Genomic DNA, 113,934 nt, shown 5'->3' with positions numbered 1-113,934 from the left:
AGGTTTCGCGGTGTGGTCTGCTCCCGCGTGGTCGACGAGGTGCGGCCGAACCCCAGCTGCGAGTAGCGCACCGCGACGGTGCCGAAGCCGATCCTGGCCAGGTTGCGGATCGCGTGCACGGCCACCTGCGGATCGTTGGCACAGGCCTGCACGACGATGTCGCCGCCGCTGCGGGCCGGATCGATCTTCTCGTTCGGGAACTTCGGCAGGTCGACGAGTTCGGCGGGCCGCTTGTCGGCGATCCCGAACCGGTCCACGCCGTCCTTGACGAAGAACGACGGCCCGAACCCAATGGTCAGCGTCAACTGCGACGGAGGCAAGCCCAGCGCCTCGCCGGTGTCGGTCGGCGGGGAGTACGGGTTCTGGCCGGTGGAGCCGTTCGGGAACGCCTCCTTGCCCTGCGTCATCCGTTCGGCCATCTCGGTCCAGTCGGCCAGCATCTTGACGACGTCGTCGCGGCTCCTGGTGGTCACGTCGAACGTCGCGAAGTGCATCCGGTCCTGGGCTTCGGTGACGATGCCCGCCTGATGCTCGCCGCGGAACGGCACCGCGGTGTCCAGGTAGTTGGGCGTCGAGGCGGCCGACGCGCGGCCGGCCAGTGCTCCCGCACCGGCCGCGCCGACCACCGCCGCGGTGACACCCGCGGCGCCGAAGAGCTTGCGCCGGCTGAGCCCGGACCGCTGTGGTTCGGGCTCGACCGGCGACTCCGGGTCATTGGGGTGCGATGACACCTTGCACCTGGCTTACCTCCTTGCTCAGCGCATCGATCGCGCGCGAGAGCTCCTGTCGTTCAGGCTCAGTCACCTTGTCGTACAGCACGAAACCATCGCCTTCGCGGTACTTCTCCAAGAGGGCTTCGACTTCCTCGAAGCGCTGGTCGACCCGAGTGCCCAGGTCCGGGTTGCGCTCGTCAAGGATCGGGCGCACCGACGCCACCGCGGTCTGCGACCCCTGCAGGTTGGCGTTGAAGTCCCACAGGTCGGTGTGGCTGAAGATGTCCTCTTCACCGGTGATCTTGCTGGTGGCGATCTCGTCGAGCAGACCCTGCGCACCGCCGGCGATCTGGGTGGAGTCCACCGTGAAGTCCGGTGCACTGACCCCGGCCTGCAGCTCCTTGACGTCGGCGACCAGCTGATCGGCGATCTCATTGGTGTCGGGGTGCGGGCCGGTCACCCACAGGTCCTTCTCCAGCCGGTGGAAGCCGGTCCACTTCTGGCCGGGCTCCAGGTCGGCCTCGCGCAGATCGATGCGTGGATCGAGGTCGTCGGGGAACGACTCGGCGACGGGCTCGATGCGCTCGTAGTACACGCGCGAGGTCGGGTACTGCGCCTTGGCGCCCTCGATGTCGCCGGATTTGATGGCCGCCACGAACGCCTCGACGGCCGGGACCAGCGCCTCGACCTGGCTGTTGACGTAGCGCTTGTAGTTGTCGGCGGCCTCTTTGAACTTGCCCTCGGTGTCGATCTGCACCTCGTCGCCGGTGACGGTGAAGTCGCCGCGGATGCCGTCGCCGATCATGCCCGGCTTGCAGGCGGTCTGGTAGGTGCCGGGCTGGCTGAGCTGCACGATCAGCTTGCGCTGCAGGCCGGGGGAGATGTTCTCGACCTCGCCCATCACCCGTTCGCCCTCGCCGTAGACGTAGAACTCGGTGACCTTACTGCCGTTGTTGGTGATGACGAACGTGGTGGCGCCGGTCGTGCCCTCGGTGCCGGACAACTGGCACGAGGTGTCCGACGCCTCCACGGTGATCTCCGAGGAGGCGCCGCCGCCCTCGGACTCGGACGCCGCCGGCGCCTCTTCCTTGGCCTGGCAGCCGGCCAGCGCGAACGCCGCCGTGGCCGCCGCGAGCACTGCGACAGAGGGATGAACCTTCACGTGGTGGACCTTTCGGGAGAGGGATCGGGTGTGGTCGGGGTCTTGCGGGTCGGCGCCGGTGTCGGCCACAAAAACAGCGCCAGCACGACGCCGAGGTAGGCCAGATAACCGACCAGCTGCAGCACGGTCGGGGTCGGTGTGACGTTGAAGATGCCCTGGATGACCTCGCCGTACCAGGACGACCAGTCGAACCAGGTGCTGATGTCGAAGGCTCTGTTGGCCAGGCCGGGAACCCAGCCGACGGTCTGGAGCGCGCCGATGCCGTACGACAGGATGCCCGCCGCGATGACGATCAGGAACACGCCGGTGTAGGTGAAGAATTTCGCGAGGTTGATGCGCAGTGCGCCGCGGTAGATGCCGTAGGCGATAGCACCGGCGACGGCGACGCCGACGATCAGCCCGATCAGCGGCCAGACGGTCTGCGCCTCGGCATAGCCCACCATGAACAGCGCGGTCTCGACGCCTTCGCGGCCGACGGCCAGGAACGCGAGCAGCGTGACCGCCAGTGGTCCGGTCTCCAGCGCGCGGGCCATGTCGCTGCGCAGCTCACCGGAGAGGGAGGCGGCGGCCTTCTTCATCCACAGCACCATGGTCGTGACGATGCCGACCGCGATCAGCGACGCGACGCCGGCGATCGCCTCGGCGGCCAGCCCGGTGATGGTGTTGGACCCGAACTGGATGGTCAGGAACACCGTGACGGTCAGCGCCACGGCGGCGCCGACACCCAACCACACCCAGCGCAGCGCGTCGCGGCGGTCGGATTTGGTCAGGAACGCGACCAGGATCGACACCACGATCGCGGCTTCCAGGCCTTCCCTCAGACCTATGAGTCCGCTGCCAAAAAGCTGTGAGGTGATGTTCGGGGCCGCGTAGTAGGTGGTGACCAGATGGTCGGTGGCAGCACCCATCGAATTGTCCCTCGCTACGCGTCGCCCACTGTGCTTCGGCTATCCAAAGCAAGGTGTGGCTGCCCTCATTTTCAGAGGCGCACCGAGAAATGTACACCCGCGGTCTCCGGCCCGGTGTCAGTCGTCTACTCCGTTGTGCGTGGGAACATGGGCTACGAACCAGAGCGGGTTGAGGGAGTCCGGTGACGCGGGTGCGTGGGCTGCAGGCGGTAGCCGTGATCGGCGCGACAGCGCTGCTCATGGCTTCGAGCTGCTCGTGGCAGCTCGGCACCGTGATTCCCGACGGAGTGCCGCCCCCGCCCGGCGACCCGGTGCCGCAGGTCGACACCTACGCCAAGGGCCGTCCGGCCGATCAGCTGCGCGAATGGGCTGCCGAACGGGCTCCCGCGCTGGGCATCCCGGCCACCGCCTTGGAGGCCTACGCCTACGCGGCGCGGGTGGCCGAGGTGGAGAACCCGGGATGTCACGTGAAGTGGACGACGCTGGCCGGCATCGGTCAGGTGGAGAGTCACCACGGCACCTACCGCGGCGCGACAGTCGCCCCCGACGGTGAGGTGACGCCACCGATCCGCGGTGTGCTGCTCGACGGAACCGGCGGGAACCTGGTGATCATGGATCACGATTCGGTCAGCCACGACCCGGCGATCGAGAACAGGGGCGACGAGCCGTACGCGCGGGCCATGGGGCCGATGCAGTTCATCCCCGAGACGTGGCGGCTTTACGGGGTCGACGCAAACAACGACGGTGACATCAGCGCCGACAACATCGACGACGCGGCGCTGTCGGCGGCCGGCTATCTGTGCTGGCGGGGCAAGGATCTGTCCAAGGCGCGGGGCTGGATGGACGCACTGCGGGCCTACAACCATTCCGACCAGTACGCGCGCACGGTCCGGGACTGGGCGACGGCGTATGCGCAGGGACATCCGCTCTGACCGCACTCGCTGACGGGCCACGATCTAGGCTCAATGCCGAAAACGTCTGAGCAGAGACCAGGAGGCGACAAAGTGCCCATCATCGAGCAGGTCGGTGCCCGCGAGATCCTCGATTCCCGGGGGAATCCGACAGTCGAGGTCGAGGTGGGTCTGCTGGACGGCACGGTGTCCCGTGCCGCGGTGCCCTCCGGCGCTTCCACAGGCGAACACGAGGCGGTCGAGCTGCGCGACGGCGGGTCCCGCTACCTGGGCAAAGGCGTCCAGAAGGCGGTCGAGGCGGTGCTCGACGAGATCGCCCCGGCGGTAATCGGGCTGGGCGCCGACGAGCAGCGCCTCGTCGACCAGGCGCTCGTCGATCTCGACGGCACCCCCGACAAGTCGCGGCTGGGCGCCAACTCGATCCTGGGCGTGTCGCTGGCGGTGGCCAAGGCCGCGGCGCAATCGGCGGAGCTGCCGCTGTTCCGCTACCTCGGCGGTCCCAACGCGCACATCCTCCCGGTGCCGATGATGAACATCATCAACGGCGGCGCGCACGCCGACACCGGCGTCGACGTCCAGGAGTTCATGATCGCGCCGATCGGCGCCCCGAGCTTCAAGGAAGCGCTGCGGTGGGGTGCGGAGGTGTACCACTCGCTGAAGTCGGTGCTCAAGAAGCAGGGCCTGGCCACCGGCCTGGGCGACGAGGGCGGGTTCGCCCCCGACCTGCCCGGCACCACCGCAGCACTCGACCTGATCGCCACCGCCATCGAGGCCGCGGGTCTGAAGGTCGGCTCCGAGGTGGCGCTGGCGCTCGACGTCGCCGCCACCGAGTTCTACACCGCGGGCACCGGTTACGCGTTCGAGAAGGAGACCCGGACCGCCGAGCAGATGGCCGCGTTCTACGAGCAGCTGATCGGGGCGTACCCGCTGGTGTCCATCGAGGATCCGCTGGCCGAGGACGACTGGGACGGCTGGGTCGCGCTGACCGCCGCGATCGGTGACAAGGTGCAGCTGGTCGGCGACGACCTGTTCGTCACCAACCCCGAGCGGCTCGAGGAGGGCATCGAGCGGGGCGCCGCGAACGCGCTGCTGGTCAAGGTGAACCAGATCGGCACGCTGACCGAGACCCTCGACGCGGTGGCGCTGGCCCACAACGCCGGCTACAAGACGATGATGAGCCACCGCAGCGGCGAGACCGAGGACACCACGATCGCCGACCTCGCCGTGGCGGTGGGCAGCGGTCAGATCAAGGCCGGCGCCCCGGCGCGTAGCGAGCGGGTGGCGAAGTACAACCAGCTGCTGCGCATCGAAGAGGAGCTGGGCGACGCGGCCCGCTACGCCGGCGACCTGGCCTTCCCTCGTTTCAGTGTGGAGACCAAATAGCCCGTGCCCGAAGCGAATCGGCCCGACCCGCGCAAGAAAAGCTCTGCGGACGCGAGGAGCAAGAAAGCACCCTCGCCCCGTCCGGGTAAGCCGGGCAAATCCGGTGACTCCGGGCGGGCCAAGCCGCGCAGTGTGTCGGCGCGTCGCGAGACGCGAGGTGCCGACCCGCGGTCCCCGAAGGAGATCGCCGGGCCGGCAACCGATTCCGGGTTCGATGACGGAGACGAGGACAGCGGTGCCGGTTCGATCAGGCAGTCGATCATCTCGTCGGCCGAGCAGGCCGCCGAACAGCGGTTCGGCTCGGCCGCGCGACGGGCGGCCATCCTGGCCGCCCTCGTCTGCGTGCTGACGTTGACGATCGCCGGGCCGGTTCGGACGTACTTCTCGCAGCGCACCGAGATGAAGCAGCTTCAGGCCAGCGAGGCCCAGCTGCGCGAGCAGATCGCCGAACTCGAAGAGCAGAAGGCCAGATTCGCCGATCCGGTGTTCATCGCCGCGCAGGCGCGGGAGCGGTTGGGGTTCGTGATGCCCGGCGAGATCCCGTATCAGGTGCAACTGCCGCCGGGGGCCACCGAGCCGGAGTCCTCGCCTGAAGAGCTGGCCGAAGCCAAGAGCAACGATCCGTGGTACACCACGCTGTGGCACACCATCGCCGATGCGCCGCATGGGATCTCGCCGCCCATGCCGCCCCCGCCGCCCGGCGCGCCGGGCGGCCCCGCACCCGTTCCGGCGCCTCATGGTTGAGCCGACGGATCTGGAGGCGGTCGCGCGGCAGTTGGGCCGGGAGCCGCGCGGCGTGCTGGAGATCGCCTACCGGTGTCCCAACGGCGAGCCCGCGGTGGTCAAGACCGCACCGAGACTGCCTGACGGAACCCCGTTTCCGACGCTGTTCTACCTGACCCATCCCGCGCTGACCGCGGCGGCGAGCCGGCTGGAGTCATCGGGGATGATGCGGGAGATGACCGATCGCCTGGCCGCGGATCCGGAGTTGGCCGCGGCGTACCGGCGGGCGCATGAGTCGTATCTGGCCGAGCGCGACGCGATCGAACCGCTGGGCACCACGTTCTCCGGCGGCGGTATGCCGGACCGGGTCAAGTGCCTGCACGTGGTGATCGCTCATTCCCTGGCCAAGGGGCCGGGCGTGAACCCGTTCGGAGACGAGGCGTTGGCGGTGCTGGCCGCCGAGCCAGCCATGGCGGGGATCCTGGACAGGAAGGTGTGGACGCAGTGAAGAGGGGCGAGCGAGACGCGAAGCGGGATCGCGCATGAGGGTCGGCGCGGTCGACTGCGGAACGAACTCCATTCGCCTGCTGATCGCCGATGTCACCGACGGTGGGGGCGGGTTGCGCGACGTCCACCGCGAGATGCGGATCGTGCGTCTGGGGCAGGGAGTCGACGCGACCGGAGAGTTCGCGCCGGATGCGTTGGCGCGCACCCATGCCGCCCTCTGCGATTACGCCGATTTGATGCGCCGCAACGACGTCGGCGCGGTGCGGATGGTGGCGACATCGGCGGCGCGGGACGTCACCAACCGTGACGAGTTCTTCGCGATGACCTCGGAGGTGCTGGGCGCCGTGGTGCCCGGCGCGGTGGCCGAGGTGATCACCGGCACCGAAGAGGCCGAACTGTCATTCCGCGGCGCGGTGGGTGAACTCGACGCTGCGGCAGGGCCTTTCGTCGTCGTCGATCTCGGAGGCGGCTCGACCGAGGTGGTGCTGGGCTCCGGCCGTTGCGGGCAGGTGGAGGCCTCGTACTCGGCCGACATCGGGTGCGTGCGGTTGACCGAACGGTGCCTGCGCTCCGACCCGCCCACCGACGAGGAGATCGATGCTGCCCGCGCGGTGGTCCGGGAGGCGCTGACCGACGTCGTCGCCGCGGTGCCGGTGGAGCGCGCGCACACCTGGGTGGGGGTGGCGGGCACGATGACCACGCTGGCGGCCCTCGCGCGCAAGCTGACCACCTACGATTCCGACGCCATCCATCTGTCCCGGGTCAGCTTCGACGATCTGCTCCCGGTCTGCGCCGAGCTGCTGGCGATGACGCGCCGGCAGCGCGCCGCGCTGGGGCCCATGCACGAGGGGCGCGTCGACGTCATCGGCGGCGGGGCGTTGATCGTGCAGGAGCTGGCGGCGCTGCTGGGGGAGCGGGCCGGCATCAGCGACCTGGTGGTCAGCGAACACGACATCCTGGACGGGATCGCGCTGTCGATCGCCTGAGACGGCATCGCTTCCGGCCATTGCTGCCCGGCGCCCGGCGGAGGACAATCAGCCCGACGGCGGCGCCGTCACGACGCTGCCTCGTCCGAAGGAGGCGGATAGTGTATGCACGAACAACGACCGTCTGGGGGCGGCCGTCATCGGTCGATGACGGAATCGCCTACATCCGCGGGTCGGTGATGCCCGAGCTGCAGAAGTTGCACGGGTTCATCGGTTTCTCGCTGCTCGCCGACCGGAAATCGGGCCGATGCATCGCCACCAGCGCCTGGCAGACGGAGGAGGCGATGCGTGCCAGCGCACCACTGGTCCGCGAGGTGCGTGACCGCGCGGCGCAGATCCTGGGCGGCAACGTGGAGATGGCGGACTGGGAGATCGCCGTCATGCACCGCCACCACGAGAGCGCCGAAGGCGCCTGCGTGCGGGTCAGCTGGGCCAAGATCGACCCGAGCCATGTCGACTCCGGGATCGACATCTTCCGGAATCAGGTATTGCCGGCCCTCGACGAACTCGAAGGGCATTGCAGCACAAGCCTGTTGGTGAACAGGGAAATGGCAAGGGCGGTGGTGTCGTCGGCCTACGACAGCGCAGAAGCGCTACAGCGGCACCGGTCCCAGCTCGACCGGCTGCGGGACGCGACCGTGGAACAGGCGGGCGCAGAAGTGCTGGAGGAGGGCGACTTCGAGTTGGCGATCGCGCACCTGAGGGTGCCCGAACTGGTCTGAGATCCTCATTGCGGGGCCGGGCGGCGCAGTCGTGCGCGCCGCTTGGTCGGATCGTGCTGACCGGCCAGTGTCACCGCCAGCAGCACCATCACCGATCCGAGACCCAGGTGCAGCCAGTTGCTGGCGGCGTTGAGCGGGATCACGCGTGCGTCGCTGCCGACTTCGACGAACGTGCCGTACAGCCACAGCCCGATGTACAGCACACCGCCGGCCAGCAGGTACGCCCGCGACCCCGCGTACGAGCGGGCGAAATAGAAGCCCGCCGCACCGACGACCAGGTGAGCGAGGTTGAGCAGCATCGACACGGTGAATGTGCCGAACAAACGGGCCCCGGAATGTTGACCGAACCAGCCGAGCTGGTCGAGTCCGGACGTCACGCCGGGCACGAACCCCAGCACGCCGAGGATGGCGAGCACGGACGCCACGATCATCGCCGCACCCTGTACCGCCATGTATTTCGGGGCCGCCGACGACATGACCCGCCTCCTTCCGCACACGCTGATCGACGAGCGTGCTCGGGAGATACCCATCCTCGGCGGGCCGTAACACGCCGCCGGCGGGGTCAGGGTCGCAGGATGGGGCCCAGCGCGTCGAGCACGGACGGATCCTCGATGGTCGACGGCACCGGTTCGTCCCGGCCGGCGGCCAGCCCGCGCATCGTCTTGCGCAGGATCTTGCCCGAGCGTGTCTTCGGCAGCGCCGGCACCACGTCGACGACCTTGAACGCCGCCACGGCGCCGATCTCGTCGCGCACAAGCTGCACGAGTTCCTCGGCCAGCCCGTCGACGTTCGCGCCGGCCTTGACCACGACGAGACCGCGCGGCGCCTGGCCTTTGATCTCGTCGGCGACGCCGATCACGGCACACTCGGCCACCGCCGGATGGGTCGCCAGCACCTCCTCGATCGCGCCGGTGGACAAGCGGTGCCCGGCGACGTTGATGACGTCGTCGATCCGTCCCATCACGAACAGGTAGCCGTCTTCGTCGAAATGGCCGCCGTCACCGGTGAGGTAGAAGCCGGGGTGCTCGGTCAGGTACGACGCCTGGTAGCGGTCGTCGGCGTTCCACAGCGTGGGCAGCGTGCCGGGCGGCAGCGGCAGCTTGATGCAGATCGCTCCTTCCTCTCCCGGGGCGCACTCGTGTCCGTGGTCGTGCAGGATGCGCACGTCGTAGCCGGGCATCGGCACGGTGGGGGAGCCGGCTTTGAGCGGAAGTTGTTCCGTACCCATCGGATTCGCGGCGATCGGCCAGCCCGTCTCGGTCTGCCACCAGTGGTCGACGACCGGGATGCCGAGTTTCTCCGACGCCCAGTGGTAGGTGTCGGGGTCGAGGCGTTCGCCTGCCAGGAACAGGTACTTCAGCCCGGACAGGTCGTAGTCGTCCAGATACTTGCCGTGTGGGTCTTCCTTGCGGATGGCGCGGATCGCCGTCGGTGCGGTGAACAGCGCCTTGACCCCGTGCTCGGAGGCCACCCGCCAGAACGCCCCCGGGTCGGGGGTGCCGACCGGCTTGCCCTCGTAGAGCACCGTGGTGGCGCCGAGCAGCAGCGGCGCGTAGACGATATAGGAGTGGCCGACCACCCAGCCCACGTCCGAAGCGGCCCAGAACACGTCACCGGGGTCGATGTCGTAGATGTGGCGCATGGTCCACAGCAGCGCCACCGCGTGCCCGCCGTTGTCGCGGACGATGCCCTTGGGCTTGCCGGTGGTGCCGGAGGTGTACAGCACGTACAGCGGGTCGGTGGCCGCCACCGGCACCGCGTCGACCGGTTCGGCGTCGGCCATCACGTCCGACCACGCCAGGTCCCGGCCGTCGACCAGGTCGCACTGCAGTCGGTCCCGCTGCACCACCACGCAGTGCTTGGGCGGGTGGGCGACCATCCCGATCGCGGCGTCGAGCAGCGGCTTGTACTCGACGCAGCGCGACGGCTCGATGCCGCACGACGCCGACACGATCACCGTCGGGCGCACGTCGTCGATGCGGACCGCCAGCTCATGGGGGGCGAAGCCGCCGAACACCACCGAATGCACCGCGCCCAGACGCGCGCAGGCCAGCATCGCGATGACGGCCTCGGGGATCATCGGCATGTAGATCACCACCCGGTCGCCCTTGCCGACGCCGAGGCCGCGCAGCACACCGGCGAACCGCGCGGTCTGATCGAGCAGTTCGGCGTAGGTGTAGGTGCGTTTGGTGTCGGTGACCGCCGAGTCGTAGATCAGTGCGGGCTGATCGGCGCGGCCGTCGGCGACGTGCCGGTCCAGCGCGTTCGCGCTGGTGTTGAGCTCGGCATCGGGAAACCATCGGTAGAGCGGCGGGTTGCCGTCATCGAGGATGCGCTCGGGCGGCCGTGTCCACGTCACGGCGCGGGCTGCGTCTTTCCAGAACGCGATCGCGTCGTTGATGCTGGCGTCGAAGAGGTCGCGATACCCGGGCATAGGAGCACCGTAGTACCTGCCGATTACTCTCTGGAACATGACGAACCAACCCCCGCCGATCGACGGGGTGCGCCGCAGCCGCGTCACCGCCCGAGGCGTCGATTTCCACGTGACCGAGGCCGGTCCCGAGAACGGCAGGCCGGTGTTGGCACTGCACGGCTGGCCGCAGCACCACTGGGCCTACCGTTCGCTGCTCGCCGACCCGCCTGAGGGGCTGCGCATCATCGCGCCCGACCTGCCGGGCTACGGATGGTCTGGGCCGGCCCCGCACAAATGGGCCAAGGAGGACGTGGTCAGCGACCTCGTGGCGCTGATGGACGCCATGGGCCTGGACCGGGTGCTGCTCGTCGGCCATGACTGGGGCGGCTACATCGGCCACCTGCTCACGCTGCGGGTACCTGAACGCGTCGACGCCTACCTGGCGCTGAACATCGCCCACGTGTGGGTGCCGCCGAAGGCGATGGCGCCGCACCTGTGGCGGTTCCTGCTCTACCAGCCGTTCGTGGCGTCGGTGGGGGTGCCGCTGCAGCGCCGCACCCCGTACCTGGAGAAGCTGATCTTCCGGGTGGCGGCCAAGATGGATCCGCAGACGGCGCGGGTGTATGCCGACCGCTTCCGGGATCCGGTGGTGGCCCGGACGGCCCGCGACACCTACCGCACGTTCCTGACCAAGGAGGTGCCTGCCGGTGTGCGCAACGGTGAGCGCCGATGGTCGACGGTGCCGACGCGGGTGTTGTTCGGCCGCAAGGACACCGCGATCCACCCGGATCTCGCCGCGGCGGAGACGGCGCGGGCCGACGACTACAAGATCGAGGTCGTCGACGGAGGGCATTTCATTCTCGACGAGCAGCCAGACCTGGTGCGCGCCAAGCTGATCGCGCTGGCCGAGGAATTCCCCGCCACGTCCCCCGCGGAATAGCATTCCTGGTCGCGAAATCGCCTGCGGCAACAGCCAGGAACGCTATTCCGCGGGGGCACTGGGCGCTACTGCTGGAAGCGGTAGCCCATGCCGGCTTCGGTGAGCAGGTGCACCGGGTGTGACGGGTCGTCTTCGAGCTTGCGCCGCAGTTGCGCCAGGTACACCCGCAGGTAGTGGGTCTCCTTGGCGTAAGCCGGTCCCCACACCTCTTTGAGCAGTTCCTCTCGGCCGACCAGCTTGCCGCGGTGTCGCACGAGCATTTCCAGCATGCCCCACTCGGTCGGCGTCAGGTGCACCTCGACGCCGTTCTTGGTGACCTTCTTCGCCGCGAGGTCGACGGTGAACGACGCCGTCTCGACGACGGGCTCGTCCGTGTCGGCGGCGACGGTGCCACGACGCACCGCTGCCCGTAGGCGGGCCAGAAATTCGTCCATGCCGAAGGGTTTGGTGACGTAGTCGTCGGCGCCGGCGTCGAGTGCCTCCACCTTGTCGGTCGAGTCGCTGCGCGCGGACAGCACGATCACCGGCGCCGAGAGCCACCCCCGCAGACCGGCGAGCACCTCGATGCCCGACATGTCGGGCAGCCCGAGATCGAGCACGATCACGTCGGGCTTGTGATCGGCGGCGGTCTTGAGCGCCTCGGCTCCGGTGGCCGCGGTGTACACCGCATAGCCGCGCACCGACAGGTTGATCCGCAGCGCCCGCAGGATCTGCGGCTCATCGTCGATGACCAGGACTCGGGTCTTGACCGAGTTCATCGCGATGCCGCCAGGTCGATCTCGATGGTCAACCCGCCGCCGGGGGTGTCGGTCGCCGAGATGGTGCCGCCCATCGCCTCGACGAAACCTCGGGCCACCGAAAGACCAAGTCCGACACCGCTGCTGGTGTCCTGATCGCCGAGCCGCTGGAACGGCGCGAACAGCTCGTCCTCGGCGCCGCGCGCGAGCCCCGGCCCCTCGTCGGCGACGGCGATCAGGACGCGGTCGCCGACCTGCCCCGCCGTGACCCGCACCGGGCCGTCAGGGGCGTAGCGCAGCGCATTGTCGATCACGTTGGCCAGCACCCGCTCCAGCAGGCCGCTGTCGGCCATCACCACCGAGTCGCCGACCTCCACCTTGACCCGGTCCAGCCCTGCCCGTAAACCCGTGCTGCTGCGGCTGATTCCGAGCAGCGCGCGCGGCACCGCCTCCTCCAGATACACCGACTGCAGCTGCGGACGCACCACCCCGGCTGCGAGCCGGGAGGAGTCCAACAGGTTGCCGACCAGGCCCGACAGTTGATCGATCGACTCCTCCACGGTGGCCAGCAGCTCGGCGGTGTCGTCGGGGGAGAACCCGACGTCCTCACCGCGCAGGCTCGACACCGCGGCCTTGGCGGCGGCCAGCGGCGTGCGCAGGTCATGGCTGACCGCCGACAGCAGTGAGCGGCGCAGTTCGTCGGCCCGCGCGATCGCCTGCGCCCGGTCGGCTTCCTCGGTGAGTTCGTGCTGCCTGGCCAAACCTGCGGCCTGGTTGGCGACGGCGCTGAGCACCCGGCGGTCCCTGGCGTCGAGTTTGCGCCCCGCGAGCAGTAACCAGAATTCCTCGGGGTCGTCCTTGGAGCCGACTTCGATGGCCGTGTCGGCGGACCCGGGCGTCATGCACGGTTCGGCGCCGGCGCAGCCGACCACCTCGCCGGCGCCGGCTTCGCCGCGGACCAGGGTCACCGACCGCTGTGAGTAGGCCTCGCGCACGCGTTCGAGCAGCGTGTCCAGGTCGGCGCCGCGCAACACCGCCCCGGCGAACATGGCCAGTAATTCGGCCTCGCGCGCCGCGCGGCGGGACTCCCGCGCCCGGTTGGCCGCGCTGTCGACGAGTGCGGCGACCGCGACGGCCACCACGAGCAGCACCACGATCGTGATCGCACTGTCAGGCTCGGCGATGGTGAATGTGTGCCGCGGATCGACGAGGAAGAAGTTGAGCAGCGCACCGGAGAGCACGGCCGAAAGCGCGGCCGGCGCCACTCCGCCGAGCAGCGCGACGACCAGGACGCCGATGAAGAACATCGCGCTCTCGCCACCGATGCCGAGCAACGGGTCGAGCAGCAGGACGGTGGCCGCGCAGATGACGGAGGGAACAGCCAGTGCGGCCAGCCACGAGACGGCGTGACGTTGCCGAGGAGTCACTCTGGCCCGGAGCGGCTCGGCGCCGGCCTGCTCGTGGGTCACCATGTGTACGTCGATGCGGCCCGACTTCTGCACGACGGCCGCGCCGATGCCCTCGTCGAAGATCCGCGCCCACCGGGAGCGTCTGGACGTGCCGAGCACCAGCTGGGTGGCGTTCATCTCTCTGGCGAAGTCGAGCAGGGCGTCCGGCACCCCACCGGCGCCGTCACCGACGACGGTGTGGAGCGTCGCACCGAGACTGGCTGCGAGCTCTCGGATCTTCCCCATTCGGGCCTCTGATGCCCCGGACAGCCCGTCGCCGCGGATCACGTGCACGACCATCAGTTCGGCGCTGGCCTTCGAGGCGATACGAGACGCTCTGCGCACCAACGTTTCCGACTCTGGACCGCCGGTCACGGCGACCACGACGCGTTCCCGGGCCTCCCAGGTGTCGGTGATCTTGTTGTCGGCCCGGTACTTCTCCAGCGCGGCGTCGACCTGGTCGGCCAGCCACAGCAGCGCCAGCTCCCGCAGCGCGGTGAGATTGCCGCGGCGAAAGTAGTTGGACAGGGCCGCGTCGATCCGTTCGGGAGCGTACACGTTTCCGTGGGCGAGCCTGCGCCGCAACGCTTCCGGGGTGATGTCGACCAGCTCCACCTGGTCGGCGGCCCGCACCACCTCGTCGGGGACCTTCTCCTGCTGTTCGATGCCGGTGATCTGGGTGACGACGTCGTTGAGGCTCTCCAGGTGCTGGACGTTGACGGTGGTGATCACGGTGATGCCGGCGTCGAGGAGTTCCTCGATGTCCTGCCAGCGTTTCGGGTTTCGGCTGCCGGGGGTGTTGGTGTGGGCGAGCTCGTCGACCAGGACCACCTGCGGACTGCGCCGGAGCACCGCCTCGACGTCGAGTTCGGGGAAGCTCCGACCGCGGTACTCGATGAGCTTCGGGGGCACCGCCTCGATACCGGCGAGCAGTTCGGCGGTCTTGCTGCGGCCGTGGGTCTCCACCACCGCGGCGACCAGGTCGGTGCCGCGTTCCAGCCGCCGGTGCGCTTCGCCGAGCATCGCGTACGTCTTACCGACGCCCGGCGCGGCGCCCAGGTAGATGCGCAGCTCTCCGCGCTTCGACCGGCACGCTGATGTCACCACAGGTTCATCATCCACGCCGCGTCACGTCCCGTTCGCGGTGTTTGCATCCAGCGCCAGATTCAGCTCAAGCACGTTGACCCGTGGTTCACCGAGGAAGCCCAGCGTGCGGCCCTCGGTGTGCTCGGCGATCAGCGCCCGCACCTGCTCGGCACTCATGCCGCGGGCGGCGGCGACACGATTCACCTGCAGGTCGGCGTAAGCCGGTGAGATGTGCGGGTCGAGCCCACTGCCGCCGGCGGTGACGGCGTCGGCCGGCACCGGCGGGTCGGCCGACGCCGTTCCGCGCACAGGTACCAGTTGGCCGGTGCGGTAATCCTCACCTGCGGCCGCACAACGCACCCGGACTCCCCGGTAGTCGGCGACGAACGGCGTCGCCGTGGTCGCGCACGGCTCGTTCACGCTGACCACCGTGGTGGGGCGGACGACGTCGCCTGCGGCGTCGCGGGGACCGATCACCGACAGCACCGCGCCCACCCCGTTTTCCGTGCAGTACGGGCGGGCGCCGCTGACCCCGTCCAGTTCGCCGGTCGTGGCGCTGCGTGAGCACACCAACGTGAGCAGGCTCGGTGTGCCGGGCTGATCGACGATGCTCTCCGGGCCCAGGTTGCTCGCGCCACTGGCCATCGGGTCGTAGCCGTCTCCGGCCGCCGACGGCCGTCCTTGGAAGTACTGCGGCAACGGGTTGCCGTCGGCATCGGTGTAGGACTGGCCGATGAGGCTGCTGCCGACCGGCCCTGCCCCCACGTGGAGCATCGAACCGTCGGCCCTGTCGGACAGGAACGGCGCCTGGGCGATCAGCCAGATCAGTACCGGATAGCCGATGCCCAGCACGGCGGTGAAGACCAGCAGTGCGCGCAGCGCGGCCCAGTGCTGCCGAAAGGTGTTGAACAGGTTCATGATCACATTCCTGGAAGGAGTTGGACGACGAGGTCGATCAGTTTGATGCCCAAGAACGGTGCGACGATTCCGCCGAGCCCGAAGAGGTACAGGTTGCGACTCAACAGCTTCGACGCACTGCTCGGGGTGTAGCGAACCCCTCTGAGCGACAGGGGAATCAACGCGACGATGATGATCGCGTTGAAGATCACCGCGGACAGGATCGCCGACTGCGGGCTGTGTAGTCGCATGATGTTCAGCAGCTCCAGGCCCGGGAAAAGGCCGACGAACAGAGCGGGGATGATCGCGAAGTACTTCGCGATGTCGTTGGCGATCGAGAACGTGGTCAGCGCGCCGCGGGTGATCAGCAACTGCTTACCGATCTCGACGATCTCGATCAGCTTGGTCGGGTCCGAGCCGAGATCGACCATGTTGCCGGCCTCCTTGGCCGCGGAGGTGCCGGTGTTCATCGCCACCCCGACATCGGCCTGCGCGAGTGCGGGCGCGTCGTTGGTACCGTCACCGGTCATCGCGACCAGTCGCCCCCCGGCCTGCTCCTTTTTGATCAGTGCCATCTTGTCTTCCGGGGTGGCTTCGGCGAGGAAGTCGTCGACCCCGGCCTCGTCGGCGATGGCTTTGGCGGTCAACGGATTGTCGCCGGTGATCATCACCGTCCGGATGCCCATGCGCCGCATCTCGTCGAAGCGTTCCCGCATGCCGTGCTTGACGACGTCTTTGAGATGGATGACCCCGAGCACCCTGGCGTCTTCGCCTTCCCGGATCTCACCGACGACCAGCGGGGTGCCACCGGCGGCCGAGATTTCGTCGACGACGGGGCCGAGTTCGGTGGGCACGGTGCCGCCTTCGGATCGCACCCATTCGGCAACGGCCGTGGCTGCCCCCTTGCGGAGTCGGTGCCCGTCGACGTCGACCCCTGACATCCTGGTGGTGGCGGAGAACTCGATCCAGACAGCACGTGCGAGTTCCCCGGGTTGGCGCGCCCGCAACCCGTGCTCCTGTTTGGCGAACACGACGATCGACCGGCCTTCCGGTGTCTCGTCGGCCAGGCTGGAAAGCTGCGCGGCGTCGGCCAGTGCTTCCGGCGTCACACCGGGTAGCGGGACGAATTCCGCGGCCTGCCGGTTGCCCAGCGTGATGGTGCCGGTCTTGTCGAGCAGCAGGGTGTTGACGTCGCCGGCGGCTTCCACGGCACGACCGGACATGGCGAGCACATTGCGCTGCACGAGACGGTCCATGCCGGCGATGCCGATGGCACTGAGCAGGGCACCGATCGTGGTCGGGATCAGGCACACCAGCAGCGACACCAGGACGATGCCGGTGACCCCGTTTCCGTTGAGCGCCAGGCTGTCCGGCACACCGGGATTGTTGGCCTTCGAGTAGATCGCCAGCGGCTGCAGGGTTGCGACGGCGAACACGAAGATGATGGTCAACGCGGCGAGCAGGATGTTCAACGCGATCTCGTTGGGGGTCTTCTGCCGGTTGGCGCCTTCGACCAGAGCGATCATCCGGTCGATGAAGCTCTCACCCGGCTTCTGGGTGATCCGGACGACGATCCGGTCCGACAGCACGGTGGTTCCGCCGGTGACCGCCGACCGGTCACCACCCGATTCCCGGATGACGGGCGCAGATTCACCGGTGATGGCCGACTCATCCACCGACGCAATGCCTTCCACGACGTCGCCGTCTCCGGGGATGACCTGTCCGGCCTCGACCACGACGAGGTCGCCCTGACAGAGCAGCGGCGCGGCGACCTGCTCTTCGCCCCCCGAGCCGGTGATCCGTCGGGCCATCGTGTCCGTCTGCGCTCTGCGCAGGCTGGAGGCCTGAGCCTTGCCGCGCCCCTCGGCGACGGCCTCGGCGAGATTGGCGAAGACCACCGTCAACCACAGCCAGACCACGATCAACCACGCGAACCACGACGGGTCGATGAAGGCCAGGACGGTGCTCCACACCGCGCCGATCTCGACGATGAACATCACCGGATTGCGCCACAGCGTGCGGGGGTCGAGCTTGCGGATCGCGTCCGGCAGAGAGGTCCACAGCATCTTCGGGTCGAGCAGTCCGCCGCCGACCTTGGCGGTGGAGCCGGCCCCGGCATGCTTTCGGCGGGCGGCGTCGACGGTGGTGACGGTCATGAGTGGAGTCCTTCGGCGAGGGGTCCAAGCGCGAGCATGGGCAGGAACGTCAGGGCGACCAGGATCAGCGTCACGCCGGCGACCATGCCGACGAACTGCGGCCGGTGGGTGGGCAGAGTTCCCGCCGATTCCGGTGTCTTGCCCTGTCTGGCGAGCGCGCCCGCCAGCGCCAGCACGACGATGATGGGCAGGAACCGGCCCACGATCATGGCCAGGCCGAGCGCGGTGTTGTACCAGGTGGTGTTCACACTGATGCCGGCGAACGCGGAACCGTTGTTGTTGGCCGCCGACGTGAACGCGTAGAGCACCTCGGACAGGCCGTGCGGTCCGGTGTTGAGCATGGCGTCCCGCTGGCCCGGCAGGGCCATGGCCGAAGCGGTCCCGGCCAGCACGATCAACGGCGAGATCAGGAAATACATTGCGGCCAGCTTGATCTCGCGCGGTGTGATCTTCTTGCCGAGATACTCCGGGGTGCGCCCGACCATCAGGCCGGCGATGAACACGGTGATGATCGCCAGGATCAGCATGCCGTACAGACCGGAACCGACTCCGCCGGGCGCCACCTCGCCGAGCATCATGTTCAGCATCGGCATCATGCCACCGAGGCTGGTGTACGAGTCGTGGAACGAGTTCACCGCCCCGGTCGACGTCAGCGTGGTCGCCGCGGCGAACACCGCCGAATTCGCCACTCCGAAACGCTGTTCCACGCCTTCCATGGATGCGCCCACAGCGGTGGGCACGGTGCCGTGGTGCTGCACCTGGAAGAACATCGTCAGGCTGACGCTGACCAGCGCGATGAGGGCCATGACCGCGACGATCGCCACACCCTGTCGGCGGCTGCCGACCATGCGGCCGAACGTCCGGGGCAGCGAGAATGCGATGACGCTGAGCAGGAAGATCTCGACCCAGTTCGTCCACGCGGTGGGATTCTCGAACGGGTGTGACGAGTTGGCGTTGAAGAACCCGCCGCCGTTGGTGCCGAGTTCCTTGATGACCTCCTGGCTGGCCACCGGGCCGCCGGGGATGGTCTGCTGCGCCCCGGCCAGGGTGGTCACCACCTGGTCGTGCAGTGCGAAGTTCTGCACCACCCCGCCCGAGATCAGGATGACGGCCCCGATGACGCACGCCGGCAACAGGATTCGGAAGGTGCCGCGTACCAGGTCAACCCAGAAGTTGCCGAGTTGGGCGGTGCTGCTGCGCGCCAGGCCGCGCACGAGGGCGATGGCGACCGCCATCCCGACGGCAGCCGAGACGAAGTTCTGCACCGTGAGCCCGGCCATCTGCACGAGGTGACCCTGGGTCGATTCGCCCGAGTAGGCCTGCCAGTTGGTGTTGGTGACGAAACTGACCGCGGTGTTCCACGCCAGCGCGGGTGTCATCGGGGTGCCCGGGTCGGTCAGCGCGAGCGGCAGTCTGCCCTGCACCAGCTGCAGGACGAACAGGAACAGCAGACTCACCGCGGAGAACGCAAGCACGCTGCGCGCGTAGGAGCCCCACGTCTGTTGGGCGCCGGAATCGGCGCCGATGAGCCGGTATACCGCGCGCTCGGCGCGGGAATCGCGTGCCGTGTTGTACACGCGGTAGATGTAGTCGCCGAGCGGTACGTGCACCGCGGCCAGCGCGACGACGAGCGAGACCAGGAACAGGATCCCGGCGAGTTCGGCGCTCACTAGAACCTCTCCGGGAACAGCAGAGCCGCGAACAGGAACACCGCGATCGACGTCGCCAGTGCCAGGCCGATCAGGTTCTGCGTCACAGCCCTTCCATCCACTTCTGCACGGCGCCGAGGACGGCGAAGATCGCCACCGTCAGCGCGACATAGGTCACCACGGAGATCACGATTGTCAGCACCCCTGCTCGTTTACGCCTCCGCCCCAGTGGCGGATCGCGAAGGCCAAGGTATGGCCGTGCAGCGGCCCGTGAGCTGCGCGTTGACGGTTTCTTGACGGGGGAGTGGGGCGTTTTTACGCCCTCCATGCGAACCTCAGAGCGCCGTCAAAGTCTGGGAGTCTTCCGTCAGGATGCCGTGCGGATCGGCGAGTGCTGCCAGGGTGCGCGGGTACACCGAATTGATGACTCTCCTGGACGTGCCGTCCTCCCCGCACCGGCTGCCCGCCTCGGTGCACTGTGTGCGACGCATCCTCGCGATGGCCGGATGCGGTCTGCCGGCGACCGTACTGCGGGACCCGGCTGTCGCGGCGTGCGTGCGTGCCCGCGGTCTCACCGTGACGGCCTGCGGGGCGCAGGAATTGGCGGCGGTGCAGGCCGGCGGTGTGCGCCCACGCCAGGTGATGCTGCGGTGCGATCGGCACGCCGGCACCATCCGCCGCGCGGCGGCGCTCGGCGTGACGCGCTTCGTCGTGTCGACCGAGCGGCACGTCGGTGTGCTGGCCACCTGCCCGGAGCCGACGAAACACGTCTATCTCGACGAACGGGGTCCCGCCGTGCTGGGTGAGCGGCGACTCGATGTGGTCGGAATGCACGCCGACGTCGACGGTTTCGGCGATCCCGCGCAGTGGGGCGCGGCCGCCGAACGGGTGCTGAACCACACCGCTGTGCTGCGCGACTGCGGGTTGAACCTGACCCGGATCAGCCTGTCCGGCGGGTCGGCCGGGATTTGGCTCGGGGGGCACACACGACAGCTGCGCCGGATTGCGGCGGCGGTGGACGACGCGCTGGACGAGGGTTGCGCCCGGTGGCGGTTACCGCGCCCCGCGGTGGTGCTGACACCGCTGACGCGGTGACCGGGCCGATCGCGTCAAGGCCCGACGACTCCGCGGCGCAGCTATGACGGCGGCATCTCGTGGGTGACGGCCCGGTAACCACGGGCGCCGGCGCGCTGAAGGGCTGCCCGGACGATACCGACGATCAGCCCCTGGATCGCCGCCGCGGTGATGACCGTCTTGGTCGACTGGGTCAGGTCCTTGGGGTCGGGCGGCTCCGGATCGTTGTCACCGACGCGCTTCCAGACCTGTCCGAAGATGGCCCCGGCGAGCAGTCCGCCGCCGACGCCGGTGGCCACCGACAGCGGCGTGTACAGCGATCTCGCGATCTTGCTCATCGTCACTCCAATGTGTATGCGGCACAGATGTGTATGCGGTGCGGGCACGCTTGCCCAGCGTCTACCCAGGTGGGCACCGGCCAAACCTGGCACGTGCGCACTCGGCTGGTGGGAGGATCGCGAGGTGGACGCCGAGCGAACGGCCGACGAAGCGGACTGGGACCCCCGTAACCGACCCCGGGAGACCGAGACCGAGCGTCTGGACCGCAATTGGGCAAGCTTGCTCCAGGAGTTGCGGGTGGTGCAGACCGGAGTGCAACTGCTGACGGGCTTTTTGCTCACCCTGCCGTTCCAGCAGCGTTTCGACATTCTCGGCGAGTCGATGCAGGGAGTCTTCCTGGCGACGGTGTGTGCGGCGGTGGCGTCGACCGCCCTTCTGATCGCCCCGGTGGGGATGCACCGGCTGCTGTTTCGCCGTCACCGCCTGGACGCGCTGGTCCGGGCGGCGCACCGGTGCGCCTACGCGGGGTTGGTGCTGCTGGCGCTCGCGGTGACCGGGGTGACGGTCATCATCTTCGACGCGGTGGCAGGTCTCGGCCCGGCACTGACCGCGGGCGCCTTCGCGCTGGTGTTGTTCATCGTGTTCTGGCTGGCGCTGCCGCTGGCCATGCGCAACGGCAACCGGCAGCCGCCGACTCCGTAGTTTGGGGGCCCGTAGTTTCGGGGGCCGGTCGCCGGGTACGCACGCGCCGTGAGTGATGACGTGACACCTGATGCAGTGATCCCGTACCCCGGTGAAACCGGGGACATGTCACCGAAGCCGCGCGACGAGATGCGCGACTACGTGGGCACCGGCCAGCTGGCGGGCAAACGGGCGCTGATCACCGGGGGAGACTCGGGCATCGGCCGGGCCGTCGCGATCGCGTTCGCCAAGGAGGGCGCCGACGTCGCGATCGCTTACCTGAGCGAAGAGGACGACGCCGCGCACACGGCGTCGCTGATCGAAGAAGCCGGACAGCGGGCGATCCGGCTGCCGGGCGACTTGGCCGACCCGGCGCAATGCCGTGCGGTGGTGGAAGAGACCGTCAAACAGCTGGGCGGACTGGACATCGTCGTCAACAATGTGGCGTTTCAGTCGCCGGCGTCGGACCTGACGGAGATCAGCGACGAGCAATGGCGGCGCACCTTCGCGGTGAACATCGACAGCTTCTTCTACGTCACCAAGGCCGCCCTGCAGCACCTGCCCGACGGGTCTGCGATCATCAACACCGGTTCCATCAACGGGTTGCGCGGCAACAAGACCCTGATCGACTACTCGGCCACCAAGGGTGCGGTGATCGCGCTGACCTACTCGTTGGCGCAGTCGCTGGCCGACCGCAATATTCGCGTCAATTGCGTTGCACCGGGCCCGGTCTGGACTCCACTGATCCCGGCGACAATGGACGCCGAGAAGACCGAGTCCTTCGGAGAGCAGGTGCCGATGGGACGCGCGGCCCAACCCGACGAGATCGCACCGTCCTACGTCTTCTTCGCGTCCTCACGGATGTCCTCGTACTACAGCGGCGAGGTGCTCGCCCCGATCGGCGGCGAAACACTGCCCGGCTGAGCCCGATTCACCACAACGGCCGCCACTGCGGGAAAGTGGCGGCCGTTGTGGTGAACCGGTATTCGGTGCGTGCCCTCAGGAACGCTTGGCGAACACGGCGCCGAGCGCGTCCTTGGCGCGGTCGAGGACGGAGGCGAACGGGCCGGCGGCGAAGTTCGCGGCCGCGGACTCCACGCCCGGGTGGGGATGGGTCGGCGCGATGCGCTCGGCGACGGCGACGGCGTCGGCGAGCTTGGCCAGTTCGTCGTCACCGACGGCCGCCTCCAGGGCGGTGAACTCCAACTCTTCCTCGTTCTTGGCGTGCTCGAGCACGGCGGCCTGGAGGTGGATCAGCGACTTGCTGAATTCGGCGCTGTCGATCGGGAGTTTCTCGATGTCGCGCAGCAGCACCTTGGCGTCGTGCTCCTCGACGAGGCGCTCGTCGACGATCTGCGCCCCGCCCTCGGCCTTGCGCCGGACGCGGGGGTGCACGACCATCTCCTCGGCGGTCTCGTGCACCGCCAGCATGGTGCGCAGGCGGGTGAAGGCGTCCTGCCGGGACGCCGCGTCGGCGGCGTCGAGGGTCTCGATGAACAACGCCTTGAGGTCTCGTGTTGCGACTTGAGGTAGTCGACGACGTCCCGGGCCGATCCGATTGTCGGTGCGGTCACGTGAATCTCCTTGGTGAAACTGGAAGTTGGGCTGTCGAGGCGCGCATCGTTGGAGAGCGCCTCGTCGGGATCGATACCCGGCACGACGTGCCGGAAAACCCCTCCGCCGTAGTGTCGAACCGGGTTTGGGTCGGCCCCCACCGGGTAGTGACGGGATCATGAAGGCAGTGACCTGGCATGGCAAGCGGGATGTACGTGTCGACACCGTCCCGGATCCGTCGATCGAAGAACCCACCGATGCGATCATCGAGGTGACGTCGACCAATATCTGTGGTTCCGACCTGCATCTTTACGAGGTGCTCGGAGCATTCATGAACGAAGGTGACATTCTCGGCCATGAGCCGATGGGTGTCGTGCGCGAGGTGGGCAGCGCTGTGTCGAACCTGGCCGTAGGGGACCGGGTGGTCATCCCGTTCCAGATCTCCTGCGGGCACTGTTTCATGTGCGACCAGAAGCTGTACACCCAGTGCGAGACCACACAGGTGCGCGACAAGGGCATGGGCGCGGCGCTGTTCGGCTATTCCGAGCTGTACGGTTCGGTGCCCGGCGGACAGGCTGAGTATCTGCGCGTGCCGCAGGCCCAGTTCACCCACATCAAGGTGCCGGACGGTCCGCCGGACTCGCGGTTTGTCTACCTCTCGGATGTGCTTCCCACCGCGTGGCAGGCGGTCGCGTACGCGGGTGTGCCCGACGGTGGAACCGTCACCGTGCTGGGGCTGGGTCCCATCGGTGACATGGCCGCGCGCATCGCCCAGCACATGGGCTACCAGGTGTTCGGGGTCGACCTGGTGCCCGAGCGCCTCGCTCGCGCCACCGCGCGCGGTATCCATGCGATCGACCTGAACAACGTCGACGGCTCGGTCGGCGACGAGGTCCGTCGTCTCACCGGCGGACGCGGGAGCGACTCCGTGATCGACGCGGTCGGTATGGAGGCGCACGGTTCGCCGGTGGCCAAGTTGGTCCAGCAGGCCGCGTCGTTGCTGCCCGACGCCCTCGCGAAACCGATCATGGAGAAGGCCGGTGTGGACCGACTCGAAGCGCTTTACACCGCGATCGACTGTGTGCGTCGAGGAGGCACGCTCTCACTGATCGGCGTCTACGGCGGCATGGCCGACCCGATGCCGATGCTGACCCTGTTCGACAAGCAGATCCAGCTGCGGATGGGTCAGGCCAACGTCAAGAAGTGGGTCGACGACATCATGCCGTTGCTGACCGACTCCGATCCGCTGGGCGTGGACACCTTTGCCACGCACACCCTGCCGCTGGACGAGGCGCCGCACGCCTACAAGATCTTCCAGGAGAAGGCCGACGGCGCAGTCAAGGTTGTCTTACAGCCCTGAGCTGGAGTGACTGTGTGTGAGTGGGGAACTGGCGGGTACCCAGGCGGGATAACGCTCCCGAGAGGTGCCTTCCGTGCGGCTGACACGCAGCAAGTTGAACACTCCCGGCATAGTCCGCAGACGCCGCGGCAAGGGCTTTACCTACTACACGCCTGACGGCGAGTTGCTGGCAGACCCGGACACCACGCAACGCATCAAAGAACTCGTTATCCCGCCTGCCTGGAAGCACGTGTGGATCAGCCCGACACCGAGCGGGCACATCCAGGCGGTCGGAACCGACGCCGCCGGGCGGCGCCAGTACCTCTATCACCAGCGATGGCAGCAGGAGCGGGCTGAGGAAAAATTCGACCGGGTGCTGGAGCTGTCGGTGCGCTTGCCGCAATGGCGGGCTCAGATCGCCGACGATCTCGGAAAGCGCGGCCTGCACCGCGAGCGGGTGCTGGCGCTGGCGCTGCAACTGCTCGACCGGGGCTATTTCCGCGCCGGCGGGGAGCAGTACGCCGAGGAACACGAGCACTACGGCCTGGCCACGCTGCTGTGCGAGCACGTCACATTGCGCAACGGCGCGGTGGTGTTCGACTACCCCGCCAAGAGCGGTGTCCAGCGCAGCGTCGAGATCGACGATCCCGAAGTGGTACGGGCGGTGCGTGCGCTGATGCGGCGCGAAGAGCGCTCGGACCGACTGCTGGTGTGTCTCAACGGCTCCAACGGCACCTGGGTCGACGTGCGCGCCGACGATCTCAACGCGCGGTTCAAGGAACTCGTCGGCGACGAGTTCAGCGTGAAGGACCTACGGACCTGGCACGGCACGGTATTGGCGGCCGCGGCGTTCGCCGACGCGAAGCCCCCGACATCCAAGACCGCGATCAAACGGGCCGCTGCCGGAGTGATGAAGGAGGTCTCAGAGGAACTGGGAAACACCCCTGCGGTGGCTCGGGCATCCTACGTAGATCCGCGCGTCGTCGACGGATATGCGCGTGGGTTGACGATCGCGTCGGCGGTGCGCCGGGCGTCCAAGACCTCGGCCCCGGATGAGGCGCAGCTGCTGCTGGAGAAGGCGACCCGGACACTGATTCGACGGGTGGCCAAGAGTTGAGGGGTTTTGTTGCCACGTGGCCGGGGAAGCCTGAGACGAACACATCGTTATCAAGGGAGGCGAGGTTCATGCCGAACTCATCGATCAAGAACGAGAAGATGTATGAGGATCTTCGGCGCGAGGGAAACTCGAAGGAGAAGGCTGCGCGAATCTCGAATGCGGCCGCTGCGCAGGGTAAATCGAAGGTCGGCCGCCGGGGCGGGCAGTCCGGCTCGTACGACGACTGGACGGTTGGCGACCTCAAGAAGCGGGCCAAGGAACTCGGCATCTCCGGCTACTCCCACCTGACCAAGGACAAACTGATCAACCAGCTGCGTAATCACTAGTCGCCATGGCGGTCACTGCTTTCCAGGATCTGCCGCTGGCCGACCGTGATCGCAAGTGGGACGGTGGCGCCGCCGAGAAACGCGTCCGCAGATGGGCCGGCGCCACCGAGGAGCCGAATGCCCCATACCGCGACGCACACATTTGGTACGACCAGGACAATAAGAAGAAATTCACGGCGTACAAGCTGCTGACCGCCGATGTGATCGACGGGGAACTGCGTGCGGTGCCGCGGGCCGTCATGGCCGCCGGCGCGATCATGCAAGGGTCCCGCGGGGGAATTGATCTGCCGGAGAAGGACATAGACCGGGTGAAGAGTCATCTGGCAAAGTACGACGCCAAGATGGGCGAAACCCCTCCATGGGATAAGAAGTAGTAATCCGTCCCGAGCCCGGTCTGAACCGGGTTGACCCGAAGCCGCGGTCAGCCGTCGTTGCTGCGCGCTTCGGCGCCGGACTCACCGGCGTCGAAGTCGTCGTCGCCGCTGGCGCGACCGACGTAGGGACCCTCGCTCGGATCGTCAGTGTCCTTGGCCGCGCGTGAGCCCGCGACCTTGGGGTCGGCCTCGACGTCGGATTCGGCCTTTTCAGAATGGGGTTCGCTCATGCGGTCCGGCATGCCCGCGTCACGGTGGTTCAAAACTCATGGTCGCGCGGGATGACTAGTCGGATCCTGTGACGTCCGCGGCGCAGCCGTTTGGGCGAATTTGCGTCGGGTATGACCACCGCATGTCCGACTCCGCAACACCTGTGCGCGCTCTGGCACTTGTCTGCACTCTCACCCCGAGCCCGGGCGAGAGCAGCAGCGCGTTGATCGCCGAGTACGTCTTTGAGACGCTGCGTGAGCAAGGCGCCGAATGTGAGGCAGTGCGTTGTGTGGACTTCAACATCGCGCCCGGCGTCGAGGCCGACATGGGCGGCAGCGACCAGTGGCCGCAGATCCGCCAGAAGGTCCTGGACGCCGACATCCTGCTGATCAGCACCCCGATCTGGCTGGGGCACCCGTCTTCGGTGACGCAGCGGGTACTGGAGCGCCTGGACGCCGAGTTGTCGAACACCGACGAGCAGGGGCGACCCTCAATGCTCGGCAAGGTCGGCCTTGTCAGCGTCGTCGGCAACGAGGACGGCGCCCACAAGGTTGTCGCGGATGTGTTCCAGGGTCTCAACGACGTGGGTTACACCATCCCCGCGCAGGGGTGCACCTACTGGAACGGACCGGCGATGGAGACCGGTGACTACAAGGATCTCGACGAGGTGCCCGAACAAATTGCCTCGGCCACAGCAGCAGCCGCTCGCAACGCCGTCTACCTCGCGCGGGTGTTGAAGCAGTCGCAGTACCCGCCCTATCAGTGATGGCCGTACGTCAGCGAAAGGAGCATCATGCCTGACACATCACGTGATCCCGTCGATCACGCACGGACCACCCGCCAGCACGCCGGCGAGACCATGAAGGCCGGTACCAACGCCCCGGGCTTGGTCGCCGTCGGACTCGGCGTTCTGAGCTTGGTTGTCGGACTTTTCTCGTTCGCCAACAGCAGCACCGCCACCGGGGTGGTGGCGGTGATCCTCGCCGTGTTGTTCATGGCCGGTGGCCTGCTCTGGCTCAACCGCACACATCACAAAGTGCAAAAGAAGCAGGTGGATTGGCATCAGCAACACCCCGAGGCACATTACGAGCCGCCGACGAGCTGACGCCTCGGCCGCCGAAAGATGGTGAGCACTCGACCGAGTCGGTCTGTCAAGCCCGGCCCAGCCATGCCATTGCCGCGGTCACCAGCGCCGCGGTGCCGGTGTCGAGCGTGGGTTGGATGACGGGCGCGAAGCGTGGGGAGTGGTTCGCCGCGATGTCCTGCTCGACCGTGCCCGCCGCTGCGGCGGCCTGATACTCGTCGGGATCGATACCGCCGATACCCCAGTACGTGTAGGGAGCTCCGAGCGCTGCCGGGATGGCGCTGAAGTCTTCACTGGCGGCGCCCTGCGGCAGCTCCACGCATCGGTCTCCGAATGCGGCGCGGAATGCCTCGCGAACGCGTGCCGTCGCATCGACGTCGTTGTCGGTCAATGGAAATCGGTCGAACAGCTCGAACTCCGGATCCGTCGGAGACCGCGACGCGACGCATTCGGCGGTGACGATCCGCCGGACCGCATCGAGGACGGCCGTGCGGGTGCGGTCGTTGTAGGTCCGGATGTTGAGTTGGAGCACGGCGCGTTCGGGGATCACATTGCTCTTGCTGCCCGCTGCGATGCTGCCGACGGTGAGCACGGCGGGCTCGACAGGGGGGACCTCGCGGGCGACCACGGTCTGCAGGCGCACCACGATCATCGCGGCGAGCACCACCGGGTCGACCGTCGACTGAGGCATCGAACCGTGGCCACCCCGGCCGAAGACCGTGACACGCATGCTGTCGGCCGACGCGAGGAAGGGACCCTCGTGCACACCGACCATCCCGGCGGGTAGCGGCAGTACGTGTTGGCCGAGAGCCACATCGACCTGGGGCAGCAGTTCCGCTAGCCCGTCATCGACCATGCGCTGCGCCCCGTCGCCGGTTTCCTCGGCCGGCTGGAAGAGCGCCACGACGGTGCCCTGCCAGTGGGCGCGACCCTCGGCCAGCAGTCGGGCGGCACCGAGCAGGGCGGCCACGTGGACGTCGTGGCCGCAGGCGTGCATCACCGGGACCTCGTGGCCGTGGTCGTCTCTGCTCGACACGGTGCTCGCGTAGGGCAGCCGGGTTTCCTCAAGGACGGGCAGTGCGTCCATGTCGGCGCGCAGTAACACTGTGGGGCCGGATCCGTTGCCGAGCGTCCCGACCACACCGGTGCCGCCGACACCGTCGTGAACGTGATAGCCGGCGGCGTTGAGCGCCTCGGACACCCGCTGTGCGGTTCGGTGCTCCTGATGTGACAGTTCGGGGTGGCGGTGCAGGTCGCGGTAGCAGTCCTCCTGCCAACCGCGGATTCCCGCCAGGCCCTGCAGCACGGCATCGGCTGCGGTTGACGAAGTGGGCATCTTGGCTCCTACATATCGATGGCAGCGGGATTGCCTCGCCCGCGCGCAGGCAAACCGCGCCGGACCGCCCGGTGAGCACCTCGCGGTGATCGAGGGACCCGTCCCCAGTGCGGGCGGCGGACCGCTAGGGTCACCTCTGAACGTCGGGGGCCGGCTGGGTGGGCCCCTGAGGTGGGATGCCCCCATAGCCCAATTGGCAGAGGCAGCGGACTTAAAATCCTCTGAACTGGGCGTTTGTTGTGTTTGCCAGTTCTGGAATCCGTCGGGAGATATGCCTTTAGCTGCGGATACGGTGTTGGCTGCGTTGGCCGGAGCTGAGTCTAAACGAAAGCACTGCGGTACCTACTGCGGTATGAGGGGTATGATCCACCCCGGCATGTCGGGAGGTTCTCTTATCTGAGTGCCTCCTCGGTATGAGGGTGCCGTTGGCGATGGTAATAGAGGGCTTCGGCCCGGTCCGGAGTCAGGTCCTGGCAGTAGCCATTCGGTCGCTGCCGGTTGTAGAAAGCCACCCATTCGGCGGTTGCCAGCGAGAGGTCGGCGGCACCGGGATACGGCGGCTGGTGGTCGATGAGTTCGGTCTTGTAGCTGCTGTTCACCGATTCGGCCAAGGCGTTGTCGAAGCTATCGCCCACCGATCCGACTGAGGGCAGGATCCCTTCAGCGGCCAAGTGTTCAGTGAACGCTACCGCCGTATATTGAGAGCCCGCATCGCTGTGATGGATCAGATCATCCAAAAATGTTGCACCAGAACGCTTCCTGGTATCTATGGCGTGGTTGATCGCATCGGTCACCAGCTTCTGGGTCATCTCGGTGGCCACCTTCCAGCCTACGATCTTGCGGGCGTAGACGTCGGTCACGAACGCTGTGTAGGCCCAGCCGGCACGGGTCCGGCAGTACGTGAAATCGGCCACCCACAAACGGTCCGGCGCGCCGGCGACGAAATGCCGCGCGACCCGATCCGGAGCTCGCGTTGCTGCCGGATCAGCAATGGTGGTGCGCACCCGGCGGCGCTTGCACGCACCCCGCCAACCCATCTCCCGCATGACCCGCTCCACAACACACCGTGAGACATCGAGTCCGTTGGTACGCAACACAATCCACGTCTTACGGGCACCCAGAACCGCGAACAGCTTGTTGGATCGGCGCAGCCGCCAGATGGCGTCGATCACCTGCGCATCAGTCCAGTCCGCCTTCGAGGGGCCACGGCGGGCGCGGTGGGCGTAATACGTCGACGGGGCGATCACGACGCCGAACTCCGAGAGCACGGCGCACATCGACTCGACACCCCACTTGAGACCATCAGCGCCCACACGCATGTGCTGGTGGGCGCTGATGAACTCCACGACTACTGAGACGGCCGGTCGAGCTCGGCAGCGAAGAAAACCGACGCCGCCTTCAAAATCGCGTTGGCCCGCTTGAGTTCGGCGTTCTCCCGGCGCAGCTTGCGCAGGACCTCGGATTCCTCGCTGGTCTGCCCAGCCCGATCTCCGGCGTCGATCTCGGCCTGGCGGACCCATTTGCGCACCGTCTCGGCGGTACCGACGCCCAGCAGATCAGCAACCCGGCCCATCGCCTCCCACTCCGAGACCGTGTCGCTGCGCAGATCGGCCACCATCTGCACCGCTCGCGCCTTCAGCTCGTCTGGATACCGCTTCGATGACTTCGTTCCCACGTGCCCATCCTTCCCAACAGAAGAACTCTCCGGACACGCCGGGGCGGATCAGTAGAAGTTCGTGATCCTGAGCATGTCCTCCGTCAGCTGGCACAGAGAACCCGAGTTGGGTCATTTGGCTTAGTGCCTTGAATTCTCGGCGTTCAGTGCGTTGAGGATTGCGTTGACCTCGGTGTTTAGGGCTGGCGGGTAGGTGGCGATGACGCCGTTGAGGTCGATGGTGGCTGATCGCAGGGGTTTGAGGGTGCGTAGGAATCGGCGCAGTGACAGGCCGGTGCGGGTCTGGACTTCGCGGCTGACGGCCAGGGCGGTGAACACGATGGTCAGGTGGGCTTCGATGGCGTCGCGGGCGCGGGCGAACATGGGCCGGGCAGCGAGGTCGGATTTGGACATCCGGAAGGACGCCTCGACGTGCCAGAGGTCGTGGTAGCTGGCGATCACTTCGGTCGCGGGCATCAGTGCGGCGTCGATGTTGGTGACGTAGCCCTTGAGCCCGACCAAGCGGCGGGCGCGCTGCAACGACGCCTCGTCAAATTCTTGGGAACCGTTGCAGTTCTTGATGAACCGCGGTACCCGCGCGGCTTTCTCGCCGGCGACGACCGCGCGGGCCTTGTTCTCCTGCAGGTTGAGCGTCTTGGTGTCGCGCACCGCGCGTTTGGTCGAGTACGCCCACACCGCCCGCCAGGACTTGGTGTGGGTCGCCGGATCCCAGACGGGCTCGGCTTTGCGCTTGGGGTCGCTGGTCTTGGTCGCGGTGCCGCGTCGATCGCGTGGGGTGATGGTGTCGATGATCTGGCCATCGGTGAAGAAGTCGCCGTGCCAATGGAAGTGCGAGGCCAGATCGTTGGGCGCTTTGGTAACCCTCGATCCGACGATGAACCGCAACCCTGCCTCATCAAGTTCGCGCAGATTGCCGCTGGCCAGCATGCCCGCATCAGCGACGACGACAATGTCGGTGATCTCGTGGCGGGCTTGGAATGCCTTCACGATCGGCACGATCGTCAGAGTTTCGGCCTTGTTTCCTTCGAAACAGCCGATTTCCAAGGGGAATCCGCACCGATCGACCAGCAGCCCGACCACGATCTGCGGGTCCACTCGGCGTTCCTTGGAGTACCCCACGCGGCGTAGGTCGTCTTCCTTGTCGGCCTCGAAATACAGGGTCGTGACGTCGTAAAGCACCAGGCTGACATCACCGGCGGTGCGGGCGTGGGCGAAACACGCTGCGGCGATCTGGTCGCGGTAACCACCACCGCGGGCACGGCGCAGGGTGCGCTTGCGGGTCGACAGTGACGCTGAGGTACGTCCCAGCTCGGCGAGGACCCGATCGGCGTCGAGCAGGCTGGTCGGCTCGACCACCCGGGCGATGACCAGGTCACGGAAGACCTCATCGCCGACCGCGTCGTCGAACCCCAGGCTGGCATACACCTGCGCCAGGGCGTCATACAGCAGCCCGCTGCAGCTCTTGAGCACCCGCGGCCGCACCACCAACTCCCGTACTGCGGATTCTCCACCATCCTCGGTGAACAGCATGCCAGCTGGCGGTGGAACCATATGGGCCCGAACGGCTTTCGGCGTGATCCCCAGATCCAACTCGCCTTGGGTGTCATCGGCCAACAGCCGGCGGGCCTCCTCGAGCAGCAGACCCAGCTCGGCGTCATCACGCGCAGAGCCCACATGGCGCACGATCCGGCGGCGGCCATCGACGGATTCGGCGATCTGGACCGCGGTCGCGCCCGAGGCCGTGCGCACCCGCCGAATCCACACCATCCAGGCAGCCTACTGACCCAAATTAGTGCCTAGCAGGGGCACTAAGCGGAGACATCACCCCAGCTCAAGGCACCGCCACCCTACAAAACTGACCAAAGTGACCCAACTCAGGTCTGAACTGGGCGTTTGTTGTGTTTGCCAGTTCTGGAATCCGTCGGGAGATATGCCTTTAGCTGCGGATACGGTGTTGGCTGCGTTGGCCGGAGCTGAGTCTAAACGAAAGCACTGCGGTACCTACTGCGGTATGAGGGGTAGAAGTTCGTGATCCTGAGCATGTCCTCCGTCAGCTGGCACAGAGAAAAAGCAGTTACGAACGAGCCGAGTAAAAATTGCAGCGCTGACGTTATCGAACGTCGGGTGCGACACCCTGTGAGGGGGTTCGCCGCGTTCGGGCAGGCGGCGGACGTTGGGCGGGACGCGTTCGATTATGCGAGCGAACGCAACAGTGAAGAGATCAAGCGGCGCGATGCTCCGTTGAGCACGGCGGTCGCCCCGCGTGGTTCTAACGGCTGCAACGATGGTGGTGGCGACCTGCTCGGCGGCATCGGAACGCTGCGCCGGCCGTAGGATTTTCGCTGAGTGCCGTCTGCCTCGCGTATTCAATTTCAGCATTCTTGCTGTCGTATCTGTGGACGCCGGTAATTGTTGTGTGTCTCTTCGAGGTCGCCGTAGGCGGTTGCTGCCGAGGGTAATACGATGACGCTGATTGACACGTATTTCAGCGCCTTGCGAGCTACTGCCGTTGTTCATCTGTCGGTGCTGCGGTTATTCGACAGTGTGCGAACTGACCACCGCGGGTCTTGGGCAAGAGTGATTCGCGCGATGGAGTCGGCACGGTTCGGTGACGAACTCAGGGCCCGGGCGAGAGCTTTTCTGACTCGGACATCGGGGTCGCGGCTCAATGCAATACCAACCTCGTCCGGCAACGTTGTCGATTCGACCCACAACATGGCCGCGAGACTTTTCAGGGTCCAACTTCCCTGAGCAAGCAGGCCGACACTTCCGTCAAGCTGAGACTGGACGAGCTGCAAGGTTTTCGTGACTCTGTAGTCTTCGTCCGTTCCGACACCAACGAGACGGAGAGCTGCATCTCGTACCCGCTGTTTCTCCTCGACTGTGTCTGCGAGCCTGCCTGCTAGATACACCGCCGCCGGTCTGCAGTCACTGCCGTCATTGACCCTCATTGCGCTCAAAGGACTGCTCATGGACGCTTGAAAAGCGTCGGCCTTCGAATGAGGCATGTCCGAAGCGAACGACAGCGCCTTCGTGAAGTATGTGCGGCGGGTATCCCCGGGAATTCCGTTAACGAGATTGCTGGCGGCGCGGAGGTAATCGTCGCGATTCGTGGCCGGTTCCCACGAGGACTCTGCCTTCTTAAAAAGCATCTCGATGCAGCTGATGCGTTCTGGCTCAGAAAGGGACGCGGCAAGCAGCGAGTCGTTGACTGCCCCAGTTCCGACGCCAAAACCATTTGGACCGCTCTTCGCAGGTTGACACAATCGTTGTGCAGCAGCTTGCGCAGCATCGGTCGTCGTGTCGGCGGGGTCTTGCCACGCGAGGAAAGCTGCAGCGTCGAGGTGGGTACCTTCCGCCATCTCATGGAGTCGATCGCGGACTTGGTCGAAGTTGGCCGCTAACGCTCTGCGAGCCGAATCGCCAAACGCGTGAGAGGCCCTCCCGTAGAGACCGATTAGTTGCTCAACGGCGGCGCCACGGAGCTCGCCGGTGTGTGTCTGAGCTATGCCGGCCGCGATGAGAACGTGGCTTTCGTCAGTGGGACGGTAGTGGTGCTTCTCGCACTCGACAAACCCAGATAGCAGCTTGAGGACGGTTTCCGCGTCACAGGCGGTAAGACGTTCAGACACGGCGGCCAGAAGGCCGTAGGCAGATCGGCGCATCTGAGGACTGAAGACGGGAGAGTCGAGCCGTGCACCCGAAGCGACGTCATCAATTGTCGATAGCGCCTGCGCTACGACGGAATTGAGATCGTTGTCAGGGATGAGATCGGCTTGCTGAGTTGTGAATTCGAGTGCGGATGCGCACACCCACGATAGTGGACTCTTGATGAGCTCAGTAACATCGTGGTAGGTGTCGCCAAAAGCTTTGGCAACGTCCCGAGATTCCTTATAGTTGCCGGCGCCGATGGTGTAGAAGGCAGCGAGGGGCAACTCACCGCACGCGAGGTAATGAGCTCCGAGTAGCCCGCGAGCGTCTCTTTCGTCAAAGAAGGACGCTGACCGTATTCCCTCAAGTAGATGCCGTCTTAGATTGATGGCGGCGATACGCGGGCTATTGAAATGCAAAGCTGCTAGCCCAAGTTCGCGAACGCTCTCAGCCCCAGCCACGATACGGGCTTTGGATGGCATGTTCAGCAGCGCCTGAGCGAGAGGGTGCCACTTGTCGTCGGCCAACACACCGAAGCGGTTCGCAACGAACCGCTGACTCAAGAGCCAGTCGGCAGCGTCCGTGTAGCGCTCCGACAGACATGCCTCATTGACTGCTGCGCGCCAGTCCCGGTCGGCTTCAATTGGCACGGCCTGCAGTAGCTTGTGGCGCGCATGTCGCGCGAGCACCAATGCCTTGAGGTTTCTCGCTATTCCAGAACTTGCCGCGTGGAGCAGGTCGCCCCATTCTCCCGTCGCATCCGCAGATGCCAGTCTCAAACGAAGCGCGATTTCCGGGAGGGTATGCGCGATCTCGTCCGCGGCCGTCGTGATCACTTGGCGGTTATTCACGATCCAGGCCAGGTTGTCGTCGCCTAGCGCGCTCTCTGCTGCGAACAAGACGGTCCGTGCACGGTCTTCCGCATCGACCAGTGATATTGCCTCGGAGGGGATTTCGATTGGTAACGGCACAGGAGTTTGCAGGTGATCTGAGACGAATTCGGCGATCTCGACCGCAGCACCCAGGCGCGCAGTTAGGGGTTCTTCTGAGCCTTTCGGGAAATCGGGAAAACCCGCCAGATTCCTTAACGCCCCGAGCACCCGATCGGCGCGCATTGAGCTTCCAGAGATGTCGGCTTCCCATAGCGATTGCAGCATCAGCCGGACGGCGGTGTCTTCCTCCCCGGTACTGACGCACAGGGCCGCGACCCGATGGTCGAATTCTGCAGCGTGAATCGGGAAACCAGCAGCCACTAAACGTCTTTGAACCTCGCGGAAAAGCTCGAGCGCCGCACGTGGGTCGTCGGCAGCGAGCTGATTCGCTCTGTCGAGCAGGCCCTGGGCTTCAGTGCTGGCGAGAGGCCCGAGTGATACGGCATCTGCAGTGTCAAGGGGGCTCGGCCCAACTGCCTCTGCACTGGAGGAGCTGGGGGCCGGCACATGGAAATTCATATGCACCGTGCGTGCTTCGACATTCAGAGTGCCGAGAGATCCCACTTGGCCGATCGCGACGGAGTGGTCGTTGGCCGCCACTCCTTGCTGCTGCGCTTCTGATCCTTCCGATGGGGAGGTCACAAACGTCAGCGGTTCTTGGGATCGTCGCCCGTGGGTCGCTGCCCTCCAAGCGTGATGTCGCCGATTTTGTCCACGCGGTTTGCAGCGAAGGATCCGTTGTCGGCTGAAATATTCTGTCCTTTGTCACCGGCTGACTGCTGCGTTATCGCGCTACCGCCTGACACCGGGCCCTCCACCTTGTTGCTAGGGTCATCGCGGCCAGCGTCGTTTTCAGGCGCGCGCTGCACCAACACCGCACAACCGATTGCGCCAATGAGAGCGACGACGAGGAGTAACCACCACCACCAGGCCGGCGTCGAAGTGACCTTGTTGATGGCGAACGCCTCCGCGGCTCCGAACCCAACGACAGCAATCGCCGGCGCAGGTCGACGGCGGATCTTCGTTGTGACTGACATGGAGCTCGCCTTTCGTCGCGCGCACGCGTTCTGCTGCTTACGTCACAAACAGGCTAGCGTGTGACCCGTTGGCCGAAATGTACTGGTTGACGCGCTAGTGTTGGCAAACGCCCAAAGGAGGGGTGGGCAACATTCGCATCAAACGGAGCATCTGTGACGTTCAATTGCGGATCGCAACGCTCTCGCAAGTGTGAAGGGCGTGCTGATCGGTACGCGGCCGGTATCTGTCGTTGCGCGGGCGGGGACCCTCAGCGGTAGGCGGCCGCGTTGTCGACCTTCAGCCACCGTTCGGCGCGGGCAACGCTGAGGAGCGAAGGCATCGTCGTGTGATCAAGAGCCTCGGTCTTGCCTGGCCGCTCCGCCGGTGGTGCTGCCACTCGGAGCCGATTGAGTTCGGCCAATTCGGCGTCGGTCGTGTCGCCGGTGACGGGGCGGTTTGTCAGCCAGCCGAAGCGAGCGATCTGTTCAGCCGCGCGGAGGACCGTACGTCGTCGCCCCGCCGAGAGCTGTCCGAGAACGAGCGTTAATTCCGGCAGGAGTTCGGAGACGACGGCTCCTGATGCGACGGACCATAGGGCCAGTGCCCATTCCGCTTGGCCTAGGTCGCCGTCGTCGATGACCTCCAGCTGTTCCCGCCACCAGCCGGGATTGCGTGAGTGCGTGGTGGTCTGAGCAAGGAGCTCGGTCGGGTGGCTCATGGCAATGTCAACTTGTTGCGTTTCGTCAAGTGATTTGGCCCCACCGTCGTCATGAATTTTGGCCCCAGCTTGGGTCAGTCGGCGCGTTTGGCTCGGGTGGCGGTTTTGCTGGTGCGTAGTCGGTAGGACTTGGTGCCGGTTTCGAGGATGTGGGCGTTGAAGGTGACGCGGTCGACGATGGCAGCAACGAGGCGGGGGTCGGGGAAGACGGTGCCCCACTCGCTGAACGGCAGGTTGGTGGCAATCGCCACGGACGCGCGTTCTTCGCGTTCGGTGATGATCTGGAACAGCAGTTCTGCTCCGCGAGGGTCGATTTGGACGTATCCGAGTTCATCGAGACAGAGCAGATCCAGGCGTCCGTAGCGGGCAACGACCCGGGACAGGATGCGCTCGTCGGCGGCTTCGACGAGTTCGTTGACCAGTTGCGCGGTGGTGACGTATCGGACTCGACGGCCCTGCTCGCAGGCCGCCAGCCCCAGCCCGATGAGCAGATGCGATTTGCCGGTTCCGGAGTCCCCGAGCAGCACAACCGGCTCGCCGGCATCCATGTAATGCCCGGCGGCCAGCTGCCCCAGCAGCGCCGGGGTGATGCCGGGTACGGCGTCAATGTTGAACTCCGCCAACCGTTTCAGCCGCGGGAACTTGGCGTCGTTGATGCGCCGGGCGCGGCGCCGTTCAGTGCGGTCGTCGACTTCGGCGGCCAGCACCTCGGCGAGGTAGCGCAGATGGGTGTGGCGTTCCCGGTCGGCGATCTCGGCCAGGCGGGCGGCTTCGGTGCGCACCGTGGGCAGGTGCAGTTCGCGTGCCGCGGCGCCGATGGAGGCTTGCGCGGCGGCATCAGCGGTCGCCGGCTTGGTGGTGGCGGTGGTGGTCATGAGTCACTTCCGGTCAGCAGGTCGTCGTAGTCGGTCAGCGAGGGTGCGGGCCGGTCGTAGCGGGCCAGGGCACCGATCGCAGCGATCGGCGCCTGCGGGGTGGTGTCGCGGCGGGCTTCGATGATCACCGCCTCGGGATCCAGGCATCCGGAGGTGACCGCGCGGTCCATCGCGGTGATCAGCGCGGCCGTCGGCAGGCTGCGGTGCGCCAGCAGCACGGTGATCAGAGCGCGGGTGCCCTTGGCGTCGCCGCGGGCGGTGCGGGCGGCATCCCAGTACCGCTGATGGCTGGTGGTGAACACGCCGCGGGCCTTGGCCTGGGCCAGGGCGGTCGCCCCGGGCAGCGCCCCAGGTTTGGTGGCCAGGACCTCCAGGTAGTGGTCCAGGGCGAGGACTTCGACGTAGCGTCCGGCGGCACGTTCGTGGCGGGCCACCAACCGGGGACCGTCATAGATCTCGACGCTGCGGGCGGCCAGACGCACCGGTAGACGCCGCCCGGCGTAGCGGGCCGGCACGGAGTAGAAGCATTGCCGCACAGACACTCTGGCCCGATTATCAACCCGCGCGTGCAGCAGCCTCGCGCAGTCGAACCCCTCAGCCGGCAGCCCCATCAACGCAGCGGCCTCGGCGGCGAACGCCGCCCCGACAGTGATCGGGCGCCCGGTAATCACCCGGTCGTCGTCGAGGACGTCGGCAGCGGCGATCACCTCGTTGAGCTCGGCCAGGAGGCGACCGTGGGGACCGGGACGAGGTGGCGTCGCCGGAACCGGCCGATCTCACCTTCCACACCGCCCTTCTCATGCGCTCCCTCGACGCCTGGGCGGCAGAAGAACGAGTCGAACCCGTAGTGACTGCGCAGCGCGGTGAACCGTTCAGACTCGGTACGGTCGCGACCTTTGAGGACCCGGATCACCGCCGGTTTGAGGTTGTCATACCGGATCCGGGCCGGCACCCCACCGAAGTACTCGAACGCCAGGACGTGGCCCTCCAGGAACGCCTCCTGGGCCTGGGTGGCGAACGCGACGTGAAATGCTTTGCCCGAGTGGGACAGTCGCATCACGAACATCCAGCACTTCACCACCAGACCGGCGATCGTGGCGTAGAACTCACCGAAATCGACCTCCGCCTCGGCACCGGCCTCATGGGCCTGCGGGACCGACACCTCCTGCTGGTCCAGGCCCAACTCGACCCGCCGACGCGCGACATACCGCGACACCGTCACCTCCGCACACGTAGCCCCATGCTCGGCGACCAGACGCTGCCAGATCCGCCGAGCGGTGTGGCGTTGCTTGCGCGGAGCCTGCTTGTCGGCGATCAGCCAGGCGTCGATCACCGACACCCACTCATCGATCGCCGGCCGGGGCCGCGCCGGATAGGCCTTGCGCGGCGGGGGCACCGCATCAGCGAGTGCCTGGCGCACCGTCCGCCGATGGGTGCCATGGCGATCTGCTAACTCACGGATCGACAAGCCCTCGCGCCGCCGGTCCTTCCTGATCTTCTCGAACAGCTCCACGCGTGACCGCATCCTGACCGACCTCCCTGACGACCGCCAGGGACGACGGTGCGACAGGAAAGATCTGAACGAGGGTGGGGCCAAAATTCGTGACGACACACCGCCCCACCCGGCCGGAAACGCTCACCCACCCACCGGGGCCAAAATTGGTGACGAACACCGACCAAAGTGGGGCCAAGTCAGGTGACCACACTCAACTTGTAGTGGCCCCACTGTGACGGCCAGTTTCGGCCCCACTTCGCGGTGCGTTGGGGGTTGGCGTTTAGCCCCAGAAGATGCCTGAGGGGTTGTGGTCGATTTCGGTGAGCACATCGTGGATGTGCGGTGTGGGGTCGATCATGTCGTAGCGGTGAAATTTGAGGTGTCGGTCTCGCCAGTACAGGGTCCAGGTGTTGGTGGTGGCGGTGTAGCGCAGTCGTGCGATCGGGAAACTGGTCCAGTCCGGACCGTAGTCTGCGCGCCACGGCGCTCGTCGTTCGACGATGGTCAGGTGCCGGGCAGCGACGTCGCATTCGACGCGGACTTGGTGACGCGCATGTTCGGGCACTCTGGCCGCGCACCACTGTTGCACGCGTGCGACATCGAGTTCGGGTAGGGCCATCGGGTCACCACCGGGGCGAGTTGGTGGCGGCGGTCAAGGTGTCGTAAGCGGTGTCGAGTTGGCGTTTACGGCGGCGGTTGGGTTCATGATTGGACTCGGCAGCCACCGCATCGATCAGATCATCGAGTTCGTCGCCGGTCATCGTGAGGTGAAGCTCGCCACCGTGGGCGAACACCGCGAAAACCGCTCTCTGACAGTCGCTGTCGAGGAAGGGCAGGGTGCGCAGGATCGCTGCGGTGTCAGCGTCGATGGGAATGTCGCGCAGCGGTTGGGCTGCGGTCAGTTGCTGGCGACGCAGATCGTAGATTGATGCTGCCCAGTTGCTGATGGTGCCGTCGTCGCCACAGTGGCTGCATTGCCAGCCGATGGGTTGCTCAGCATCGCCGCGGACGACCGTGATGCGGCCCGGGCAGCGGCGGTTGGCGGGTCGGCGCCGACACGGCAGCGCGGTTTCCCACCGGGTGTGAGCGTCGCCGGCCGATGCTGCGGAAACGATGCTGCCCAGGTGCTCGGCGAGCGCACGGGCCGGCCCGGGGTCTCGGGGCCCACGTCGAGGAAGTGCTGCAGATCGGCGACCAACATGACCTGGTCACTGTATCGGCTGCAGGCAGCATCAGCGGCGTGTGAGTTACTGCGCGGTGCTGGTGCGGCGGGTGCGGGCATGGGCGAGTCGGTAGGAGGTGGTGCCGGTTTCGATGATCTGCCCGGCGAAGGTCAACCGGTCGACGATGGCCGCACACAGTCGCGGGTCGGTGAAGGTCTTGGTCCACGCGGAGAACGGCTCGTTGGACGCGATCGCCACCGAGGCGCGTTCCTCGCGCTCGGTGAGCACCTGGAACAGCAACTCCGCACCGCGGCGGTCCAATTGCAGATAGCCCAGCTCATCGATGAGCAGCAGATCCACCCGACCGTAGCGGGTGATCAACTTACTCAGGTGGGCCTCGTCGGCGGCCTCGACGAGTTCATTGACCAGCTTGCTGGCCAGGGTGTAGCGGACGCGGTAGCCGGCTTCGGCGGCGGTGGTTCCCAATCCGATCAGCAGGTGAGTTTTGCCGGTCCCGGAGTCGCCGATCAAGCACAAGGGTTCCCCGGCTTTGACCCAGGCGCAGGTGGCCAGGGTGCCGATGACTGCGGGGTTGATCGCGGGGTTGGCCTCAAAGCTGAACTCGTCGAGCCGCTTTGGCCGAGGGAACCCGGCGTCATGAATGCGGCGCTGCGCCCGGCGGCGATCCCGGTCCTCGCATTCGGCGATCATCAGCTCCGATAAGAACCCCAGATAGGACTGCTGTTCACGTTCGGCCGCGGCGGCGATCTCGGCGAAGCGGTCACGGATGGTGGGCAGCCGCAACATCCGGGCACCTTGTTCGATGGCCGCGACCGCGGCCTGATCGGTGACGGTGTGACGTGTCGTGTTGGTCATGAGCTCTGCTGACCCAGCAGAGTGTCATAGTGGGCCACCGACGGCAACGGCCGCTCGTCGGCGATCAGGCGGTGCCCAGCCAGCCGGAGCACCTGGGTGCCGTCACAGCCGGGTGCTGAACCGAGGCCGGCGCGCTGTTCGGCGGCCCGGCGGGCTTCCAGCGCCACCACATCGGCATTGACCGAGCCCACCGACAGCGCAGCGCTGATACCGGCCAGCACATCAGCGCGGTCGAGGTGACGGTGCAGCAACAGGACTTCAACCAGCACACGCGTTCCGCCAGCATCCCCATGAACCCGCCGGGCTGCAGTCCACCACGCGTCGTGTTCGGCGGTGAACAGTTTGGCCGCCCGCGCTTGAGCCAGTGCGGTGGCCCCCGGCAACGCGCCGGGTTTGCGGGCCAGGATCTCCAGATAGTGGTCCAAGTCCAGCACCTTGGTGCCTTTGCCGACTGCCCGGGGATGACGTGCCACCACCGTGGTGCGGTCATACACGGTGACATGCGACGCCGACAGTTTCACCCGCACCCGATGCCCGATGAACCGGGCCGGCACCGAATACTGATTGCAGCGCACCATGATCTGGGCGTACCGATCCACCCGCGGAGTCAGCGTCAACGCCGTCTCAAACGGCTGATCAGCAACAGGCTGCAGGAACTGCCGCTCGGTTTCCCAGTCCTGGCCAACACTGTTGGCGCGGTCGGCGATCCGACGACGATCGTCGGCGTCGTCAGCAGCGGCCAACAACGCGTTGAGCTCGTCGAGGGAGTCCACCACCGGCATCGGCACGCAGTGATTGCGGCGGAACCGGCCACCTTCGCCTTCGACGCCGCCCTTTTCGTGGCTGCCGTCGTGACCGGGCTGGCAATACCACGCTTCAAAGCCGTAGTGCGAGCGGAACGCGATCCAGCGTTCATTCTCCTGACGGGACCGTCCGAACAACACCTGCTTGACCGCACTATTGAGATTGTCGTAACGGATCTTGTCAACCGGCACCCCGCCCAGGCGGTTGAACCCATGAACGTGGCCCTCCAGGAACGCTTCCTGGCCCTGGGTGGCGAACGCCCGATGCGCTGCTCGACCCGAGAACGACAACCGCATCGTAAACAGTGCGGTCTTGGTTTTCACCCCGGCCAGCACCACCCACAGATCGTGGAAGTCGACCTCGGCTTCAGCGCCCGGGCGGTAGGTCTGCGGCACAAATCCCGCCTCCAGCGCCCGGCCCGCCTCCGCAGCGATCTGCGGGCGACGTTTGCGGATGTGGTCGCGCACCGTCGAATACGACAACCCGGCAGCGTCATGCTCATCGACCAGCCGCGCCAACACCCGTCGCGCGGTATGGCGTTGCTTTGTCGGGGCATCCAGATCCGAACGCAGCATCTCATCGATGGCCGCCTTGAACGGCTCCAACCGCGGCGCCGCTCGCGGCCCGGTCTTGCGCGGCGGCGGCACCGCCGAATCCAACGCTTGGCGCACCGTGCGTCGATGCACCCGGTACTTATCTGCCAGCGCCCGGATCGACAAACCCTCAACCCGACGATCCCGGCGGATCGCTGCGAACTGCTCCACCCGTGTCCTCACCTTTCCAGCCACCAACCCTTCACCAGCGATCCGGGCCATCCGGAACCGCCTGTGATCACTGTCAGGTGGGGCCAATTCACGCCGTCATAACCGACGCGGAGTGTCGTCAAGGTGGGGCTAACTCAGACCGTCACAACAGCACACCCGCGACCACACAGGTGGGGCCACTTTCAGCCGCCCACCCGGGGCCAAATCAGGCTGTCACAGCCAGGCTCATCGTTCCAAAGGCCGTAGCGTCAGCGCACTTCCTGTACGCGAGTCCGAACGGAGAGGCCGCGCCGATGATGGCGATCTCCGTAGCGATCCAACAACGACCGGCTTGCTCGTACACCGCTTTGGCGGTGTCTGCCCACGGAAATGTGCTCGCCTTATAACCGGACCTAAACGTGCGTTTCCTTCCGACTTGCTCCCACGGTGAGCGGGCCCTTCTGAGCTGGTTGATCGCCTCAGATCTGCGACGTTTCGCCCTCTCGTCGCCGGAGATGAAGCCTGTCGTGGAGCTGGTCAGGAACTCTCCGGGCGCCAGGGCGACCGCGACCTGCGCAGGCATCGATCGCGTCGACGTGACGCAGGGACATTGCCCATCCAGCACCGCGGTGAGCAGAGCTGCCTCCAACGAACTTCCACGCTCCGGGGTTAGCCCGGTACTGAGGAAGAGTTCGGCGGCGCCGTTGGACAGATCCAAGTTCTCGAATTTCGAGGTGATGCCGGCTCCAGCTTCACAGCAGGCACCGACAGCGAGCCACGCGTTCTGCTGGGTCGTGCCAATCGCTGCAGTGAGCTGCTGGTACCACCACGCCGTAAACTCGCTGCATTGGTGTCGCTTGCCAGGGTGATGGGACCACCTGATTGCCAGGGGGATGGGACCACCGTGGCGCGTTATCGAGGATGCTCGTCGGGTCCCTCTGGGTCAAGCTGACCGGGTCGGGTGCGTTGGCGGTAGGACGGTCCTTCGATGACCAGGGTGTGGGCCGCAGCGGTGAGTCGGTCGATGGCTGATTGGGCGAGCAGGGTGTCGGCGGTCATGGTCAGCCATTCGGCGGGTTCCCGGTTTGATGTCACGATGGTGGTCTTGGTTTGGTGGCGTTCGACGACGATTTCGTAGAAGTCGCTGGTTTCGGTGGCGTCGAGGGGTCGCAGCGCGAAGTCGTCGATGATGAGGACGTCGACGGCCGCCAGTCGGCGGATCTCGGCGTCGACGGTGTGGTCGAGTCGGGCGGCGCGTAGCCGGGTGAACAGTTTGTCGGATCGGGCGAACAGGACGGTGTGGCGGCGACGAATGGCCAAGTGCCCCAGTGCTGTTGCCAGATGTGTTTTGCCTACGCCCACGGGCCCGAGGATGATTGCGGACTGTCCGGCGTCGAGGAATCGTAGCGAGGTCAGGTCGCCGAGCAGGGTACGGTCGTAGCGCAGGTCCTGTTGTGCGGTCCAGGAGTCGAAGCGCATCGTCGGGTCGAGTCCGGCTTTGGCCGCCCGCAGGGCGGCTGATCGGGATTCGCGTCGGGATACTTCGTCGGCAAGAAGTGTTTCGAGGAATCCGATGTGGCTGAGTTTGTGCTGGCGGGCCAGTGCGGCCCGTTCGGGCAGGGTGTCGGCCAGGGCGCCGAGCTTGAGCGCTTTGAGCAGTCGGAGCAGGTCGGCGCCGACCGGGTCTGCGGCCACGCGGTTGGTAGTGGTCATATCAGCAGGTCTCCTCGGAGTCGGCATTGGCGATGACGGTCAATGATGTTGAGGTGGTGCCGAATTCGGATGGATCGCGCGAGAACCGGGTAGCGGTTTGGCCGACGGCCAGCGGCAGTGCCGGGATCGTGTTCTCGGTGGCGCGCTCGAGCATCGAGGCGATCTTGTTGACCGAGACGACGTCGAGATCCAGTGCCACCGAACATGCCTGCTCGACACGCTGCGCGCCGTAACGGCGCACCAGGCCCTGGAGTCGGTAGACGGTGCGCATCCGCGTCCACGGCAGCGGATCGTCGAGGATGCGTTCGGCGTAGATCCCGACGTTCGGGCCATAGGCGGCGCAGGTGGCGATCAGCGTCGTTAAGTCCCGCAGCGCGTAACCGACTTTGTGTTCGGGTAGATCAGCGCGGTCGGTACTGCGGCCTCCCGCAGGCTGACGAGGATGGACTTTGACCAGCACACCGCGGTGATAGAACTTCACCAGCTCACCGTCAGCACGCACGTCGAGGGTGTGCCCGATCCACTGCTCAGGAAGCGAGTAGAGGGCTTTGGCGACCTCGGCGTGGAAGTCGCGGTGCACCTTGACCGCTTTGAACACCGGCACGTCGTAGGCCCCCGGCACCGCCAGCAGCAGCGGTTGCTCCTCGGTGGTGAACACCTCCACCGGCCGTGCGCAGGTGGTGCCGTGGATGCGGGTCCCGGCAGTACGAAGACACCACACGGTGACAGCCTGCTGCGCCTGCTCAATACTGGCGAATGTTTCACCGTCCCAGAAGTTTCGGCGCACGTACTGCACCGCACGCTCCACTCGCGGTTTGTCCTTTGGGGAGCGCACCCGAGCCGGGTCGGTGAGGAACCCGACATGACCGGCGTAGTCGAGCCACCCCTGGGTGAATCGGGGATTGACCGCATCAGCGGCGGCGATCACCGGCTTGAGGTTGTCCGGGATCAGCACCGCGAACACCCCTCCGAAGAACTCCCACGCCGCCTGACATCCGGCGATCACCGCCACCAGGGTCTGCGAGTAGGTCAGCCACACGAACATGTGCCGGGAGTAGACGGCGGTGAAGATCAGCGCGTGCACCTTGCGGCGCCGCCCACCATCGGCGTCGGTGAGCATCCCGAGGTAGCCGAAATCGATCTGGCATTCCACCCCGGGATCCCCGTCGGCGACCCGCACCGTGGTGTCCTTGCGGCCGAAACCGCAACGCTCACCGGCGAATCGGTTCAACGTGCGATACGGCACCACGCACCCCTGACGGGCCAGCAGGGTCTCGATCTTGGTGATCGTCAACGGACGCTGCTCACCCTCGCCGGCCACCCACGCGGTGATCTGGTCCTCGAACCCCAGCAGCTGTTCCCACGCTGCGCCGTGGCCATCCGGGCGTACCGGGCGCACCGCGTCGGCGACAGCCCCGATCAACCCGTCATCGACGGCCTCAACGCCGTCGCTGCGGTGCAGACCAGCCGCTTGCGCAGCCTCGACGTAGCGGCGCACAGTTTTGCGGTCCACGCCGCAATGCGCGGCGATCGTGCGGTAGCCCGGTGCCGGTAGCCCGGCGACCCCCAGCCACACCCGCAGCACTTCCCTGATCTCGTTCACACTGACCTCCCGAAAAGCCATGCCCGCCGCCTCCGTGACTTCGACCGTCACGGCGATCAAACGAACAGATGAAGGGACCACCGACGCGACGCGCCGGTGGTCCCATAACTGGCAATCCAGGTGGTCCCATCACCCTGGCAAAATCAGCTCACACTGGTCCCATCCTCCTGGCAGACGACAATTGGTTAAGCAGTTCCCGCAGGACTCGCACACGCTGTGGGTTCTCGACATCGCTCGGATTCCTGCTGATTAGGGCCGTCAGCCGTGCCCAGGTCGGGTCGACACCGTCGTCGGCGGGTAGGTCGGGAAGTTCAGGGAGTGCAACGATGTCCCGGCGGTCGAGCGCGGATAGCAAGATCGCGCTTCCGGTGTCCGAACAAAGCGCGGTCAGCACCTTTCGAGCTTCACGCGGACGACGCAGGAAGACGCCATCGGTGAGCAGCGCCCACGCGGCGAGGTACGACGGGGCATTTGAGGTTTTCCCCAGTTCCTGCTCGATCCCGGCGGTCAACGAGTAAACGTCGCTGCCCTTAGCGTTTCCTCCGTAGAACCTTGCGGTGTTGAGCCAGTACGGGCGTCTCAGAAGTTCCCGAAGCACCGTTGTGCTGTCGAAATCAGCGTTGTCCTCGCCTGAAGTGCGGTAGAGGAACCGCGCAGCAAAGTACGGGCCTTGCCCCCATGTAGTGGACACGGGATTTGTGGTTACGCCGCTTCTGGCAGCGTAGCGGTTTCGTGGTTGCGTTCGTAGGTTGCGGGACTGGAATAGGCGCAGCGGGAGTGCCGTCGCCTCAGGTTGTAGCGCACCAGCCAGCGGAACACTTCACCGCGGCAGCTGGCGGCGTCGAGCCAGCGGCTGCGGTCCTGCAGGATCTCGCGTTTCAGAGTCGCGTTGAATGACTCCGCGAGAGCGTTATCGGCACTTGACCCCACTCCACCCATAGACTGGGTGACACCGAGTGCGGTGCAGAGTTTCGCGAACTCCGTTGAGGTGTACTGGGCGGGTTCAATCGGTCGTTGCAACACCGGGTTGTTGGAGTGAGTGTAGCTGTTGGGCAAAGACTTCGGCGGGAGTCTTCCAGCCGAGGACCTTTCGGGGTCGGTTGTTGAGCGTCAGTGCGACCGCTTCGAGGTCTTGAGCCGACCATCGAGATAAGTCGGTGCCTTTCGGAAAGTACTGACGCAGAACGCCATTGGTGTTCTCGTTAGTAGGCCGCTGCCATGGCGAGTGCGGGTCGGCGAAAAACACCTTCGTTCCGGTGTCGAAGGTGAACTGGGCGTGCGCGGCCAACTCTTTGCCGCGGTCCCATGTCAACGTCTGACGCAGCTGCTTGGGTAGCTGTGCCAGTGAGGCGATCAGGGCAGCGTTCATCGCCTCGGCGCCGTAGCCGCTGAGCGCCGGCCCGTTCTTCACCGGCGGCGCCAGACCCCACCCCTCGAGGCGGGGAAGGTGAACCAGCATCACCGAGCGGCTCTTGCGTTCCACCACGGTGGCAATCGCCGACCGGCCCGCACCGATGATCAAATCACCCTCCCAATGCCCAGGAACTGCGCGATCGGCGGCTTCGGCAGGGCGTTTGCTGATCACGACGTCCGCGGTGACATGTCCCTGCGGTTTGTTCTGTGTCCTGGCCCGCGGGACCCGCAGCGCACGACCGGTCCGCAGGCACGCGACCAATTCCCGTTTGAGCGCCCCACGCCCCTCGATGAACAAGGACTGATAGATCGCCTCATGGCTGATGCGCATGGACTCATCATCGGGGAAATCCAGCGGTAAGCGGTGGGCAATCTGTTCCGGGCTCCATGCTGTCGACCACCGTCGGTCTTGTCGGTGCGGCTTGTTGCGGCCGTTCCAGGCCTTGGTCTGCGGACCTGCGACGGCGGTGCCGTCGGGTCCGCGGACACTGCCATCGAGCCGCTGCTGCACGTACTCACGCAGCTGCGGGTTGACTGCCAGTTTCGCGGGTTTCGGGCGCTTTGCTGCTTGCTGGGCCTTCCACTGCGCCACCCCTGCGCGGTACACCTGCGTGCCGCTGCGGGTGGCTGCGTTGCGCCGCAGTTCCCGCGAAACTGTCGAGGGGTCACGCTTGATCTCGCGGGCGATCTCACGCACCCCGGCGCCCTGGGCGCGTAGCAGTGCGATCTCCTCCCGCTCGGCGAACGACAGATACCGGCCCGTGGGCTCATCCAGACTGATCGGCGTCATGCCGCCAGCGTGGTGGAACCACCTGGTCGCCACCGGTGTCGACACGCCGACCTCTGCGGCTGCGTCGTCGGTGGAGACACCCTGGGCGATCAGCCGCCAAAACTGACGCTGCACCGACCGCGACGGGTCCGGGCGCCCTGGTGAGCGCATCGCAGGCCGCAACGCACGGTCAGCCGCCCACTGCCGTCGCCTACCAACCGATTCCGCGTCCTTACGCTTGGCCACACCACACCTCCGTGATCAAGGTGTTGCGACGACCAGTTGAATCCGCCCTGACTTCCGTGATCTGAATGAAACACAGCACCGGACAATGAACCGCGCAGTGCGTCCGCGGCCAGCAGAGCATCTTCGACCAGTTCGGTGCGCATATGATCGGCGATCGCCCACCCCGCCACCCGCCCGGAGAAGCAGTCGATCACCGTCGCCAGATACAAATTCGAACCAGTCGCCAACGGTAAGTAGGTGATGTCGCCGACATACTTCTCGTTGGCCGCCGCGGCGGTGAAATCCCGGCCCAGCAGATCCGGGACCTTCTGCTTGGCGGGATCAGCCACCGTGGTCTTGACCCGTCGTCGACGGCGATAGCCGACGATCCCGGCATCACGCATCACCCGGGCCACCCGCTTATGGTTGACCCGCTGCGCCTCGGGGGCACCGTCGTTGAGTTCGGCGGTGATCCGCGGCGCCCCGTAGGTGTTGTCCTGGTCGTGGACGGTGCGGATCCGCGCGGCCAGCGCCTGGTCAGCAGCAGCACGGGCGGCGCGCCCGTCGGCGCCGGCCAGCCAGGCGTAGAACGAGGAACGCGCGATCTCGACGACTGCGCACAGCCACTTCACCGGGTAGGTGTCGGAGTGGTCGGCGACGAACTGAAAGCGGCTCACCAGTTCGTCTCCCCGGCGAAATATTTGGCCGCCGACCGCAGGATGTCTCGTTCAGTCGACAGCCGAGCCTCGGTGGCGCGTAATGCCTTGTTCTCGGCCCGTAGCCGGGCCAGCTCCTCGTCCGGAGTTTCCGACCCCGGTCCCGGCTCACCGGCAGAACTGGCGCCGCGGTGCCGGATCAACACCCCAGCGGCCTTGCACCAGGCCGAGAGCGTCACCCCGCTGATCCCGAGCTCGTCGGCGATCTGCGTGATCGTGGCGCCCTCGGTGTCTCGGTACAGCGCGACCGCATCCCGCTTGAACTCGTCCGGGTAATTTTTCCTTGCCATCGGTGTCGATCATCTCGCTTCCCCCGCCAATCTTGCGGGATTCAGCGTGTCCAACACCTGGGGTCAGGGCCCTACTCCCGCAGCGACAACACCTCGAACTCGTAGGTGCCATCCACCTTGCTCGTCAGAGCCCACAAACGGTCGCTCGCGCCCTCGAAGAGTTGATCGACAATCGACTCGCGGTTGCCGTAGGTGTGCTGGAAGTGGCGCATCGCCGCTTTCAAATCGCCGATGCTCATGCGCCCGTTGATCTGCGATTCTTCGGTGTGTGCGTGCAAGTACCAGCCGAGGAACGGGATGATCTCGAGGAGCTCTTCCTTGTGGTCGCGGACGGCCTTCGGGTGCTTGTTGGCTTCGCGGGCCAAGAGCAGGTCAACGTACTTGTCGTATAGGTCGGTCCGCTGTGTGGGGGTGGCAGCCCCCTGCTGGTGGAGAAGGTCCAACAGGATTGTGAGCTGCATTGGGTTACCGGCGAGCTCATGAATGTAGGGCTCGCGGCTCTTCTCTTGGAAGCTCCTGCGCAGCGCGCGACCGTCTTTGCTCTTGATCCCTCGGACGGCGCACCATTTGCGTAGGTAATCAGCCCGCTGGTCACCAGTGAGTTGGTTTAAGGTGACGATCCCGAACATGTGTGGCGACGGTTCCGCAAGCTCACCGGCGCTGGGGCGCGTGGTGACGACTACCTTCAGCGGCTCACTGTAAGTCTTCGCCCGGCTGGCGAACGCGTCGATCTCGTTGACCACCCTGCGCCGGATGCTGGCGCTGCCGACTTCGTCGAGACCGTCAAGTACGACGAGGCTGGGTACTCGCTCGAATATGTCCTGCACGGTTGTCGCGGTGGTGGTGATACCGCCGCTGTCATGGGTCAACAGGTCGGCGAGGAAGCATTCGATGGCCGCCTGCTCACCCTTGCGTGGCTTCTTCGTCGCCGGCCTGCGATCGTCGGAGTGGTCCCACACGTCGTTGCCGGCGAGCCAGAGCGCGTAGTCGCTGAGGTCCAGCCTGATCGGGAATCGAGGGTTCTTCAGCTCTGGAAGCGATTCTGGCCGCTCCGATTCCGGGATGAACGCGCTGCGGTGCACTTGGCAGATGTACTGGCTGAGAGTGGATTTTCCTTGACCGGGGGCGCCTCGCACCAATGTGAACGGTATTGGTGAGTGCAGCAGGTGAGCGGCCGCTCCGCCGAGTGGGGTCGGCGCGCTTGATCGCATCCGGGTTTCGGTCGGGGAATGCACCTGATCGGCGGTGACGTCGACGAAGAGGTCCACCACCATTTCGCGGTCGACGTCAGCCTGGCTGAACTTGACACGCTGGTCGTCGTCCCATTGCGCCGCGGCGATTTTGCGGATCAGCTTGCGGTCTGCCTGGTTCTTGGCGGTGCCGACCTGCTCAGCGACCAAGTATCGGATGAGATCCCAGCCTGCGAGCATGTCGGCGTAGGCCCACTTTGTCGAGTCCGGAGCGTTGTCGACCCACGGATTAAGCGCCTCACGCCAGATGCATGTCATTTGGTCAAAACCGACGTTCTTGGCGTGCTCCTTTAGCTTTCGGTTTAGCTGGGAGAACGTGCCGGTTTTTGGCTTGGCCGTACTTGCCACATTGGTCACCAGGACGTAGTTGCGTACGCCGTCCTTCGCTAGCTGGCGCAGGTTGTTTAGCTCCTTCTTCACGACCGCGTCCAGCCAGCTGACGGGGTTCTTCTCCGTGCCGCTGACCGACCACTTGACCTGATAGATCAGTAATGTCTCCGGATCGATGTTGCGGAGACCGTCGACACCGCCGTCGGTCTGCCTCAGCGCCATCGGGCGGTAGTCGGGGAACTGTATTGCCAACAGAGCGCTGACGAGCTGCTGAAAATCGTGATCGCCAAGGCGTTCGTAGAGGTATCGGTGCCGGCTTTCGGGCAATGGCTGACTCCTTCGATCCAACCCCGATCGTGCCGTTATCGCCGTCGGGAGCCGTCGTACGCTCGCTCTATTCAACCCGCTAGCGCCGACTGGATCGGGGAGGTTGCAGGTCGCATGCCTGACTGCATTCGCTGCCGAGGCCAGCTCCAGCCGCGAGCGTCGGCATAGCATCGGCGCATGGTCGACGAAGATGTGCCTTCGTGGAAACAGATAGTCGTGCGAGCTGCGGTTGCTTCCGGCGCGGAGGTGCTCGGCTGGCAGGCTGGTGTGCCGGGTGTTGGCGCGGGAACCGGCGCCGTGGTTCAGGGGCTGATCGATTCTCGTCAAGGTCGTGCGGAAGAGTTCGTCGATGGTGTTGCCGATCTCGTGGATGCACACCGACTGTTGGAACAGGTCCGGGCAGATCCGGGGCTCCAGAATCTGCTCTGGGATGGCATCCAAGCCGCGATGTCGGCGGCAGACAGCGGTAAGCGCATCTATCTTGCGCGCGTGGTGGCGAATGCCCTAACGGACGACACGAAGATGGATGACGCTCAGTTCATCGTGGCCGCCTTGCGCGAGCTTGAGGGTCCGCACGTTCGCGCACTTGTCAGACTCATAGCCGCCGATGACGAGAACCGAAAAGATCCCGGCAATAACGACGAAACCCTGCAGACCGCACTTAGCAACGAGCCACCGGCGGTGAAGGCGGTTCTGGTAAGAACCGGACTTGTATTGGTGGGTTCACAGCCTGTATCCAGCGGCCTGTACAGCATCCCCCGAGCTGAGAACTACAGCATCACCGGAGTAAATGAATTCGGTCGCAGAATCATTCGTGAGCTGCAAGAGACTGAGACGAACTGATTTTGTCTGCCCAAGATCCGACTCGGGATGTGCATCGGCGCTGGATCCGTACTGAACCGGCCGAACGGGTTTGGGCACTGGTCTATTGGTGCCAGCTTGCGTCTCGTATCTTGCATTTCAGCGGGTAGCTTTAGCACCGCTGATTCCATGTCGCTTGATTCGGCGGCGATTCGAGGAGTCCTTGATCTCGAGATTCGCGTAAGGCAAGGGAAGTTCAGGATCGATCGTGCGTTCCCTCGCAACAGGCCCCAACGCTGACATGAAAGATTCCAACATCTTGCGCTCAGCGACCTTCACGTTGGCGCACTCACCGAAGTGCACCCAGGCGGTACTCAAGTCCTTGATGCACTTGAGGGGCCACCCTCCGGCGTGCGGCGACCTCGCGGCGAGGCGTGTCCGGTAGAACTGGCTCACGCGATTCCGCAGAGACGTGCTAGCCAGCCCGACGTAGATCGCAGGTTCGTCTGGTAGCCACATTGACATGAGCCGGTCGGACAGCGCTTCTGGCGAGGGTCGCTGCCCGTCTAGGGTCAACTCCTTGCGGATCTCCAACAGCTGTCTGACCGCGGATAGGTCGATGTCCGCGTCGCCTGAAACCTGCCCGGCGGGGTCGGAGACTCTGGCCACGACGTAAACGCCCGGACACACCGATGGCACGGCTGTCTGCCACGGAACGGCGCCGAGGCGCCGAACACCGGCCGCGGCGAACAGAGCGCCGACCGTCGATGCCATTGCTGCACGGTAGCGCGGACTTCTCTGCATTGGCCTGGTCGTTCAACCGCTTTCCGCAGGTCTTAATGATCGGGGCCTCCGAGATGCAATCCGTGGCCTTCGACGAGCGTCGCCGCGGCAGACGTCGGACGTCAGCGAGCCTCGCTATCCTCGCGGCACCGGGGGCCGATCGGCAGCCGTACCCGTTTTCGTCCGTCGATAAGCGGTCCGCTGCGACCCATAGTGCAAGAGGTGTGTGGTCTGTCGGCGGGCTGTAAACGGGGTGTGAGGAGGGCGGCTGGCGGGGGGTGCGGTGGTTGGCGAGTGGGGTGGGTGACGGTGGGTTGAGGGTGGCGACGGTGAAGCGGTCAGGAGGGCGGACGAAAAAAGTCGTGGGCGACGAATGTGGCTGTGGTGGTGGCCTGCACGGCCCGAACACTTCTAAGGTCCTCAACCATGACGGCAGCGAGAACATCCAAGGCGGAGGCCCGGCGCCGGGCTGTGGAAGCGGCTCGGCGCGCCAACGAGGAGCTTGCGGCGCGGGAGAAGGCGAACCTTAAGGACGCGACGATCCTGCTTCACGCGATCGACAAACTCGACGCGATTGGCGAGTGGAAGAAGCAGCGGCGCGCGGAGCTGCGCGCGCAGGCCGACGCGCAGTTGGCGCGCGAAGAAGCTAAACGGGTAGGCGACGATCGCGAAGCGGCGGGCGCGGCCGTCGAACGGATGCGTGAGCGGGGTGAGACGCTGACGACGATCGCCACCAAACACGACCTCGGGATCGCAATCGTTCGCGTGATGGCACGGCATGCGCCGAAAGCGGCAAATCCGGTATCGCGGAACGGTTCGCAGGCACTAGGTCGGAATGTGTCCGGAACGGGGGAGGCGGCGGCGGACGGGGAGGTCGGCCCGGACGCGGGCGAACCGCCGGCCGGAGCGGCGCCAGCGTGACGGTTCGGCGGTGGCGCGGCGACGGAAGTCTCAAGGGTGCGCTACGTCCTGAACCCGACGACAGAAGGGCGCTCGGCGCGGCGTTGCGACGGCGCAGGGCAGCGCGCAAGTTGATGCCGTCGCGGGGACGCTGCCGCGGGGCCGCGATCCCGCACTCCCGCCGGCCTGCTGGGCGCACTGAGCGATGCGTCGCCGCAGCGCGGCTGCGGGGTCGCGGTCGTGTCGACGCGGACGCTGTCTGATGGGGCGTGCGGCGTGGTGCGGTGGCCGAATACGCGGGCCGCGGTGAACGTAGGTGCCGGCTGTTAGGTTCACCGGTCTTGAGGAGAGCGGCGAGGTTATCGTGGACCGGCTGGCGCACGCCTCGGAGATCGCGCGTTTCACCGCCATGTGGTGTGCGGGCCCACGGTGTCGGACTCGACATCTGGGACAGGTGCCATCGGTGCCGATGGCTAGGGCCGGTTTTATCTCAGGTCAGTCTTCGGTGAACGGCGACGCCGGCTTCGGGCTATGGGGTGACGATGTTGCACCAGAACGGGAAGGTGTCGAGTAGGCCAAGGAAATCGTTGAACGACGCTTCTTGGCCATCGATGGTGAGTTTGTTCTGCTTCTTGGGGTCGTCAAGGGTGATGTTGCCCAGCTGAATATCGTCCAGCGTGGCTTTAGCAGTGTCAGGCTGGCGTTGGCGTTCGGTACCGGCTCGGGAGCGTAGTGCAGCACCGCGTTCTCGACGGTGAGGCCGTACTCCTTGTTGAGGTTGGTGAACTTGACGTTGAGCGTGAACGGTAATCACGGCCCGGGTGGGCTTGTCCTTGCCGACGGCCAGGCGGGTGCGTTCGGCGAGATCGACGTTCAGTCGTGCAGTGCGTTCGTCGGTGACGTAGAAGTGCGGGGCCGTGACGTGGGTGACGAGCGCCGGGTGCTTCTCCACCGTCAGGTCTACCAGCGCGGCGCGTGCCGACTGATCCTCGGCAAGAGCATTGGTGCCGTAGGGACGGCCGGTCCACAGCGGCAGCTTGTCGAGGCCGAAGCCCTCGTCGGCAAGCCGCTCAGCGGCGGGCTCCCAGTACACCCGCAGGCCCGCCTCCACGGCGGCTGCCGCCGCGGCGGCCTGGTGACGTGCAGCTTTGGTGTCCAGGGTGATGGCGTCGGTGCCAGCGTGCTCACGCGACAGGAAATCTTCGACCTGCTTGTGGTCGTTGGGTCCGAGCCGAAACTGAATGCCCATCGTGCGAAAACGTCCTCTCGCCCTTGGGCGTTGTTTCATGACAGAATACATGACACACACGCAGACAAAAGGAAGACAGGCAGACGATATGGGAGCTAACGCGCTCGCCTCGACCGTGTCGAGTGCGATCGAGCGCTTGGGATTGACCTACGAAGAGGTCGGCGACATCGTCGACGCGTCGGCGCGCTCGGTGGCGCGCTGGACCTCAGGACAGGTCGTTCCACAACGACTCAACAAACAACGACTCATCGAACTGGCCTACGTCGCCGACGCGCTGGCCGAAGTGCTTCCCCGGGACCAGGCCAACGTCTGGATGTTCTCCCCGAATCGATTACTGGCCCACGCCAAGCCCGCCGACCTGGTGCGTGACGGCGAGTACCAGCGCGTCTTGGCCCTCATCGACGCCATGGCCGAAGGGATCTTCGTGTGAGCGATGCGCTCGACGAGGACCTGGTGCAGCGCATCGACGCGCGCGGCACCAACCGGTGGTCGGGCACGTGCGCTCGCTACACCGGCGCCCACCGTGACCCCTTGTCGGGGGAAGGGGCGCGCAGATTCGGCGGAAGGTGGAACCCTGCCGGACTCTTCTCGGCGATCTATCTGGCCGACTCCACGCAAGCGTGCATGGTCGAAGTAGAACGCGCCGCGCAGGCGGCGTCGACGACCCCGGAGAAGATGCTCGAAGCTTCGTATCGACTGCACACCATCGAGGCCACCGACCTGGCCGTCCTGGATCTCATCACCTCTGACGCCCGCGAAGCGGTGGGGCTCGAGGACGACGACATCTATGGCGACGACTGGTCGGCGTGCCAAGCGGTGGGCCATGCCGCATGGTTCCTGCATGTGCAAGGCGTACTGGTGCCTGCCGCCGGGGGAATTGGCCTGGTCATCACCGCCTACGAACAACGGACCCGCCCCGGTCAGCTCCACGTCAGCCACAGCGAGGATCTGACACCTATCCGCTACGGAGAACTGCGGCACCCTTAACTAGGGGCGGCGGCCTGCTCCCCGCCCCAGGGGAGCGTCTTGCAGCTCGTTCTTGTTGGACGCTCGCTCGGCTGGGGAATGTTTGTTGTCCTGACCGTGCGAGGATGCCAAATTCACCGGATGCAATAAGCAGACTAATACCGGTAAACCTGCATATTCGATTCCCGCATATTGTCGCATCGACTCGATCGGGTCGTGGGGGACAAGTCAACCGCGCTATGGATATCAGTCGTTATCCACGATGAATGTCTGTATGACTCCGAATAGGGCTTTCAACCAGAAGGGCGCGTCGTGACGCTAGGGGAAGCGGTCGTGAGGCGGTAGCTGATAAGGGGCGATGAGTCGGTGGTGTCGATTGCGCCTTCTTCATACCCTTAGCGCTTGACGTCGCGTGGGTGACGAACAGCGGGACCGAAGGATGCCGCTGAGCCGACGCAGTTTCGGGCCATCAGTTCAGAGCGCGCCCTAGAAAATCCGGCTGGACAGCGGCTGCCTGGCCTCGTAACCTAACCGTGACCTACGTATCTAGTACGTACTTGCTACTTTGCCGAAGGTTTTCGCTCTTGTGACTTCATCTGTGCTGGCGGTCCTGCCGCGCGCGTTGGGCAGGCGGCTCGTCTGCATTTTGGTGGCTTTCGGCGTTGTTGCTGCGCTTTTGGCAACCGATGTCCGCGCTGATCCGGCGGCTGATGCCCTTGCCGAACTGACTGAATTGTCGCGTCTGGCGGAGCAGACCACCGAGCAGATTCACACGGCGCAGATCGACCTTGACGAGAAGCTCGCAGCGCAGCAGGTTGCGGAGAAGGGGGCGGTTTCGGATCGCATGGCCGCGGATGCAGCGGCGGCCGATCTGGTGAGGTATCAGGCTGCTGTCGACAGGTTGGCCGCGGCTGCCTACATGGGTGGGCGCACGGATACCTTAGCGGCGGCGTTGACGGCGACGTCTCCTTGTTGCCCGTCGCTGTGGATGAGGATATGGGCATCATCGAGTTTGGTGACGAGTGGCCGATGGGAACGGCCCCGCTCGGTGTGGTGAGCGGGGCCGTGGTCGTCGTCGTGACGGGGTCGTCGTCGTGGTGACGTGGTGTTCGTCGCGGTGAAGCGACTTGGGTTCAGTCGGTTGCTGTTTCGCTGATGGCGATGCGTGCGGCTTTCTCTCCGACGATGGAGTGACCGGCGGCGAACGCGGCGGTCAGGGCGTGCAGGGCGAGGTTGTTGACCGCGCGGGGGTGCCCGCGCGAGGCATTGTGGATCAAGGTGATCGCGTCGTCGGCGAATAGGACGTCGGAGCGGCCGGCGATTTTGGTGTGGTGGTTGATGTAGTCGGCGGTGTCGTCTGGTGTCATGCCGGGCAGGGTGTAGCGCACTGCGATGCGCTGGTCCAGGGCGGCCAGGACTCCGAGACGTAGCCGGTGGCGCAGGGTGGGTTGGCCGACGAGTACGACGGCGAATGGGGATCCGGAGTCCATGTCGTGGTTGGTCAGCAGCCGGATCGCTTCTAGTTGATGGTTGTCGAGCAGGTGGGCTTCATCGACGACCAGCACGGGGCTGCGGCCGCGTTCGGCGTGTTCGGCGGCCAGAGCGTCGGCGGCCTGGGGTGCCAGTCGGGCGGTGTGAAAGACCGGGGTGTGTCCGAGGGCAGCCACGATGTGGGTGAGCATGCCGCGCACGCCGATGGTGGGGTTGGCCAGGTAGATGATGACGTGTCGCGCCGGATCCAAGGAGGTGGCTGCGGCGCGGATGGCCACGGTTTTGCCGGCACCGACTTCGCCGGTGATGACTCCGATGGCGCATTGGTCCACACACCAGGAGATCCGGGCGATCGCTTCGCTGTGTCCGGGATAGCGGTGCAGCATCGAGGGGGCGAGGTCGCGTCCGAACGGCATCCGGGAGAATCCCCAGTGTGATTGCAGTCGTTGAATACTCACGCCGAGGCCTCACCTTCATGGTCAGAGTTCTCGGCACCGAGGTCGGTCAACGCGAGCTGTCCGAGGACCTGGTCGTTGACCACAATGTCGTCGGTGGCTGTGACCTCGGTGCCGTAGAGGGCGTGGTAGCCGATGCGTTCATCGTCACGCAGTTGGGCGTGGTGGGCGGCGGCGGTCAATGCCAGGTAGTCGATCCCGGTCGCCGCCGGCGCAGGCGCTGGGCCAGCGGCCTCGGGTCGGGCTTTCGGGTGAGCGTGGCGGGTGATGGTGTGCGGCGCCGCGGCGCCGAAGCTTTGATCGCGGTAGCGGACCTCGATGGTGTGCAGGTCGAACGGGGAGAACACCAGCTCCACGCGGCGCCCGGCCAGGGCGGGGTCGACTCGGTAGGTGTTGGAGTGCAGCGACACGGTGGCGGTCTTGGTCACCACGCGAAACTCCGACCACAAGAACGCTTCGGTCAGATCCGCGGCGGTCGGCAATGCCGGTGACCCGCCGAGCCGGTCGAAGCCGGCTTCCCACCGTGCCAGTGGTGCCTGTTCGGTCTCGGAATGAGTCCGTCGGTGGTATTCGGTTTCGACCCAGGCCATGAACAGCCGGTTGAGTTCCAACAACGCCGCGGTGTGGGCGACCCCGGCCGCTGTGAGGTCCTCGCTGCTGGTGTCGGTGACCTCGACGAGGAACTGTTCGCGCACGGTGCGGAAGAACCGTTCGATCTTGCCTCGGCCTTGCGGGCGCCCGGGCGCGGAGTGCACCAGCCGGATCCCGAGTTTCGCGCACGCCCGCAGCAGCCAGGCATCGACGAACGCCGAGCCGTTGTCGACATAGATTCCGGCGGGCACTGCGCGGGCGGCCAGCGCGGGTTTGAGCGCGGCGGCCAGGCGCACGGTGTCTTCGGCGAATCCGAACCGGTGCCCGACGACCAGCCGGGAATGGTCGTCGAGGAAGGCGAACAGGTAGGTTTTGCGGTCCCCGACCCGCGGGCCATGCAAAGCGTCGCCGACCCACAGTTCGTTGGGGTCAGCGGCTTCGAACCGGCCGAACACCTCCGTGCTCTGACCTGCGGCCGGGCCCATCAGCTCGCACCGATGGAAGTGGCGCAGCAGGGTCGATTCCGAGGGCGCCCACCCGGTCGCGGTGCGCAGGATGCGAGCCACCTGCGCGGCGGTGCGGGCCGGGTTCTCCCGCTTGAGCGAGGCGGCCAACTCCAGCACCCCGACATCGGTGCGGGTGGCTAGCCGGCGCGGCTCAGGCACCAGCGCTTCGAACCCGCCACCGCGGTAACGCCGGATCCAGCGATCCAGCGTCGCGCGGGCGATCTGGACCTGGGAACCGAACGGATCGATATGGCGGCGTTCGGCGATCTCACGGACCACCCGGCCGCGCTGGCGGGTGGAGAGCCCCTCTTCCAGCGCGGGGCAGATCACCTGATAGCGGAACAACCCGATCGCATTGGCCCGTTCCCGACGCTTGTGGTCCTCCAACGACACCGCAGTGCCCTCCTCGCAGTCGATGGCCCCACCCGAAACCGGTGCCGGACAGGCGCCCTGGCGAGGATCACCGATCACCTGACAGCGCGTCAGGGGCAACTGGTGTTGTGTGGCACCGCCGATGACATCGGCGGCCACCCGGGCGCCAACAACCGGCCGCCGCTGACGGCCACCATCACCAGCGCCGGCGTCACCACGCCCAGCAACCCGGCCGACCCGAACCGCTGCCCGATCGCCGACGCGGCGACCAAGACCGCCGCCTCGACGTCACGCCAACCACAGCCGAGTCCGTCGGGGATCGTCACATCGATCCCCGTACGCACCGCCACCGTGACAAACCACGCCCGCATCGACTCCAGACGCTGCCCAGCCCGCCGCAGCCAGCCCCGCACCGTTGACGGCGGTACCTGCAACCGGGCAGCGATCCCGCGATGCCCTACCCCTTCAGCCCGCGCCGACAGCGCCATCCAAATCCGCTCGGCTGCATATGCTCTGCGCAACAGCATGGTGACCGGCAACAACACATGAGTGACCAGACAAGAGCGGCACCGGGCCCGGCGCGGCCGCACCGGATCATCGAGCCCCTCGACGTGGCGGGCGCGGGCATACCCCCAGCCGCCGAGCACACCGTCCAGGCAAGCCGGACAGGCGATCGCCCCACCAGCCAGCCGGGACTCGACGCGGACAGAATCGACCTCTACCGTCACCATCAGTGCCTCCGAGCACTACAGCGCGGCACCTCGCAAGCCCGCCAAGACTTCAGCGAGGTGCCGCGCACCCATCAGTTCCTCGTCACACTGACGGTGCACACGAACAAGATCAATTCGACAACGGCGGCACAGGCCACATCAGCACGCTCAATGACGTCCACATACCCCGTGATCGTCATCCCGAGAGACGGTCAACACTCCTCAGGATTTGATCGATCAGCTGGCAGTTCAGAAGACGGTTGCGTCGGAGCTGACTGTGCAGATGGCTGCGTTCCGGTCGGCCAGCGCGCGGGCCGCGGCAACTGCGGAGCGGTCTGCGAAGTCGGCAGCCCAAGCACGGAGTGCGGCCGATGAGGCCGCGGCAGTGCGGACCGACCTGGAGGCCAAACAGCGTCGGATGGCGGAGCAGATTGCTGCTGTGCAGGCCCGCTACGACGCTTTGACGCCTGATCAGCGAGCGATTCTGGCCGACCCTGGCCCCGCGCCGCCTCCTTTGCCGTCGACTCCGCCGGTGAGCGATCCGAGCATCGTTGCTATGCCGGGCCCGGCGGGTGGGGCCTCCTCGGGGAACGGTGTTGCGGTGGTCCAGGCGGCGCTGACACGGGTGGGGTCGCCTTATTCGTGGGGAGCCACCGGTCCGGATGCGTCGACTGCTCTGGGCTGATTAAGTGGGCGTTTCTGCAGAACGGCAAGTCGTTGCCTCGGTCGAGTCAGGCGCTTGCGCAGGGCGGGCAGCCGGTGGCGCTTTCAGACGTTCAGCCCGGCGACATCGTGACCTTCTATGCTGACGTGTCTCACGCGGGGATCTACATCGGCGACGGGTTGATGGTGCATGCGTCGACGTACGGAACGCCGGTGAAAGTCGCGCCGATCTCGTCGGCACCGATTCACAACGTGCGGCGGTACTAGGAGCTTCGCTGCGAGGCCGGTCCATCGCAGAGGAAATCCTGGCGGTTCGGTCCATTCACCGATGTCGTCGATGGTGTGAGCGATGTGCAGGGTTGAGTAGGCAATCGTTCTGCGTACTCGAAACCCGTCTCGCACGGCTTCGACGGGGGTTTTGCGGTCGGGTGTCTATTCGACAGCGGTGAGGACGTTGACGGTCGCGCCGTTGTCGGTGGAGGTGTAGATGGCGGTATCAGTGGCGATGTAGACCTGACCGTTGCCGGCGGCGAGCAGGGCCTGGGGTTTGTTGTTGAGCGAGTGGCCCGGCTGCCAGGTCTGCCCGTCGTCGGCGCTGGTGTACAGCCGTCCTTCGAGGTCGGCGCCGAGCAGGGGACCGCGGTCGGGCCAGCTGATGAACAGCAGTGCCGGCGCACCGGTGACTGCGCTGAACGTCCTCGCCCCGTCGGTGCTTCGGAGCAGCCCTTGGCGTGCTGTTGCGAGGATCTCATCCGGGGCATCCGGTGATATTGCGAGGTCGACGGCGGGGACTTCTGCGCGCTGCTGCCAGGACCGCTGATCAAAACTAACCATCACGGTGCGGGATTGACTGTCGTGACCGTAGACCCGTCCGTGGCGGTATTTGAGTGCGTGGAAGTCGGCGCTACCGTGCAATGACAGAGGTTCCCAGGACTGGCCGGCGTCGCTGCTTTTGATCAGGCCGAGGTGGGGCGGTTGTTGGCGATCGGCGGGGTCGGGGTGGCCGCTGGCCAGGAATTCGTCGGGGCCGGCGACGGTGAAGCCCATGAAGTCCTGCGAGAGCTCACCGACTCGTTGTGGCGCCTGATCTTGCTCAACGGTGTAGAGGCCGTAATGAGTTGCGACGTAGAGCTTGTCGTCAGATGGGTTGATGCCGAAGCCGTGGATGTGCACCATGCCCGGCACGACGGCGGGTGGCGGGCTTTCGGGGGCGTTCGACGAACAGGCCGCGGCCAGAGCCCCGGTCAGGGCGATGGCGAAAAGGTTGCGGATCAGCACACGGACACCTTCCGGTCACGAGATCTACGTAGTTCAATAGTAGGTGGGCGGTGTGTGAGGTGGCTGCGCCTCGGGTGGCGCGACCGCGAGTGATGGACCGGGGGAGTCGTCTGAAGCGCCCCAGGTTCTCTGCCGCTTTTATACGGGTTGCGGCTCTCGGTTGAGGGTCGCGTAGTGGGCTTGCTCGAACTCCACGGGGGTCATCATCTCAAGGCTGCTGTGCAGGCGCCTGGTGTTGTACCAGTCGACCCAGCCGGCGGTGGCGTACTCGACGTCTCCGATGTTGCGGTAGGGGCCGGCGTGGAAGATCGTGGTGCGGATGCACTCGGTCTTGTACAGCCCGATTACGCACTCCATCAACGCGTTGTCGTAGGCTTGACCGGCTAATGCGGGCTCAGGGAGCTGTGTTGGCGTGCGGAGTGGTTCATTGTCGGGGTGGTGTGGTGAGTTTGCGGAGTTGTTCGTCGTGGCGTTTGACGCGTGCGGCGAGTGCTTCGACGGCGGTGCGTAGGTGGGCGACGTCGGTGGCCAGGCCGGTGAGGGTGCGGGCGTCGGTTTGTCGGGTGCGGTGTTCGTCGACGATGGCGCGGAGCTGGCGGTCGCGGTAGAGGGTGGCGCGGCTGATCTGGGCGTGCTCGGCGACGGCGGTGAAGGTGATGGGCTGGCCGGCGGTGGCGAGGTTGGCGCAGACCCGTTCGACGCGCAGCAGGGCGGGTTCGTTCATGCGGATGCCGCTGCGGTGATGAGCGCGTCGAGTCGGGAGACGAGCTTGCGGTGGCGGTCGGCTTCGTTGATCCATCCCCGTTTTTCTGCGTCTACGGCCAGATCGTGGGCGTCGATGCGTTGGGCGGCAAGGACAGCGAGGTGGGTGGCGTCGGTGTGGAAGCTGGGACAGTGTTCGCAGATGTTGGCATACGGGCAGGACCCTTGCGCGGGTGCGCGTAGGCAGTATCCGCCGGCCAGGCGGGATTTGATGGCCGGGGTGTCTTTCCAGCCGGTGCCGGTGATATCGGTCAGCGGCAACCCGACTGCGGTGGTGGTGGGCAGCGCTCCGATATGACTTTTGGCCAGGTCCAAGGCGCGTTCGTATTCGGTGCGTACGGTGTGGTCGAAGAGGTGGGCATATCGCAGACTCATCTGGGAGGAGACGTGGCCCAGCAGTGCCATGAGGGCCTGCAGCGATACTCCAGCGTTGATCAGTGCAGTGGCATAGGTGTGTCGCAGTTGATGCGGTGTGATGTGTCCTAGGCCAGCAGCTTGGGCTGCCCGGTTCAGTTCTTCGCGTATTGCGTTCTGGGACAGTCTTTTCCCGTGGTGAGTGAACAGGAAGTCGGCGGGGGCGCCGGTGCGGGGATGGATCATCGGTAGCCCGCAGGAGCGGGTTGTGGTGATGCGGTCCACGAGGGTGAGGACCTCGTCGTCGACGGGGATCATGCGTTCGGAGTTGAGCTTGCCGAGGGGAACTTTGAGCCACGATCCCTGGCCCGGGATCTCGTGGATGCAGTCGAGTTCGAGGTCGAGCAGTTCACCGATGCGCAGTCCGCAGGCCCGCTGCACCAGCAGGGCGTCAGCGGCGAGTCGGTAAGGTGATTTCGCCAGGGCGGCAGTGAGTGTGCGGTCTGCATCGACCGGTAGATATCGGGGCAGACAGCGGGGTGGGCGCGGCATGTCGGTGCGGAAGATCAGGCGCCGCGGTGGGGCGTCGTCCCATCCCCATTCGGTGATTTCGGCCAGGAAGTTGCCCACCGCGTGGATGCGTCGGATCCGGTCGGCGATGGTGATCGGCTCACCGGTGACGCTGTTGGTGGCGGTGGTCAGCGAGGTGATGAACGGCTCGATGTGCCGGCGGCGGTCCAGTTGGTTCAGCGAGGTCAGGCTGGGGTCGGTGGCGGCGAGGTAGCGGCCGAAATGTGCCAATCGGGTGGCCAGGGAGCTGACCGTTTTGGGCACGCAGGTGGCGTATTTGCGGTTCAGATAGGCCACGAACTCCGGCCGCAGCGCCGCCGGGACGTCGGCCATGCGCTCCTCGAGGGTCAACGGGGCGACCGCCGGAGGTGCTTGGTCGTCGAGGATGCCGAGGTGGAACAGGATCTGGCGGGCACTGTGGGTGGTGCTGCGATAGTGCCTGGCACCGCGGCCGGTGCGTTCCTGTCGGCTATCGCAAGCGTGCAGCAACTCTTGCAGATCATGTTCCCGCAGATCGGCCAGGGGGCGGGCGGTCTGGATCAGCAGGCGGGCGATGATCTGCGAGCCGATCGCCGAAGCGACCCGCTGACTGAAACCCAATTCGGCTGCTGCGCGCAGGAACTGATCGAGGTCGGGTTGCAGGCAGCTGTCGGTCAGCTCGTGCCAGAGGCTGCAGAGTTTGCGGTGCACGAGGTAGTCGTAACCCGGTTGCAGCCGTCGGCTGACCATCAGGAACGTGATAAACGGCCGCGTCGAACAGTTCGCCGCCAACTGCTGCTGCAGTGGGATGTCGGCCCAGGTCTGGACTCGGGGCCAGCGCCGTAGAAACGATCGGGCGGCTTGGGCATAAGCGGTGTTGCCGCGGTCCCGGCGTTGTAGGTGAACCAGGTAGGCAGCGTAGATCTGCGCCGGTGTTTCAGGGGCGGGAACGTAATCGTGTTCGGGCAGCATCGTATTCCGCCTTGACGTGGATGGGTGCCAGATGGATGTAGCGGGCTGTGGTGATCGATGTGGGAGTGCCCGAGCAGAGCTTGCATCACCGCCAGATCCACCCCGGCCTCGGCCATCGCGGTGCCGAAGGTATGTCGTAACGCATGCGGGTGACCCGCGAGCACCCCGGTCTTGGCTCGGTGATACCGGAAGATTGTGCGTAAACCGGCCGCGGTCAAGGGTTGGCCCCGATGCGGGCCTTTCGCGACCAGGAATAGGAGGTTGCTGTCCGATTCGGGTCTTTCAACGAGCAGATAGGTTTGGATCAGCCCGGCGACCTCCACATCGAGAGGCACGCGGCGCTCCTTGGCGCCTTTGCCCATCACCTTCACCCAGCGGGCACCGATATCGACATCGGTCACGTTGAGGGTCAGCAGTTCTCCAGATCGAAGCCCGGACAACAACATCAGCCCAGCCAGTGCCCGGTCACGCCACGTCCGCAGGCTCGATAACAGCTGAGCGGTCTCGTGACGATTCAAGGCCCGCGGCAGCCGACGCGGTTCGCGCAGCCGCAGCGCCGATCGGCGTTTGGGCCGGACCAAATGTCCAAGCAAGCCGGTGCGTTCCTCAGCGCTGACCCGACGGGCTTCGCGGCCACTAGGGATCGGGCTCCGCAGCCTGGGGTCACGCAGTTCGCGGAACTGGTACAGGCCGGTCAATGCGGCAAGGCGGTGGTTGATGGTCGTCGACGAGTAGTGGTCGTAGGCCGCGCCGGTCATCGACACCACATTGGCGGGGCGCCCCGCGATCGGAGTCTGCCGGCAGTGCCGCATGAAGTCCAGCACCGTCTCGGTGGTCACCGCACTCAATGTGACATCGACGTCGTCGAGCCAACGGCAGAATGCCAGCAGGTCATAGCCGTAGGCCCGCAGCGTGCGGGGAGAATAATTCCGGTCGGCCAAATACCCCAGGTACTCGTTGACCAACGCGTACTTCTCACAGCCCGGACCGGACAACACCCAGGCGACATCGGTGCCTGGGTGCAGACGCAGCTGATGCTGAATCGCCATAAGACAAGTGCAACCCCGCCGCCTACCGCCAGTCAAGCATTTTCCTTGCTGGCGTGTCGTTTACGTGCCTGCATTCTCCCGGATTAGCCGGTCAACAGGCATGCACCGACGCGACCCATCGATCCGACCATCCCGTAACGGCCGAGTGCGTGCACGAATCGCCTTGACCTGAACTGAGATCCGCGATCCGAATGCAAGATGCACCCGGCTACATCACCACGGCGAGCCACCGCACTACTGAGCGCTGTGGTGGCCAGCCGGGACTTCATCCGGGAGTCGATCGAGTACCCGACGATGCGGTTGGAGAACACGTCCTTGATCGCACAGAGATAGAGCTTGCCCTCATCGGTGCGATGCTCGGTGATATCGCTGAGCCACAGCTGATTTGGACCACCAGCGGTGAAGTCGCGCTCGACAAGATCATCGTGCACCGGCGGGCTCACTTTGCCGTTCTTGCCGCGCTTCTTGCCGAACACGCTCCACAACCGATGCTGCGAGCAGATCCGCCAGCCGGTGCGCTCGGCCATCGACTCGCCGGCCTCGCGGGCCTCCTCGACCAGATAGCGGTAGCCGAACTCGGGGTCGTCCTTGTGAGCGTCGAAAAGGGCATTGGCGCGATACGCCTCGATGACCTCGGCGTCGGTAATGGGATTGGCCCGCCAGCGGTAGTACGGCTGGCGAGCGAGCTTGAGAACCCGGCACGTCACCGCGACGGGGATCCCGTCGGCGGCGAGCTCACTTACGAGCGGGTAGATCCTTTTCCCGGCAGATTGGCCTGTGACAGATAGGCCGTGGCCCGGCGCAGGACCTCATTCTCCTGCTCCAACAACTTGATCCGGCGCCGCGCCTCACGCAGCTCAGCAGACTCACCAGTGCTCTTGCCGGGCTTGGTGCCCTCATCAACATCGGCTTGGCGCATCCACTTGTGCAAGGTCATCGGGTGCACACCGAAATCAGTGGCGATCTGCTCGATCGTCACACCGTCATCGCGGTTGCGAGCGACCCGCACGACATCGTCGCGGAACTCGCGGGGGTAAGGCCTGGGCACAAGGACATCCTTCCAGCTCGCCCCTGTGGGCAAGCCAACTCAGATGTCACCTATTCCTGCAGCAGACCCAACTATCCTGGCGTGACGGTGACAAGGCGGGTCGGGACGGTCCGGCTGGGCGATCGCAAGGTTGCACTGGAGGACCTGCCCGGCACTTACAGCCTGGAACCCGTCAGCCCCGACGAGCAGGTGGTCAGCGACCTTCTGGAAGGCAAGAATCCCGACGCGCCGCCGCCGGATGCGCTGCTGCTGGTGGTGGATGCGACCACTTTGGAGCGTTCGCTGGTGCTGGTCGGACAGGCGTTGCGGCTGGGCCTGCCCACAGCTCTCGTGCTGACGATGATCGACGAGGTCGAGGCCGGCGGCGGCAGCATCAACATTCCAGCGCTGTCCAACGCCCTGGGCATCGAGGTGATCGGTGCCGTCGGCACCTCGGGCCGGGGCGTGGAATCCGTCCGCGGCCTGCTGGAGAACCCCGCCGGCTGGCCGCGGCCGGTTCTGGAGCCTCCGAGTGACCCCGAGGGCCTGGCCGGGTGGATCGACTCCGTGACGGCCCAGGCGGTCCACGTCGCCGGTGAACGCAATCCGTGGACCGAACGGGTCGATCGAATTCTGCTCCACCCCGGTGTCGGCACGGCGATCTTCGCCCTGTTCATGGTCACCTTCTTCCAGGTGATCTTCGCCTGGGCGGCACCGTTGACCGACGGGATCAACACTTTCTTCGAGTGGCTGGGCGCACTGGCAACGTCGCGCATTCCCAACGAGTTGCTCGCCGGGTTCGTCTCCGACGGGCTGATCGGCGGCGTCGGCTCCGTCCTCGGCTTCGTGCCGCAGATCATCCTTCTCTTCGTGATGATCTCGTTCCTGGAGAACATCGGATACATGTCCCGGGTCGCCCTGGTGATGGACCGGGTGATGGGGGCGGTGGGTCTGGAGGGCCGCAGTTTCGTCGCATTGCTGAGTTCCTACGCGTGCGCCGTCCCGGGCATCATGGCAACCCGGACCATTCCTTCATCGCGGGACCGGATCGCCACGATCCTGGTCTCGCCGCTGATGACCTGCTCGGCCCGGCTGCCGGTGTACACCCTGCTGATCGCCGCCTTCGTCCCGAACACCCCGGTTCTCGGCCCGTTGCGGGCGCAAGGTCTGGTGTTGTTGGGCCTGTACCTGCTCGGCGCCGTTTCGGCCATGGGGCTGGCCGCACTGCTCAAGCGCAGCGTGCTGCGCTCCGACAGCCTGCCGTTCTACCTCGAGCTGCCGCCCTACCGGGTGCCGGGGGCCAAGCAGGTCGTCATCCAGGCCTGGGATTCGGCCAAGATGTTCATCCGCAAGGCAGGCACCATTATCTTGGCCACCACGGCGGTGCTGTGGGTCCTGCTCAACGTTCCCCGCGTCGAGGCCCCGGCGGACCTGACGCCGCCGCAGGCGGCGGCCCACCAGATGGAGAACAGCGTCGCCGGCAAAATCGGCACCGCCATGGTGCCGGCCTTCGCCCCGCTGGGTTTCAACTGGGAGATCAACGTGGCTGTGCTGTCGTCGTTGTCGGCCCGCGAGGTGTTTGTCTCCACACTGGGGCAGATCAGCGCCGCGGAGAGAGATGAAGACCAGAGCATCTCCGATGCTTTGAAGGCCAAGACCCGAGCCGACGGCAAGCCCCTCTACTCGCCGGGCACCGTGGCCGCCATCCTGCTGTTCTTCGCCTACGCGTTGCAATGTATGTCCACGGTCGCGGTGATGCGGAGGGAGACGAATTCCTGGAAATGGCCACTCACAGCCTTCGCAGGGCTTCTGGTCATCGCCTATACCGCCGCATTCATCGGCAACCGCGTCTTCACCATGATCGCCGGGTAGCGCACCATGTCCCAGACCGATCCGGACCGACCCCGACCCCGAACACAGCTGCGGCTGCATGCCGAACGAACCGCGGATCCCGACACCATCCGATTCGTGATCGCGGCACTGGGATGGTCCCCGGACGGCCGGTGGACGCCCGAAGCGCCGGACGGCTGCCCCGGCAAGTTGGCGCAGCTGCTCGAACAGGGCCGGCTCGCCCGCATCGAGGTCCGTGGTGAACAAGCCCACCTCACCCGCTGCCGGCCTGGGGATCAATGGGCCACGCTCGCGCCGGTCTGCCGCACGGTGATCCTTGAGGAAATCGACGCCGTCGACGACCTGGCCCGGGCCCGCAACATCGTCGCCCGCAGCACCGGCGAGGTAGCGCTGTCCCACGGCGGCGGCCTGCGCATCGTGTCGCTCACCGACGATGCCGTGCAGGTCGCGATGGACGGCGCCTGCCGCGGATGTCCCGCCTCGGAACGGACCCTGCGCGACGGCGTTCTCCACGACCTTCGCCGCGCCGGCATCGACGTCAGCGTCCTGCAGGTAAGCGGAATGAGCCTGTGCGACGCTGATGAGCGATATGAACAGACTTTCCACGCCGTGGGCGGCGGCGATGGGCCTGTCCGCCCCGATCCTCAACGCTCCGATGGGTGGCGTCGCCGGTGGGGCGCTGGCGGCAGCGGTCACCCGCTCCGGTGGCTTGGGCATGATCGGGATCGGTAGCGCGGGGTCAACCGCGCTGCTGCAGCGGGAACTCGCGTACCTCTCGGACGTTGACAGCCCGTTCGGCATTGGATTGATCGGCTGGGGAGTGCGGGTCGAGCCCGCCCTTCTAGAGGCTGCCCTGGCGTCGCGGCCTGCGTTGCTGTCGGTGAGTTTCGGCGAGGACTGGTCATGGGTGGAACGCGCCCGAGGCAGTGGGTCCGTCACCGCAACTCAAGTCGCTGACCTCGACGGCGCACTGAGGGCCGTCGACGCCGGGGTTGCGGTGCTGGTGGCCCGCGGCGCGGAGGGCGGCGGGCACGGCCAGCCGCTGAGGGGGACTCTGCCGCTGCTTCGCGAGCTTCTCGAACGGGTGGACGTGCCGGTGCTGGCTGCTGGGGGCATCGCATCCGGGCGCTCCCTCGCCGCGGCCCTGGCAGCCGGGGCATCCGGAGCGTGGATAGGCACCGCGTTCGCCGCCTGTCGTGAATCCACTCTCTCCGACGCCGCGCGCGAGGCGATGATCGCAGCGGACGGTACCGACACCGTCGTCACCCGGGCTTTCGACATCGCGCTGGGCTATCCATGGCCCGCTTCGATGCCCGAACGGGTGATCGGTAACGGGTTCACCGACGCCTGGGACGGCCGCGAGCATGAGTTGGCCGCCGACCATGGCGCGCTCGCCCACGTGCGTACCGCCATCGCTGACGGCGACTACCGACTGGCGCCGGTCAACGCCGGCCTGGGCGTCGGCGACGTCGTCGCCGTCGAACCCGCGGCCGCCGTCATCGCACGACTCTGCGCGGAAGCCTGGGACGCCCTGCGGCGCTGACCAGGACCGAACCGACCGACCGACGACCAACCCGCTGCTGCCGGGTCGCAAAACACCTCTTCGACCTGCTGAGGAGCTCGGCCTGATCTGAAGCTTCAAGAACCGGCCGAAACATTCAACCCCAAACCAAAAGGAACTTTTTAGAACAACGAGTGCACCACTGCGAACTCGACCGCGGGCATGCGTCGTATCTCGACACGACACCCTCCCGCAACTTTGGCTGGAGCAGGGTCTACTCAGGGCAGCTTGGCCACAGTCAGCAAGATGGCTGAGTCCTCGAGCGCCAGCACCCCATGGCGGGCATTAGGAATTTCCAGCAGGTCACCGGACCGCCCCTCCCATGCGTTGCCTTCGGATGTCAGGCGGACCCGTCCCCGCAACACATGCAACGTGGCTTCTCCAGGGTTGTTGTGTTCGCGTAGCTCAGCGCCTTTCATCATGCCCACCACCGTCTGGCGCAGCACTCGCTCATGACCGCCGACTACCGTGTCGGAGGCAACTCGCCCGCCGTGTGCGGCAGCCAGTTCGAGCTGCTGGGCGGCCAGCGCGTCGAGCGAAAATCGTTGCACGGAAATCAGTATGTCACCCGCGAAGTTCATTCAGATGGTCGGCTGGGTGCCGACTATCCGGCGTCTTCGGCCGAGTCGGGGTTCTGTGCCCACAGGTCCGGCCCGAACACTTCGTAGTGAATCCGTTCGCCTGAGATGCCCTTGTCGAGCAGGGCCCTGCGGGTTGCCCGCATGAACGGCAGGGGACCGCACATGAAGACGGTGGCGTCAGAGGGGATCTGGATGTCTGAGAGATCCATGTAGCCGGGTAGGGCCGGATGCAGGGTGGGTGCGGACTCGGCGTCCTCCTCGTACCAGTTCTGCGCCTTGGCGTCGCCCATGGCCAGCACCTGGCGGCGCAGGTGGGCGTACAAGGCGTGGTTGCGATGTGAGGTGTCGGCGTGGAAGATCCGCACTTGGCGGTCGGGCTGACGGCGCGAGAGGTCCTCGACGATGGCCGCGATCGGTGTGATGCCGATACCGGCCGAGACCAGCACCAGGGGGCCGTCGGACTCATCGAGTATCAGATCACCGCATGGCTGCGAGACATCCAGAACGGCGCCGGGTTTGGCGTTGTCGCCCAACCAGTTCGACACCTGGCCGTCTGGAGCCCCGCCGACGCCACGGACACGCTTGATGGTCACCCGGAGCGAGTCGCCGCGGGGTCCGGATGAGATCGTGTATTGACGTGGCTGCCGCTCGCCGCTGGGTAGGTCGACGGCGATCGCGACGTACTGGCCCGTGTGATGTTCGGGGGTCTTTCCCTCAACGGGCGCGAGGATCAGCGAGAAAATTTCCGGGCTCTCGTCGAGTCGCTCGACGACCCGGTACTTGCGCCACGGCCGTTCGGGGTCGGTACCGCCCAGCGCGTAAAGTTTGGCCTCCTCGGCGATGAGCTGACAGCCGAAGAGCCAGTAGACCTCATCCCATGCGGCGGCAATCTCGGGGGTGACGGCCTCACCGAGGACGTCACCGATTGCCCACATGAGGTGGTGGCCGACAATCGGATACTCGTACGACTTGATCCCCAGTGACACGTGCTTATGGGCGATCCGGCGCATGACCGGACCGAAGTCGGGCGCGTTCGGGTCGATGAGGTTCACGGCGTAGGCGACGACGCTGGCCGCCAGCGCGCGCGGCTGCTCGCCGATCGCCTGGTTCGCCTTGTTGAACACCCGCATCAACTCAGGGTGCGCCGCGAACATATGCGGGTAGAACCGCGTGGTGATCTCGACGGAGTTGTCGGCGACGACGCCGGCAGTCGCCTTGACGACGGCTGTGGACTCAGCAGACAACAACATGTGGGCTCCTCTGTTAGGTGGACTGCGACGAACACGGTCGCGGCGACGACCAGAACTGTCCGAACTCTAATAGAGACGCTGCTTTGGCAAATCTTCGGTCTCGGGTGGCGCAGCGCCCCGGTCGATTCCCACGGTTCCTCACGTCGCCTTCAGAACAACCTCACAAACGGCTCCGCGGTCGTTCAGCCCGTAGGTCGACACAGTCGCCCACTCCGCTGCGTCGGCTTCCGTGCCACGTCTGGGGTTCAGGACGCTATGGCCGCACGCTATGGCCGCAGAAAAACCGTACCGGTGTCGGACTTGCCATGAACACTGCAAGTCCTCGACGGACGAGTCCTTCTCAAGGCGAGCGACGTGTCCTGGAATGGGGGCCAAAGCTGAACACGACTTCGTCAACGTGCTCGCCGTGCGGGAACTCGCCGGGCGGCCGGGCGTCATCGACGGGCTGCGGTGGCGGCGCCGCCGCTCAACTCAGCATCTCGGCAAGCACGGTGGCTTCGCTGATGTCGACGGCCTTGCTCGCCGTAAGCAGGGTGAGGTTTCGGTCCTTGGCCAGGATCCGCAGATGTGCCAGCGCCTCGGCCCGTTCGGGTTGGGTCAGTTCGTCGTGGTAGCGGCGGGTGAACTCGGTGAAACGTTGCGGGTCGTGGTGATACCACGTGCGCAGCTCGGTGGATGGCGCGATCGTCTTGCACCACTCGTCGAGCTCCGCTTTCTCTTTGGTCATGCCGCGCGGCCAGATCCGATCCACCAGTACGCGGTTCCCGTCCCCGGGGGCCGGGTCGTCGTAGACGCGGCGCACCTGCACCTTGTGTTTGCTCATTGCTGCTCCTGTACGTGGGCCGGCTGGCGGCTCCCGCGATCGGTCGGGCGGACGGTTCGTTTGCATTGGTGCGAATCGCATCCATCTCCTACTGTCCCCTTTCATGCGGTGCGCTGATCAGCGTGTGCCGGGATTGACTGCCCGTCAGTCCTCGTGGTGGATCAGCGCGGCGAGGACGTCGCGGTGGTAGCGGGAGATCACGTTCACAGCCTCTGAAATCGCCACGGCCGGGGACCATATGCCCTAGCCCCGACACTGACTGGTAGCCAACACTTGCAGAGCACGGTGGATGGACACAAGGGGTGTGGCGACGATGTACGACGGCGACCACTGGATGTGGGGGCACGGCTGGGGCGGGGGTTGTCTGGGTACCCATCAGCGTGGTGATGGTGCTGATTCTGGTGGCAATGGTCAGAGCTTGTCAAGGTTTCTGTGTAGGTGGCGGTTTACAGGTAGGGGTTGATGCGGTCGGGGTAGTTGAGAACGAGGGCTCCGAGGGCTTGTTTCCAGCCGTTGGTGCGGGCTCCTTCGACGAGGCGGTTGTGGCGTGAGCGGTCACCGGTGGCGAGGGGGTCGTCGATGAACTTTTGACGTTCTCGGGCGCGTTTGTCTTCTATGTTGCAGATCGCCAGCCACAGCAGTTTCACTGCGGCCTGGTCATTGGGGAAATGGCCGCGGTTCTTGATGATTTTGCGCAGTTGGTAGTTCAGCGATTCGATCGCGTTGGTGGTGTAGATGATGCGCCGCAACTCCGGCGGGAACGCCAGGAACGGGATGAACCGCTCCCAGGCGTTACGCCAGGCAATCACTGTCGTCGGATTCGACTGCCCCAGAGCGGAATTGGCGAATTCTTCGAACGCCTCAGCCGCGGCGTCGACCGTCGGAGCGGTGTAGATGGTCTTCAGTGCCGCCGCGATCGTCTTGCGCTGGCCGTAGGACACGAACCGCATCGAGTTACGGATCAGATGCACCACGCAGGTCTGCACCGTGGTCTGCGGCCAGGTCGCCTCGACGGCTTCGGCGAACCCGGTCAGCCCATCAGTGCACACAATCAGGATGTCCTTGACGCCGCGATTAGCCAACTCAGCACACACCCCGGCCCAGAACTTCGCGCCTTCGTTGGCGGTCACCCAGATCCCCAACACGTGGCGGATGCCGTCGAGATCGACACCGATAGCGATATGGGCCGCTCTGTTCTTGACCTGGTGGCCGTCGCGGATCTTGATGACCAAAGCGTCGAGGTAGACGATCGGATAGAGCTCCTCGAGCGGCCGTTTCTGCCATTGGGTGACCTCCTCGAGCACCGCGTCGGTGATCTTGGAGATCGTCTCGTGGGAGAGCTCGGTGCCGATCGTGGCGGCCAGATGATGCTGGATATCGCGGATGGTCATCCCGCCGGCGTAGAGCGAGATGATCATGTCGTCGAGGCCGCCCAGGCGCCGCGAACCCTTGGGGACCAGCGTCGGGCGGAAGCTGCCGTCACGATCGCGTGGGATCGCCAATCCGACGTCGCCGACCTCGCTGGCCACCGTCTTGGGTGTGAACCCGTTGCGGGCGTTGGGCAGCTCCCGCCCGATCGGATCGCCCTTGTCATAGCCCAGATGCTCGGTCAGCTCGGCAGCCAGTCCGCGCTCCAAGACAGCTTTGACCATCTCGGGCAGAAACCCACCCTGCCCGGTCAACTGCAGCTGGCCGGCATCAATCCTGGCCAACACGTCATCCAACACCCCTGCAGCGCGAAGCTGCTCCACAGCATCAGCACCAGAGAGCTGCTCTTCAGCGGTCATATCCATCGATAGTGCTCCATCCACTAGGAGCCACAGCTACACAAACCATCTGACACGCCCAATGGTCACGGCGATCGTTTTCGGCATCCGATATTTGATTGCCTCGCAACAGGTCTCACCGCAACCGGCCGCCAACATTGCAGACAACTCGGAGAGTCTGCTCACCGAGCGGTTCGCCCGAGGTGGGATCGACGAAACGAATATCGCAGTCGTATGGCCGTTTTATGCGAGCACCGTTGATCATCATTGGCCTACCGATATCAATCCGCCATCCAGCACGTCGCACCGGTATGGGGGGACTTTCATGAGGATTGAACTCCGGACAGCCGTGGCGGCGACGGTGCTCGGTGTTGTTCTGGCAAGCTGTTCGGCGGTATCGGATGCGCCGCAGCCGTCACCGCCAACGCCAGCCACCGAATCCGCCCGGTTTGGAGGGTCTGTCTGGGTGGCTGAAGAAGGCGACAACAGCCTGACGGTCCTCGACGCGGCCAGGAATGTGGTGGCCACGACCCTCACTGGCCTGGCAGGGCCGCATAACGTTCAAATCGGCCATGACGGCCACACGGTGTATGCGACCAGTAGCGCCAACATGGTTGTGGCCATCGACACCAAGACCTACCAAGTGGCCGCAGCCGCGGCCACCGGACCCGCTCCCGCACATGTGATCGAAGCGCCCAACAAGAAGATTTATGTAACCAATTCGGGTGACGGCACCGTGTCGGTGTATCAGGGCGCCGACCTGCAGCAAATAGGCCGCATCGACGTGGGAGGCACCCCACACGGTCTGCGCTCCGCTGCCGACGGCTCGGTGATCGTTATCGCCGACCCAGTGACAGGGACGGTGGAGCTGATCGACCCCGGCACGGATCAAGTTACGGGCAGCATAGCCGTGGGCAGCGGACCAGCGCAGGTAGCAGTCAGCTCCGACGGCCGTTACGCCTACACCGGAACCACTGAACCCCCGGCGGTGGTGAAGGTCGATTTGACTAGCCGCACAGTGGTCGGCAGCGTCGCCGTTCCGACGGCCCCGGTGCAGCTATACCTGACCCCCGATGAATCGACCGTGATCTCAGCTGACCAAGGCACCCGGGAAGCTGCTGGGCACACCGTCTCGTTGATCGACACGACGGCGATGACCCTGCTCCGCGCCGTTAGCACCGGCGCAGGCCCACACGGGGTGGTCATCGACCCCACCGGCACCCACGCCTGGGTCACCAACAGCTACGACGACACCGTGTCCGTCATCGACATACCAACTCAGTCAGTGATGGCGACAATCCCTGTAGGCATGGGCCCCAACGGCATCAGCTACTCACCACGGCCACCGGCTCCCAGCGGCGCCGCCATCGCACTGAACATTCCTGCGCTGCCCGCGACCAGCGCCGACGACCCGCAGCCACCGTCAAACCACCACGGACACGGCTGAACGGCAGTCGGTTTTCCAGCCTCGCGCGTTGCCGGGCTGCGCCAGCGACAAACTCAGCATCCGCACGGCTGCTAGATACCGTGTTGGCCGTCGCTCAGGATGCAGACGATGGCGTCACTGTGGATGCAGACGTGATTTCGGGGGTCGGTCTGCATTGTGACGGGGTAATCGTCGCGGCGACGCGGTGGTCGTCATGGTGACGACTGTCGGCAGGCATGGTGATGACGCCCCCGGCGGCAGCGCGGGGACGTCGGAGGGTCAGCCGGGTGGCGCCAGAAGGCGGCCGCGGGTGTACATCCCGATCAGGGTCCACGGCGGCTCACCGAGGGCGTAGCGGCGGCGGTCCCAGTAGGCCGCTGCCGACAACAGCGACAGCGCGTGGTGCAACATGTTCCCTCGGTAGCGCAGCGCGGTGAACGTGTCGGGGTCCAGGGCGAGCAGCTGCTCGGTCCCGTCGCGTGCGAGACGGTCCAGGTGCTCTGGCGGTAGTCGGCGAAGCCAGCGGCGCACGGTGGACACCGGCCGCCCCATGGTCGCCGCGATACGCCGGTGTCCGAGTCCATTTGCTTTGTGCAGCAATGCTGTTCCAATCACTGCGGTGGTGTCGGCATGGCGTGGCTGCAGAGCGGCGGGCATCACGATATGCGTTGACGAGCAGGACCGGCATCGCGTGCGGCGGGGGCGCACCGTGATCGTGGTCCCGTCGTGATCGCGCACGGAGCGCCGCCTGCCGTAGCCCCAAGAAGTCAGCTGGCCGTCGCGGCACCGCGGGCAGCGGAGTTCGCCGGCGGCGAGCAGTTTCTCGGCCAGTTCGCCGGTGCGCGCGACGATCACCGCAGAGCCAGTCCATGATCCACCAGCCTTACCTATCACCCGGGAACCGGGATAGGGGTCAGTTCGTGTTGGGCGACCGCAGAATCGACGCGTCCGCCGTCACCGATTGTGACGATCTCGGGATTCGGCATCGCGCCGGAGCCGAAATGGACTCTGCGCGAGCAGACCAGCGCGGGGTCCGTTCGTGGGCACGCTGATGATGCAGACGACCGCCGTCCCCGACCCGGGATTTCGACAACTTCAATGACGATCACCCCCGCCGTGGTCGTCACACAGAGGGACGGTCAACAGATACCGAGGGCTCCTTTACGTAAGAGCGAGCAGATGTCGTCGGCGAGAAGCTCGATCGCCTCGTCCATGGACGCGGTGAACAAGCGTCCCAACCGAGAACGGCCCGCTGTCGCGCTGGCGGCCGCGGTTTCGACCGCCGATGCACTAACCGTGGCCTCAATGTGACGGTCTGCACCAGGACCGTTGTTCGTGAACGAGGCGATGGCTGCTGGCCGATCATCGCGCAACCACCCATGCCCCCGAAAAAGCCGGTCACGACATTGGCGACACCCTGACCCCAGGCCTCGCGGGTCTTGTTGCTGTGGGTGTCGGTGATGTCATCGACCAGCTTGGCCGTCAACAACGACTCCAGCAGTCCCACCAACGCCATCGCCAGCGCGTAAGGCGCGATGAGTGTCAGGGTCGACCAGGTCAACGGCACGTCGGGAAAGAACAGGGACGGAAGGCTCGAGGGCAGCTCGCCCTCGTCTCCCACCGTGGGGATCTGCACGGAGAAGACGATCGCCGCAAAGCGGTCAGGAGCACGATCGCGACCAACGGTGCGGGAACGATCGTCGTCAGCTTCGGCAGGAAAACCATGATGATCAGGCCGACGGCCACGAACGGGTACACCAGCGCGGGCACCCCCAGTAGATCGCGGGCACCCCCAGTAGATGGGGTAACTGTGAGGTGAAGATCAAGATTGCCAGGGCGTTGACGAAGCCGACCATGACGCTGCGCGGAATGAACCGCATCAACCGTGCGACCCCCAGAACGCTGAGCAGGATCTGGAACACCCCGCAAGCAGCACCGCCGCCACATCACGGCCGCAGTCGAGACTGTCGCCGGGAATCGAGCCTCGCAGCGCCGTCTCGCCCGGGCGTTGCATGAGAACCCGGCTCTGTTGACTTCAGGGATTGCTGAGGGGCCGCCGATGGTTGACGGCTTAATCCGCTTTCTCCGCGATTGCGGCGCAACACAGTTGGTGCAACCGCTATGTGGAAGCTGCGGAAAGCCTCAACGACAAATGTCCAAGTACAACAGCGGCGGGGTACGAATCTGCGTCACCTGCGATAACCGTGCAGTCGGACGATTTGACCCTCAACCCTGCGCGAACTGCGGAAAGGTTCTCACGCCACGCACCCGTGACAGGAACGGTGGGCCGCGATGTGAGTGGTGCCCGCCTGAACCCGACGTTGACCACGTCGAGGTGATCTGTGAACTCGTCACAGCGGTCCGCCCGATTGACGACCGAGCGGCGTTGAAGAAGCTAATCAATGAATGTGTACGGCAGCCGGCCCGACGGCGCCAGCTGGCATGGGACCTTCAGGACAACCCCACACTGCTCACTGGCCAGGCAATCTCCGGCTCGCCGACAGTGCGCCGGCTGATATTGGCGTTGCGCAAGCACGGAATCGACGTCACAGCTCCCTGCTGCCCCTTTTGCGGGCACACCAGACGCCTCGAGTCGTTGCGTGACGGACAACCGTGCTGCCATAGCTGCTATCAGGACACGCGCCGCACATCGTGCACCCGATGCGACAGAGAACTGCCGATCGCCGCTCGGACTGTGGACGGTGATCCGCTGTGCTGGGCGTGCACCCAGCGGGCCGAGTTCAATCACGAAATCTGCGCCGTATGCGGTGATTTCAAACCCATCGGCACGCGCCGCGGTGGTCGCCCCACATGCTTTGACTGTCGCACGATGCCGCTCGCCCTGTGCTCCACGTGCGAAATGACAAGGCCGTGCTACTTCCCTGACTCGGCCACGCCGCGATGCCTCAACTGCACACGCCTAGCGAAAGCCATTCCGTGCTCCAAGTGCGGCGGGATCCGACCCGTCAGCACCCGCGAAGAAACAGGAGAACCGCTGTGCAGCAATTGCTCTCGCCGCCGTGAGCATTGCGGAAGATGTGGCCGGTTTCTGCCCGTGACCGCTCGAATTGGCGCTGAGCCATGCTGCTGGAACTGCGTGAAGAAGGAGCCAGCACTGTTTCGATTCTGCACCGAGTGCGGAGTTTTCGGGCGAATGCGCCAGGCCGGACGCTGTGACGGCTGCGCAGCCAATCACAAGCTCATCGGTATGCTGGCTGGCTCATCGGGCGGCGTTCCGCGTCACCTCAAGCCGGTACACGAAGCGCTGACCGCCAGCCCGGGCCATTCCCTCTTCACCTGGCTCACAGGCACGAACGCAACCACGCTGCTATCGCAACTAGCGGCCGCGCCGGGACCAGTCAGTCACAACACACTGGACGACCTTTCACCTTCCCGAGGCGCGCGGTGGCTGCGCCACGCACTCGTCACCCACGGCGTTTTGCCGGTGCGCGACGAACACCTTCATGCCTTGGAGCGGTGGCTGCACACAAAGCTTCCCGAGGTAGCCGATTCAAACGAACGGCGCCTGCTCACAGGCTATGTGACGTGGTCACATCTTCGCCGGCTTCGTTCGGCGAGGAAGCCGACATCGCCGGGTCAAAGTGCCAGTATCCGCGACGAGGTTAAAAGCATCGTCAAGTTGCTCCAGTGGCTGCATGGCCGCGGCGTGGAGCTGAGCGACTGCACGCAGCCCGACGTCGACCAGTGGTGCCTACAAGGCGGGCGAATGCCGTTGCGAGCGCGAGGTTTCGTCGCGTGGTGCGTTCAGCGACGATACCTGCCGCCGGTAGCGATCCCCGCGCCTCAAGTAAGGCAGGACCGTCATTTGCTCGATGACGATCACCGCTGGGCCGTAGCCCGGAACCTCCTGCAATCCGACACTGTCGCCGTCGTTGACCGTGTAGCCGGCCTTCTTGTTCTGCTCTACGGTCAAAGCACCAGTCGCATCGTGCGATTGACGGTTCACGACGTGATTGACACATCGGTGCTTGTGCAGCTTCGCCTTGGGGCCGAGCCCGTCGCCCTGCCGAGCCCCCTCGATGACCTATTGCGACAACTCGTCATTCGGAGGCGTGGGAAAGCTGCGGTCGGTCACTCGGACGCTCACGACTGGCTATTCCCCGGAGGCGATCCGGGTCAGCCATTGCATCCGTTGGCTCTATCACGCCGGCTCCGAGATGCGGGCGTGTCGGTTCGCGACGGCCGCAACACCGCGTTGATGCACATGGCCTCGACGCTGCCGGCCAAAGTGCTCAGCGATCTACTCGGAATCAGCGCAACATCAGCCGCACTGTGGAACTCGTTCGCAGGATCCGGCAACGCCGAGTACGCCGCAGCCCTGGCGCGCAGGCAAACCACCGAGGCTTGAGACCGGCCTGCTCTCCCACTAGATCAGCTGACGGCGAGCGCCAAGATCGTAGTTAGTGCTGCAGCGCAGCACTCGGCCGGCTTTGTGGGCGTACCTACGGGCTGGTCGACCAAAACCTCCCAGTGCGTTTTGTCCCCGACTGTCACGAAACTAATTCACCTGTAGGTGCTTGCTGAACCCCTTTGGTCGTGGCGTTTCGTACACGCGATTCAGGGAACCCACGATCGTGTGCCGGGTAGGGACGTTGGTCCCTTTTTGTGAAGGCCAACGCCGGTATCGTGCCGCCGGGGGGTCAGTCATCCTCAGGGTGTGCTTGGGAGCGAACCGGCCAGAGATGACCGTGCGAATGATGAGCGGAGCCCGATGATCGCGGCGCCCGCTCACGAGGGTCACGGCACCACCAGCGCCGGAAACACGGTGAGAGGCGACGCGCGACGTTCAACAACGCTTTCGTACGGTGTTGGGGCACAGTCTTTTTGGCTGAACTGTTCACCTCACGCCCGAGAGGTGGTTCTCTTGTGGGTGTGAACACGGCGACCACGCCGGACACCGGCGCTCGGCGAAGTTTGAACCTGGTGCTGGCCACCTGGGTCTCCGCAATCAACTTCTGGGCCTGGAACATGATCGGCCCGCTGTCCACCACCTATGCCAGCGACCTGTCGTTGAGCAGTACCGAGGCCTCCATGCTGGTCGCGACGCCGATTCTGGTCGGGTCCTTAGCCTCGATCCACTGATGAATTGGGGTAGGTGTGCCTCGCTGGGCTGTTGAGGGCTGGTCCTGGTCGCGGGCAGGGGGTATCTGCTGGTCTGTCCAGCTGTTCCTGTGCGCTCCGGTCGGGCCTTTCGGCATATGGTCAGGTGGTGGCGATTTCTGGTGGGCTGTAGCCGATGGTGTTGCGCCACAACGTGAGCCAGTGCTCTGTCCAGGGCCAGTGCGCTGGTAGGTGCAGGATAGGTTGGCGTTGCGGACGGGCCAGGCGGGCCGGGATAGTGATTATCTTGCGGCGCAGTGTCGCCCCGCGGGCGACCGCGTGGGCACCTCCGGCCAGGACGCCGACGGCGCGCAGCAGGTTGTGGGCGATCGCGGCGCACAGGATCCAGGCCGAGTTCGCGCCGAACCGCCCCGAGGGCATGTGCGCCAAAGGTCCGTCGATGAGGTCGGCGAACACGGTTTCGATGATGGCGTGGCGGCGATGAGTGATGTCAGCGGCGTCGACGGGTTCGTCGGAATTGGTGAAGAACGGGTGGTACCGCCACACCGGAAACAGCGCATCGAGGAACCGCGCGTCTTTGACCCGGCGCACGACCAACCGGGCGGTCACCGGAGTCTTGGTGGAACCGAAGGCTGTGTAGGTGGTTTCGGCGACTTCGGCATCGGAGATCCAGGCGCCGGTGTCGGGGTCACGCACAGCACCGGGATAGTTCACCGGGGTCCACGCGGTCTCGGGAATTGCGTCAATGGCGGCGGCAACTGCGGCGGTCTTGGTCAGCACCAGCGAGAACCGGACACCTGCTCGGTGGCAGGCGGTGACCACGGTGCTATTGCCGTAGGCCGAATCGCCACGCACCAGGATCTGCCCGGTGACCCCGGCAGCACGGGCGGTAGCGGCCGCTTGAGCGATCATGCGGGCTGCGCCCTTGCCGGAGTTGGCCTTGCCCGCCCGCAACCTCGCCCCGGCGATCACCGGCGCACCGTGGTCGGTGCTGATCGTGGTGATCAACGGTGAGAGGCCTTTGCGCAGGATCTGCCTGCCGGCGATCTTGGTGTGTCCGTAGCTGGCGCCCTGCTTGGCGTGCCCGTAGACCGGGCGTAGTAGTGAGTCGATGTCGATGAACGCCCGTCCGTCGGCGCCGGGCAACAGATCGACACGCCCGCACAGCGCGGCCAGGTGTTCGCGCAGGACAGATTCGAGCTGGCGGGCATGCCCGAAGGTGAACTCCCGCAATAAGGTTCCGATCGTCGACGGGGCGTACACACCACCGAAGAGGGTCTTCATCCCACCCGAGCGCACAACGTCTAGGTCATCAATGCTGTCCGCGCCGGCGCACATCCCGGCGATCAGCGTGGTCAGCTTCGGTGACGGATGGGCCGCACCCGAACGGATCCGCTCACAGGTGAACCGGATCTTGTCGGCCAATAGCTGCGACAGACCGGTCTGGCCGGCCAGGGTCATCACCGGCACCAGCCCGGCGCACGACACGAGATGTGCATCATCGAAGACCGCCGACGACACGGCGAACCTATGGGACACTTGCACCGGAAGTGCCTTTCTGAACGTGGGCTGATCGAAGTGTGGTAACTCCAATCATCCCAGCTCAAAGGGCACTTTCCTTACATCAACACCCTCCGAACAGGCGATTCATCGGTGGATCGAGGCTTAGGCCGGATCGTCATCGGGTCGCTTACCGACCGGTTCGGTGGGCGGACGATGTTCATCGCCGTGTCCGTCGCATCGATCGTGCCGGTGCTGGCGGTTGGGGCGGCAGGAACGGCCGGGTCCTATCCGCTGTTGCTGGTGTGCGGTTTCTTCCTGGGCATCGCCGGAACGATCTTCGCGGTCGGTATCCCGTTCGCGAATAGTTGGTTCGAGGCGTCGCGGCGCGGCTTTGCGACGGGCGTGTTCGGCATGGGAATGGTGGGCACTGCGTTGTCTGCGTTCTTCACACCGCGGTTCGTGCGCTGGTTCGGTCTCTTTACTACTCACGTCATCATCGCGGTCGCGCTCGCGCTCACTGCGGTGGCGTGCATTTTGGTGATGCGTAACTCTCCCCGTTTCAGCCCGAACACCGGTCGTGTGATGCCGAAGCTGGTTGCTGCGGCCAAGCTGCCGGTGACCTGGGAGATGGCGTTCCTGTACGCGGTGGTCTTCGGTGGATTCGTGGCGTTCGCCAACTACCTGCCCACCTACATCAAGACGATCTACGGGTTCTCCGCGATTGATGCGGGCGCGCGCAGCGCCGGTTTCGCGTTGGCCGCCGTATTGGCCCGGCCGGTCGGCGGCGCGCTAGCCGACCGGATCGCACCCAAGTACGTCGTGTTGGCGTCGTTCGCGGGTACGGCGGTGATGGCGTTCGTCGCCGTGTTCCAGCCGCCGCCGGATGTGTGGTCGGCGGCGACATTCATCACGCTGGCGATCTTCCTGGGCATTGGCACCGGCGGCGTGTTCGCGTGGGTGGCCCGGCGCGCACCGGCCCAGTCCGTGGGGTCGATCACCGGCATCGTCGCCGCGGCGGGCGGGCTGGGCGGCTACTTCCCGCCGCTGGTGATGGGCGCGACGTACGACCCCGTGGGCAACAACTACACGGTCGGGCTGCTTCTTCTGGTGGCCACTGCGCTGGTCGCTCTCGGCTACACCGTGTTTCGGCTGCACGCACACGAACCGGCCACTCAAACGAAGGGCGTTGCGACGTGACGAGGACACCGCGCACCGGCGGGCCGATCGAGGAACTGCTCGAACGTAGCGGGCGGTTCTTCACCCCCGGCGAGTTCTCCGCCGATCTGCGGACCGTCACCCGCCGCGGCGGCCGGCAGGGCGACGTGTACTACCGCGACCGCTGGAGCCACGACAAGGTGGTGCGCTCCACCCATGGGGTCAATTGCACCGGGTCGTGCTCGTGGAAGGTCTACGTCAAGGACGGCATCATCACCTGGGAGACCCAGGAGACCGATTATCCCTCGGTCGGCCCGGACCGGCCAGAGTACGAGCCCCGTGGCTGCCCGCGCGGCGCGGCGTTTTCCTGGTACACCTATTCGCCCACGAGGGTGCGATATCCGTACGCGCGCGGCGTTCTGGTCGAGATGTACCGGGAGGCCAAGGCGCGCCTGGGCGATCCGGTGTTGGCGTGGGCCGACATCCAGGCCGATCCCGAGCGCCGCCGCCGGTACCAGCGGGCCCGCGGCAAAGGCGGGCTGGTGCGGGTGACGTGGTCCGAGGCGACGGAGATGATCGCCGCCGCCCACGTTCACACCATCAGGACCTATGGGCCGGACCGTGTCGCCGGCTTCTCGCCGATCCCGGCAATGTCGATGGTCAGCCACGCCGCCGGATCCCGCTTCGTCGAACTGCTCGGCGGCGCGATGACGTCGTTCTACGACTGGTATGCCGACCTACCCGTGGCCTCGCCTCAGGTGTTCGGTGATCAGACCGATGTGCCGGAGTCCGGGGATTGGTGGGACGCGTCGTATCTGATGATGTGGGGCTCCAACGTTCCGGTGACCCGCACTCCGGATGCGCACTGGATGGCCGAGGTGCGCTACCGGGGCACCAAGGTCGTCAGCGTCAGTCCGGACTACGCCGACAACACCAAGTTCGCCGACGAGTGGATGCCCTGCGCGGCGGGCACTGACGGCGCGCTGGCGATGGCCATGGGTCACGTGATCCTCTCGGAATGCTTGGTGCAGCAGCGTGTCCCGTTCTTCGTCGATTACGTGCGCCGCTTCACCGACCTGCCGTTCCTGGTCAAGCTCGAGGAACGTGACGGCGCCCTGGTGCCGGGCAAGAACCTCACGGCAGCCGATCTCAGGCATGAGGTCGAGAATGCCGCGTTCAAGCCGGTGCTGCTCGACGGGGCCACCGACAGCGTCGCCGTGCCACACGGGTCGCTGGGATTCCGTTACGGCGACGAGGGCGTCGGCAAGTGGAACCTGGACCTCGGCGACGTGGCGCCGGCGCTCACGGTCGCACCGCGGCATGGCGAACACGGCGAGACCGCGCTGATCCAGCTGCCGCGCTTCGACACCGTCGACGGGCATGGCGAGTCTCTCGCCCGAGGGGTGCCCGTGCGGCGGGTGGGCGAGCACCTGGTCTGCACCGTTTTCGACCTGATGCTGGCCCAATACGGGGTGGCCCGGCCCGGGCTGCCCGGCGACTGGCCCACCGGATACGACGACGCCAGTCAGCCGTATACCCCGGCCTGGCAGGAGCCGATCACCGGAGTGTCTGCGGCGCAGGCGATCCGGATCGCCAACGAGTTCGCCCGCAACGCCGAGGAATCCGGCGGCCGGTCGATGATCATCATGGGCGCCGGGATCTGCCAATGGTTCCACGGCGACGCCACCTACCGCGCCGTGCTGGCGCTGCTGCTACTGACCGGGTCGATGGGCCGCAACGGCGGCGGCTGGGCACACTACGTCGGCCAGGAGAAATGCCGGCCAGTCACCGGGTGGGCCACCATGGCGATGGCCACCGACTGGTCCCGGCCGCCGCGACAGATGGCCGGCACGTCCTATTGGTATGCCCACACCGACCAGTGGCGCTACGACGGCTACCGCGCCGACGCGTTGGCCAGCCCACTGGGCCGCGGCCGGTTTACCGGGAAACACACCATGGATGTGCTGGCCTCCGCGGTGGCGATGGGCTGGACGCCGTTCTATCCGCAATTCGACCGATCCAGCCTGGACGTCGCCGACGAGGCGCGCAACGCCGGCAGGGAGATCCCCGAGTATGTCGCCGAGCAGTTGGCATCAGGGAAACTCAAGCTCGCCGTCACCGATCCCGACGATCCGGCGAACTGGCCGCGGGTGCTCAACGTGTGGCGGGCGAATCTGCTCGGCTCGTCGAGCAAGGGCAACGAATACTTCCTGCGCCATCTGCTGGGCACCACCTCGAACGTGCAGGCGGGGCTCACCCCGGAGGCGCTGCGGCCCAACGATGTGACGTGGCCCGACGACGTCCCGGAGGGCAAGCTCGACTTGTTGATGTCGATCGACTTCCGAATGACGTCCACGACATTGCTCTCGGATGTGGTGCTACCCGCGGCCACCTGGTACGAGAAGGCCGACCTGTCGAGCACCGACATGCATCCCTTCGTCCACGCGTTCAGCCCCGCTATCGACCCGCCGTGGGAAACCCGCTCGGATTACGAGGCGTTCGGCGCCATCGCCCGCGCGTTCAGCACGCTGGCCATCAAACACCTGGGCACCCGCACCGATGTCGTACTCGGTGCCCTCCAGCACGACACCCCGGGCGCCATGGCGTACCCCTCGGGTACTCAACATGATTGGCGGATCGCTGGAGAGGTGCCGGAGCCGGGCAAGACGATGGGTCCGCTGGCGGTGGTGGAGCGCGACTACACCGCCATCGCCGAGAAGTGGTCGACGCTGGGGCCGCTGGTCGACAATCTGGGTGTCACCACCAAGGGCATCACCACCCACCCGGCCCAGGAAGTCGAGGAGCTGGCCGCCAAGTTCGGCGTGATGGATTCCGGCCCGGCACAGGGCCGCCCGGCGATCACCTCGGCCGAGCGGATGGCCGACGTGATCCTGGCACTGTCGGGCACGTCGAACGGTCGTCTGGCCGTCGAGGGTTTCCGGGAACTGGAGAAGCGCACCGGGCGGCCCCTGGTGCATCTGGCCGAGGGCAGCGAGGAACGCCGCATCACCTACGCCGACACCCAGGCCCGCCCGGTGCCGGTGATCACCAGCCCGGAGTGGTCGGGCAGCGAAACCGGTGGACGCCGGTACGCGCCGTTCACCGTGAACATCGAGGAGCTCAAGCCTTTCCATACGCTTACCGGCCGGATGCACTTCTACGTCGACCACGACTGGCTCGAAGAACTCGGGGAGCAGATGCCCACTTACCGGCCGCCGTTGGACATGTCGCGGTTGTTCGGCGAGCCGGAGGTCGGTGACCAGAAGGACGGAATCGGGCTAACCGTGCGGTACCTGACCCCGCACTCGAAATGGTCGATCCACTCGGAGTATCAGGACAACCTGTTGATGCTGTCGCTGTCGCGCGGCGGCCCGACGATGTGGATGAGCCCGGCGGACGCCGCCAAGATCGAAGTGCGCGACAACGATTGGATCGAGGCGGTCAACCGCAACGGCGTGGTGGTCTGCCGCGCGATCGTGTCGCACCGGATGCCCGAGGGTGTGGTCTTCGTCTACCACGCCCAGGAACGCACCATCGACGTGCCGCTGTCGGAGACGACCGGAAACCGCGGCGGCATCCATAATTCGCTGACCAGGCTGCTGATCAAGCCCAGCCACCTGGCCGGTGGCTACGCACAGAACACATTCGCGTTCAACTATCTCGGCCCGACCGGAAACCAACGCGACGAGGTGACGGTGGTTCGCCGTCGCAGCCAGAAGGTTGAGTACTGATGCGCCGAGTGAAGAATGAGCGAGGCAGACGATGAAGGTCATGGCACAGATGGCGATGGTGATGAACCTCGACAAGTGCATCGGCTGCCACACCTGCTCGGTGACCTGCAAGCAGGCCTGGACCAACCGGGCCGGCACCGAGTACGTGTGGTTCAACAACGTCGAAACCCGCCCCGGCCAAGGCTATCCGCGCACCTACGAAGATCAGGAGCGCTGGCGCGGCGGCTGGATACGCGATCGAAAGGGGCGGCTGCGGCTGCGCGACGGCGGCCGGCTGCACAAGCTGCTGCGGATCTTCTCCAACCCGAAGCTGCCCAGTATCGACGACTACTACGAGCCGTGGACCTACGACTACGAGAACCTCATCAACGCGCCGCTCGGTGAACAGATGCCCGTCGCGCCGCCGCGCAGCCTGATCAGCGGCAAGCCGATGAAGGTGTCGTGGTCGGCGAACTGGGACGACAACCTGGCCGGCTCGCCCGAGATAGTGCCCGGCGACCCGATCCTGAAGAAAGTCAGCGAACAGGTCCGCCTCGAGCTCGAACAGACCTTCATGTTCTACCTGCCGCGGATCTGCGAGCACTGCCTGAACCCGTCGTGCGTGGCGTCGTGCCCGTCCGGGGCGATGTACAAGCGCACCGAGGACGGCATAGTGCTCGTCGATCAGGACCGCTGCCGCGGCTGGCGCATGTGCGTGTCTGGATGTCCCTACAAGAAGGTGTATTTCAACCACAAGACCGGCAAGGCCGAGAAGTGCACGCTGTGCTACCCGCGGCTCGAGGTCGGCCTGCCCACCGTGTGCTCCGAGACGTGCGTGGGCCGGCTGCGCTACCTGGGGCTGGTGCTCTACGACGTGGACCGGGTGACCGAAGCCGCGTCAGTGGTAGACGAGAAGGATCTGTATGAGGCGCACCGGCAGATCCTGCTCGACCCGACCGATCCGGAGGTCATCGCCGGGGCGCGCGCGGAGGGCATCTCCGATGAGTGGATCGAGGCCGCGCAGCGCTCGCCCGTGTACGCGTTGATCAACACCTACAAGGTCGCGCTGCCGCTGCATCCGGAATTCCGGACCGTTCCGATGGTGTGGTACATCCCTCCGCTGTCGCCGGTGGTCGACGCCGTCAGCCGTGACGGTCACGACGGGGAGGAGCTCGGCAACCTGTTCGGAGCGCTGGAGGCGCTGCGCATTCCCATCCAGTATCTGGCCGAGTTGTTCACCGCCGGCGACACCACGGTGGTGGAGGGGGTGTTGCGCCGGCTGGCCGCGATGCGGTCCTACATGCGCGATATCAATCTTGGCCGCGAAACACAGCCGCATATTCCGCAGGCGGTCGGGATGACCGAAGAGCAGATGTATCAGATGTACCGTTTGTTGGCGCTGGCGAAATATGAAGAGCGGTACGTGATTCCCACCGCGTACGCCGCTGAAGGCAAGCAGCTCGAAGAATCCGCCTGCTCATTGTCGTTCGACGGCGGGCCGGGCATGTACGAGTCCGGTCCGTTCGGTGAGGCCAGCGGCGGCCCGGTGCCGGTGGCGGTGGAGACGTTCCATGCGCTGCGGCAACGGCAGACCGACGAGGGGATGGCCGCCAACGCCGAGCACCCGTCGCGAGTGAACCTGCTCAACTGGGACGGCCGCGGTGTACCCGACGGCATATTCCCCGGCGGGCACGGCAACGGGAAGGCGCCACGCTGATGAAGCTGCTGACCCGCGCCCCGAAGCAGACGCTGCAGGACCGATTGATATGGCAGTCGGCCTCACTGCTGCTGGCCTACCCCGACGATCGGTGCGCCGAGCGACTCGACACCGTGGAGCGCCTCCTGAATCAGGTCACCGGCGGGGCGGGCGAACTGCTGGCCCTGACCGCGGCGACGCTGCGGGCATCCGATCCGCTGCGCGCGGCCGCCGACTACGTCGAAACCTTCGACCTACGGCGCCGTACGACGATGTACCTGACGTACTGGACCGCCGGTGACACCCGCAACCGCGGCAGCGAAATGCTGGCGTTCGCAGCGGCTTACCGTGCCGCCGGTGTTGATCCGCCTCGCGATGAGGCACCGGATTATCTGCCGGTGGCGCTGGAGTTCGCCGCCACCGTCGACCCCGACGCCGGGCGGCGATTGCTCACCGAGCACCGGGTGCCGATCGACGTGCTGTGCACGGCATTGACGGACATGGATTCGCCGTACGCGCACACCGTCGCCGCGGTGTGCCAGACGTTGCCGGCGGCCACCGACCGCGATGTGCAACGCGCGCGGCATCTCACGCAAGCCGGGCCGCCTGCCGAAGCCGTTGGGCTGCAACCGTTCACGTTGACCGTGCCGCCTCGGCGGCCCGAAGGAGACCGGTGAGATGCTGGGCGAAGCCTTTTGGAACACGGTGCCGTATGTGACGCTGGCCATCGTGGTGGTCGGCACCTGGTGGCGATACCGCTACGACAAATTCGGCTGGACCACCCGCTCCTCGCAGCTCTACGAGTCACGACTGTTGCGAATCGGCAGTCCGATGTTTCACTTCGGCATCCTTGTCGTCGTCGCCGGCCACGTCATCGGCCTGCTGATCCCGGAGTCCTGGACCGCCGCAATCGGGATGAGCGAGCACGCCTACCACGTGCAGGCCGTGACGCTCGGCACGATCGCGGGGATCACCACCCTGGCCGGCGCCGCGCTGCTGATCTACCGACGCCGCACCCGCGGACCGGTGTTCATGGCCACCACCGTCAACGACAAGATCATGTACGTCGTGTTGGTGCTGGCCATCGTCGCCGGCCTCTACGCCACGGCGCTGGGTTCGGGCGTCGTCGGCGAGGCCTACAACTACCGCGAATCGGTGTCGGTGTGGTTCCGCTCCATCTGGGTGCTGCAGCCCCGCGGTGACCTGATGGCCGAGGCGCCGCTGTATTACCAGCTGCACGTGATGATCGCGTTGGTGTTGTTCGCGCTGTGGCCATTCAGTCGACTGGTGCACGCGTTCAGTGCACCAATCGGCTATCTGTTCCGGCCCTACATCGTCTACCGCAGTCGCGAGGTGGCAGCGAAGGACGAGTTGGTGGGGTCGCACCCGCGGCGGCGAGGCTGGTGACGCCATCTGATCGCATCGTTAACGAAATGCGGGACCGACGCGCACGCTGCCGGTGTGGGCCCCGTGACGGGTCATGTGCTCATGGTCGGGTAGTTCGGCAATTCGAAGTCGTCGCGCACGCTTCGGGTGAGGAGCAGCTCGGCGAGCGGACGGAAGTTCATCGTTCTCATGGCCAGGTTGCGAAACCAGATGCCCAGCCTCGTCTGTGTCGCGAAGACAGGAAGATATTTCTGGGCGGCGCCTTGTTTGGCTTCGACAAAATGGCGCAGTCGCGTCTCGTAGGCGTCGAAAGCCCGCCGGTAATCCCCACGGGCACAAGCGAGTTCGCCCGCTAGCACATAGGCCTCTGTCATCGCCAGACCGGTGCCCTCGCCGGCCAGCAAGGAGACACAGGCGGCTGCGTCGCCGACGAGCGCGGTCCGGCCACGCGACCAGCGGTCCAGCCGGATTTGGCTGACGACATCGAAGTACAGATCATCGACGCCGTCCAGCGCTGTAAGGATGTGGGGGCATTCCCAGCCTGCAGCACCGTATTCGCGGCGCAGAATCTCCTTGCGCGCCTCAACGTTGCCGGGGTCGGCGGCGTGGCTAGAGCGGAACACGAACAGAAACAAGGTACGATCGCCCCGCAGGGTAAACCGTCCGATAGATCGACCCGGCTCGCTGTAGGTCACTTAGACCAGGTCATCGCGGGGCCGATACGTCTCGACAACACAGGCGGCGACCCGGCAGCCCAAATAGTGTTCGACGTCTGACTCGGGCCCGAACGTCAGGCGACGCACGTTGGAGTGCAACCCGTCGGCACCGATGACGAGGTCAAATCCCGGGACTTGGCTTGGGCGAAGCTGACATTCACGCCGTCGGGGTGTTCGTTGATGGCGGTGATGGAATCACCGAAGATCGTTTCGACGTCGTCTTCTATGGTGGCGTAGATGGTGGCGGCCAGGTCCCCGCGCGGCAGGCTGGTGAAACCGGCGCCAGTTGCGCGCCGGAAAGCGTCGACGCCCACGCTGGCTCGCACTTGATTGTCGGGCCCGACCGAGCGGATCGACTGCACCTGGTAGCCGGCCTCGCGGATGGCCGCCTCGATCCCCATCAGTTGCGCGACGCGGTAGCCCACTCCCCAGAAGTCGATCACGTAGCCGCCGGTGCGAAAGTGCGGCGCTCGCTCGATCAATGTCGGCTCGTGGCCGCTTCGGTGCAGCCAGTGCGCGAGCGCCGGCCCCGCCACACCAGCTCCGCTGATCGCAATTTTCAAAGCCTCAGCTCCTCTGACCGATCAGATAGCGATGTTATCGATGACCACTAAACCTCGATCCGTGGACTTGAGTGATTGATGTGTCTGCCATGGCTGGTTGTCGTTTGGTGGGCTTGTGAGCGTGACGTAACCGCTGGTCTGCCCAGCTTTTCCCTGTGCGCTCCGGTAGGGGCCTATTCGGCCAGGTGGTCAGGCTGTGGCCAGTAGAGGTGGATCGTAGCCGATGATGTTGCGCCACAGCGTAAGCCAGTGGTCAGCCCAGGGCCAGTGGCTCGGTAGGTGCAGAAGGGGTCGGCGTTGCGGTCGGACCAGGCGTGCGGGGACGGTGATGAGCTTGCGGCGCAGTGTGGCGCCCCGGGCGACTGCGTGGGCTCCACCGGCCAGGACGCCGGCGGCGCGCAGCAGGTTGTGGGCAATCGCGGCGCACAGGATCCACGCCGAGTTCGCTCCGAAACGTCCCGAAGGCATGTGAGCCAGGGGTCCATCGATCAGGTCGGCGAACACGGTTTCGATGATCGCGTGGCGGCGGTGGGTGATGTCGGCCGCAACGGTGGGTTCGTCGGTGTCGGTGAAGAACGGGTGATACCGCCACACCGGAAACAGCGCATCAGGAAAGCGGGCATCTTTGACCCGACGCACGATCAACCGGGCGGTCATCGGGTTGTCGGTGGAGGTGAAGGCGGTGTAGGTGGTCTCGGCGACTTCTGCATCGGAGATCCAGGCTCCCGTGTCGGGATCACGGACCGCTCCGGGGTATTCCACTGCAATCCAGGCGCTCTCGTCGATGGACTCGATGGCTGCAGCGACGGCGCGGGTCTTGGTCAGCACCAACGAGAACTGGGCACCGGCGCGGCGGCAGGCTGTGGCCACGGTGCTGTTGCCGTAGGCCGAATCGCCGCGCACCACAATCTGGCCGGTGACCCCGGCGGTGCGGGCGGTGGCGACGGCTTGGGCGATCATCCGGGCCGCACCCTTGCCGGAGTTGGCCTTCCCGGCTCGCAACCGGGCGCCGGTGATCACCGGCGCACTCGTGGCGGTGCTGATCGTGGTGACCAACGGCGACAGGCCCTTGCGCAGGATCTGCTTGCCCGCGATTTTGGTGTGTCCGTAGGAAGCACCTTGTTTGGCGTGGCCATAGACCGGACGCAGCAGTGAGTCGATGTCGAGGAACGCGCGCTCGCCGGCGCCAGGCAACAGATCGACCCGCGCGCAGAGTCCGGCCAGGTGCTCGCGCAAAACCGATTCGAGCTGGCGGGCGTGTCCGAAAGTAAACTCGCGCAACAAAGTTCCGATGGTCGAGGGTGCATACACGCCGCCGAACAGTGTCTTCATCCCACCTGCCCGCACCAGGTCGAGATCGTCAATGCAGTCCGCACCGGCACACATGCCCGCGATGACTGTGCTCAGCTTCGGTGCCGGGTTGGCCGCCCCGGACTTGATCCTCGGCTCGGCAATGACCACCTTGTCACGTAATAGCTGCGGCAAGGCAGTCTGGGCCGCCAGGGTCATCACCGGGACCAATCCAGCGCAGGACACGAGATGGTCATCATCGAAGACCGCCGACGACACAGCGAAACTATGGGACACTTTCACCGGAAGTGCCTTTCTGACCTGGACTGATTAGTGCGTAGAGAACACCAATCTTCCCAGTTCAAAGGGCACTTTCCTCATTCCGACACCCTGCGACCAGCCGATACATCGGTGGATCGAGGCTAAGCCTCGATCCACTGATGAATTGGGGTAGGTGTGCCTCGCTGGGCTGTTGAGGGCTGGTCCTGGTCGCGGGCAGGGGGTATCTGCTGGTCTGTCCAGCTGTTCCTGTGCGCTCCGGTCGGGCCTTTCGGCATATGGTCAGGTGGTGGCGATTTCTGGTGGGCTGTAGCCGATGGTGTTGCGCCACAACGTGAGCCAGTGCTCTGTCCAGGGCCAGTGCGCTGGTAGGTGCAGGATAGGTTGGCGTTGCGGACGGGCCAGGCGGGCCGGGATAGTGATTATCTTGCGGCGCAGTGTCGCCCCGCGGGCGACCGCGTGGGCACCTCCGGCCAGGACGCCGACGGCGCGCAGCAGGTTGTGGGCGATCGCGGCGCACAGGATCCAGGCCGAGTTCGCGCCGAACCGCCCCGAGGGCATGTGCGCCAAAGGTCCGTCGATGAGGTCGGCGAACACGGTTTCGATGATGGCGTGGCGGCGATGAGTGATGTCAGCGGCGTCGACGGGTTCGTCGGAATTGGTGAAGAACGGGTGGTACCGCCACACCGGAAACAGCGCATCGAGGAACCGCGCGTCTTTGACCCGGCGCACGACCAACCGGGCGGTCACCGGAGTCTTGGTGGAACCGAAGGCTGTGTAGGTGGTTTCGGCGACTTCGGCATCGGAGATCCAGGCGCCGGTGTCGGGGTCACGCACAGCACCGGGATAGTTCACCGGGGTCCACGCGGTCTCGGGAATTGCGTCAATGGCGGCGGCAACTGCGGCGGTCTTGGTCAGCACCAGCGAGAACCGGACACCTGCTCGGTGGCAGGCGGTGACCACGGTGCTATTGCCGTAGGCCGAATCGCCACGCACCAGGATCTGCCCGGTGACCCCGGCAGCACGGGCGGTAGCGGCCGCTTGAGCGATCATGCGGGCTGCGCCCTTGCCGGAGTTGGCCTTGCCCGCCCGCAACCTCGCCCCGGCGATCACCGGCGCACCGTGGTCGGTGCTGATCGTGGTGATCAACGGTGAGAGGCCTTTGCGCAGGATCTGCCTGCCGGCGATCTTGGTGTGTCCGTAGCTGGCGCCCTGCTTGGCGTGCCCGTAGACCGGGCGTAGTAGTGAGTCGATGTCGATGAACGCCCGTCCGTCGGCGCCGGGCAACAGATCGACACGCCCGCACAGCGCGGCCAGGTGTTCGCGCAGGACAGATTCGAGCTGGCGGGCATGCCCGAAGGTGAACTCCCGCAATAAGGTTCCGATCGTCGACGGGGCGTACACACCACCGAAGAGGGTCTTCATCCCACCCGAGCGCACAACGTCTAGGTCATCAATGCTGTCCGCGCCGGCGCACATCCCGGCGATCAGCGTGGTCAGCTTCGGTGACGGATGGGCCGCACCCGAACGGATCCGCTCACAGGTGAACCGGATCTTGTCGGCCAATAGCTGCGACAGACCGGTCTGGTCGGCCAGGGTCATCACCGGCACCAGCCCGGCGCACGACACGAGATGTGCATCATCGAAGACCGCCGACGACACGGCGAACCTATGGGACACTTGCACCGGAAGTGCCTTTCTGAACGTGGGCTGATCGAAGTGTGGTAACTCCAATCATCCCAGCTCAAAGGGCACTTTCCTTACATCAACACCCTCCGAACAGGCGATTCATCGGTGGATCGAGGCTAAAGCGTCCTCGATACCAACCCGCCGACTGGAATGCATGTGCGGGGAGCAACAAGTTCAGCCCACCAATAATGCGTCGAGTTCGCTTGCGTCGACGCCTCGCAGCCGGCGGTGCATCGCTTTGGCGATTCTGGCGGCCTGGATCGCCGCGCGTTCCGCGACAGGACCGTGGTACTTCTCGTCGATGGCGGCATTCCACAGTTGTAGCCAGCGCACAAAGTGGTTGGCGGACAATGGATGCCGATCGTGAAGCCGCCGATGAACCACCAGGGCGCTGCCGTGGTAGAGCCCCGCGCGGAACAGGACGGTCTCCCAGAAGTCGCACATCACCGCAAGATGCGACTCGAGCCCCTTCGCCCGTAACTCGATGAACGGTTCGGCGAGGACATCGTCGACGAACACCCGGCCGTAGAAGCGCCGCAACAACTCCTCCACGTCAGCACGGCTGGCCAGATCCGTCATAGGTCGCCCGATTTGCGCGCGACGATGGCCACGGCGGTCAATCGGTCGCGATGCTTGACGAAGGTGCGACGCATGCCAAGCACACGTCGGCGCGCATCGCGGTGGGTGAGCACATTCTTGGCGAACCGCAGCGCGCCGAGAAGGCCCTCGTCGGAAACCAGCCGTCGTGGTTGCAGCAGCGCCATGGGGGCGGTCTCGATGTGGTCCACGCGCAGGCCCTGGTCGGCCAGCAGCTGTTGCCACTCGGCGACGGTGAGCGGACGCGCGTTGACTTTGATCGACTTGGCTAGGGCCTGGCGGATGTCGGTCTTGACATCGTCGGGCAGCTCGTCGGGCGTCAGGGCGAGTTCGTGGATGGCGTATCGGCCCCCGCGCCGCAGTAGCCGCGTCGCCTCAGCGACGATGGCCGCCTTGGCTTTATCGTTCTGCATGGTCAGCATCGCCTCGCCGACCACAACATCTGCACTCCCGTCGGGTAGCCCGGTGTCGGCCGCGTCGGCGACGCGGGCGTGGCCGTATCCGGACACGATCGACCGGACCGCCGCGGCGGCGTTGGGATCCTGCTCGACTCCCACATAGGAACGCGGGCGGCGGTGAATGATTTCGGCTGCGGTGCGACCCAGTCCTGGTGCCAGTTCGACCACATCGCTGGCTGCTAGGTCGGCCAGCGCCAACAGTTTGTGGGTGAGTTCTGCCCCTCCTGGTCGAAGCACACGCTTGCCGAGGCGCGCCAGCAACCAGTGGCCCTGCACCGCGGCGTCGTGGCGAGTGGCCAACGGCAGGGGCAGATCGGCGTCGGCCGTGTCGCGCTGAGACATTCATATCTCCCTCTATGTTTTTACAGGTGCTGTTGTATAAACTCTAGTTCATGACATACGTGATTGGGAAGCCATGTGTCGACGTGATGGATCGGTCCTGCATCGAGGAGTGCCCGGTCGACTGCATCTACGAAGGCGGGCGCGCGTTGTACATCCACCCCGACGAGTGTGTCGACTGCGGCGCGTGTGAGCCGGTGTGCCCGGTGGAGGCGATCTTCTACGAGGACGACCTCCCCGAAGAGCAGGGGCCTCACCTGGCCGACAATGCGGCTTTCTTTACAGAATCTCTGCCCGGCCGCGACAGCCCACTGGGATCACCGGGCGGTGCGGCGAAAGTCGGTCCGCTCGGGGTGGACACGCCACTGGTGTCGGGGCTGCCGAGGGTACAAGAGTGAGTCGAGAAGGTGTGCTGGCCGTTTTGAGGGGTGCGACCACTGCGTTGACGATCCCGCAGATCGCCGATGAGCTTGGGGTGCATCCGAATACGGTCCGGTTCCATCTGGACACCCTGGTCACCGAGGGCCGGGTCGAACGTGTCGAGCCCGACCGCAGGCGCCCGGGCCGTCCGCCGCTGATGTTTCGCGCTGTGCGTGGGATGGACCCCGGCGGGACCCGGCGCTACCGAGTGCTCGCCGAGATCCTCACGTTGGCCCTTGCCGGGGACCGCAACGCCAGCGCCAAGGCACTCGAGGCCGGCCAGGCGTGGGCACGGCGGGTGACCGGCCCGACGAGAAAGGCGCCAGGCGCCCAACAGTCGATCAATCGGCTGGTCGAGTTGCTCGACGAACTCGGGTTCGCACCGCAACGACGGACAGCTCACGGGCAGCCGCAAATCGGGCTGCGTCATTGCCCGTTCCTCGAACTGGCGCAGGATCGCTCGGCGGTCGTCTGCCCGATCCACCTGGGGCTCATGCAGGGGGCGCTGGCGACGTGGAGTGCACCGGTCACAGTTGACCGGCTGGATCCGTTCGTGGAGCCGGACTTGTGTCTGGCCCACCTCACGCCGGCCGCGGCATCGTGAGTCCTGCGTCGGCGTTCGCGGTCGCTCTCACCTTCGTTTGGCTGGGCATGGTGCTGGCCATCTCGTTCCTGGAAGCGCCACTGAAGTTCCGGGCTCCGGGCGTAACGCTGCAGATCGGACTGGGCATCGGGCGCATGGTCTTTCGTGCGCTCAACACCGTTGAGTCGCTACTCGCCGTCGGCATCCTCGCTGCCTTGACGCTCAGTCGCCCATCAGTCAGCGTCGTCGTGGCGTTCGCGATCGCCGTCGTCGCGCTGGTCGGCCAGCTGCTGGGCGTGCGACCGCGGTTGGCGCGCCGCTCCGATGCGGTGTTGGCGGGCGACGAGGGGTCCCGCTCGCGCGCGCATTACGCGTACGTTTTGCTCGAAGTGGTCAAGGTGATCGGCCTTGCCCTCGGCGGAATACTGTTGCTGTCCGGCTGAACAGGAGAGATATCCCGAGATGGAATCAATTTCACTGATCGACATGGCCGAAGAGAAGCTGACCGAGGCGCGCACGGCGCACAGCGGCCGGGCTGCGCACACCATTCACGGTGGTCACGATCACGAATTGCGGCAGACGGTCATGGCGTTGGCGGCTGGGCAGGAGCTGGCTGAGCACGACAGCCCGGGTGAGGCGACGCTTCAGGTGCTACGCGGCCACGTCCGCCTCCACACGAAATCTGATGCGTGGGAAGGTAAGACGGGCGATCACGTAACGATCCCATCCGAGCGGCACGCGCTGACGGCGATTGAAGACTCGGTGATTTTGCTGACGGTCGTTGCGCAGCTTCCGCGCGCGTGATCACGCTGCGCGACACGTTCGTGGAGTCGGCCGGTGGTGCAGTCAATCACCGGGCGATCATGCGTCTGCCTGGGTGCGCGGCATGCCATGCGTCGATCGATGCGTCCCACTCGTCGCCGTCGAGCGCGGTCAGCGAGGCGGGGAAGAGTCCGTCCTCCTCCTTGCTGATGTGTTCATACAGGTCGGACATCGCGTCGCGGATGGCCTGCTTGCCGTCGGCTGTGGAGATCTCGACCGTGGCGAGCAGTTCGGCCAGCTCGCGGTGCTCGCGAACCAGTGGAGCGATGTGCTCTGCGTACATCTCCTCGCGCGACATCACCCGAAACAGCCCGGTTTCCTCGCCGAGCCAGTGCGCGGCCAGTTCTGTCGCCATCTCAGCGAGCAGGTGCCGTGCCTGGGCCAGGTCGCCCCGATCGATGGCCCGCACCGCGTCGCCGCCGAAGTTGATGGCACGTTCGTGTTCGGCGATGTAGTCGCGCAGCAGCGGCATCTCTCGACACCCGCAGTAGTGGCACATCACTTCCAAACGCTACGCGTCGGTCCGTCGGGGTGTCCGGACTCACCGGAGTCGGTGGTAGGCCGCCGTGGCAGCCATCGCGTCGTTCAACATCGAACGAACGGCCATGGTGAAGGCCGTCACCTCGACTCGATGTGTTGGTGCGCCGCACCGTCGAAATCGCCGCCGCCGACATAGACGGATGACCATTCGGCATCCACTGATATTTCGCATTGCCCGCAGCCGGCCGTCGCGGTGAGGTTGGGGCCCTGATCCTGGCCGCCCACGACGATGCGGGCCAACTCGTGCTGCTGGGTCAGGTGGGCACCGGTTTTAGCGGTGCCGAACGTCGCCGTCTGGCCACACTGTTGGCCGGGACCGAGGTCCCAGCGCCGCCGGTGGCGGAGGGGGCCTCGATGTCGGGGGTCCAGTGGTTCAAGCCGCGGTATGTCGGTGAAGTTGCCTACCGCGAGTATCACGCGGGCAAAGGTCTGCGCCACGCGTCGTGGAAGGGACTCCGTACTGCGCCCGTGTCGGGGGTGTGTTTGCCGCGCGATGCCGGCGCGGCGCCCGGCTGATTACGAGTGGGTGCCCCACCAGGCGTAGAGCTGGTCCAGCCGAGGGTCGGTGGGGCCACCGGATTGCACGTCGGCGATGAGCCGTTGCGCGTCGTTGGTCCACACCACGCGCGGGCGCCCATTGTTCAGCCCGCACAGCACGGTTCCGCGGGTGACGGCGGGGGTGTCGTTGCGTTGAGAGGGACCCGTTTGGTGGTCCAGTCGTTATGCGACTTTCGGTTGATGGGTCGCGGCCCACTGTAGGGCAAACTCGGCTGGGGTGCGGTCGCCATGGGCGGAGTGGGGCCGATTGGCGTTGTAATCGGCTCGCCAGTCCTCGATGATCACGCGGGCTTCCAGCAGCGAATCAAAGCGCCACAGGTTGAGCAGCTCGTCCCGCAGTCGGCCATTGAATGATTCGATCCAGGCGTTCTGCCACGGCGAGCCGGGATCGATGAAAAGTGAACCGGCACTGTTGAATCGGCACCAATCCGACACGGCATGCGCGACGAACTCAGGCCCGTTGTCGAAACGCACATAGTGCGGCGCCCCATGCGTGAGCGCCAGACGGTCCAAGACGTCGACGACACCGGCGGCGTCGATGGACCGATCCACCTCGATGGCGAGGGCTTCGCGGGTGAACTCGTCGATCACGTTGAGCATCTTGAGGGTGCGCCCGTTGGCGGTGGTGTCAAACTGAAAGTCCATCGCCCAGATCACATTCGGTCGGATTGGGGACATCGCACCGACGGCGACACCGATCCCGGTCAGCCGCTTCTTGCGGCGCCGCTGCGGCACCCGCAAGCCCTCCTCACGCCACAGCCGGCGGATGCGCTTGTTGTTGGCCTTCCAGCCGGCTCGCCGCGCCATCTTCGCGGCCCGGCGCCACCCCCAGCGCGGCCGGTCGACCGAGAACCGGCGCAGCCACGCCCGCAGCTCAGCCTCCTCGGTGGTGATCGGTGCCGGCGTCAGCCGCATCGTCGAGCGGTGCAAGCCGACCACCGAGCAGGCGCGGCGCTCCGACACCCCGAACCGCTCACGCAGCGCTATGACGGCGCTGCGCTTGCGGTTCGGGGTCAGAAGTTTCCCGACGAGATCTCCTTGAGCATGTCGATATCGAGGGCCTGGTTGGCGACCAGCTTCTTGAGCCGGGCGTTCTCGGCTTCGAGCTCCTTGAGTCGTTTGGCCTCGTTGGCCTTCATGCCGCCGTACTGGGCGACCCAGCGATGCCAGGTCGACTCGGTGATCTCCAGGTGCCGGCACACCTCACCGAGTTCCTGGCCGGTCCCGAGGAGCTTGTTGCCCTCGGCCAGCCTGCGGATGATCTGATCCGGAGTGTGCCGCCGGCGCTTGTTCGTTGCCATGTCGTCATTGATTCTTCCTGCCCGAGCACTCGGGCAACAGAGTCCCACAACGACTGGACCACTACAGGGGGCTCACCTCAGCGTCGCCACGGGCCGGGAGTTCACTCACCCACTCGACAGTTGTCGACGGATCTACCACGATCGCCTGATATGCGAGACAGAACGGGACAGCGGCTGGAATCAGGGGATCCGCCTCTGCGATGTGCGGGCCGTGCGAAAGACCGGTTCAAACGCGGTGACTGGGCCTCAGCGTGACTGACGTCTTCCCCTGTCGCGCGTAGGTCTGGCTCGCGATTCCCGTTCCATAGTCAGTTAACTCAGGTCCATCAGCGAACGTGACTTCACTTCGAGCCTGATCCGCGTGATCGAACGCGGTGGATCAAAAAGCCTAGTGTCCTGAGTCATTAATTGCGATCTAGTTGTTAGACTGGGTTGTGCCGACACCTCATGCCGCGAAGATTGTCTTGACCACTGACGAGCGGGCCGAGTTGGAGGGGTGGGCGCGGCGACGATCCAGTGCCGCGGGTCTGGCGATGCGGGCTCGAATTGTGTTGGCAGCCGCCGACGGTGGCTCCAACACCGAACTCGCCGATCGGCTGGAACTGTCGATCGGCACGGTGCGGCGATGGCGCAACCGGTTCGTCGAATTACGTCTAGACGGGTTGGTTGACGAGCCTCGCCCGGGTCGTCCGCGGGTCGTCGGCGACGACCAGATCGAAGCGTTGATCACCAAGACGCTGGAGACCACCCCGCCGGATGCCACTCATTGGTCGACCCGCTCGATGGCCGCTCATTTGGGGTTGAGTCAGTCGATGGTGTCGCGGGTCTGGCGAGCGTTCGGACTGGCTCCCCACAAGCAGGACTCATGGAAGCTATCGAAGGATCCGCTGTTCGTGGCCAAAGTCCGCGATGTCGTCGGCCTGTACCTGGACCCGCCGGAGCGGGCGCTGGTGCTCTGCGTGGATGAGAAGACGCAGATCCAGGCCCTTAATCGCACCCAGCCCGTGTTTCCGATGCTGCCCGGAACCCCGGCGCGAGCCAGCCACGACTACGTCCGCCACGGCACCTCCAGCTTGTACGCCGCCCTCGACCTGACCACCGGCAAGGTCATCGGCGCGCTGCACTCCCGGCACCGGGCCACCGAGTTCCTGGCCTTCCTCAAGAAGATCGATGCCGAAGTTCCCGACGATCTCGATGTGCATCTGGTCCTCGACAATGCCTCCACACACAAGACGCCTGCGGTGAAGCGTTGGCTGGCAAGCCATCCCAGATTCGTCCTGCACTTCACCCCGACCAGCTCTTCGTGGCTCAATCTCGTCGAGCGCTGGTTTGCCGAGCTGACCACCAAGAAACTGCGCCGCTCCACTCACACCTCGGTGCGGCAACTCAACGCCGATATCCGTGCCTGGATCGACACCTGGAACGACAACCCCAAGCCTTACGTCTGGACTAAGACCGCCGACCAGATCCTGGCAAGCATCGCCAACTACTGCAACCGAATTAATGACTCAGGACACTAGACCGCCTGTTGTCAGCACGGCCACTGCTGCCGCGGCGCTGACGATCACGGCGTGTCGGCGCTTCTCAACGATCATCGCTGCGCACTGGTTTTCGTAGTCCGTGGCAATGAAGCGATCAGGGCTGCTGTCGTTCAGGCGCCGATTATAGTCGTCGGCAGCTTCCGCGGCGGCACTGTCTGCCCGCAGCGCATCGCCGCATGCAATCGGCCGCCCGAGGTGATCCGCACTGGCTAACTGGATCGGCGTACTGAGCGCGATCGCCGCGCCGACTGTGATTGCCAGCGCGCTGCCGATGGCCAGCACCCACCGCAACGGATCATCCCTTCTGTCTCTTGAATGGTCGCGACAACCAACCAGCGTGATGGCGGCCGAACGCGCACGACGTAGTTAGCTTCTCTCCGCGTTGGCTTTGCCGGCCACCCGCAATCCCCTCCTCGTTGAGACGGCCGTGATCTCCGGTACTACCAATCAGGTTGTGCTAACCATGTTCGTCCAGGAAGGTGTCATAGGCTGCGGCGATGATCTGGGCGCTGGCGTCGGGGTGCTCGGCGGCAATAAGCGCTACTGCAGCTAAGGTTCGCGGTCCAAGGTCGATGGCGCACTCGGGTGGCCGACCCACGACGAGGGCAGTGTTGAGGGCGGTTTGGAAGCGCTGCCGTAGTGCAGGCAGCAGGGGATCGACGCCGCTGGAATGACTCAAACGGTCGAGCCTTCCGGCGAACACCCTCGCGATCCACTTTCCGTTGGCGACGAAACGTCGGCGCGTTGTCGAATTTGCCGGCGGATTCCGTTCAACGCGCCGTCTTCTGTTGTTGCCTGCCACGACAGATGCGGATACGAATCGCACAACCCGAGGTACATCCAGGAATAGGCTGACCATAGAACTCGGTAAACCACGCCGTGGTCGTCAGCAGTCTCGCTCACCACTGACCAGTCAGCGTCGCGATCAACCCGCAGGGCGCGTCCCCTCGGGGAGCGACTCACCGCGAGTCCTTCGGGGTGCCCACATCACCCTCCTGATAGCAGAGCCGACGTCAGTTAGCGACGGCCGACAATCTCGCCTTGGCAAACACTTGGACCCGATTCAAACACCAACACTTGAAGGTTGCAAAACGGCCAGGCTCCCCGGTCGCGTGGCTGACGTACTCGCTGGCCACTCTCGGTGGCGCGCTGGGTGCTGGATTGGAGACCGATGAGGTCGTGCGCGAAGCTGCCTACACCTAAGGCGGCGACGCAGACATCGTCGCCGACGCGGCCCGAGCGCGGTAGCGTGCCACTGCCACTACGTGAGGAAGACAGCGACCCGGCGTTTCGGCGAAGGTTGCACGGCCTGTCTGACGCTGGGCGATTCAGATCGCGGGATTCTCGTAACCGGCAGGCTTGTCGTCACCGGGACCGGCTAGGGCGTGTCTCCCTTATGGGACTCGGTTTTGAGGCGATGCTGTCGAGGTGACGATGGCTTCGCGGTTCCGGTTTTTCAATGATGCCCAGTGGGAGTTGATTTCGAGGCTGTTGCCCTCCAATGAGGGGCGTCGCGGGCACCCCTTTGGTGACGATCGACGGGTTGTCGAGGGCATCATCTACCGGTACCGGACCGGGATTCCGTGGCGTGACCTGCCTCGTTCGGAGTTCGGGCCCTGGCAGACGGTGTGGAAGCGCCATCGTCGCTACGCCGGTGACGGTACGTGGGATCGGGTGCTGATGGCACTGTTGGCGACCGCCGATGCCGACGGCCGATTGGACTGGACGGTATCGGTAGACGCCACGATCAACCGGGCGCATCAGCACGCGACGAACACGACCCGACCCGATCAGGACACAGGGGGCTGGGTCGAATTACACGAATCTGCCGCTGACCGAGTGCGAACCCGCAGGTCACGGTATCGGGCGGTCACGGGGTGGATTGACCACCAAGATCCACACCGCCGTCGACGGCAACGGTCGACCACTGGCTGTGGTGATCACCGGTGGGCAACGCAACGACCAGGCGATGCTGGCAGGTGTGCTCGACGAGATCGTCGTGCCGCGCCACCACGGACGGTCGCGTTCGCACCCGGATGCGGTGATCGCCGACCGCGCCTACTCCAGCGGGGTCGCACGACGGATGCTGCGCGATCGTGGGATCGCCGCGGTCATCCCGCAGAAAAGCGACGAGATCGCCGCACGGCTACGCCGTGGACGACGAGGCGGGCGACCGCCGGCGTTCGACGAGATCCGCTACAAGCAGCGCAATCTCGTCGAACGATCTTTCGCCCTGCTCAAACAATGGCGCGGACTGGCCACCCGCTACGACAAGCTCGCCATCGTCTACCGCGCCGCCGTAGTCCTCAGCGCGTGCATCATCTGGACACGCCATATGGGAGACACGCCCTAACGACTGGCGGCGACGTTGGCGGCGCGCCCACACCACCGCGACGGACACGATGACCACACCCAGCAGTATCGCGGTCTCAGGGCGCCCTGAGGTGCTGCGCACGCCGCGGCGGCGGGCCGCCGGCCGGCGCAGCCTGCGGCGAGCGCGGGTGGTGACGAGTGGCATCGGCCTGGACACTAACATCCTGCTTCCTTAGCGGCTTGCGCTCAGCGGGCGTCTTGCGGTGAACCGTAACCCGGCTATCCAATTCCAGCGCGTCCGCGGTACAGATGCGGTGCGGCGAGTCCGAACCTGAGCAGCAGGCCGACGGTGCCCCAGCAGCGCCTCCGGGCGGCCGCGCACGCGGACAGGCGGCAGCGAGTTTTCGCTGCACCGGCTATGGCTGGCACTTGTTCGTCATCGCCGCTGGATCGGGCATCAGCCTGTGTGGGCGTCTCGATGAGCGCGTCGGTGATTCGGTGTGCGACGGCGTCGCCGGCCGCTGCCCCCACCTGACGGCCCGCTCGCCGTGAGCGACCCAGACGCCGTGCGGGTGGCGTCTGGGTCGCTGTTGACGAATCGTCGGCCCTAGGCTGCACCGGAACCAGCGCCGCACAGGTGGATTCGGAGCAGCGGTCAGTACCCCTGCCGCGGGGGCGGATTGGTGCCGTAGGGCGGTTGCTGCTGCGCTGGGGGTGGGTAGCCGGGCTGCTGGTAGCCGTGGGGCGGCTCACCGCCCGCATGGGCGTGTCGCTGCCCGGAGGGGCCGTCGTAGGAGCCCGGCGCTGCTGCCCCGACCTGACCGGGTTGCTGCGGAGGCATCGTGCCGTGCGGGGAGGACACCTTGTCGCGGACGTTACGACTTTCCTGCTCGGCTTTGTTGAGGTAGTCCTCCCAGCGGTGCTGCATCGGTTTGATCAGGCCGCCGCCGACCCCGACGACCAGGATGCCGCCGATCGTGCCCAGGACCGCGACCAGCACCGGCAAGGTGACTGTCAGCGCGATGCCGATCTGGTTGAGCGCGGCGATGATTCCCAGGCCGAGGATGAACACGCTGGCGATGTTGGCCAGCATTCTGCCGTAGGACAGTCCACTGAGGCTGTTGGACAACAGATCTCGCACCGCGGCGGCGATCGCCGAGGCCACCACCACGATGATCAGGGCGACGAACAGTTTGGGCAGGAACGCGATCACTCCGCTGAGCAGTTCGCTGATGGGGTTGGGGCCGAACACCCCGAACGCCAGTTGCAGCACGAACAGCACCAGCGCGTAGTAGACGATCTTCCCGGCGATGGTTGACGCGTCGTATCGGCTGTTGGCCAGGGCGCGTTTGACTCCGCCGCGTTCCACCGCGCGGTCGAACCCGACCCGTTCCAAGATTTTGTCGACCGCCTTGGAGATCAGTTTGGCCACGATCAGCCCGATGATCAGGATCAGCAGGAAGGCCACCAGTTTGGGGGCGAAGGTGGCCACCGAGCGCCACATGTCGTTCAGAGCGTCCCTCATATACACGTCCATTCCCTAGAGAGCCACGTTGCGCGGCAGCCAATAGCGAAAGTCGTCGTAGTCTCGGCGTTTTACGAAAACCGGGGCACGTGACGTTCGGCGGAGTCAATTCCCTAATTTCTACGCAGGGAAACTCGCTCTTTTGGCTCGAGGGTGGCGCGCTATTCGGCGAGCGGGTTGCCCCGGACGATGTCGATGACGGCGACGTCGATCTGGTGCCCGAGGGCGGCCACTCCGAGAAGGTCGTCGAGGATGCCGGCGGCGAGGTCGCGGACGTGGTCGGCGACCTCGGTGAGCCGGTTGCCGTAGCGGCCGGTGATCGCGACACTGATGCGCTGCAGGTCGGTGCCGTCGAGGTGGACGTCGACGGCGGCAGGGGCGCAGATCTGATCGACGCGCAGTGCTGCGGCCAGGGCGGCGCGGATGACCAGATCGCTGACCGCGATGCACCCTGGCAGCGGCGGCTGCTGGGGGTCGGGGTCCTCGGCGGTCACCGGCCAGCCGGAGCGGGGGGTGTTGCGGACTGCGGCGATCACGGTGTCGGCGATGCGATCCCAGCCGGGTTCACCCAGCTCCCGCAATGCTTGTCCGGCGCGCGAGAGCAGTACGCCGAGCGGGTCGTCCCCGTTCATTGCTGCCATCGCTGCATCCTTCGTCGAAGAGTTGATTGAGCCCGGTGGTGATGTCCGCGCGCCGCCCCGGGACTCAAGTTCAGGGTCACGCCGATCTGGGGGAACGTCAAGCCGTCGATCTCCCGCAACACCCACACCGCGCGTTGACGGACCGGTAGCTCGGCCAGCGCACGTTCCAGGGCCTCGAGAAACTCGGTGTTGGACAACACGATCGCCGGATCTCGGGCCGCCGATGGATCGATGGGGTCGATGAGGCGGTCATCGATCGGTTCGGCGTAGCGCACTCGGCGTGAGTCGATGATCTTGCGGTCACAAATGCGGAACAGCCACGTCTTGAGGGCCGCTTCACCGCGGTAGTTGTCGATTTGACGCCAGGCGGCGACGAACGTCTCCTGGACCACGTCATCGACCCCGTCGCGGTCGCTGATCATGCGCCGAACATAACCGTAGAGCAGCGGGCCGTAGCGGTGCACGATCGTTTCGAACGCCGCGCGTTCACCCAGGGCGGCGGCCGCCGCCAGGGTGCGGTCACCCAGGTGCGTTGCCGCCGAGAGCGTTTCACGGGGTGGGGTGTCCACCAAGCCGTGACCTCCTCCCGAAAGCCGGCTCGCGGCGCGAGGTGAACCAGCCACACCCGCACAAGGGCTGAGACAAAACCTTTCACGCGCACCCGAAAAATCGGGTACATGTGTTCTACATCACAATCGTGCGGTCGGACGTGCACTTCGGTGATGCGGCCCCGTCTACGCCCATGTACCCCAGACGAGAATTGTGAAAGGAACCGTGCCCATGACGAGCACCCAGCCCCCCGCCACCGCGCCGAAGTCCCCGGCCGCGGCCGCCAGCGAAACCGCCCTGACCACGTCGCACGGAAAGACCACGATCGCCGACACGGTGGTCTCCAAGATCGCCGGCCTGTCCGCGCGCGAAGTCCACGGCGTCTACGACCTGGGCGGCGGCGCGCAGCGCATCGTCGGCCAGCTCCGTGAGCGCATCCCCGGCGCCACCGTCAACCACGGCCAGGGCGTGTCGGTGGAGGTCGGCGAGAAGCAGGCGGCGATCGACATCGACATCGTCGCCGAGTACGGGGTCGCGATCACCGATCTGGCCAGCGGGATTCGCCGCAACGTCATCGCCGCGATCGAGAAGATGACCGGCCTGGAGGTCACCGAGGTCAACATCACCGTCAACGACGTGCACGTCGAGGACGACAGCGACGACGACACCAGCACCGACAGCAGCCGCCCGGCGCGGGTTCAGTAAGTGACCGAGGGGTATGCGGCGACGCCGGCACCGCAGGAGCCCGCCGACCGGCTCGCCGCCGCGGTGCTGGCGGTTCCCGGCGTCGCCGCGCTGCACCCCGGCATGTTCGGCGAGGTCGGCACCTACCTACCGGGACGGCGCGTCGCCGGCATCCGCATCACCGACAACGTCGTCGACGTCCACATCGTCGTGGTGTTCGGCGTCGCGGTGCGCGACACCGCCGCCGCGGTCCGCGCCACCGTCAGCGCCCGGCATCCCGGCGCCGAGGTCAACGTCACCGTCGAAGACGTCGCCCCCGCCCCATCATGACCGACACCCCGCCGGGCGGGCAGCACGTGGCCGCCGACCGCGACCGCCACAGCGCTCGGCGCGCGGCAGCCTGGGCGCACCATCCCGATCGCGGCGGCTCCGCAGCAGACCTCATCGCCGCGCTGGCCGAGATCGACCGCCAACCCGACGGCGGACCACCCCCGGAGGTGGTGCTGATCATCCGGCGGTCGCGGCGCGCACGACTGCACCGCTGGCTCCGTCAGTGGCGGCGCCGACACACCAGCCGCCGCTACTTCACCCTCTAACGCCCCGACTGCTCTGTCTGACAACGACTTCCACCATGTGAGAGGACCACCCCAATGACCACTGCCACCGTAGGTTTACTGGCCGGGCTGCTGCTCGGCGTCGCCGCCGCCGCCGGCGGATTCACCGGCTTCCTGATCGCTGTGATCCTGGGCGCTATCGGCTACGCGATCGGCGGGCAACGCGACGGCGAATTCGACCTCGCCACCCTCCTGCGGGGACGCGGCCGTGGCTGACACCGCGCCCGCAGTCGACCACGACCCCGGCGGTCGGGGTTCGCTGATCGTGCATGACCGCGTCGCCGAACAGATCGCCGCCAAAGCCGCCCTCGACACCGCCGGAGTTCGGCTTCAGGCCAGCGGCCTGGACAAACTCACCGGACGCACCAAACCCAAGACCCGCGTCAGCATCGCCGCCGGACGCGTCCGCGCGAAAGTCGACATCGCCGTGCCCTGGAGCTACCAACTCAGCGCCGTCAGCGCCGCCGTGCGCGACAATGTCACCTTCGCGCTCTCGCACCTGGCCGGATTGCAGGTCGACGGCGTCGACGTGGCGGTCGCCGCCGTCACCACCAACGACGCCACCACCGGAAAGCGGGTCCAATGACCGCCCCCGAACACCTCGAACACGTTCCGTCGACACACTCGACCTCCGGGCCGCTGCACAACGGCACCCGCCAACCCGAGGCCACGCCACAATCCCCGGCATCGGCCCCGCCGCCGCTGGCACCGGCGGCCGCGCACTACGTCGGCGTGATCAGCGCCCTGCTGCTGATCGCCCTCGGCGCGGCCGGCATCCGCGACGGCATCGCCGCGGCCGGCTGGATCACCGGACCCTCCTGGACCCAAGCGGCCATCAACTGGTTCGACGGCCAATCCGCGGCCGGCTGGATGGTCCCCATCGGCGCCATCCTCGCCGCCGTCGGCCTCATTCTCGTCGGGACAGCGCTGTCCCCGCGCCGCCGCAAAGCCATCCCCGTGCAGGCCAAAACCAGCGTCTACCTCGACGTCGCCGACACCGCCAAACTCGCCGCCGCCGCCGCGCGCGTCGTTCCCGGCGTCACCAAGGCCACCGCCTCGGCGACCCGCCGCGCGGTCAAAGTGACCGCCCGCACCACCGGACCCGACGTCACCAAAGACGCCATCGCCGGCGCCGTCCGCACCGCCTTGGCGCCGCTGGCCTCAGCGCCACGCATCTCGGTGCGCACCCGAGTGGAAAGGCCCTGAACCATGACCGGTACCGCCACGTTCGTCGACCGCCTCGCCGCCCTGATCCTCGGCCTGTTCCTTCTTGTGCTGGGCGTGGCCATGATCATCTGGACGACTCACCTGATCGACGGCACCCCGGTCTACCTCACCGCCCCGGGGCTGATGACCGCCGCCCAAACCGCATGGTGGCCCTGGGCCGTCACCGCCGCCGGAGTCCTGCTGGTGCTGCTCGGGGTGCGGTGGCTGATCGCGCACCGGCCCGCCCGTCGGGCCGGGGACCTCACCTTGGCCGACAGCAACCTTTCCGAAGGTTGTCTGTCGGCCAACCTCGGCTCTCTGGCTGACGCCGCGGCCGCCGAACTGCGCGAGCGCCCCGCGATCAAATCCGCCAGCGGCAAAGCCGTCATCGACCGCGGCAAACCCAGCATCCACCTCGACGTCACCGCCGCCGGCACCGACACCCTCGCCCACGCCGCCCACGCGGCCGACGAGATCGCCGCCACCACCGTCGGCATGCTCGGCGACTCCATTGCCGTGCAAACCCGCCTACACGTCAACACCCGCAAACCCAACCCCCGCCGGCTCGCGTGACCTCCGCCCACTAGCCCGGCACGCCCGGAACGCACCGAGCGCCACAGGTTTTCCCGCTCATGTACGGGCGGGAGAAGTCAACACACCACACCATCGAGAAGGGATAAACCCATGACAGACAGCAACAGCGGACCGGCCGAAGGCATCAAGGGCGTTGTCGAAGGCGTCAAGGGCAAGGCCAAAGAGGCCATCGGCGCGGTCACCGGCAACGACAGCCTGACCGAGGAGGGTAAGGCCCAGCAGGACAAAGCCGACGCCCAGCGCGACGTCGCCCAAAAGGAAGCCGAAGCCGAAGCCGCCCGCGGCGAAGCCAAGACCCACGAAGCACGCCAGAAAGCCGCCGAGTAGTCAAGTCGTGAGCTGCCCCGCCGCCCCGGCGGGGCAGCCAGCACCCCCGTCTCTCGACGCCGCGGTTCGCAGCACACGCGGCCCCCACCATCAAAGGAGAAACCCGTGATCGGAACCATCATCGGCGCCATCGTCGTCGGACTCATCGTCGGTGTGCTGGCCCGACTCGTCATGCCCGGCAAGCAGAACATCGGGGTCATCGTCACCGTGCTACTCGGCGCGATCGGCTCATTCCTGGGCACGTGGGTGTCCTACAAACTCGGATACTCCAACCAGAACGGCGGCTTCAAGATCATCCCGTTCCTTGTCGGAATCATCTTCGCCGTCATCCTCATCGCCGGCTACCTCGGCATCACCGGCCGCCGCAGCACCCGAACCCGCTAACCCGCGCGCCGCACCCCCGCCGCCGATCCAGCCGACAGGCCGTCAAGCCACGCCGGTGACAAGTCAAACACCCATCGGCGGCACTGCAAATGTCACCCGGCACTGAAAGGAACCGCCATGTTGGCACTCCTGAGTTCACCAGTGCGGCGCTGGCTGCTGGCCACGCTGCTACTGCCACTACTCGCCTTTGCCCTGGCCAAGGTTGGTCTCTACCTGCAACGCCGCAACGGCGGCGCCCCCACCCGACTGTCGCGGGCACTGCTCTCGGTGTCAGCCTTCACCCGGCGCCGCAGCAACCGCGGCAACGACCGGAACGACCTCATCGACAACCCGCGACCTGACACCCCACCCATCGCACCGCCGCCCGCGACGACCACCCTCGACGCGCCGCAGAAGTGACCACCTCCCGTTAGGACACACCATGGCCACCAAACGAGCCACCAAAAAGACCACCGGCAGCCGCAAGACTGCACCCACCACGTCGACCACGAAGAGGTCCGCTTCCCCGTCACGATCACGCACGGCGAAGGCTTCCACAAAGACCGGAAGCCGCGGCACCGCCAAGACCGCGACACCGCCGGCAGCCAGTGTTGCCGCCGCCCAGAAGGTGTTGCGCACGGTCGAACGCCGCGAAGCCGCGCTGCGCAAATCCCTTGACCAACAAACGAAGACCATCAAGAAGGTGAAGAAATCCCTCACCGAGCACCGCGACGCGGTCAAAGACCTCGAAACCGACCTCAAAAAGGTGAAGAAGACACGCAAGTCGGTGACCTCTGCCCTCTGAACGCCCTCCCGCCACCTACGTGACGGGAGGCCCGCACCGTGCCGGCCAAGCCGACGTGACCCAGTGTTCCGGCCTCGTCACCGTAACCATGACGTTCCGACGACCACGCACTCGACGGCGACACCGCGACCGTGCACGCTTCGTCTACAGAGTCGAACACAGCACCACCATCGTTGTCGCCCGTGGCGACATCGACGCGTCCAACGCCTACGATCTCCTCCAAGAAGCGCGCGGCCGCACCGTCATTCGTCACGCACCGCTGATCCTCGACCTCACCGCGGTCACGTTCCTCGGCGCAGACGGGCTGCGAACGCTCCTGGCCATCAGCCGACGACACGCCTCCACGGCAACCCCCTGGATCGTAGTACCTGGACCCGCGGCAAGCCGACTACTGCAGATCGGCGACACCGCGCGTCAGATCCCCACAGCCGAATCGGTCCCTGAAGCCCTCACCATCCTTTTTTCGGACGATCTCGTTAACGGTTAACGAGATAGTCCCAGATAGTCCCCGGTCATCGACATGGGTATTTGCGTGGCATTGAAGTAACGACGTTGGCTCCGGAGGTTTCGTGCGTGAGTTCGGTAATCACCGCTGAGAGCGTTCTAACCCTGCTTCGCAGGTGAGCATTTTCGGCAGCCAAATCCTGGTTGTGATTACGGGCCTGTGCAAGTTGACGTTGCAGAGCCTCGGCCGTGGCCGTGACGGGTCCGCACCCGACCGTCGCCTTGAACTCGTTGAGCAGATCGCTGTGATGTTCGTAGAGTCTCTGACGTGATATTCCCGATTCGTCGGCCAAGGCCACGACAGTGTGTGCGCCGCTGCTCCGCTCGGCTCTATTGTCTCGGAGGCGGTTGATAGCGGCCCGGACCAGTTGGCGTTCCTCGCCGTTGCCTGCGGTGACATTTCCCAGGAGGGTCATTCGTCTTCCCCGTCCTGCTGTGGCGTTGTCGGCGGTCGGCTGGATTCGTGTTCGGCGAGGGCCTTTCGGTGCTCGATCAGGCGCGTCTGAATTCGTTGCCGCAACGGCTCGGGGAGTTCGAGAGTCACCAGGTCGCGTTGGAGTGCCCTGACATGCTGGCGAAGGCTGGCTACGTCGCGGTCGGTATGGGCGGCGTTGACGCAGCCCAGACGGCATCGACTCCAGAAGGGTTCAGCGGAGCTGTCGCTGGGTTCCAGGCAGGCTGCGGTGGCGCGCCGGAACACGCACGTCACGACGGCGCCGTGGTGGATCTGCAAGTCCGGATTCTTTAATGCGTTAGCGACCTGACTCTTGGTGGTCACTGTTAAGCCCGCGAACGTGCGTGCCCGCTCGATGCGGGCCCGATACTCATCGGCCGCCGGGCCGGAGACGTGCTCGCCGCCTACGAGTCGTTGGGCATCGTCGTGGATGATCTCGGCACGGTGGAGGAACTGCTCGAAGGTGATGTCGTCGAGGAATCCCGAATCAGCGCCGCCGGCATAACCGTGGATCATTTGTGTGTGCAGGTGACCGTATTGCGTTGCGCCGGCGATCGTTCCGCCGGGCCGCCGCACGATGTGCCAGGCCAGTGTGCGGCGTAACCGCGGCACCTGGATCGTGCCGTTCGGGTCAGCGCCGATGAGCGGATGGCTGACTGCCGGAGCGATGTCACGGTTGAACCACCCGATGAAGCTGGTGATGTCGGTGTTGATGGAGCCGGGCGTCCTGGTCCGGGTAGCGCCGAAGAGGAACCGTTCCTGGGAGCACATGTTGAAAGCCGGGAATAGCAGATCGCTCACCGTGATCTGCTCGAGAACGCTGATGGCGTGGGCGGTTTCGTCGGTCACGACCCACGGGATCGTGGCCGGCGATCGGTTCCGACGCTGCTCATCGGCCTTCAACTGGTGACCGGACATGAGCGTCAACGCCAGTTTCGAGTCCCGACTGATACAGCCACGTCGTAGGTTCAGTGCCTCGCCGGTCCGAACACCCGAAAGGTAGGCGATCACGATGAAACAGGCAGTCGTGACGTGGCGAAGCAGATCGACGAGTGCACTCGCGCCGACTGGGTCTTCACGCCAGCGATGGG

108 protein-coding genes and 14 pseudogenes (2 of these 122 cut by a window edge) are annotated in these 113,934 nt (G+C 65.8%); 55 read left to right on the top strand and 67 right to left on the bottom strand.

Annotated features, from left to right (window positions below):
* The 3 genes in view from efeB to efeU are tightly spaced (each overlapping or abutting the next) and all read right to left on the bottom strand, a layout consistent with a single transcriptional unit that may run on beyond the window.
* On the bottom strand, positions 1-731 hold the 5' portion of the coding sequence (gene efeB, locus KXD97_RS01215; RefSeq protein WP_260755076.1) for an iron uptake transporter deferrochelatase/peroxidase subunit. It extends 586 nt beyond the left edge of the window; 731 of the gene's 1,317 nt are visible here — the first part of the coding sequence; its start codon is at positions 729-731; its stop codon lies beyond the left edge, outside the window.
* Complete coding sequence (gene efeO, locus KXD97_RS01210; RefSeq protein ID WP_260755075.1) at positions 712-1,875, bottom strand: iron uptake system protein EfeO; 1,164 nt, start codon at positions 1,873-1,875, stop codon at positions 712-714. The genes efeB and efeO overlap by 20 nt, the downstream gene beginning before the upstream one ends.
* Positions 1,872-2,783 (bottom strand): iron uptake transporter permease EfeU, encoded by a 912-nt coding sequence (gene efeU, locus KXD97_RS01205; RefSeq protein ID WP_260755074.1) that lies wholly within the window; start codon positions 2,781-2,783, stop codon positions 1,872-1,874. Before efeU ends, efeO begins: the two co-directional genes overlap by 4 nt.
* Positions 2,784-3,022: 239 nt before the next feature.
* Between efeU and KXD97_RS01200 the strand changes: the two genes are divergently transcribed.
* The 6 genes from KXD97_RS01200 (at position 3,023) to KXD97_RS01175 (ending at position 8,015) form a co-directional block, all read left to right on the top strand.
* Positions 3,023-3,715, top strand: a complete 693-nt coding sequence (locus KXD97_RS01200; protein ID WP_396885562.1) for a lytic transglycosylase domain-containing protein — start codon at positions 3,023-3,025, stop codon at positions 3,713-3,715.
* Positions 3,716-3,787: 72 nt separating this feature from the next.
* Positions 3,788-5,077, top strand: a complete 1,290-nt coding sequence (gene eno / locus KXD97_RS01195) for a phosphopyruvate hydratase (protein ID WP_260755072.1) — start codon at positions 3,788-3,790, stop codon at positions 5,075-5,077.
* A 3-nt stretch (positions 5,078-5,080) separates the two neighbouring features.
* Positions 5,081-5,821 (top strand): septum formation initiator family protein, encoded by a 741-nt coding sequence (locus tag KXD97_RS01190; RefSeq protein WP_260755071.1) that lies wholly within the window; start codon positions 5,081-5,083, stop codon positions 5,819-5,821.
* Complete coding sequence (locus KXD97_RS01185) at positions 5,814-6,308, top strand: DUF501 domain-containing protein (protein WP_260755070.1); 495 nt, start codon at positions 5,814-5,816, stop codon at positions 6,306-6,308. Before KXD97_RS01190 ends, KXD97_RS01185 begins: the two co-directional genes overlap by 8 nt.
* Before the next feature lie 34 nt (positions 6,309-6,342).
* Entirely contained in the window at positions 6,343-7,293 is a 951-nt protein-coding gene (locus KXD97_RS01180) for a Ppx/GppA phosphatase family protein (protein ID WP_260755069.1), read from the top strand.
* A gap of 101 nt (positions 7,294-7,394) precedes the next feature.
* A complete protein-coding gene (locus KXD97_RS01175; protein WP_260755068.1) occupies positions 7,395-8,015 on the top strand; it encodes a hypothetical protein in 621 nt (206 codons plus the stop codon).
* 5 nt (positions 8,016-8,020) lie between these two features.
* Here the strand turns inward: KXD97_RS01175 and KXD97_RS01170 are convergent, their stop codons facing one another.
* Together KXD97_RS01170 and KXD97_RS01165 are read right to left on the bottom strand one after the other, a co-directional pair.
* Positions 8,021-8,491 carry a DUF4383 domain-containing protein gene (locus KXD97_RS01170; protein ID WP_260755067.1) on the bottom strand — a complete coding sequence of 157 codons (471 nt, stop codon included), beginning with the start codon at positions 8,489-8,491 and terminating at the stop codon, positions 8,021-8,023.
* Positions 8,492-8,577: 86 nt separating this feature from the next.
* On the bottom strand, positions 8,578-10,449 hold the full coding sequence (locus KXD97_RS01165; RefSeq protein WP_260755066.1) for a propionyl-CoA synthetase: 1,872 nt from the start codon (positions 10,447-10,449) through the stop codon (positions 8,578-8,580).
* A gap of 37 nt (positions 10,450-10,486) precedes the next feature.
* Between KXD97_RS01165 and KXD97_RS01160 the strand changes: the two genes are divergently transcribed.
* A complete protein-coding gene (locus KXD97_RS01160; protein ID WP_260755065.1) occupies positions 10,487-11,368 on the top strand; it encodes an alpha/beta fold hydrolase in 882 nt (293 codons plus the stop codon).
* A 65-nt stretch (positions 11,369-11,433) separates the two neighbouring features.
* On the opposite strand, the gene KXD97_RS01155 is transcribed toward KXD97_RS01160, so the two are convergent.
* Genes KXD97_RS01155 through KXD97_RS33250 form a run of 7 tightly spaced genes read right to left on the bottom strand, consistent with a single transcriptional unit; the run spans position 11,434 to position 19,543 of the window.
* Positions 11,434-12,126 carry a response regulator gene (locus KXD97_RS01155; RefSeq protein ID WP_260755064.1) on the bottom strand — a complete coding sequence of 231 codons (693 nt, stop codon included), beginning with the start codon at positions 12,124-12,126 and terminating at the stop codon, positions 11,434-11,436.
* Positions 12,123-14,675 (bottom strand): sensor histidine kinase KdpD, encoded by a 2,553-nt coding sequence (locus tag KXD97_RS01150; RefSeq protein WP_260755063.1) that lies wholly within the window; start codon positions 14,673-14,675, stop codon positions 12,123-12,125. Before KXD97_RS01150 ends, KXD97_RS01155 begins: the two co-directional genes overlap by 4 nt.
* A 6-nt stretch (positions 14,676-14,681) precedes the next feature.
* A complete protein-coding gene (locus KXD97_RS01145) occupies positions 14,682-15,557 on the bottom strand; it encodes a potassium-transporting ATPase subunit C (RefSeq protein ID WP_260755062.1) in 876 nt (291 codons plus the stop codon).
* 2 nt (positions 15,558-15,559) lie between these two features.
* Entirely contained in the window at positions 15,560-17,692 is a 2,133-nt protein-coding gene (kdpB, locus tag KXD97_RS01140; RefSeq protein ID WP_260755061.1) for a potassium-transporting ATPase subunit KdpB, read from the bottom strand.
* Entirely contained in the window at positions 17,689-19,362 is a 1,674-nt protein-coding gene (gene kdpA / locus KXD97_RS01135) for a potassium-transporting ATPase subunit KdpA (RefSeq protein WP_260755060.1), read from the bottom strand. Before kdpA ends, kdpB begins: the two co-directional genes overlap by 4 nt.
* On the bottom strand, positions 19,362-19,463 hold the full coding sequence (locus KXD97_RS01130; RefSeq protein WP_260755059.1) for a potassium-transporting ATPase subunit F: 102 nt from the start codon (positions 19,461-19,463) through the stop codon (positions 19,362-19,364). The genes kdpA and KXD97_RS01130 overlap by 1 nt, the downstream gene beginning before the upstream one ends.
* The gene (locus KXD97_RS33250) at positions 19,445-19,543 is read right to left on the bottom strand and encodes a potassium-transporting ATPase (protein WP_396884639.1); all 99 of its coding nucleotides are present in this window, start codon (positions 19,541-19,543) and stop codon (positions 19,445-19,447) included. Before KXD97_RS33250 ends, KXD97_RS01130 begins: the two co-directional genes overlap by 19 nt.
* A 221-nt stretch (positions 19,544-19,764) precedes the next feature.
* Between KXD97_RS33250 and KXD97_RS01125 the strand changes: the two genes are divergently transcribed.
* Positions 19,765-20,436, top strand: coding sequence for a hypothetical protein (locus tag KXD97_RS01125; protein ID WP_260755058.1), 672 nt, complete (start codon positions 19,765-19,767; stop codon positions 20,434-20,436).
* Between the two features lie 41 nt (positions 20,437-20,477).
* Here the strand turns inward: KXD97_RS01125 and KXD97_RS01120 are convergent, their stop codons facing one another.
* Positions 20,478-20,753 (bottom strand): DUF4235 domain-containing protein, encoded by a 276-nt coding sequence (locus KXD97_RS01120; protein ID WP_260755057.1) that lies wholly within the window; start codon positions 20,751-20,753, stop codon positions 20,478-20,480.
* 124 nt (positions 20,754-20,877) lie between these two features.
* Here KXD97_RS01120 and KXD97_RS01115 point away from each other — a divergent pair, with 124 nt between their 5' ends.
* Positions 20,878-21,396 carry a DUF6328 family protein gene (locus tag KXD97_RS01115; RefSeq protein WP_260755056.1) on the top strand — a complete coding sequence of 173 codons (519 nt, stop codon included), beginning with the start codon at positions 20,878-20,880 and terminating at the stop codon, positions 21,394-21,396.
* Between the two features lie 105 nt (positions 21,397-21,501).
* Positions 21,502-22,299: an SDR family oxidoreductase gene (locus KXD97_RS01110; protein ID WP_260758262.1), complete on the top strand. Its 798-nt coding sequence runs from the start codon at positions 21,502-21,504 to the stop codon at positions 22,297-22,299.
* A gap of 75 nt (positions 22,300-22,374) precedes the next feature.
* Here the strand turns inward: KXD97_RS01110 and KXD97_RS01105 are convergent.
* Positions 22,375-22,949, bottom strand: a pseudogene (locus KXD97_RS01105) (hemerythrin domain-containing protein).
* A 158-nt stretch (positions 22,950-23,107) separates the two neighbouring features.
* On the opposite strand from KXD97_RS01105, the gene KXD97_RS01100 reads away from it, so the two are divergent.
* The 4 genes from KXD97_RS01100 (at position 23,108) to KXD97_RS01085 (ending at position 26,085) form a co-directional block, all read left to right on the top strand.
* Positions 23,108-24,289, top strand: coding sequence for a zinc-dependent alcohol dehydrogenase (locus tag KXD97_RS01100; protein ID WP_260755055.1), 1,182 nt, complete (start codon positions 23,108-23,110; stop codon positions 24,287-24,289).
* 73 nt (positions 24,290-24,362) lie between these two features.
* Positions 24,363-25,385: a DNA topoisomerase IB gene (locus tag KXD97_RS01095; RefSeq protein WP_260755054.1), complete on the top strand. Its 1,023-nt coding sequence runs from the start codon at positions 24,363-24,365 to the stop codon at positions 25,383-25,385.
* Between the two features lie 68 nt (positions 25,386-25,453).
* Positions 25,454-25,711, top strand: a complete 258-nt coding sequence (locus KXD97_RS01090) for a Rho termination factor N-terminal domain-containing protein (RefSeq protein WP_260755053.1) — start codon at positions 25,454-25,456, stop codon at positions 25,709-25,711.
* A 5-nt stretch (positions 25,712-25,716) separates the two neighbouring features.
* Positions 25,717-26,085, top strand: a complete 369-nt coding sequence (locus KXD97_RS01085; protein WP_260755052.1) for a hypothetical protein — start codon at positions 25,717-25,719, stop codon at positions 26,083-26,085.
* A gap of 47 nt (positions 26,086-26,132) precedes the next feature.
* On the opposite strand, the gene KXD97_RS01080 is transcribed toward KXD97_RS01085, so the two are convergent.
* A complete protein-coding gene (locus KXD97_RS01080; RefSeq protein ID WP_396884638.1) occupies positions 26,133-26,327 on the bottom strand; it encodes a hypothetical protein in 195 nt (64 codons plus the stop codon).
* Positions 26,328-26,437: 110 nt separating this feature from the next.
* Here KXD97_RS01080 and KXD97_RS01075 point away from each other — a divergent pair, with 110 nt between their 5' ends.
* A complete protein-coding gene (locus tag KXD97_RS01075) occupies positions 26,438-27,061 on the top strand; it encodes a flavodoxin family protein (RefSeq protein WP_260755050.1) in 624 nt (207 codons plus the stop codon).
* Positions 27,062-27,088: 27 nt separating this feature from the next.
* A complete protein-coding gene (locus KXD97_RS01070; protein ID WP_260755049.1) occupies positions 27,089-27,400 on the top strand; it encodes a DUF308 domain-containing protein in 312 nt (103 codons plus the stop codon).
* A gap of 46 nt (positions 27,401-27,446) precedes the next feature.
* Here the strand turns inward: KXD97_RS01070 and KXD97_RS01065 are convergent, their stop codons facing one another.
* The 3 genes from KXD97_RS01065 to KXD97_RS01055 form a co-directional block, all read right to left on the bottom strand.
* Positions 27,447-28,715, bottom strand: coding sequence for an amidohydrolase (locus KXD97_RS01065; RefSeq protein ID WP_260755048.1), 1,269 nt, complete (start codon positions 28,713-28,715; stop codon positions 27,447-27,449).
* 392 nt (positions 28,716-29,107) lie between these two features.
* Positions 29,108-30,333, bottom strand: a protein-coding gene (locus KXD97_RS01060) for an IS3 family transposase (RefSeq protein WP_260757937.1) whose coding sequence is annotated in 2 segments (ribosomal slippage) — positions 29,108-30,102 and positions 30,102-30,333 — 1,227 coding nt in all. Because the reading frame shifts where the segments join, the coding sequence is not laid out codon by codon here.
* Between the two features lie 177 nt (positions 30,334-30,510).
* Positions 30,511-32,157: an IS1634 family transposase gene (locus KXD97_RS01055; RefSeq protein WP_260755047.1), complete on the bottom strand. Its 1,647-nt coding sequence runs from the start codon at positions 32,155-32,157 to the stop codon at positions 30,511-30,513.
* 261 nt (positions 32,158-32,418) lie between these two features.
* On the opposite strand from KXD97_RS01055, the gene KXD97_RS01050 reads away from it, so the two are divergent.
* Positions 32,419-32,724 carry a hypothetical protein gene (locus tag KXD97_RS01050; RefSeq protein ID WP_260755046.1) on the top strand — a complete coding sequence of 102 codons (306 nt, stop codon included), beginning with the start codon at positions 32,419-32,421 and terminating at the stop codon, positions 32,722-32,724.
* Between the two features lie 179 nt (positions 32,725-32,903).
* On the opposite strand, the gene KXD97_RS01045 is transcribed toward KXD97_RS01050, so the two are convergent.
* The 7 genes and pseudogenes from KXD97_RS01045 to KXD97_RS01015 all read right to left on the bottom strand — a co-directional run bounded on the left by KXD97_RS01045 (position 32,904) and on the right by KXD97_RS01015 (position 39,839).
* The gene (locus KXD97_RS01045; protein WP_131705518.1) at positions 32,904-35,573 is read right to left on the bottom strand and encodes a hypothetical protein; all 2,670 of its coding nucleotides are present in this window, start codon (positions 35,571-35,573) and stop codon (positions 32,904-32,906) included.
* Positions 35,574-35,620: 47 nt separating this feature from the next.
* Complete coding sequence (locus tag KXD97_RS01040) at positions 35,621-36,010, bottom strand: hypothetical protein (RefSeq protein WP_024449594.1); 390 nt, start codon at positions 36,008-36,010, stop codon at positions 35,621-35,623.
* 248 nt (positions 36,011-36,258) lie between these two features.
* Positions 36,259-36,708, bottom strand: coding sequence for a hypothetical protein (locus KXD97_RS01035; protein WP_260755045.1), 450 nt, complete (start codon positions 36,706-36,708; stop codon positions 36,259-36,261).
* 74 nt (positions 36,709-36,782) lie between these two features.
* Entirely contained in the window at positions 36,783-37,583 is an 801-nt protein-coding gene (istB, locus tag KXD97_RS01030; protein ID WP_260751888.1) for an IS21-like element helper ATPase IstB, read from the bottom strand.
* Positions 37,580-39,108: pseudogene (istA, locus tag KXD97_RS01025) on the bottom strand (IS21 family transposase). The gene istB (KXD97_RS01030) and the pseudogene istA (KXD97_RS01025) overlap by 4 nt, the downstream one beginning before the upstream one ends.
* Before the next feature lie 250 nt (positions 39,109-39,358).
* Positions 39,359-39,697, bottom strand: coding sequence for a DUF3024 domain-containing protein (locus KXD97_RS01020; RefSeq protein WP_073683274.1), 339 nt, complete (start codon positions 39,695-39,697; stop codon positions 39,359-39,361).
* A gap of 4 nt (positions 39,698-39,701) precedes the next feature.
* Positions 39,702-39,839 carry a hypothetical protein gene (locus KXD97_RS01015; protein ID WP_260755044.1) on the bottom strand — a complete coding sequence of 46 codons (138 nt, stop codon included), beginning with the start codon at positions 39,837-39,839 and terminating at the stop codon, positions 39,702-39,704.
* A 6-nt stretch (positions 39,840-39,845) separates the two neighbouring features.
* Between KXD97_RS01015 and KXD97_RS01010 the strand changes: the two genes are divergently transcribed.
* Positions 39,846-40,007: a hypothetical protein gene (locus KXD97_RS01010; RefSeq protein WP_260755043.1), complete on the top strand. Its 162-nt coding sequence runs from the start codon at positions 39,846-39,848 to the stop codon at positions 40,005-40,007.
* 318 nt (positions 40,008-40,325) lie between these two features.
* Here the strand turns inward: KXD97_RS01010 and istB (KXD97_RS01005) are convergent, their stop codons facing one another.
* From istB (KXD97_RS01005) to KXD97_RS00960, 10 genes and pseudogenes are all read right to left on the bottom strand, one after another.
* A complete protein-coding gene (istB, locus tag KXD97_RS01005; protein WP_073683276.1) occupies positions 40,326-41,117 on the bottom strand; it encodes an IS21-like element helper ATPase IstB in 792 nt (263 codons plus the stop codon).
* Positions 41,114-42,697, bottom strand: a complete 1,584-nt coding sequence (gene istA / locus KXD97_RS01000; RefSeq protein ID WP_073683354.1) for an IS21 family transposase — start codon at positions 42,695-42,697, stop codon at positions 41,114-41,116. Before istA (KXD97_RS01000) ends, istB (KXD97_RS01005) begins: the two co-directional genes overlap by 4 nt.
* 193 nt (positions 42,698-42,890) lie before the next feature.
* The gene (locus KXD97_RS00995; RefSeq protein WP_260755042.1) at positions 42,891-43,382 is read right to left on the bottom strand and encodes a hypothetical protein; all 492 of its coding nucleotides are present in this window, start codon (positions 43,380-43,382) and stop codon (positions 42,891-42,893) included.
* 194 nt (positions 43,383-43,576) lie between these two features.
* Positions 43,577-44,377: an IS21-like element helper ATPase IstB gene (gene istB / locus KXD97_RS00990; RefSeq protein WP_070351813.1), complete on the bottom strand. Its 801-nt coding sequence runs from the start codon at positions 44,375-44,377 to the stop codon at positions 43,577-43,579.
* 1 nt (position 44,378) lies between these two features.
* Complete coding sequence (gene istA, locus KXD97_RS00985; protein ID WP_260753010.1) at positions 44,379-46,001, bottom strand: IS21 family transposase; 1,623 nt, start codon at positions 45,999-46,001, stop codon at positions 44,379-44,381.
* Positions 46,002-46,128: 127 nt separating this feature from the next.
* Positions 46,129-46,491 (bottom strand): hypothetical protein, encoded by a 363-nt coding sequence (locus KXD97_RS00980; protein ID WP_260755041.1) that lies wholly within the window; start codon positions 46,489-46,491, stop codon positions 46,129-46,131.
* Positions 46,492-46,682: 191 nt separating this feature from the next.
* Positions 46,683-46,973 (bottom strand): annotated as a pseudogene (locus tag KXD97_RS00975) (integrase core domain-containing protein); the annotation flags it as partial.
* A 10-nt stretch (positions 46,974-46,983) separates the two neighbouring features.
* Positions 46,984-48,333 carry an IS30 family transposase gene (locus KXD97_RS00970; RefSeq protein WP_234713714.1) on the bottom strand — a complete coding sequence of 450 codons (1,350 nt, stop codon included), beginning with the start codon at positions 48,331-48,333 and terminating at the stop codon, positions 46,984-46,986.
* Positions 48,334-48,458: 125 nt separating this feature from the next.
* Positions 48,459-49,393 (bottom strand): annotated as a pseudogene (locus tag KXD97_RS00965) (IS3 family transposase); the annotation flags it as partial.
* 71 nt (positions 49,394-49,464) lie between these two features.
* Positions 49,465-51,300, bottom strand: coding sequence for an NACHT domain-containing NTPase (locus KXD97_RS00960; RefSeq protein ID WP_260755040.1), 1,836 nt, complete (start codon positions 51,298-51,300; stop codon positions 49,465-49,467).
* Between the two features lie 177 nt (positions 51,301-51,477).
* Here KXD97_RS00960 and KXD97_RS00955 point away from each other — a divergent pair, with 177 nt between their 5' ends.
* A complete protein-coding gene (locus tag KXD97_RS00955) occupies positions 51,478-52,143 on the top strand; it encodes a hypothetical protein (RefSeq protein ID WP_046363128.1) in 666 nt (221 codons plus the stop codon).
* Between the two features lie 117 nt (positions 52,144-52,260).
* On the opposite strand, the gene KXD97_RS00950 is transcribed toward KXD97_RS00955, so the two are convergent.
* Positions 52,261-52,875: a hypothetical protein gene (locus tag KXD97_RS00950; protein WP_260755039.1), complete on the bottom strand. Its 615-nt coding sequence runs from the start codon at positions 52,873-52,875 to the stop codon at positions 52,261-52,263.
* Between the two features lie 435 nt (positions 52,876-53,310).
* On the opposite strand from KXD97_RS00950, the gene KXD97_RS00945 reads away from it, so the two are divergent.
* Positions 53,311-53,805 (top strand): hypothetical protein, encoded by a 495-nt coding sequence (locus tag KXD97_RS00945; protein ID WP_011856867.1) that lies wholly within the window; start codon positions 53,311-53,313, stop codon positions 53,803-53,805.
* Positions 53,806-54,313: 508 nt separating this feature from the next.
* Here the strand turns inward: KXD97_RS00945 and KXD97_RS33245 are convergent.
* Positions 54,314-54,528, bottom strand: a pseudogene (locus KXD97_RS33245) (alkyl sulfatase C-terminal domain-containing protein); the annotation flags it as partial.
* Positions 54,529-55,121: 593 nt separating this feature from the next.
* Between KXD97_RS33245 and KXD97_RS00935 the strand changes: the two are divergent.
* The 3 genes from KXD97_RS00935 (at position 55,122) to KXD97_RS00925 (ending at position 57,056) form a co-directional block, all read left to right on the top strand.
* On the top strand, positions 55,122-55,463 hold the full coding sequence (locus tag KXD97_RS00935) for an antitoxin Xre/MbcA/ParS toxin-binding domain-containing protein (protein WP_011856840.1): 342 nt from the start codon (positions 55,122-55,124) through the stop codon (positions 55,461-55,463).
* Complete coding sequence (locus KXD97_RS00930) at positions 55,460-56,020, top strand: RES family NAD+ phosphorylase (protein WP_260755037.1); 561 nt, start codon at positions 55,460-55,462, stop codon at positions 56,018-56,020. The genes KXD97_RS00935 and KXD97_RS00930 overlap by 4 nt, the downstream gene beginning before the upstream one ends.
* 565 nt (positions 56,021-56,585) lie before the next feature.
* Positions 56,586-57,056 carry a hypothetical protein gene (locus KXD97_RS00925; protein WP_260755036.1) on the top strand — a complete coding sequence of 157 codons (471 nt, stop codon included), beginning with the start codon at positions 56,586-56,588 and terminating at the stop codon, positions 57,054-57,056.
* Positions 57,057-57,132: 76 nt separating this feature from the next.
* Here the strand turns inward: KXD97_RS00925 and KXD97_RS00920 are convergent, their stop codons facing one another.
* From KXD97_RS00920 to KXD97_RS00910, 3 genes are all read right to left on the bottom strand, one after another.
* Complete coding sequence (locus KXD97_RS00920) at positions 57,133-57,906, bottom strand: ExeA family protein (RefSeq protein ID WP_260757981.1); 774 nt, start codon at positions 57,904-57,906, stop codon at positions 57,133-57,135.
* A gap of 38 nt (positions 57,907-57,944) precedes the next feature.
* On the bottom strand, positions 57,945-59,435 hold the full coding sequence (locus KXD97_RS00915) for a DDE-type integrase/transposase/recombinase (protein WP_260755035.1): 1,491 nt from the start codon (positions 59,433-59,435) through the stop codon (positions 57,945-57,947).
* Positions 59,436-59,524: 89 nt separating this feature from the next.
* Complete coding sequence (locus tag KXD97_RS00910; RefSeq protein ID WP_260755034.1) at positions 59,525-60,145, bottom strand: helix-turn-helix domain-containing protein; 621 nt, start codon at positions 60,143-60,145, stop codon at positions 59,525-59,527.
* Positions 60,146-60,332: 187 nt separating this feature from the next.
* Here KXD97_RS00910 and KXD97_RS00905 point away from each other — a divergent pair.
* Positions 60,333-61,054, top strand: a pseudogene (locus KXD97_RS00905) (NlpC/P60 family protein); the annotation flags it as partial.
* Between the two features lie 165 nt (positions 61,055-61,219).
* Here the strand turns inward: KXD97_RS00905 and KXD97_RS00900 are convergent.
* From KXD97_RS00900 to KXD97_RS00875, 6 genes and pseudogenes are all read right to left on the bottom strand, one after another.
* Positions 61,220-62,065: a F510_1955 family glycosylhydrolase gene (locus tag KXD97_RS00900; protein ID WP_260755033.1), complete on the bottom strand. Its 846-nt coding sequence runs from the start codon at positions 62,063-62,065 to the stop codon at positions 61,220-61,222.
* A 138-nt stretch (positions 62,066-62,203) separates the two neighbouring features.
* Positions 62,204-62,446: pseudogene (locus tag KXD97_RS00895) on the bottom strand (integrase core domain-containing protein); the annotation flags it as partial.
* 43 nt (positions 62,447-62,489) lie between these two features.
* On the bottom strand, positions 62,490-62,789 hold the full coding sequence (locus KXD97_RS00890; RefSeq protein WP_260754051.1) for a hypothetical protein: 300 nt from the start codon (positions 62,787-62,789) through the stop codon (positions 62,490-62,492).
* Positions 62,786-64,480, bottom strand: a complete 1,695-nt coding sequence (locus tag KXD97_RS00885; RefSeq protein WP_260755032.1) for a site-specific integrase — start codon at positions 64,478-64,480, stop codon at positions 62,786-62,788. The genes KXD97_RS00890 and KXD97_RS00885 overlap by 4 nt, the downstream gene beginning before the upstream one ends.
* Positions 64,480-65,751 (bottom strand): tyrosine-type recombinase/integrase, encoded by a 1,272-nt coding sequence (locus KXD97_RS00880; protein ID WP_260755031.1) that lies wholly within the window; start codon positions 65,749-65,751, stop codon positions 64,480-64,482. The genes KXD97_RS00885 and KXD97_RS00880 overlap by 1 nt, the downstream gene beginning before the upstream one ends.
* A 98-nt stretch (positions 65,752-65,849) precedes the next feature.
* Positions 65,850-66,799, bottom strand: a pseudogene (locus KXD97_RS00875) (IS3 family transposase); the annotation flags it as partial.
* Positions 66,800-66,880: 81 nt separating this feature from the next.
* On the opposite strand from KXD97_RS00875, the gene KXD97_RS00870 reads away from it, so the two are divergent.
* From KXD97_RS00870 to KXD97_RS00860, 3 genes are read left to right on the top strand one after another with little or no spacing between them, the layout of a single operon-like run.
* Positions 66,881-68,650 carry a ferrous iron transporter B gene (locus KXD97_RS00870; RefSeq protein ID WP_260755030.1) on the top strand — a complete coding sequence of 590 codons (1,770 nt, stop codon included), beginning with the start codon at positions 66,881-66,883 and terminating at the stop codon, positions 68,648-68,650.
* A gap of 6 nt (positions 68,651-68,656) precedes the next feature.
* The gene (locus KXD97_RS00865) at positions 68,657-69,361 is read left to right on the top strand and encodes a NifU family protein (RefSeq protein WP_260755029.1); all 705 of its coding nucleotides are present in this window, start codon (positions 68,657-68,659) and stop codon (positions 69,359-69,361) included.
* Positions 69,252-70,172 carry a nitronate monooxygenase family protein gene (locus tag KXD97_RS00860; RefSeq protein ID WP_260758261.1) on the top strand — a complete coding sequence of 307 codons (921 nt, stop codon included), beginning with the start codon at positions 69,252-69,254 and terminating at the stop codon, positions 70,170-70,172. The genes KXD97_RS00865 and KXD97_RS00860 overlap by 110 nt, the downstream gene beginning before the upstream one ends.
* 236 nt (positions 70,173-70,408) lie before the next feature.
* On the opposite strand, the gene KXD97_RS00855 is transcribed toward KXD97_RS00860, so the two are convergent.
* The 4 genes from KXD97_RS00855 to KXD97_RS00840 all read right to left on the bottom strand — a co-directional run bounded on the left by KXD97_RS00855 (position 70,409) and on the right by KXD97_RS00840 (position 74,637).
* Positions 70,409-70,741: a cupin domain-containing protein gene (locus KXD97_RS00855; protein WP_260758260.1), complete on the bottom strand. Its 333-nt coding sequence runs from the start codon at positions 70,739-70,741 to the stop codon at positions 70,409-70,411.
* 53 nt (positions 70,742-70,794) lie between these two features.
* Complete coding sequence (locus KXD97_RS00850; protein WP_260755028.1) at positions 70,795-72,021, bottom strand: globin domain-containing protein; 1,227 nt, start codon at positions 72,019-72,021, stop codon at positions 70,795-70,797.
* 466 nt (positions 72,022-72,487) lie between these two features.
* On the bottom strand, positions 72,488-72,844 hold the full coding sequence (locus tag KXD97_RS00845) for a DUF488 domain-containing protein (protein WP_260755027.1): 357 nt from the start codon (positions 72,842-72,844) through the stop codon (positions 72,488-72,490).
* 446 nt (positions 72,845-73,290) lie between these two features.
* Positions 73,291-74,637: an IS256 family transposase gene (locus KXD97_RS00840; RefSeq protein ID WP_396884637.1), complete on the bottom strand. Its 1,347-nt coding sequence runs from the start codon at positions 74,635-74,637 to the stop codon at positions 73,291-73,293.
* Between the two features lie 55 nt (positions 74,638-74,692).
* On the opposite strand from KXD97_RS00840, the gene KXD97_RS00835 reads away from it, so the two are divergent.
* Entirely contained in the window at positions 74,693-76,057 is a 1,365-nt protein-coding gene (locus KXD97_RS00835; protein ID WP_313901337.1) for a cytochrome D1 domain-containing protein, read from the top strand.
* Positions 76,058-76,315: 258 nt separating this feature from the next.
* On the opposite strand, the gene KXD97_RS00830 is transcribed toward KXD97_RS00835, so the two are convergent.
* From KXD97_RS00830 to KXD97_RS00820, 3 genes and pseudogenes are all read right to left on the bottom strand, one after another.
* Entirely contained in the window at positions 76,316-76,891 is a 576-nt protein-coding gene (locus KXD97_RS00830) for a DUF6431 domain-containing protein (RefSeq protein WP_260751629.1), read from the bottom strand.
* A gap of 499 nt (positions 76,892-77,390) precedes the next feature.
* Positions 77,391-77,961: pseudogene (locus KXD97_RS00825) on the bottom strand (SulP family inorganic anion transporter); the annotation flags it as partial.
* Between the two features lie 1,787 nt (positions 77,962-79,748).
* Entirely contained in the window at positions 79,749-80,003 is a 255-nt protein-coding gene (locus tag KXD97_RS00820) for a hypothetical protein (RefSeq protein ID WP_260755025.1), read from the bottom strand.
* A gap of 219 nt (positions 80,004-80,222) precedes the next feature.
* On the opposite strand from KXD97_RS00820, the gene KXD97_RS00815 reads away from it, so the two are divergent.
* The gene (locus KXD97_RS00815; RefSeq protein ID WP_260755024.1) at positions 80,223-80,405 is read left to right on the top strand and encodes a hypothetical protein; all 183 of its coding nucleotides are present in this window, start codon (positions 80,223-80,225) and stop codon (positions 80,403-80,405) included.
* A gap of 524 nt (positions 80,406-80,929) precedes the next feature.
* Positions 80,930-81,133: pseudogene (locus KXD97_RS00810) on the top strand (MFS transporter); the annotation flags it as partial.
* A 126-nt stretch (positions 81,134-81,259) separates the two neighbouring features.
* Here KXD97_RS00810 and KXD97_RS00805 read toward each other — a convergent pair.
* The gene (locus tag KXD97_RS00805; protein WP_260752909.1) at positions 81,260-82,663 is read right to left on the bottom strand and encodes an IS1380 family transposase; all 1,404 of its coding nucleotides are present in this window, start codon (positions 82,661-82,663) and stop codon (positions 81,260-81,262) included.
* A gap of 120 nt (positions 82,664-82,783) precedes the next feature.
* On the opposite strand from KXD97_RS00805, the pseudogene KXD97_RS00800 reads away from it, so the two are divergent.
* The 5 genes and pseudogenes from KXD97_RS00800 to narI form a co-directional block, all read left to right on the top strand.
* Positions 82,784-83,818: pseudogene (locus KXD97_RS00800) on the top strand (MFS transporter); the annotation flags it as partial.
* Positions 83,815-87,507, top strand: coding sequence for a nitrate reductase subunit alpha (locus tag KXD97_RS00795; RefSeq protein WP_260755023.1), 3,693 nt, complete (start codon positions 83,815-83,817; stop codon positions 87,505-87,507). The pseudogene KXD97_RS00800 and the gene KXD97_RS00795, both read left to right, overlap by 4 nt.
* 31 nt (positions 87,508-87,538) lie before the next feature.
* Complete coding sequence (gene narH / locus KXD97_RS00790) at positions 87,539-89,203, top strand: nitrate reductase subunit beta (protein ID WP_260755022.1); 1,665 nt, start codon at positions 87,539-87,541, stop codon at positions 89,201-89,203.
* Positions 89,203-89,859, top strand: a complete 657-nt coding sequence (gene narJ, locus KXD97_RS00785) for a nitrate reductase molybdenum cofactor assembly chaperone (protein WP_260755021.1) — start codon at positions 89,203-89,205, stop codon at positions 89,857-89,859. Before narH ends, narJ begins: the two co-directional genes overlap by 1 nt.
* Positions 89,852-90,589 (top strand): annotated as a pseudogene (gene narI, locus KXD97_RS00780) (respiratory nitrate reductase subunit gamma); the annotation flags it as partial. The gene narJ and the pseudogene narI, both read left to right, overlap by 8 nt.
* Before the next feature lie 71 nt (positions 90,590-90,660).
* Here narI and KXD97_RS00775 read toward each other — a convergent pair.
* The 5 genes and pseudogenes from KXD97_RS00775 to KXD97_RS00755 all read right to left on the bottom strand — a co-directional run bounded on the left by KXD97_RS00775 (position 90,661) and on the right by KXD97_RS00755 (position 96,502).
* Positions 90,661-91,847, bottom strand: a pseudogene (locus KXD97_RS00775) (FAD-binding domain).
* A gap of 189 nt (positions 91,848-92,036) precedes the next feature.
* Positions 92,037-93,440, bottom strand: coding sequence for an IS1380 family transposase (locus tag KXD97_RS00770; RefSeq protein WP_260754786.1), 1,404 nt, complete (start codon positions 93,438-93,440; stop codon positions 92,037-92,039).
* A 258-nt stretch (positions 93,441-93,698) separates the two neighbouring features.
* Positions 93,699-95,102, bottom strand: coding sequence for an IS1380 family transposase (locus KXD97_RS00765; protein ID WP_260752814.1), 1,404 nt, complete (start codon positions 95,100-95,102; stop codon positions 93,699-93,701).
* A gap of 177 nt (positions 95,103-95,279) precedes the next feature.
* Complete coding sequence (locus KXD97_RS00760) at positions 95,280-95,684, bottom strand: group III truncated hemoglobin (RefSeq protein ID WP_260755020.1); 405 nt, start codon at positions 95,682-95,684, stop codon at positions 95,280-95,282.
* A complete protein-coding gene (locus tag KXD97_RS00755; protein ID WP_260755019.1) occupies positions 95,681-96,502 on the bottom strand; it encodes a class I SAM-dependent methyltransferase in 822 nt (273 codons plus the stop codon). The genes KXD97_RS00760 and KXD97_RS00755 overlap by 4 nt, the downstream gene beginning before the upstream one ends.
* 50 nt (positions 96,503-96,552) lie before the next feature.
* Here KXD97_RS00755 and fdxA point away from each other — a divergent pair, with 50 nt between their 5' ends.
* From fdxA to KXD97_RS00735, 4 genes are read left to right on the top strand one after another with little or no spacing between them, the layout of a single operon-like run.
* Entirely contained in the window at positions 96,553-96,897 is a 345-nt protein-coding gene (gene fdxA, locus KXD97_RS00750) for a ferredoxin (protein ID WP_260755018.1), read from the top strand.
* Positions 96,894-97,523, top strand: a complete 630-nt coding sequence (locus KXD97_RS00745; RefSeq protein ID WP_260755017.1) for a metalloregulator ArsR/SmtB family transcription factor — start codon at positions 96,894-96,896, stop codon at positions 97,521-97,523. The genes fdxA and KXD97_RS00745 overlap by 4 nt, the downstream gene beginning before the upstream one ends.
* Complete coding sequence (locus KXD97_RS00740; RefSeq protein ID WP_260755016.1) at positions 97,520-97,945, top strand: hypothetical protein; 426 nt, start codon at positions 97,520-97,522, stop codon at positions 97,943-97,945. Before KXD97_RS00745 ends, KXD97_RS00740 begins: the two co-directional genes overlap by 4 nt.
* Before the next feature lie 19 nt (positions 97,946-97,964).
* Complete coding sequence (locus KXD97_RS00735) at positions 97,965-98,306, top strand: cupin domain-containing protein (protein WP_260755015.1); 342 nt, start codon at positions 97,965-97,967, stop codon at positions 98,304-98,306.
* A 46-nt stretch (positions 98,307-98,352) separates the two neighbouring features.
* Here KXD97_RS00735 and KXD97_RS00730 read toward each other — a convergent pair whose 3' ends face one another.
* Positions 98,353-98,796 carry a hemerythrin domain-containing protein gene (locus KXD97_RS00730; protein WP_260755014.1) on the bottom strand — a complete coding sequence of 148 codons (444 nt, stop codon included), beginning with the start codon at positions 98,794-98,796 and terminating at the stop codon, positions 98,353-98,355.
* Between the two features lie 239 nt (positions 98,797-99,035).
* Here KXD97_RS00730 and KXD97_RS00725 point away from each other — a divergent pair, with 239 nt between their 5' ends.
* Positions 99,036-99,380 (top strand): hypothetical protein, encoded by a 345-nt coding sequence (locus tag KXD97_RS00725; protein ID WP_260755013.1) that lies wholly within the window; start codon positions 99,036-99,038, stop codon positions 99,378-99,380.
* Between the two features lie 204 nt (positions 99,381-99,584).
* On the opposite strand, the gene KXD97_RS00720 is transcribed toward KXD97_RS00725, so the two are convergent.
* Positions 99,585-100,723, bottom strand: a protein-coding gene (locus KXD97_RS00720; RefSeq protein ID WP_260755012.1) for an IS3 family transposase whose coding sequence is annotated in 2 segments (ribosomal slippage) — positions 99,585-100,453 and positions 100,453-100,723 — 1,140 coding nt in all. Because the reading frame shifts where the segments join, the coding sequence is not laid out codon by codon here.
* Positions 100,724-101,157: 434 nt separating this feature from the next.
* Here KXD97_RS00720 and KXD97_RS00715 point away from each other — a divergent pair.
* The gene (locus KXD97_RS00715) at positions 101,158-102,243 is read left to right on the top strand and encodes an IS630 family transposase (protein ID WP_260751415.1); all 1,086 of its coding nucleotides are present in this window, start codon (positions 101,158-101,160) and stop codon (positions 102,241-102,243) included.
* Here KXD97_RS00715 and KXD97_RS00710 read toward each other — a convergent pair.
* Both KXD97_RS00710 and KXD97_RS00705 read right to left on the bottom strand, forming a co-directional pair.
* Positions 102,232-102,546, bottom strand: a complete 315-nt coding sequence (locus KXD97_RS00710; protein WP_260755011.1) for a hypothetical protein — start codon at positions 102,544-102,546, stop codon at positions 102,232-102,234. The two genes, KXD97_RS00715 and KXD97_RS00710, sit on opposite strands and share 12 nt — an antisense overlap.
* Before the next feature lie 175 nt (positions 102,547-102,721).
* On the bottom strand, positions 102,722-103,066 hold the full coding sequence (locus KXD97_RS00705) for a hypothetical protein (RefSeq protein WP_260755010.1): 345 nt from the start codon (positions 103,064-103,066) through the stop codon (positions 102,722-102,724).
* A gap of 275 nt (positions 103,067-103,341) precedes the next feature.
* On the opposite strand from KXD97_RS00705, the gene KXD97_RS00700 reads away from it, so the two are divergent.
* Positions 103,342-103,467 (top strand): hypothetical protein, encoded by a 126-nt coding sequence (locus tag KXD97_RS00700; RefSeq protein WP_260755009.1) that lies wholly within the window; start codon positions 103,342-103,344, stop codon positions 103,465-103,467.
* 231 nt (positions 103,468-103,698) lie between these two features.
* Positions 103,699-104,617, top strand: a pseudogene (locus KXD97_RS33240) (IS5 family transposase).
* Between the two features lie 615 nt (positions 104,618-105,232).
* On the opposite strand, the gene KXD97_RS00690 reads toward KXD97_RS33240, so the two are convergent.
* From KXD97_RS00690 to KXD97_RS00680, 3 genes are all read right to left on the bottom strand, one after another.
* Positions 105,233-106,102 carry a mechanosensitive ion channel family protein gene (locus KXD97_RS00690; RefSeq protein ID WP_260755008.1) on the bottom strand — a complete coding sequence of 290 codons (870 nt, stop codon included), beginning with the start codon at positions 106,100-106,102 and terminating at the stop codon, positions 105,233-105,235.
* 161 nt (positions 106,103-106,263) lie between these two features.
* Positions 106,264-106,743 (bottom strand): hypothetical protein, encoded by a 480-nt coding sequence (locus KXD97_RS00685; protein WP_260755007.1) that lies wholly within the window; start codon positions 106,741-106,743, stop codon positions 106,264-106,266.
* A complete protein-coding gene (locus tag KXD97_RS00680; RefSeq protein WP_260755006.1) occupies positions 106,731-107,312 on the bottom strand; it encodes an RNA polymerase sigma factor in 582 nt (193 codons plus the stop codon). The genes KXD97_RS00685 and KXD97_RS00680 overlap by 13 nt, the downstream gene beginning before the upstream one ends.
* A 211-nt stretch (positions 107,313-107,523) precedes the next feature.
* On the opposite strand from KXD97_RS00680, the gene KXD97_RS00675 reads away from it, so the two are divergent.
* The 12 genes from KXD97_RS00675 to KXD97_RS00620 all read left to right on the top strand — a co-directional run bounded on the left by KXD97_RS00675 (position 107,524) and on the right by KXD97_RS00620 (position 112,372).
* Positions 107,524-107,997 carry an Asp23/Gls24 family envelope stress response protein gene (locus KXD97_RS00675; RefSeq protein WP_260755005.1) on the top strand — a complete coding sequence of 158 codons (474 nt, stop codon included), beginning with the start codon at positions 107,524-107,526 and terminating at the stop codon, positions 107,995-107,997.
* Entirely contained in the window at positions 107,998-108,306 is a 309-nt protein-coding gene (locus KXD97_RS00670) for a hypothetical protein (RefSeq protein ID WP_260755004.1), read from the top strand.
* On the top strand, positions 108,303-108,572 hold the full coding sequence (locus KXD97_RS00665) for a hypothetical protein (RefSeq protein WP_260755003.1): 270 nt from the start codon (positions 108,303-108,305) through the stop codon (positions 108,570-108,572). The genes KXD97_RS00670 and KXD97_RS00665 overlap by 4 nt, the downstream gene beginning before the upstream one ends.
* A gap of 54 nt (positions 108,573-108,626) precedes the next feature.
* Positions 108,627-108,806 (top strand): hypothetical protein, encoded by a 180-nt coding sequence (locus tag KXD97_RS00660; protein ID WP_260755002.1) that lies wholly within the window; start codon positions 108,627-108,629, stop codon positions 108,804-108,806.
* The gene (locus KXD97_RS00655; protein ID WP_260755001.1) at positions 108,799-109,176 is read left to right on the top strand and encodes an Asp23/Gls24 family envelope stress response protein; all 378 of its coding nucleotides are present in this window, start codon (positions 108,799-108,801) and stop codon (positions 109,174-109,176) included. The genes KXD97_RS00660 and KXD97_RS00655 overlap by 8 nt, the downstream gene beginning before the upstream one ends.
* Positions 109,173-109,796: an alkaline shock response membrane anchor protein AmaP gene (locus KXD97_RS00650; RefSeq protein WP_260755000.1), complete on the top strand. Its 624-nt coding sequence runs from the start codon at positions 109,173-109,175 to the stop codon at positions 109,794-109,796. The genes KXD97_RS00655 and KXD97_RS00650 overlap by 4 nt, the downstream gene beginning before the upstream one ends.
* Before the next feature lie 3 nt (positions 109,797-109,799).
* Positions 109,800-110,369: an alkaline shock response membrane anchor protein AmaP gene (locus KXD97_RS00645; protein ID WP_260754999.1), complete on the top strand. Its 570-nt coding sequence runs from the start codon at positions 109,800-109,802 to the stop codon at positions 110,367-110,369.
* 111 nt (positions 110,370-110,480) lie between these two features.
* Positions 110,481-110,717: a CsbD family protein gene (locus KXD97_RS00640; RefSeq protein WP_260754998.1), complete on the top strand. Its 237-nt coding sequence runs from the start codon at positions 110,481-110,483 to the stop codon at positions 110,715-110,717.
* Positions 110,718-110,822: 105 nt separating this feature from the next.
* Positions 110,823-111,101 carry a GlsB/YeaQ/YmgE family stress response membrane protein gene (locus KXD97_RS00635; protein WP_260754997.1) on the top strand — a complete coding sequence of 93 codons (279 nt, stop codon included), beginning with the start codon at positions 110,823-110,825 and terminating at the stop codon, positions 111,099-111,101.
* A gap of 117 nt (positions 111,102-111,218) precedes the next feature.
* Positions 111,219-111,500: a hypothetical protein gene (locus tag KXD97_RS00630; RefSeq protein WP_260754996.1), complete on the top strand. Its 282-nt coding sequence runs from the start codon at positions 111,219-111,221 to the stop codon at positions 111,498-111,500.
* Positions 111,501-111,522: 22 nt separating this feature from the next.
* Entirely contained in the window at positions 111,523-111,885 is a 363-nt protein-coding gene (locus KXD97_RS00625) for a septation ring formation regulator EzrA (protein ID WP_260754995.1), read from the top strand.
* An 88-nt stretch (positions 111,886-111,973) separates the two neighbouring features.
* Positions 111,974-112,372 carry an STAS domain-containing protein gene (locus KXD97_RS00620; RefSeq protein ID WP_260754994.1) on the top strand — a complete coding sequence of 133 codons (399 nt, stop codon included), beginning with the start codon at positions 111,974-111,976 and terminating at the stop codon, positions 112,370-112,372.
* Between the two features lie 429 nt (positions 112,373-112,801).
* Here the strand turns inward: KXD97_RS00620 and KXD97_RS00615 are convergent, their stop codons facing one another.
* Positions 112,802-113,934, bottom strand: the 3' portion of a protein-coding gene (locus tag KXD97_RS00615; RefSeq protein WP_260754993.1) for an integrase. It continues 1,009 nt past the right edge of the window; the window shows 1,133 of its 2,142 coding nt (coding positions 1,010-2,142); the start codon falls outside the window, past its right edge; its stop codon occupies positions 112,802-112,804.

The sequence above is a fragment of the Mycobacterium sp. SMC-8 genome (genome assembly GCF_025263565.1).
GTDB lineage: Bacteria > Actinomycetota > Actinomycetes > Mycobacteriales > Mycobacteriaceae > Mycobacterium.
This window is presented reverse-complemented; position numbering and strand designations above follow the sequence as displayed.

Coding starts and splice junctions, on each gene's coding strand:
- KXD97_RS01085 (WP_260755052.1), top strand. CDS start 25,717: ATGGCGGTCACTGCTTTCCAGGATCTGCCGCTGGCCGACCGTGATCGC.
- KXD97_RS01075 (WP_260755050.1), top strand. CDS start 26,438: ATGTCCGACTCCGCAACACCTGTGCGCGCTCTGGCACTTGTCTGCACT.
- KXD97_RS00840 (WP_396884637.1), bottom strand. CDS start 74,637: ATGGATATGACCGCTGAAGAGCAGCTCTCTGGTGCTGATGCTGTGGAG.
- KXD97_RS00625 (WP_260754995.1), top strand. CDS start 111,523: ATGGCCACCAAACGAGCCACCAAAAAGACCACCGGCAGCCGCAAGACT.
- KXD97_RS00860 (WP_260758261.1), top strand. CDS start 69,252: ATGGGCCTGTCCGCCCCGATCCTCAACGCTCCGATGGGTGGCGTCGCC.
- KXD97_RS01155 (WP_260755064.1), bottom strand. CDS start 12,126: ATGAACTCGGTCAAGACCCGAGTCCTGGTCATCGACGATGAGCCGCAG.
- KXD97_RS00910 (WP_260755034.1), bottom strand. CDS start 60,145: ATGGTGACGGTAGAGGTCGATTCTGTCCGCGTCGAGTCCCGGCTGGCT.
- istA (WP_260753010.1), bottom strand. CDS start 46,001: ATGGCTTTTCGGGAGGTCAGTGTGAACGAGATCAGGGAAGTGCTGCGG.
- KXD97_RS01165 (WP_260755066.1), bottom strand. CDS start 10,449: ATGCCCGGGTATCGCGACCTCTTCGACGCCAGCATCAACGACGCGATC.
- KXD97_RS00665 (WP_260755003.1), top strand. CDS start 108,303: ATGACCGACACCCCGCCGGGCGGGCAGCACGTGGCCGCCGACCGCGAC.
- KXD97_RS01170 (WP_260755067.1), bottom strand. CDS start 8,491: ATGTCGTCGGCGGCCCCGAAATACATGGCGGTACAGGGTGCGGCGATG.
- KXD97_RS00850 (WP_260755028.1), bottom strand. CDS start 72,021: ATGTTGTTGTCTGCTGAGTCCACAGCCGTCGTCAAGGCGACTGCCGGC.
- KXD97_RS01055 (WP_260755047.1), bottom strand. CDS start 32,157: ATGGTGTGGATTCGGCGGGTGCGCACGGCCTCGGGCGCGACCGCGGTC.
- istB (WP_070351813.1), bottom strand. CDS start 44,377: ATGACCACTACCAACCGCGTGGCCGCAGACCCGGTCGGCGCCGACCTG.
- istB (WP_260751888.1), bottom strand. CDS start 37,583: ATGACCACCACCGCCACCACCAAGCCGGCGACCGCTGATGCCGCCGCG.
- KXD97_RS00660 (WP_260755002.1), top strand. CDS start 108,627: ATGACCACTGCCACCGTAGGTTTACTGGCCGGGCTGCTGCTCGGCGTC.
- KXD97_RS00690 (WP_260755008.1), bottom strand. CDS start 106,102: ATGAGGGACGCTCTGAACGACATGTGGCGCTCGGTGGCCACCTTCGCC.
- KXD97_RS00920 (WP_260757981.1), bottom strand. CDS start 57,906: ATGCCGTTCGGACGCGACCTCGCCCCCTCGATGCTGCACCGCTATCCC.
- KXD97_RS01120 (WP_260755057.1), bottom strand. CDS start 20,753: ATGAGCAAGATCGCGAGATCGCTGTACACGCCGCTGTCGGTGGCCACC.
- KXD97_RS01100 (WP_260755055.1), top strand. CDS start 23,108: ATGAAGGCAGTGACCTGGCATGGCAAGCGGGATGTACGTGTCGACACC.
- KXD97_RS01110 (WP_260758262.1), top strand. CDS start 21,502: ATGTCACCGAAGCCGCGCGACGAGATGCGCGACTACGTGGGCACCGGC.
- KXD97_RS01185 (WP_260755070.1), top strand. CDS start 5,814: ATGGTTGAGCCGACGGATCTGGAGGCGGTCGCGCGGCAGTTGGGCCGG.
- KXD97_RS00950 (WP_260755039.1), bottom strand. CDS start 52,875: ATGGCATCGACGGTCGGCGCTCTGTTCGCCGCGGCCGGTGTTCGGCGC.
- KXD97_RS00970 (WP_234713714.1), bottom strand. CDS start 48,333: ATGCGCTCACCAGGGCGCCCGGACCCGTCGCGGTCGGTGCAGCGTCAG.
- KXD97_RS00845 (WP_260755027.1), bottom strand. CDS start 72,844: ATGAGCAAACACAAGGTGCAGGTGCGCCGCGTCTACGACGACCCGGCC.
- KXD97_RS00935 (WP_011856840.1), top strand. CDS start 55,122: ATGGGAGCTAACGCGCTCGCCTCGACCGTGTCGAGTGCGATCGAGCGC.
- KXD97_RS00735 (WP_260755015.1), top strand. CDS start 97,965: ATGGAATCAATTTCACTGATCGACATGGCCGAAGAGAAGCTGACCGAG.
- KXD97_RS01160 (WP_260755065.1), top strand. CDS start 10,487: ATGACGAACCAACCCCCGCCGATCGACGGGGTGCGCCGCAGCCGCGTC.
- KXD97_RS00645 (WP_260754999.1), top strand. CDS start 109,800: ATGACCGGTACCGCCACGTTCGTCGACCGCCTCGCCGCCCTGATCCTC.
- KXD97_RS01200 (WP_396885562.1), top strand. CDS start 3,023: ATGGCTTCGAGCTGCTCGTGGCAGCTCGGCACCGTGATTCCCGACGGA.
- fdxA (WP_260755018.1), top strand. CDS start 96,553: ATGACATACGTGATTGGGAAGCCATGTGTCGACGTGATGGATCGGTCC.
- KXD97_RS01180 (WP_260755069.1), top strand. CDS start 6,343: ATGAGGGTCGGCGCGGTCGACTGCGGAACGAACTCCATTCGCCTGCTG.
- KXD97_RS00650 (WP_260755000.1), top strand. CDS start 109,173: ATGACCGCCCCCGAACACCTCGAACACGTTCCGTCGACACACTCGACC.
- KXD97_RS00865 (WP_260755029.1), top strand. CDS start 68,657: ATGTCCCAGACCGATCCGGACCGACCCCGACCCCGAACACAGCTGCGG.
- KXD97_RS00945 (WP_011856867.1), top strand. CDS start 53,311: ATGACGGCAGCGAGAACATCCAAGGCGGAGGCCCGGCGCCGGGCTGTG.
- KXD97_RS00760 (WP_260755020.1), bottom strand. CDS start 95,684: ATGACGGATCTGGCCAGCCGTGCTGACGTGGAGGAGTTGTTGCGGCGC.
- efeU (WP_260755074.1), bottom strand. CDS start 2,783: ATGGGTGCTGCCACCGACCATCTGGTCACCACCTACTACGCGGCCCCG.
- KXD97_RS00640 (WP_260754998.1), top strand. CDS start 110,481: ATGACAGACAGCAACAGCGGACCGGCCGAAGGCATCAAGGGCGTTGTC.
- KXD97_RS00620 (WP_260754994.1), top strand. CDS start 111,974: ATGACGTTCCGACGACCACGCACTCGACGGCGACACCGCGACCGTGCA.
- KXD97_RS00835 (WP_313901337.1), top strand. CDS start 74,693: ATGGTCACGGCGATCGTTTTCGGCATCCGATATTTGATTGCCTCGCAA.
- KXD97_RS00885 (WP_260755032.1), bottom strand. CDS start 64,480: ATGGTCAGCCGACGGCTGCAACCGGGTTACGACTACCTCGTGCACCGC.
- KXD97_RS00730 (WP_260755014.1), bottom strand. CDS start 98,796: ATGCCGCTGCTGCGCGACTACATCGCCGAACACGAACGTGCCATCAAC.
- narH (WP_260755022.1), top strand. CDS start 87,539: ATGAAGGTCATGGCACAGATGGCGATGGTGATGAACCTCGACAAGTGC.
- KXD97_RS00675 (WP_260755005.1), top strand. CDS start 107,524: ATGACGAGCACCCAGCCCCCCGCCACCGCGCCGAAGTCCCCGGCCGCG.
- KXD97_RS01070 (WP_260755049.1), top strand. CDS start 27,089: ATGCCTGACACATCACGTGATCCCGTCGATCACGCACGGACCACCCGC.
- KXD97_RS01015 (WP_260755044.1), bottom strand. CDS start 39,839: ATGACCGGCGACGAACTCGATGATCTGATCGATGCGGTGGCTGCCGAG.
- KXD97_RS01040 (WP_024449594.1), bottom strand. CDS start 36,010: ATGTCAGTCACAACGAAGATCCGCCGTCGACCTGCGCCGGCGATTGCT.
- KXD97_RS00955 (WP_046363128.1), top strand. CDS start 51,478: ATGGTCGACGAAGATGTGCCTTCGTGGAAACAGATAGTCGTGCGAGCT.
- KXD97_RS01145 (WP_260755062.1), bottom strand. CDS start 15,557: ATGAACCTGTTCAACACCTTTCGGCAGCACTGGGCCGCGCTGCGCGCA.
- kdpB (WP_260755061.1), bottom strand. CDS start 17,692: ATGACCGTCACCACCGTCGACGCCGCCCGCCGAAAGCATGCCGGGGCC.
- KXD97_RS01080 (WP_396884638.1), bottom strand. CDS start 26,327: ATGCCGGACCGCATGAGCGAACCCCATTCTGAAAAGGCCGAATCCGAC.
- KXD97_RS00890 (WP_260754051.1), bottom strand. CDS start 62,789: ATGAACGAACCCGCCCTGCTGCGCGTCGAACGGGTCTGCGCCAACCTC.
- KXD97_RS00685 (WP_260755007.1), bottom strand. CDS start 106,743: ATGGCAGCAATGAACGGGGACGACCCGCTCGGCGTACTGCTCTCGCGC.
- KXD97_RS01065 (WP_260755048.1), bottom strand. CDS start 28,715: ATGCCCACTTCGTCAACCGCAGCCGATGCCGTGCTGCAGGGCCTGGCG.
- KXD97_RS01090 (WP_260755053.1), top strand. CDS start 25,454: ATGCCGAACTCATCGATCAAGAACGAGAAGATGTATGAGGATCTTCGG.
- KXD97_RS01125 (WP_260755058.1), top strand. CDS start 19,765: ATGACTCTCCTGGACGTGCCGTCCTCCCCGCACCGGCTGCCCGCCTCG.
- istB (WP_073683276.1), bottom strand. CDS start 41,117: ATGACCAACACGACACGTCACACCGTCACCGATCAGGCCGCGGTCGCG.
- KXD97_RS00630 (WP_260754996.1), top strand. CDS start 111,219: ATGTTGGCACTCCTGAGTTCACCAGTGCGGCGCTGGCTGCTGGCCACG.
- KXD97_RS01035 (WP_260755045.1), bottom strand. CDS start 36,708: ATGAGCCACCCGACCGAGCTCCTTGCTCAGACCACCACGCACTCACGC.
- KXD97_RS01020 (WP_073683274.1), bottom strand. CDS start 39,697: ATGGCCCTACCCGAACTCGATGTCGCACGCGTGCAACAGTGGTGCGCG.
- KXD97_RS00755 (WP_260755019.1), bottom strand. CDS start 96,502: ATGTCTCAGCGCGACACGGCCGACGCCGATCTGCCCCTGCCGTTGGCC.
- narJ (WP_260755021.1), top strand. CDS start 89,203: ATGAAGCTGCTGACCCGCGCCCCGAAGCAGACGCTGCAGGACCGATTG.
- KXD97_RS00880 (WP_260755031.1), bottom strand. CDS start 65,751: ATGGCGATTCAGCATCAGCTGCGTCTGCACCCAGGCACCGATGTCGCC.